A 114,647-nucleotide genomic window follows, 5' to 3' on the forward strand; every position below is an offset into this window, starting at 1 on the left:
AGGACTGGCTGAAGAAGCCGGGTTCGGTGGGGCTGCCGTGGCCGGGATCGACGATCAAGATCCTCGACGACGAGGGCGCGGAACTGCCCGCCGGCGAGACCGGCACGGTGTACATGAAGATGGGCGACTCGAAGTTCGAGTACCACAAGGACCGGGCCAAGACGGACAAGGCGCGGGTCGGTGACCTGTTCACCCTCGGCGACGTCGGACACCTCGACGAGGACGGCTACCTCTTCCTGCACGACCGCAAGGCGGACCTGATCATCTCGGGCGGGGTCAACGTCTACCCGGCCGAGATCGAGGGCGAGCTGGTGATGCACCCGAAGATCGCCGACGTCGCGGTGTTCGGCGTCCCGCACGAGGACTGGGGCGAGGCGATCAAGGCCGTCGTCCAGCCCGCGGACGGTGTCGAGCCCTCCGACGAGCTGACCGCGGAGATCCTCGAGTACGCCGCCGCACGCCTGGCGAAGTTCAAGCTCCCGCGTTCCGTCGACTACTTGCCCGAGCTGCCGCGCGACCCGAACGGGAAGCTCTACAAGCGCAAGCTCCGAGACCCGTACTGGGAAGGACACCGCGTCCCCTGACGCATTTCGTCCTCTGAATGCGGTACTTGCGTGTTCAAGGACCGCATTCAGAGGACGAAACGCGGGGGTCAGCGGCCCCGGAAGACGGGCTTGCGCTTCTCGGCGAAGGCGCGCGGGCCTTCCTTCGCGTCTTCGCTCGCGAAGACCTCGATGCCGTACTGGGCGTCGAGCTTGAAGGCTTCCTCCTCGTGCATGCCCTCGGTGTCGCGCATCGTCTTGAGGATCGCCCGGACGGCGAGCGGTCCGTTCGCGGCGATCTTGCCCGCCAGTTCCAGTGCTTTGTCCAGCGCCGTCCCATCCGGGACCACATGTCCGATCAGGCCGATCTCCAGCGCCTCACTCGCCTTGATGTGCCGTCCGGTCAGCAGCAGGTCGGCGGCGACGGTGTACGGGATCTGGCGGGGGAGCCGCACGGCCGAACCGCCCATCGGGAACAGGCTCCACCGCGCCTCGGACACCCCGAATTTCGCGCTCTCACCCGCGACGCGGATATCCGTGCCTTGCAGGATCTCCGTCCCGCCCGCGATCGCCGGGCCTTCGACGGCCGCGATCAACGGCTTCGTCAGCCGTCGTCCCTTCAGCAGGCCCTCGATCTTGCTGGGATCGAACGTGCCCTTCTCGAACGAGTCGGACGGCGAGTTCTTCGACATCGACTTCAGGTCCGCGCCCGCGCAGAACGCGCCGCCGGCCCCGGTGAGGACGCAGCACCGGATGTCGTCGTCCTCGTCGACCCGGTTCCACGCCTCGACCATGATCCCGAGCATCTCGCCGCTGAGCGCGTTGCGTGCCTCGGGCCGGTTCATCGTGACCACGAGGGTGTGTTCGATCTTTTCCACCAGCGCGTGCGGTTCGCCCACTGAAACCTCCCGAAGAGCGGCCATTGCCCAGAACGATAACATGTTCTACTTTGAGGACGTGGCACTCAACATCGCGGATCTACTCGAGCACGCCGTCGACGCCGTGCCGGAGCGCATCGCGGTCGTCTGCGGCGATCGGCGGGTCACCTTCGCCGAACTGGAAGAGCGCGCCAACCGGCTGGCGCACCACCTCGCCGCACACGGCGTGGGACCCGGATCCCACATCGGTGTCTATTCCCGGAACTCGATCGAGGCCCTGGAATCGATGATCGCCGCGTACAAGCTGCGCGCGATCGCGGTCAACGTCAACTACCGGTACGTCCACGGCGAACTGCGGTACCTGTTCGACAACGCCGACCTCGTGGCGCTGGTCCACGAGCGCGCGTATTCGGACAAGGTGGCCGCCGTTCTCCCGGAGGCGCCGAAACTGAAACACGTTGTCGTTGTCGACGACGGAAGCGACGGCGACTACTCGTCTTACCACGGCGTGGATTACGAAGCCGCGCTCGCCGAAGGTTCGCCCGAGCGCGACTTCGCCGAACGCAGCGCCGACGACATCTACATCCTCTACACCGGCGGGACCACCGGCTACCCGAAAGGCGTCTTGTGGCGCCACGAGGACATCTGGCGCGCGCTCGGCGGCGGCATCAACTTCGTCACCGGCGAGTACGTCCCGGACGAATGGACGCTCGCCGAACAGGGCAAGTCGGGCAGTCTCGTCCGGCTCCCGGCCGCGCCGCTGATCCACGGCGCCGCGCAGTGGGCCGCGTTCGGCGCGCTGTTCACCGGCAGCCCGGTCGTGTTCGTCCCGCGGTTCGACGCGCACGACGTCTGGAAAGCCGTGCAGGACAACAAGGTCCAGGTGCTCACCATCGTCGGCGACGCGATGGCGCGGCCGCTGATCGACGCCTATCGCGAGGGCGACTACGACGCGTCGTCGATCGTCGCGGTGTCGAGTCACGCCGCCCTGTTCTCCCAGTCGGTGAAGCAGGAATTCCTGGCGCTGCTGCCGCACGTGGTGATCACCGACGCGATCGGCTCGTCCGAGAGCGGGTTCACCGGGATCGGCATGGTCAGCAAGGACAGCGATCATTCGGCCGGACCGCGGGTCAACTTCGGCAAGGACGCGATCTTGGTGGACGACGACGGCGCGCTCGTCGAGCCGAAGCCGGGGGCGATCGGGCTGATCGCACGACGCGGGCACGTCCCGCTCGGGTACTACAAGGATCCCGCGAAGAGCGAGAAGATCTTCGTCGAGATCGACGGAAAGCGGTACGTCGTCCCGGGTGACTACGCGCGCTACGAAGAAGACCTCACGGTGACGCTGCTCGGGCGGGGATCGCAGTGCGTGAACACCGGCGGCGAGAAGGTGTACCCGGAAGAAGTCGAAGGCGCGCTGAAGTCGCACCCCGACGTCTTCGACGCGCTCGTCATCGGCATCCCCGACGACCGGCTCGGCCAGCGGGTGGCCGCGGTGATCCAGCCGAGGAACGGCAAGGAACTGGACTTCACCGCGCTCGAAGCGCATGTCCGGAGCGAGATCGCCGGATACAAGGTGCCGCGCAGCCTCTGGCTCGCCGACGAGATCGGGCGGTCGCCCAGCGGGAAACCGGACTATCCCTGGGCGGAGCGCTACGCCTCCGAGCACGAGCCCGTCACCATCCAACCGGCGTAAGGAGTTTCATGCGGACGTCTCTGTGTGACCGGCTCGGGATCGACCTGCCGATCGTCGGGTTCACCCCGTCCGAACACGTCGCCGCGGCGATCAGCCGGGCGGGCGGTCTGGGCGTGCTCGGCTGCGTGCGGTTCAACGACGCCGCCGAACTCGACTCCGTCCTGTCCTGGATGGACGAGAACACCGGCGGCAAACCGTACGGCGTCGACATCGTGATGCCCGCGAAGATCCCGGCCGAAGGGACGTCGATCGATCTCGCGAAGCACATCCCGCAGGAGCATCGTGACTTCGTGGAGCGGACGCTGCGCGACCTCGCGGTGCCGCCGCTGCCGGACGACACCGACGAACGCGCGGGAGTGCTGGGCTGGCTGCATTCGGTCGCCCGGTCGCACGTCGAGGTCGCGCTGAAGCACCCGATCCGGTTGATCGCCAACGCCCTGGGTTCACCGCCGGTCGACGTCATCGAGCAGTGTCACGCGAAGGGTGTGCCGGTCGCGGCGCTGGCGGGCAAGGCCGAGCACGCCGTCCGGCACGTCGACAACGGCGTCGACATCGTTGTGGCGCAAGGATACGAGGCGGGCGGGCACACCGGCGAGATCGCGTCGATGGTCTTGCTGCCCGAAGTGGCCGACGCCGTCGGTGACCGCGTTCCGGTGCTCGCCGCCGGCGGGATCGGCTCCGGCAGGCAGGTCGCGGCGGCGCTCGCGCTGGGCGCGTCCGGGGTGTGGATGGGCTCCTTCTGGCTCGCCACCGAGGAATACCTCCAGACCATGGGGGAGTCCGAGGCGATGCAGCGCGCGCTGGTCGCGGCGGGTTCGTCCGACACCGTCCGGACGCGGATCTACACCGGCAAACCGGCGCGGCTGCTCAAGACGCGGTGGACCGAGGCGTGGGCCGCGCCCGACGCGCCCGAGCCACTGCCGATGCCGTTGCAGAACCTGCTGGTTTCCCACGCGCACAACAGGATCCACCACGCGGCGGATCCGAGTGTCGTGTCGATGCCGGTGGGCCAGATCGTCGGGCGGATGGACCGGGTGCGCCCGGTCGCCGACGTGATCGCGGAGCTCGTGTCGGGCTACGAAGAGGCACTGTCGCGTTTGGACAAGACCCGCTGAACGAACGCCGGGTGGGTGCCACCTGGTGATGTGAAAGCCACTTTCGCAACCTTGAATGTTGCGAAAGTGGCTTTCACAACGCGTCGGCGCGCCGGGCTTCCCGGAAACGAAGAAGGTCCCCTCCACCACGTCGTTGTGGTGAAGGGGACCTTCAACGCATGCCGTGCGACCGAAGCGACGAAACCTACAACCCGGCGGCCGCGTTCTTGATCGCGGTCGCGAAGGTGCTCACCTCGGCGTAGACGCCGGGAGCGTGCGCCCGCGCGCAGCCTTCGCCCCAGCTGACGATGCCGACCTGGATCCAGGCGTTGTTGGCGTCGCGACGGAACATCGGGCCGCCCGAGTCACCCTGGCAGGTGTCGACGCCACCGGAGTTGACGTTGCCCGCGCAGATCTCGGCGCTGTCGATCAGGTCGGCGTAGCTGCCGCCCTGCGCCTTGCAGGTCGCGTCGGAGACGAACGGGACGTTCGCCTTGAGCAGGTAACGCTGCTGCGCGCCGCCCTCGGACGCGGCACCCCAGCCGGCGACGGTGAACGTGCCGCTGTTGTAGGCCGTCGTGGTGGCGATCGGCAGTGTCGCGATCCCGGTGACCGGGCTCGCGAGCTTGATCAGGGCCCAGTCACCACCGGTGGAGGTGGGGTAGGTCGGCGACCGGTGCACGTAGGTCGACTTGACCTTCTTGGCCGAGCCGCTCTGCAGGTCCACGACGCCGAGAGTGGCGGTGATGCTGGTGTTGGCTCCGGTCCGCGACACGCAGTGCGCGGCCGTCAGCACGATCTGCGAGGTGTAGAGCGCACCACCGCAGCCCATGGAAAGCCTGACCATCCAAGGGAATTCACCCTGAGCGGCCCGGGTTCCGCCGACCACGTCGGTGGACGGCGGCTGAGCGGCCGCGGCAGGGGGAGCCGTGGCGAGACCCGCCAGGGTTCCGGCCGCCGCGACGGCGATCAGGGTCTTTTTGAGCAGGCTGAACCGACGCTTGATGTCCAAGGGTTCATTCCTTCCGGCTGTCCACAGTGGAGGCAGGGAGACTGACTGCGGCCATCTGACTACAGCAGGTGCGGATACGCCCGGACAACCAACTTTCTTCGGATCTTTCGGCCGATGGTGGTGATTAACGGACGTTCGCAGCGAACTGCCGACGAATGGCGTAGCCCAGAGCGCCCAACGCCAGTACTCCGCAACCGGTGAGCACCGAAACCGCCGGAAGACTGAATGCGAGCACGGCGCACCCGAGCAGGCCGAAAGCAGGGATCACCCGACCTTTGGGCAGGGTCAGCGCGCTGACGTTCGCCACGGCGTAATAGGCGAGCACAGCGAAGGACGAAAAGCCGATCGCGCCGCGAAGGTCGAGAGTGCTCGCGAGGAGGGCGACGACGACACCGACGGCCGTCTCGGCCCGGTGCGGGACCCCGAAGCGAGGGTGTACCGCGGCCAGGAAGCGAGGAAGGTGGCCGTCTCGTGCCATGGCCAGCGTGGTCCGTGAGACACCCAGCACGAGCGCGAGCAACGAGCCCAGCGCGGCGAGGACGGCGCCCACTCGCACCACGGGGGTGAGCCAGGACCAGGACGACCTTTCGACCCCCTCCGCGATCGGGTCCGGGCTGCGGCCCAGCAGCTCCGGACCGAGCTGGTACAGCAGGACGAAGGCGAGGACGGCGTAGACGACGAGCGCCAGCCCGAGGGCGATCGGCACGGCGCGGGGGATGGTGCGCGCCGGATCGCGGACCTCCTCGCCCAGCGTCGCGATCCGCGCGTAGCCCGCGAACGCGAAGAACAGCAGGCCCGCGGCTTCGAGAACGCCGCCGGCGCCAGGGGCGATCAGCGGGCCGGGCGACCCGGACCGCATCGTGCCGCCGAAGAGCATCGCCTCGACGGCCAGCGCCAGGATCGTCAGCGTGATCGACACGATCACCCTGGTCGCGAACGCCGAGCGCTGGACGCCGCGATAGTTCAGCCCGGTCAGCGCCGCCACGACGGCCACCGCGAACACGCTCCGCCACGGCTGCCCGAGCCCGGGCGCGGCGTAGGTGACCACGGTCAGGGTCATGGCCGCGCAGCTGGCCGTCTTGCCGACCACGAAACCCCAGCCGGCCAGATAACCCCAGAACTCGCCCAGCCGTTCCCGGCCGTAGACGTAGGTCCCGCCGGACGCGGGGTACAGCGCGGCCAGCCGGGCCGACGACGTCGCGTTGCAATAGGCGATGACGGCCGCGATGGCGAGCCCGGCGGGCAGCCACGCCCCGGCGGCGCGGGCGGCGGGCGCGAACGCGACGAAGACCCCCGCCCCGATCATCGAGCCGAGCCCGATGAAGACCGCGTCGCGGGTGCCGATCCGCCGAATGAGTGTGCCCTTTTCGTCCACGAGTGTGAGCGTGGCATGAACACTTCGTTCGGGTCAGTACAGGCACGGGGAATTCGCTCTAGGATCTGGATCGTGAAAGCGCGTTCGCCCAGAGTTCATCCGCCCGCCGAGGGCCCGGTCCGGGACGGAATTCCCGAGCACGGCCGCATTCCCCGCTATTACGCGGTCAAAGTCGATCTGCTCGACGTGATCGCCGAATTGGGCCAGGGAGCGGTACTTCCCACAGAAAGGGAACTGTCCGAACGATTCGAGGTTTCCCGCGCGACGGTCCGCCAGGCCGTCGGTGAACTCGTGCTCGAAGGCCGTCTCAGCAGGCGACAGGGGAGCGGCACGTACGTCGCGGGCCCCAAGCTCGTCCAGCCGCTCGCCTTGGTGAGTTACACGGAAGGACTCAGGAGGCAGGGCATTCAACCCGGCCGGAATCTGATCTCACTGGAACGCCGGGAGGCGGGCCCGTCGCTGGGTTCGGAACTGGAAATCGATCCCGACGACGACGTCATCCACATCGAGCGGGTGCTGCTCGCCGACGACGAGCGGGTCGGGCTGGAATCGACCTATCTCACCGCCGCGCGATTCCCGACGCTGATGGATGTGTTCGATCCCACACAGTCGCTCTACGCCTGTTTGCGGGAAAGGCTCGGCGTGGTCTTCGACGGCGCCGAGGAGCGGGTCGAGACCGTGCTCGCCACGCCGCGTGAGGCGCTGCTGATCGGGACGAACCCGGCACTGCCGATGCTGCTGATGCACCGGACCTCCTGGGGCGCCGACGGCGTCCCGTTCGAGCGCGTCCGGTCGCTGTTCCGGGGCGACCGGCTTTCCTTCGAGACCCGCCTGGGCCGCGTGGAGTGACCTCCTCGCGCGTTTAGTCCTCTGGATGCGGTGGTTGCAGGTTCAACGACCGCGAGCAGAGGACGGAACGCGGGGGTAATGTAACGCAAAGATAACAGGTCTGGTCCACATTTCGGGGGTACTTCACCTGGAGTTAGGGCCGGGGTCACGGAGCGTTGGTGCGCGCAGGCGAGCGTCTGCGGTGTGCGAATCCTCATCATCGGCGGCGGAGTGCTCGGCACTCAGCACGCCTGGCAGGCCGTCGAACGCGGCCACGACGTCGTCCAGATCGAACGCGAACCCGAGGCCCGGGGCGCGTCCGTGCGGAACTTCGGGCTGGTCTGGGTCGGTGGCCGCGCCGGCGGCCTCGAACTGGAGACGGCCGCGCGGGCGCGGGTGCTGTGGCAGCGCATCGGCGAACGCGTCGAAGGGATCGGCTTCCGGCCGAACGGCTCCCTCACCGTCGTCCGCACGGAGGCCGAACTCGCCGTCGCCGAGGCCGCGGCCGCGACCACCGAGGACCGCGGTTTCAAGCTGCTCGACGCCGCCGCGACCCGTGAGCTGAACCCGGCCCTGCGCGGCGACTTCCTCGGCGCGCTCTGGTGCGATCGCGACGCCGCCGTCGAACCGCGCGTCGCCCAGCCCGCGCTGCGCGCCGAACTGGCGAAATCCGGCCGCTACACCTGGGTGCCCGGCCGCGAGATCCGCGACCTGACCGATCGTGGCGTCGTCGACGACACCGGCGAGACCCACGAAGGCGACGTCGTCGTGCTGTGCACCGGCGCCTGGACCGGCGGCCTGGTCAAGGAACTCGCCGGGCCGGCCCCGGTCCGCCGGGTGCGGCTGCAGATGGCCCAGACCGAGCCGCTCGGCGAAACCCTCACCACCACGGTCGCCGACGCGGACAGCTTCCGCTACTACCCGGCGTACCGCGGCGAGGCGCTCGACGGGCTCAACGCGGGCCAGCCGCAGGGCGAGATCGCCGCGGTCAACAAGATGCAGCTGCTCATGGTCCAGCGCCTCGACGGCTCGCTGACCATCGGCGACACCCACGAGTACGACGAGCCGTTCTCCTTCGACACCACCGAAGACCCGTACGACCACCTCGCCGAGGTCGCCGGTGCGCTGCTCGGACGGCCGCTCCCGCGGATCGCCCGCCGCTGGGCCGGGGTCTACGCCCAGACCACCGACACCTCCCGGATCGTCCACCGCGCCCGCGTCGCGGACAACGCCTGGCTCGTCACCGGGCCGGGCGGCCGGGGCATGACCTGTTCCCCCGCCATCGCCGAAGACACCGCCGAGGAGCTTTCATGGTGAACACCGAACTCGTCGTCCTGGACATGGCCGGGACCACCGTCGCCGACGACGGCCTGGTGATCCGCGCCTTCACCGAGGCGATCGCCGCCGCCGGAGTGCCCGAAGAGGACAGCCGGTTCGCCGGAATGCTCGACTACGTCGTCGAAACCATGGGCCAGTCCAAGATCGTCGTCTTCCGTGCCCTGCTCGACGGCGACGAAAAGCTGGCCCAGCACGCGAATTCCGCTTTCCAGGACGCCTACGGCAAACTCGTCGCCGACGGCCACTGCGAGCCGATCCCCGGCGCCGAGGACACCATCCAGGAGCTGCGCGCCCAAGGCGTGAAGGTCGCGCTCACCACCGGCTTCGCCGCGAGCACCCAGAACGCCATCCTGGACGCGCTGGGCTGGCACGGCCTCGCCGACGCCGTGTTCGCGCCGGGTGAGGGCGTTCGCGGCCGCCCGTTCCCCGACCTCGTCCTCGCCGCCGCGCTGCGGCTCGAGATCAGCGACGTCCGTCGCATCGCCGTCGCCGGTGACACCCCGTCGGACGTCCAGACCGGGCTTTCCGCCGGTGCGTCGATCGTCGCCGGAGTGCTCACGGGATCGGCGAAGAAACCCGAACTCGACGCCGCCGGCGCCACCCACGTCCTCGAATCCGTCCGCGATCTCCCCGCCCTGCTGTCCTAAAAGGAGCTTTGACGACATGAAGAAACTCGCGGCCGCCGCCCTCGCCGGGCTGCTCACGATCACCCTGGCCGCCTGTGGTGGCACCGCCGGCGGCGCGTCCGGCGACCAGACCGTCACGATGTACACAGTGGACGGTCTCGAAGACTGGTACGCCCAGCGCGTCGAGGAGTTCAAGGCCAAGACCGGCATCACCGTCCAGGCGGTCACCGCCGGATCCGGCGAGGTCGCCTCGCGGGTGGAGAAGGAGAAGGCCAACACCCAGGCCGACATCCTCGTCACGCTCCCGCCGTTCATCCAGCGCGCCGCGTCCCAGGGCCTGCTCGCCGCCACGGCGCCGTCCGGCATCGAGCAGGTCCCCGCCGGGCAGAAGGACGCCCAGGGCCGCTACTTCGCCGTCATGAACAACTACCTCAGCTTCATCCGCAACCCGCAGGCCTCGCCCAAGACCTGGGACGACCTCCTGGCGCCCGCGCTCAAAGGCAAGCTCCAGTACTCCACCCCCGGCGAGGCGGGCGACGGCACCGCGGTCCTGCTCCAGCTCCAGCACGTCCTCGGCGACCAGGGCGCGCTCGACTACCTCGCGAGGCTCGAAGCCAACAACGTCGGCCCGTCGTCCTCCACCGGCAAGCTCCAGCCGAAGGTCGCCAAGGCCGAGATCCTGGTGGCCAACGGCGACGTCCAGATGAACCTCGCCGAAATCGAGAAGAGCGGCGGCTTCGACCTCTTCTTCCCGGCCGACGCGCAGGGCAAGCGGTCCACGTTCGCGCTCCCGTACTACGCCGGTCTCGTGAACAACGCCCCGCACGCCGAGAACGCCAAGAAGTTCCTGGACTTCCTGCTCTCGCCCGAGGTGCAGGGCAAGGCCGTCGACGCCTTCGGCGCCCCGTCGCGGACCGACGTCACGCCGTCCGGGCCGCGGGCGGACAAGGTGAAGGCCGCCCTCGACGGCGTCGAGATCTGGCAGCCGGACTGGGACGCCATCCTCGCGAAGCTCGACGCCGACCTCGCCGCGTACAAGAAGGCCGTGGGCCGATGACCCCGGCGGTCGAGTTCCGCGGGGTGTCCGTCCGCTTCGGACAGACGACCGCCCTCTCGCCACTGGACCTCACGGTGGCTAGAGGGGAGACCCTTGCCATGCTCGGACCGTCCGGCTCCGGCAAGTCGACGGCCCTGAAGGCACTCGCGGGCTTCGTCGTGCCGAGCACCGGCCGGGTCCTGCTCGACGGCGAAGACGTCACCGAACTGCCGCCGCACCGGCGCGGCCTCGGCGTGGTCGTCCAGAGCTACGCGCTGTTCCCGCACATGCGGGTCGAGGCCAACGTCGCCTTCGGCCTCAAGGCAAGGAAAACACCGCGTGCCGAGACGGCGAGCCGGGTCACCGAGGCGCTGGAACTGGTCGGGATGGGCGACTACGCCCGCCGCTACCCGCGTGAACTTTCGGGCGGGCAGCAGCAGCGCGTCGCGCTCGCGCGGGCGCTGGCGATCCGGCCGCGGGTACTGCTGCTGGACGAACCACTGTCCGCTTTGGACGCCGCCCTGCGCGAGGACATGGTCGCGGAACTGCTGCGGCTGCGGGCGGAACTGCCCGACACCACGCTGCTCTACGTCACCCACGATCAGGGCGAGGCGCTGGCGCTGGCCGACCGGATCGCCGTCATGCGCGACTCGAAGCTGGTCGAACTCGGGCCGAGCCGCGAGCTCTACCAGCGGCCCTCGACGGAGTTCACCGCGAGTTTCCTCGGCGCGTCCAACCTCATCCCGGTGGAGCTGATCCAGCCCGATGGCACCCGGGTCCGGCTCGGCGACCGCGAACTGGCGGCCGACCCGTCCGGGACGTTCCGGGCCGGGCAGTCCGTCGCGCTCGGCGTGCGGCCGCACCGGGTCGGGATCACCGCGGTGGACACCCCGGGCGCGCTGCCCGCCGTGCTGCGCGGTGTGCAATGGCGCGGCACGGGCTTCCGGCTCGACCTCGAACTCGCGCACGACGGCGGCGAGGTCCGGGCCGAGGTACCGGACGTCGAGGGGCTGCCCGGGGTGGGGGAGAAGGTCGGAGTGTCCATTCCGGACGGTTGTCCGCTGGTGGGCATCGGATGACCGGCCTCGCCCTGGCCGCCGCGGCGGCACCGGCGCGGCGGCGGGAGAAACAGCCCGGCCGCGGCTGGCTCCTGCTGCCACCGGTGCTCGTCCTGCTCGGCTTCTTCGGCTACCCGCTGGTGCTGGTCGTGCTCCAGTCCCTGGAATCGAAGTCCGGCGAATTCGGTCTTTCGGTGTGGCTCGACGTCCTGGGCTCGGCGGAATTCCGGGACGCCGCCTGGAAGACCGTCGCGCTCGCCCTCGGCGCCACCGCGGGCTGCGTGGTGCTCGGGACGTTCCTCGCGCTGGTGATCGCCTTCGTGCCGTTCCCCGGCGCGCGGACGCTTTCGCGGCTGGTGGACACCGTGCTCGCGTTCCCCTCGTTCCTCATCGCGCTCGCGTTCACCTTCATCTACGGCAGCGCGGGCATCCTCGGCGCGGGCGGGTTCCTGTACTCGCCGTTCGGGATCCTGCTGGCGGAGATCACCTTCTACACACCGTTCGTGATGCGCCCGGCGCTCGCCGCGTTCGGCCAGGTGTCGTCGGCGCAGATGGAGGTCGCGGCCAGCCTCGGCGCGAAACCCGGCCGCGTGCTGCGCCAGGTGATCCTGCCGGAGGCCTTGCCGTCACTGGCTTCCGGCGCCTGCCTGACCATGCTGCTGGCGATGAACGAGTTCGGCATCGTGCTGTTCCTCGGCGCCAAGGACGTCACGACGTTGCCGATGCTGGTCTACGGCAAGGGAATCGTCACCTTCGACTTCCCGCAGGCGTGCGTCATCGCGGTGGTCAACGTCGTGTTCTCCCTCGCGCTGTACGGAACCTACCGGCGACTGACGAAGGGAGGCCGTCATGCTGCTGTGGACCAGGCGTAGCCGTTTCCTGCTGTGGGCGGTGTTCGCGGTGCTGTTCACCGCGATCGTGCTGGCGCCGCTGCTGATGATCGTGCTGGCTTCGGTCGCCGGGAACTGGACGGGATTGCTGCCGGGAGCGCTCACCGGGTCGCATTTCGCGCAGGCGTTGTCCGGGGAGACGTTCGCGAGCCTCTCGGTGAGCATCCAGACCGGGGTCATCGCGTCGGCGTTCTCGGTACTGCTGGGGACGTGGGCCGCGCTCGCGTCGCAGTCCGCGCCGTCCAAGCTGCGGAAGGTGGTCGACACCCTGTTCCACCTGCCGATCGCGGTGCCGTCGGTGGTGCTGGGACTGGCGCTGCTGGTCGCGTTCAGCCGTCCTCCGCTGGCCTTCAACGGCACGCGCTGGATCGTGCTGCTCGGGCACGTGATGATCCTGCTGCCGTTCTCCTACAGCACCGTCTCCGCCGCTATCGCGCGGATGGACCCGTTGCTGGCGCAGGCCGCGGCGAGCCTCGGCGCGGGGCCGGTCCGTGTGCTGCTGCGGGTGCGGTTGCCGGTGCTGCTGCCGTCGATCTCGGCGTCGGCGAGTCTCGCGCTGGCGATGTCGATGGGCGAACTGGGCGCGACGATGATGCTGTACCCGCCGGACTGGCGCACACTGCCCGCGAGCATCTTCGCGCTCACGGACCGGGGGCAGGTGTTCCTGGCGTCGGCGAGCACGGTGCTGCTGCTGGCCGTCACCCTCGCCGGGGTGGTGATCCTCGGACTGGCCCGCGGGCGGGCCGCCCAGCGTTGAAGGACACAGCGTTGATGCAACCCGATGGGGTCGTGGCTCCGTCTAGCCGCCATGAAGAACGCAGCGAAGACGCTGGGCGCGGGGCTCGTGCTCGTCGCCGCGGCCGCCTGCGGCGCGGGCGGCCCGGGAGCACCGGCGAACACGAGCACCCCACCGGTCACCAGTCCCTCGGATCTGCCCACCTCGCTCCCGGCGAGCCCGCCGGTGGCGAAACCACCGATGTCGCGGCCGACCGTCGGCCCGCCGCCGATGGACAAGATGCTGCCGCCGTCCCAGGTCAACGCGAAGGTGCCCGCGCAGGTCAGCGCGGAGAACGGCGGCCTGAACGTGCACATCGAACTGAGCGGCTGCGACGAGGCGACGGCGAACCTCGCCGAAGAGAACGCGCAGCGGGTCGTGGTCAAGGTGAAGATCGACCACGGCAAGCCGGGCCAGATGTGCCCGCAGGTCATCCGCTACGCCGTCCTGCCGGTGAAACTCGCCGAGCCGGTCGGCTCGCGGGCCGTCGTCCTGGAAGCGGGTTGAGATCATGTGCAACCCCACGGAGGCTTCGTTCCGTCCCAGTCGCATGAGGTACTTAACGAATGTCATCGGCCTTGGCCTGATCGTCGTTGCGGTATCCGCCTGCGGGGCGCAGAACCAGGCGGCGGAACCCGCGGCCGGACCCGGGAGCGGCACCCTGAGTACCGTCCCGCCGTCGCCGACCGTGCCGCCGTCCTCGGCGCCGACATCGGCGCCTTCCGTGCCGGGCAGCCTGCCCGGGCAGCCGGGCGCGCCGCGGCAGGAGGTCCCGGAAGGCAGCACGAAGCTGCCGGACAAGCAGCTCGACGCGTCGGCGCTGCCCGCGGACTACCCGCGTGAGGTGTACACCAGCAACGGCGGGACGATCCTGAACATCCGCGGCCAGGAAGGCGGCTGCGGGCACGCGACGGCGGAGGCCGCGCAGCAGGACGGGAACCGTGTCACCGTCAACCTGACCGAACTGAAGGGCCAGACGGGCCAGATGTGCACCATGGACATCCGGCATCCGGTGATCTCGGTGGCGCTGTCGTCGCCGCTGGGTGAGCGGACCGTGGTGCTGAAGCAGATGCGGTGACGGCTCGCCGGAAGTCCGTGAAGGCCTCCTTGAGGGACCCAGAGTCCCTCAAGGAGGCCTTCACGGACCCGGGTGTCAGCGGAAGCTGATCTGCAGTACCGGTTCCGAAGTGGCCTCGAAGAAGTCGTTGCCCTTGTCGTCGATGACGATGAACGCGGGGAAGTCCTCGACCTCGATCTTCCAGACCGCTTCCATCCCCAGCTCGGCGTACTCGAGGACGTCGACCTTCTTGATGCAGTCCTGCGCGAGCCGCGCGGCCGGGCCACCGATCGAGCCGAGGTAGAACCCGCCGTGCTCGTTGCACGCGGCGGTCACCTTCTTGGACCGGTTGCCCTTCGCCAGCATCACCAGCGAGCCGCCGGCGGCCTGGAACTGCTCGACGTAGGAGTCCATCCGGCCCGCGGTGGTCGGCCCGAAGGAACCCGACGCGTAGCCCTCGGGCGTCTTCGCCGGGCCCGCGTAGTACACGGGGTGGTCGCGAAGGTACTGCGGCATCTCTTCACCCGCGTCGAGCCGCTCGGCGATCTTCGCGTGCGCGATGTCGCGGGCGACGACGAGCGGGCCGGTCAGCGACAGGCGCGTCTTCACCGGCAGCTGCGAGAGCTGCGCGCGGATCTCGGCCATCGGCCGGTTCAGGTCGACGGTCACGACCTCGTCGGACAGGTCGTCCTCGGTGACGTCCGGCAGGAACTGTGCCGGGTCGCGTTCCAGTTGCTCCAGGAACACGCCGTCGGCGGTGATCTTCGCCTTGGCCTGACGGTCGGCCGAGCACGAGACGGCCACGCCGACCGGGCAGGACGCGCCGTGGCGCGGCAGGCGGATCACGCGGACGTCGTGGCAGAAGTACTTGCCGCCGAACTGCGCGCCGATACCGAACTGGCGCGTCATCTCCAGTACCTGCTGTTCGAGGTCGACGTCGCGGAAACCGTGGCCCAGCTCGGAACCCTCGGTGGGGAGGTCGTCGAGATAGCGGGCCGAAGCCAGCTTCGCGACCTTCAGATTGAACTCCGCCGACGTGCCGCCGACGACGATCGCGAGGTGGTACGGCGGGCAGGCGGCGGTGCCGAGGCTGCGCAGTTTCTCGTCGAGGAACTTCGCGAGCCGCTTCGGGTTCAGGACCGCTTTCGTTTCCTGATAGAGGAACGTCTTGTTCGCGCTGCCGCCGCCCTTGGCCATGAACAGGAATTCGTAGCTCGGGTCGCCTTGACCGTCTTTGTGATAAAGCTCGATCTGCGCGGGCAGGTTCGTGCCGGTATTCCGCTCATCCCAGAAATTCACCGGCGCCATCTGCGAATAGCGCAGATTCAGCTCCTGATAGGCGTCGAAAATGCCCCGGGACAGCGCGCGCTCGTCGTCGGCGCCGGTGAGCACGCCTTCGCCGCGCTTGCCGATCACGATCGCGGTGCCGGTGTCCTGGCACATCGGGAGGACGCCGCCTGCGGAGATCGCCGCGTTGCGCAGCAGGTCCATCGCGACGAACCGGTCGTTGCCGCTGGCCTCGGGGTCGTCGACGATCGCGCGCAGCTGGGCCAGGTGTGACGAGCGCAACAGGTGCTGGATGTCGGTGATCGCGGTCTTGGCGAGCTTGGTCAGCGCCTCGGGCTCGACCTTGAGGAACTTCCGGCCCGCGGCCTCGACGACCTCGACACCTTCGGTGCCGAGAAGCCGGTATTCGGTGCGGGTGTCCTTGGCGAGCGGAAGGACTTCGGTGTGCTGGAACGTGGTGGGCGCCACTGCGCGGGCTCCTTTGCCGGCATCGGGAACCCGCTCACGGTACCCAAGCCCGGGCGCCAGGGCGGACGGGCCACGGCTGAAGTAACCGGGGCCACTGCCAGTGGGTGCCGACGCGAGTGGGTCGTGAGTGGTAAGTGACGTTCTAACGTCACTTACCACTCACGACCACCTGGACCGACTGCAATTCCCGCAGTGCACATTGTCGCCGCTGCAATTTGTCGCGGCGCCGTACAAATTAGTTCGGGAGGCCGGGCCCACCCCGACGGACCCGACCTCCCGGGGAAAGCGATCCGGGCGCGAACACCCGACCGCGAAGACTTAATGACCTGCTCGACGGTCTCGTGACGCAGGTCATAAGTCAACGCTGCCGAACGGGTGTCACTTTTCCGCGCCCAAAGGGCTCAGCGAAAGGCTACGAAGCGTAGGCGCGCAGGCGGTCCGCCCGCTCACCCTGACGAAGCTTCGACATGACCTCTCGCTCGATCTGCCGAACGCGCTCACGGGACAGCCCGAAGTGCTTGCCGATCTGGTCGAGCGTGCGCGGCTGGCCGTCGTCGAGGCCGTAGCGCAGGCGGATCACCTGGGACTCCCGGTCGTCCAGCGTCGCGAGCACGCGGCGCAGGTCGTCCTGGAGCAGACCGGAGATCACGGCGCTCTCGGCGTCGGTCGCCTCGGAGTCCTCGATGAAGTCACCGAGCGGGGCGTCCTCCTCGGTGCCGACCGGCATGTCGAGGCTCACCGGGTCACGCGAGTGGTCGAGCAGGTCGGAGATCTTGTGCGCCGGGATGCCCGATTCGGCGGCCAGCTCCTCGTGGGTCGCGTCCCGCCCGAGCTGCTGGTGCAGATCGCGCTTGATGCGGGCCAGCTTGTTCACCTGTTCCACCAGGTGGACCGGCAGCCGGATGGTGCGTCCCTGGTCGGCCATTCCCCTGGTGATGGCCTGGCGGATCCACCAGGTGGCATAGGTCGAGAACTTGAACCCCTTGGAGTAGTCGAACTTCTCCACCGCGCGGATCAGACCCAGGTTCCCCTCCTGGATCAGGTCGAGCAGCGGCATCCCCCGGCCGGTGTAGCGCTTCGCGAGCGAGACCACGAGGCGGAGGTTGGCCTCCAGCAGGTGGTTCTTCGCGACGTGGCCGTCACGCACGAGCGCGGACATCTCCGAGCGCCGCTTCGGTGTGAGACCTTCGGTCGTGTCCAGCATGTGCTGGGCGAACACACCGGCTTCGATGCGCTTGGCCAGCTCGACCTCGTCGGCGGCGGACAGCAGGGCCGTCTTGCCGATTCCGTTGAGGTACACGCGAACGAGGTCCGCGGCCGGGCTCTGGGCGTCGAGGTCGGCGTCGGTGAGCGCCCCCGTGCTCACCGGCTCCTGGGTGGATTGCGCCGGGATACGGCGCTCGCGAATCCCGCGCGCTTCGCGTTCGAGAGTCTGGACTGACATTCTGCCTCCCCGGTCACGGGCTGAACGTGCTGCGGTTGTCCGCCGGATCCGCCTCGGCGTAGCAAGCCCTGTGGAAAACCCGCTACTCCTCGTCGGCCCAGCTTGGCTGGACACTTGGCTCAACGCCGGGAGGTCCGAAAACGTTCCCGACCGCTACAGGAGAGACGGGTGGCTGACCTGGGACGTTGCTCGACCAACCCTGAGCTTTTCCTGAGAATGCCCGCGCGGGGGAGAAACCTATGTGGTCTAGACCTCTATGAGGAGAGTGAAGGGACCGTCGTTCACGCTCCGCACCGCCATCATCGCTCCGAAACGGCCGGTCTCGACCCGCGCGCCACGTTCGCGCAAGGCGTCCACGACGGCGGACACGAGAGGTTCGGCGATCTCGGGGCGGGCGGCCGCCGTCCACGACGGACGGCGGCCTTTGCGAGTGTCCCCGTAAAGGGTGAACTGGCTTACGACGAGCAGGGGAGCGCCCGCGGTGGCACACGACTCCTCGTCACGAAGAATGCGAGCTTCGTGCAGTTTGCGGGCCATCGTGGGCACCTTCGACAGCTCGTCGTCGGCGTGGATTCCCAGCAGTACCAGCAATCCTGGTTCGTCGATGGCGCCCGTCACCTCGTCGCCGACGGTCACGCTCGCTTCCGTGACCCTCGCCACCACCGCCCGCATCAGGCGGCGGGGAGGAGCATGCCGTGCCGGACCAGTTCCCGGACGACCGGCAGCGCGGCTTCGGCCAGCTCCTCCGGTTCGAGGCCCTGGGCGGCCGCCAGGAGCACGATCAGGTCCTCCAGCGGCAGTGCGCCCTGGCACCCCGCGAGGAGCCGGGTGGCGAGCTCGTCGACCTCGTGCGACCACCCGGGCCCGTCGGTGCGGTGCAACCGCCGCACGGTCGTGGCCCAGCCCTCCTCGCCCGGCTCGGCGACGCTCTCCAGAAGAACGCTTTCCGGGACCCGGAAACGGACATCGAGGAGGGAATCGCCGTTGGCGCGCAGCCATTCCACCCGATCCAGCCAGTTCGCCGCTTCGGCGCCCAGCGGGTCGTCGTAGGCCTGGCGCAGGTCCTCGCACACGATCGTCGGGGTCGCGCCGCCCGCCCGGCGAAGGGTGACGAAGCCGAAACCGATGCCCTAGACGTCGTTTTCGGCGAACCAGTCGAGCCATGCGCCGGATTTCGCGCGGCCTTCGGGGGAGCGGGGGTCGATGCCGGCGTCGCGCAGCCACGTGCCGACATAGAGGCCCGGATCCGCGATGTCCCGCTGGACGAACCACGCGTCGGTCTCGGCGGGCAGCCAGCGGGTCACCCGATCGCCCCAGTCCTCGCCCTCGACGTGCAGCCAGGACGCCAGGAGCTGGCCGGTGCCGCCGTCGTTGAGGAACCCAGGCAGCTGCCGCACCACGAGCGCGCTGGCGTCGTCGCCGGCGAGACCGGAGTCGCGGTAGGTGTAGTCCACCCGCGGCGGGCCGACCACGAACGGCGGATTGCAGACGATCTGGTCGAACCGGCGCCGCGCGACCGGCGCGAACCATTCGCCCTTGACGAGTTCGACGTCCAGTTCGTTGAGCCGGAAGGTGGCCGCGGCCAATGCCAGCGCGCGGGCCGAGACGTCGGTCGCGGTGACCTTCTTCGCGTGCCGGGTGGCGTGCAGCGCCTGGACGCCGTTGCCCGTGCCGACGTCGAGCAGGCTGCCGACCTCGCGGCGGCTGGTGGCCCGGACCAGGCTCATCGAGGCGTGGCCGACGCCGAGCACGTGGTCTTCGGGCACGGTCTTGCCCAGGATGTCGGCGTCGAGGTCGGAGACGACCCACCACGAGCCTTCGTCGTCGCCGTGCGGACGCACGTCGAGACCGGCCCGGTAGCCGTCGGCGGCGGGCACGAGCAGCGTGGCGGCGACCGCGTCATCGAGGGACAGCGGCGCGAAAGCGGCCTCGACGTCCTTCTCCGCTTCGGTCGACCCCAGCAGGAACAACCGGATCAGGGTGCCGAGGTCGCCGGAGTCGCGGGTCGCGCGATAAGCGGGTTCGGGTTCGCCGCGCCCGAGTGCGGCGTGCGCCGGTCCGAGGGCGTCGACCACACCGTCGGTGTCGTAACCGGTCCGGCGGAAGGCGTCCCGCAGCCTCGCGCAGACGTCGTCGGACAGGTCGGGGAGGGCCGCTCGTGTGCTCACGTTCGGTAATACTGCCAGGATGTGGTCGTGAGCCTCGAACGTGTCCTGGCACCGCTGCAAGCGGCGCTGCCCGGATTGGAAGACCTGTACACCGACCTCCACCGGCACCCGGAACTGTCGTTCGCCGAAACCCGCACCGCCGCCGAACTGGCCCGGCGCCTGAAGGCCGACGGTTACGAGGTGCACACCGGAATCGGGCGCACCGGCGTCCTGGGCGTGCTGCGCAACGGTCCCGGCCCGAAGGTGATGCTGCGCGCCGACATCGACGCGCTCCCGGTCGAGGAAAAGACCGGACTGCCGTACGCGAGCACCGCGCGCGGGGTCGACGCCGACGGCCGCGACGTCCCGGTCATGCACGCCTGCGGTCACGACATGCACGCCACCTGGCTCTCCGGCGCCGCCTCGCTGCTCGCGTCCGGCCGCGAGCACTGGTCGGGCACGCTGATGGTCGTTTTCCAGCCGGGTGAGGAAGCCGGGGACGGTGCCGTCGGGATGGTCGCCGACGGGGTCTTCGGCCCCGCCGGCGAACCCGACGTCGTCCTCGGCCAGCACGTCGTCCCCGGTCCGGCCGGGTGGGTGCTCACCAGGCCGGGCGTGATCATGGCGGCCACCGACGCGCTCCGCATCACGCTGCACGGCCGGGGCGGGCACGGCTCGCGCCCCGAGACCACGGTGGACCCCGCCGTGCTCGCCGCCTCGGTGGTGCTCAAGCTCCAGACCATCGTGTCGCGGGAGATCTCGGCGACCGAATCCGCGGTGGTGACCATCGGCTCGCTGCACGTCGGCACCGCGCACAACATCATCGCCGACCACGCCGTGCTCGAGGTCAACATCCGGTCGTTCGACCAGGCGGTGCGGGAGCGGGTCGTCGCGGCCGTCGAGCGGATCGTCCACGGTGAGGCCGCCACCGCGGGCGCGCCGAAACCGCCGGAGATCGAGCGGATCGGCACGTTCCCGGTCACCGAGAACGACGAGAAGGCGACCGAAGGTCTCGCGGCCGCCTTCCACGACCACTTCGGCGACGGCCGCGTGATGCCCGCGCCACTGGTCACCGGCAGCGAGGACTTCAGCGAGTTCGGCCGCGCCGCCGGGGTGCCGTCGGTGTTCTGGCTGGTCGGCGGGCTGGACGCGGAGCAGGTCATCGCCGCGATGACCGCCGGACGGTTCGAGCAGGACATCCCGTCCAACCACTCGCCGCTCTTCGCGCCGATCCCGCATCCGACGCTCGCGACCGGTGTCGAGACGCTCGTCGTCGCGGCCCTGCACCGGTTCACCCACCCAGGTGTCGGATGAGCCCGGGGAGTGGGAGCATGGAAGCCGGAGGTGGTGCTGTGAACGCGCCCGCCCACGGTCCCGAACCGAGGGAACCCGCTCCGGTGCTGATCACCGAAGCCGCCCCGTCCTACGAAGACCAGCTCGCCAAGCGGAAGCGGAAGTACATCATCATGATGTCGTTCCGCATCCCGTGCCTCATCCTCGCCGGGATCTTCTACCAGACCTGGTGGCTCGCGCTGGCGCTGATCGCGATCTCGATCCCGCTGCCCTGGATCGCCGTCCTGGTCGCCAACGACCGGCCGCCGCGCAAGAGCGAGTCGGTCAACCGCTACCAGGCCGAACCGACCCGCATCGAAGGCGGCGGCCACCAGGTCATCGACGGCGGTTGATCAGGGCTGCGGCCCGACCTTCGCCACGGCGCGGGCGCCCAGCCGGGTGCCCGCGCGCAGGACCTCCACGGTGGACTCGCCGCGTAGCCACGCCGCCAGCACACCGGCGTCGAAGGCGTCCCCGGCACCGGTCGAGTCGACGCACTCCGCGGGCTGCGAAGGCACCGAAGTGATGGTGCCGCTCGCGTCCACCCAGCTCGCGCCGTCGAGACCGGCGGTGACCACGACTTCGCCGACGTAGTCCAGCAGTTCCTTCGCCGCTTCGGGATCGCTCGACCCGGTCAGCGCGACCAGTTCGCTCGTGTTCGGCATCAGCAGGTCGACGCCGCGCACGTCGTCGAGGAAGGCCGCCGGATCGGTGATCAGCGTCGCCGCCTGTGGGTCGACCGACGTCGTCAGCCCGGCCTTCTTCGCCGCCGCCAGCGAGGCGAGCGCCGCGGGCCGCGACGACGGATACAGCAGGACGTAGCCCGAGAGATGCAGGTGACTCGCCCCGGCCAGCGCCGCCTCGGTGATGTCCTCGGGGCTGAACTTCGCGTTCGCGGCGCGGTCGGCGAGCATGCTCCGCTCACCGGCGCCGTCGACGAGCACGACGACGCAGAAGGTCGGTTCCTCGGGGTCCACGGCGAACTCGCAGCGGACGCCCGCCGCTTCCAGTTCGCTCTTCACCATCCGGCCGCCGGAGTCGTCGCCGATCCGGGCGACCAGCGTGGTCTCGACCTCTTCGGCCCGCAGCCAGAGCGCGGTGTTCGCGCCCGCGCCGCCGCTGGTGAAGTGGACCTTCGCGCGGATGTCGCCGCCGTGCGGGATCGGTCCCTCGTGCCGCGCGACCACGTCGAGGCCGACGTCGCCGACGACGACGATGCCGCCGCTCATGCCGCGTTCCCGGCGAGCGCGACGGCCACCGCGGTGGCCAGTTCCGCGTTGGACAGGACCAGTGCCTCGTTCGCGTCGAGGCTCACCCCGTCGCTCGCGGTGTGGAAGTGCTCCAGCAGTACCGGCGTGACGTCCTTGCCGTGCACCCCTTGGGACTTCAGCAGTTCCAGCCCCTCGGCGAGCAGCCGGTCGTGCAGCTCTTTGTCCATTTCGGACGCTTCGGGGATCGGATTCGCCAGCAGCACACCGGAATCCGCGTGCGCCCGGTGCGCCGCGATGACGGCGGCGGCCTGCGTGACGTCGTCGACCCGCCACGGCACCTCGAAGCCGGACGAGCGGAGGTAGAACGCGGGGAACTCGCCGGTCCGGTAACCCAGCACGGGTACCGAGTTGGTCTCCAGCAGTTCGAGCGTCGCGGCGATGTCGAGCACCGACTTCACCCCGGAGCAGACGACCGTGGTCGGCACCTTCGCGAGGACGCCCAGATCCGCCGAGACGTCCCAGCTCTGAGCCGCGCCTTGGTGCACTCCGCCGAGCCCGCCGGTGGCGAACATGCCGATCCCGGCCGCGGCGGCCAGCGCCGCGGTGCTCGCGACCGTCGTCGCCCCGGAGCGGCCGAGGCCGACGGCGGGGCCGATGTCGCGCAGGGAGAGCTTGTCCAGGTCCGCGCCGGGCGCGCAGACGCGTTCCAGCTGCTCGCCGGTGAGGCCGATCAGCGGGACGCCGTCGAGCACGGCGATGGCCGCGGGGACGGCGCCACCGTCCCGCACGACCTTCTCCAGCCGCCGGGCGACGTCGAGGTTGCGGCCGGGCGGGAGACCGTGGGAGAGGATGGTGCTCTCCAGCGCGACGACGGGATCACCGTCGGCGAGGGCGGAGGCGACCTCTTCGTGAAGGGACAGTTGCGGAGTCACGAACGAACATCATCGGTGATCCGGCTCCGCGCCACGCCAGCGGGTCAGTTCGTTCGCCAGGTTCTCGCGCGCCTTGCTCTCCCAGCGTGCCCGCGCGATGTCGCTGCGGTACAGCCTCGGCTGGGCCAGCAGGTTCTCGAGCACGCTCGCGCGGCCCGCTCGCCAGTCCTCGTCGGAGTAGATCGAGTACTCCTCCCGGACGCCCTTCGCGTACTCCGTGTAGCTCTCCGGCGAAGAACCGAGGATCGCGAGGTCGGCGTCGAGCAAGGCGGTGGCGAGGAGGTCGTCGTCCGGGGCGGCGTGGTGGATCGTGCTGAGCACCAGGTCCTCCGCGCGGGTGATCTCGGCCGCCGGCACCCGGGCGTTGGTGAGTTCGTCGCGGGTCCAGGCCGCGCTCGCCTGCTCGTCCTCGCCGGGGCGGGCGTCGTAGACGACGTCGTGCGTCCAGGCGGCGATGGCGACGAGGGCCCGCTCGCGCGAGCTCAGGCCGAACGCGACGGCGAGGGCCCCGCTGTCGCGGGCGACGGCCGTGACGTGCCGCAGATCGTGATAGCGGCGGTGCGGCTGGGCGTAGCGGGTCTGGAGGTCGTCCCACGCGACGGCGGCGATCTGGTGATCGCCACCGAGCCTGGTGATCGCGGTCGGCCAGTCCATCTCAGTCGAAGATTCCGCGCGCTTTGGCCACCTCGTGCAGCCAGCCTTCGAGCTGCGGCTCCCACTTGACCCGGTCCAGCGCGGCGTGGTCGACCTTGAACAGGCCGAGGAACTCCTGCCCGCGCCCGCCGAACCCGCCGCTCTTGGACACCCGGACCCGTTTGGTCACCTCCAGCACGACCTGTGTCTCCGACGGAGAGGACAGGAACGTCACCGCCACGGAGGTGAACGCGGGCGCGAACCGCGGCGAGGGGGTGAAGCGGATCTCCTGGAAGAACGGGAGCTGCTGCGTCGCGCCGTTGATCCGGCCGCGTTCCAGCACGGCCTCGCGGAAGACGAAGCCGATCCGGCTGAAGGCATCCAGAATCCGCTTCTGCGCGGGCAGCGGCTCGATCGCTGCGCCGTCGACGTCGACCGGGTCGGTGACGGAGTTCGCGATGTCGAGGCTGGTCTGAAGGCCTACGGCCATGCCGTTCAGCGGCTTGCCGAACACGCTCGAGATCGGCGTCTCCCAGGGCAGGGCGACCTCGAACGGGATCCGGACCTGCTGGCCCGGCCCGATCCGCTCGCTGCCCGCCAGCTGCTGGGTGCCGAACTCGAGGTCCTCGACGCCGGGTCGGCGCTCGTCCGGGAGGGTGACCCTGGCGAGCAGCTTCACCGAAAGGCCGTTGATCTCTTGATCGACTTCACCGCCGAGCAGCAGGACCTCACCGCGCAGGGGTCTGCCGGGGGAGACCGTGCGGTCGAGCAGCCGGGCGTCGATCTTCGCCCCGCCCGATCCGAATGTCGCGAGCACCTTCTGGAACATGGGCGAGATCCTGCCAGGTCGCCGGTGTGCGCAGGAGGATTTGGGGCATTATGGAGGGGTGAGTACACAGACCCTTCCGAAGCCGGATACCCGTCCCGAGGGCACCGACGGCACCGATGACGACGCGCCGAAGATGTTCCACTACGTGCGCAAGAACAAGATCGCCGAGAGCGCGGTCATGGGCACGCACGTGGTGGCGCTGTGCGGCGAGGTCTTCCCGGTGACGAAGTCGGCGAAGCCCGGTTCGCCGGTCTGCCCGGACTGCAAGAAGATCTACGACGGTCTCAAGCCGGGCGACTGAGCCATGGCCGTCCGGTGTCCGAAACCGGACAAAATCTGAAAATCCTTCACATGGTGGCTGCCCGTCCCGGTATTCGCTGGTAATCAGTACCCGCCAGCGAAACCCCGCCGGGACGGAGCCTTCATGCGTAGAACCGGGATCGTGCTCGCCATCGCCGCGTTGGTCGCGGTGTTCTCACCCGCCGCCGCCCAAGCCGTCACCGGCTGGACCACGGTCGGTTCGGACAACGCCCGCCCGCTCGACGAGGGCCAGGGCCTGGCCACCATCGAGCGGCCGTCCGGGACCGTCTACCGCTATACCGGGATCACCACCGTTCCCGTGGACCTCTCCTCGCAGGGCTGGGGCCACGTCGGCGACCCGGGCTCCGCCCAGGGCTGGTACGTCGAGCCGTACCAGCGTGACGACAGGGGAGAGAAGCTCTTCCGCGTCGAGTCGCCCGACGGGAAATGGGCGAACTACAAGCACGCGCTGGAGTCGTGGGAAGCGAACAACAACTCGTTCGCCGCAGTGACGCCCGACGCGCGCTGGATGGTGGCGGGCGAGTGGGGCACCATGGACCGGCTCCTCGTGCACCCGATGCCCGGCGTCGCGCACACGAACCCGTCGGCGAACCTGCCCTACTCGTCCGCGATCCGGCTCGACAAGCCGGTGCGGGACATCCAGGGCTGCGACTTCGTCACCGCGACGCGCCTGCTGTGCTCGTCCGACGACCCCGAGGGCTCGCTCTTCGGGACGACCAAGCCGCTGCTGCAGGTGGATCTCTCCAGTGCGCTGTCCGGTTCGGACGTCACCGGGCGGGTGACCTCGCTGGGGCAACTCCCACTGAAGAGCACGTGCAGCGGGAACTTCGAGACCGAGGGCATCGACGTCGCCGCCGACGGGACCCTGCGGGTGGTCGTGCTGTCGCCTTCGTGGTGCGTGGCTTTCGACAGCAAGACCTGGCGGTTCCGGAAAGCGTAAGACCCGTGCTCGGAGCCGTGACTCGCGTGTTTGAAGCCGTAACTCGCCCAAGCACGCGAGTCACGGCCCCAATCACGTGACCTGCGCCGGCGGACACGCGTCCGCCCTCGGATCCCCGGCGCGCGCCGGGGCGGGGTGGTCCGTGAGTGGAGATTCGGGTTGGGGCCAACCGTGTCTCAGGTACCTACGGCCGGACCGTTTCGCGTGACGGGAGGGACGACACTCGTGATCAGACGGACGACACTCGTGATCGGCGGGACGGGACCCGGCTGTGCACAGGCGTCGTCCATCCAGCCACACGTGTCGTCCGTCTGATCACACGTGCCGTCCGACCAGTCACGCGAAACCACCGGGTCGGTCCAGTGGTCGTGAGTGAAAAGTGTCGTTAGAACGACCCAAAACACTCACGACACCCGCGCGCTTAGTCGACTGATTGCGGAGCGGCGAAAGGCGCGTCGGGCCCCCACCAGGCCCGGCGCGCCTTCCTCCCACCCCCCCAGGACTCACGAGACCCCTACGCGGTCGGCTCCGGAGTCAGCGTCTCGGAGGACGGCGCTTCCGAAGGGGACCGGCGAGCGTCCTTCTTCGCGCGACGCTTCTCTTTCCGTGTCTCGACCGTCGTGTACAGCGTCGGCACCAGGATCAGCGTCAGCAGGGTCGAGCTGACCAGCCCGCCGATGACCACGATCGCCAGCGGCTGCCCGATGAACCCGCCCTGGCCGGTCAGCCCGAGCGCCATCGGGACCAGCGCGAAGATGGTCGCCGCCGCGGTCATCAGGATCGGCCGCAGCCGCCGCCTGCCGCCCTCGACGACGGCGTCCGCGACGCTCATCCCCGCGGCCCGGTACTGGTTGATCAGGTCGATCAGCACGATCGCGTTGGTCACCACGATGCCGACGAGCATCAGCATCCCGATCAGCGCGGGCAGGCCGAGCGCGGTCCCGGTGGCCAGCAGCAGCCCGATCGCGCCGGTCGCCGCGAACGGGATCGACACCAGCAGGATCAGCGGCTGGAGCAGGCTGCGGAACGTCGCCACCATGATCAGGTACACGATCGCGACCGCGGCCAGCAGCGCGAGGAACAGGTTCCCGAAGGCCTCCTGCTGGTCCTCGCTGACCCCGCCGAGCTTGTACGCCGCGCCGCCGGTGAAGGTCAGCCCGTCCAATTTGGACTGGATGGCCTTCGTGGTGGCGGCCAGGTCCGCGCCGGTGTTCTTGGCGGTGACCGTGGTGCTCAGCTCACCCGAGGTGCGGTGCACTGCGGCCGGGCCGTCCACAGTGGACACGTCCGCGACGGAGTCCAGCCGGACGACGCCGGTCGCGCCCGGGATCGGCAGCGCCTTGACCGCGTCGACCGACACCGGGGCCGAACCCGCCCGCAGCACGATGTCCGTGCGCTGACCGTCCACCGGCAGCTGGGTCACCGTGCGGCCGGCGATGGCCTGGTTCGCGATCTGGCCGATCGTGGTCGCCGAAAGCCCGCTCGCGGCGGCCTTGGCGGCGTCGACCTCGACCTGCACGCGCGGCGCGCCCTGCGCGAGGTCACTGGTCACCTCGGTCAGGTCCGACACCCCGGAGAGGGCCTGGCGGACCTGCTCGGCGGCCGGCTTCAGTGCTGCCTCGTTCGGTGCGGTGACGGTGATCGACACCTGGTCCGAGTTGAACCCGCCCGCTTCGGCGCCGATCTTGACCTCGCCGAGTTCTGGCTTGTCCAGCTTGCCCCGCAAGCGATCCGAGAGCGCGTCGAGGTCGGTGTCCTTGGCGACGGTGACCTGGATGTTGGTCGCCGTCCCGCCACCGCCGAAGAAGTTCCCGCCGCCGATGCTGACCTGGTAGGTCTCGACGGCCGGTTCGGCGGTGAGCGCCTGCTCCACCGCGCCGGCGGCCTTCTCCTTGGCCTCGGGGCTGGTGCCGGGCGGCAGCTTCTGCGAAAGGCTCAGCGTGGTCGAGCCGGACTGGTCGAGGAAGTTGGTGTTCAGCTGCGACGCCAGCCCGACCGTGCCGCCGAAGATGATCAGCGCCAGCAGGACCACGGCCACCCGGCGCCGGGTGGCGAACCGGATCACCGGCACGTACCCGCGCTGCAGCAGCCCGCGCCGCTCCTTGTCCTCGGCCGCCTGCCGGGTGAGCTCGGCCTCGTGCTCGTTCGCGGGGGTCTTCGGCGGCTTGAGGAACCAGTACGCCAGCACCGGCACGATCGTCAGCGAGACCAGCAGCGACGCCAGCAACGCCACGGTGACCGTGATCGCGAACGGGGAGAACAGCTCGCCGACGAACCCGCCCACGAAGGCGATCGGCAGGAACACCGCGACGGTGGTGAGGGTGGACGAGGTCACGGCTCCCGCCACCTCGCGCACGCCGTCGAGGACCGCGCGCTGCTTCTCCTCGCCGTACGCCAGATGTCGTTTGATGTTCTCCAGCACCACGATCGAGTCGTCGACCACCCGCCCGATGGCGATCGTGAGCGCGCCGAGGGTGAGCAGGTTCAGCGACAGATCGCCGGTCCACAACGCCAGCAGCGCCACGACCACCGAGAGCGGGATCGACACCGCCGTCACGAGCGTGGAGCGCAGCGACATCAGGAACAGCAGGATCACCACGACCGCGAACGCCAGCCCCAGCAGTCCTTCGGTGGTCAGGCCGCTGATCGCGTCCTTGACCGGGGTGCCCTGGTCGAACACGACGCTCATCTCGGCGCCGATCTTCTTCGACAGCTCGGGCAGCTTGTCCCGCACCGCTTCCGAGATCGCGACCGCGTTCCCGTTCTCCACCATGGTGATCGACAGGCCGAGGCTCGGTTTGCCGTTGGTGCGCGTGATCGACGTCGCCGGCGCGAACCCGGCCTGGACGTCCGCGACGTCACCGAGCTTCACGGGCTTGGGGGCCTGGGCCCCACGCGCCCCCGAGGTGGCCGACGGCGTCAGATAAAGGTTCTTGATCGTGTCCACTGTGGTCGGTCCGCCGCCGACCTGGACGGTGAGCGTCTTGTCGCCCTCGGTCAGCGTCCCGGCCGGGACCGCGGCACCGGCGGTCTGCAAGGTGGTGGCGATCGACGACGGGTCGACGCCCGCGGCGGCCAGCTTCGCGTAGTCCAGCGCGATGGTGACCCGCGGCTGGCGCGCGCCGGTCACGTCGACGTCGCGGACGCCGTCGATCTTGCGCAGCTCCGGCGCGACCTCCCCGGTCAGCGCGGGCGCGAGCGCCTGCGGGTCGCCGGTGGTCCCGGCGGCGAGCAGCACGACCGGGAGGTCGTCGGTGGACCCCGCCGACACCGTCGGCTCGCTGTTCTGCGGCAGCCGCGCCTTGAGCCCGTCGACGACGCGCTGGATCTGCCCGACGGCCGCGTCGATGTCCGTGCCGAACTCGAACTGGGCGGTGATCCGCGACAGCCCCTCGGCCGACGTCGAGTTCAGCTCTTCGAGACCCTTCAGGCCCTGAAGGCCGCCTTCGAGCGGCTCGGTGACCTGGCTGTCGACCGCGTCCGGTGACGCGCCCGCGTACGGCGTGATGATCTGCGCCTGCGGGAATTGCAGGGACGGGAACAGCTGCTGCTTCAGCTGCGGCAGGGCGAAGGCGCCGAAGCCGATCACCACCAGGGCGAGCAGCCCGATGAGACTTCGGTTGCGCAGGCTCAGTCTGGCCAGCGTGGACATGACGGGATCCCCCAGAAAGACAACTCGGGAACGTGCGGATTACCGCGAGCTTTTCATGGCGGGGGGTGGGCTGGATTCACACCACGGGTGGAATCGGAGTACGACTTCGGGATGAGTTCCTCGACCGAACGGCGTCAACTTCGCCGTTCGGTCACCTGATCGGTCTCGCTCTGCGTTTCTTCGTTCACCGATTGTTCCGACGCGTGTTCCCCGTCACCATCGGGGGAATCGTCGTTCTGCCGGGGACGGCGAAGCGGGACCGTGGTCCGTTCCCACAGTTTGCGTCCCTCTTCGGCACGGATTCGTTCCCCGGCGCGTTCCATTTCCAGCCGTCGCCATTTCCGGCGCTGGCGTTTCGTCGCCTTGGCGGGCCACAGTTCCTGGATCGCGCTGTTGAAGTAGGCACCGCCGACCACCGCGAGCCCGATGAAGAACATCAACAACAGGAACGCGATCGGCGCGGCGAGCGCGCCGTAGGTGTAGCCGGTCTTGGTGATCCAGTTCAGGTAGATCCGCAGCCCGATGCTGGAGAGCAGGAACACGACCATGGCGAGCATCGCGCCCGGCAGCCCGCGGTGCCACGGCAGCCTGCGCGGCAGCGAGAGTTTGTAGAGCGTGGTGAGCGCCAGCACGATCATCACGGCCAGCACGGGGTAGTACAGCGTGCCGACCCAGAGCGACACCGTGTCGCGCCAGTCGGTCGGGAAGAACTGGGGGAGCAGGTCCGGCCCGATCGCGAGCAGCGGCAGCCCGACCACCAGGATGACCAGCCCGGCCAGGTACAGCAGCAGCGCGAAGATCCGCTGCCAGACGTCGTTGCGGACGCCGTACTGGTCGTGCGCCACGGTGATCGCGTCGACGAACGACGACATCGCCGACGAGCCCGCCCAGAGGGAGATCAGGAAGCCGACGGAGACGATCTCGCCCTTGCCGACGAACAGGATGCTGTTGACCGTCGGCTCGATGATGTCGTGGACGGCGTTGTCGCTGAAGATCGTCTTGCTGAAGGTGATGATCCGGTCGTGGACCGCGGTCACGACCTCCTGGCCGAACCAGTCGCCGACGAAACCGAGGCAGCCGAGGAGACCCAGCAGCAGCGGCGGCAAGGACAGCGTCTGCCAGAACGCGGCTTCGGCGGCCTCAGAGAAGATGTTGCCTTCCCAGGCCTTGTTGAGCGTGCGGCTGAGCAGGCGCAACGGACCTCTGCGGGCCTTCGCGACCTCGGCGGCCGCTTCGGGACGGCCGTTCTCCTCGCTCATGCAGCTCCTCCGCCGGCGCCGAGCGCCCTTGACGGTGTCCAGCATGGTCCATGCTGCGGCATTCGGCTCGTCACCCCTGGATTTTCGGGTGAGTAACCCGACAACGGGGGTGGCGCTTCAGGCGTTCCACGGGCCCGGCAGGTAGGCTCCCCGGAGTGCCCTCACCTCAGGCGCCGGCGTCGCGGCCGGATACCCAAGTGGGGGTTTTCGCTTGTAGCAAGGCGATTGACCAGGGGTTTTCGGTGAAGGAGGTGGGGAACCGGCATGTCGGAAACGGTTGAACGCGGTCGAGGCGAGCTTGGCGCGCCTCCTGCGGCGAAGGACAGCACCGCCCGGCCGCTGCGTGCCTGGCAGCGGCGAGCGCTGACGAAGTACCTGACGAAGAAACCGCAGGACTTCCTGGCCGTCGCGACGCCGGGCGCGGGCAAGACGGTGTTCGGTCTCCGGATCGCCGCCGAGCTGCTGAGCGACCGGACCATCGAGAAGATCACCATCGTCGCGCCGACGGAGCACCTGAAGCACCAGTGGGCCGCCTCGGCGGCGGCCGCGGGCATCGCGATCGACTCGAACTTCCGCAACGGCGCCGGTGCCACCTCGCGCGACTACCAAGGTGTCGCGGTGACCTACGCGCAGGTCGCGGCGCATCCGACGCTGCACCGCGTACGCACCGAGAACCGCAAGACGCTGGTCATCCTCGACGAGATCCACCACGGCGGTGACGCGAAGTCCTGGGGCGACGCGGTCCGCGAGGCGTTCACGCCCGCCGTCCGCCGTCTCGCGCTGACCGGGACGCCGTTCCGCAGCGACGACTCGCAGATCCCGTTCGTCACCTACGAGCCCGACGGTTCGGGCTTCCAGCGCAGCAAGGCCGACCATTCGTACGGCTACGCCGACGCGCTCGCCGACGGCGTGGTCCGGCCCGTCGTCTTCCTCGCCTACTCCGGTGAGGCCTCCTGGCGCACGAGCGCGGGGGAGGAGTTCACCGCGCGGCTCGGCGAGCCGCTGACCGCCGAGCAGAACGCGCGGGCCTGGCGCACCGCGCTCGACCCGGCGGGCGAGTGGATCCCTTCGGTGCTTCAGGCGGCGGACACGCGTCTCGCGCAGCTTCGCGCCAACGGCATCCCGGACGCCGGCGGCCTGGTGATCGCCACCGACCAGGAGTCCGCGCGCGCCTACGCCAAGATCCTGGAGCGCCTCTCCGGCCAGAACCCGACGGTCGTCCTCTCCGACGACCCCAAGGCGTCCGGGCGGATCAAGGAGTTCTCGGATTCGACCGACCGCTGGCTGGTCGCGGTCCGGATGGTGTCCGAGGGCGTCGACGTCCCGCGCCTGGCCGTCGGCGTCTACGCCACGAGCGCCTCGACCCCGCTGTTCTTCGCGCAGGCCATCGGCCGGTACGTGCGTTCGCGCAAACCCGGCGAGACGGCCTCGGTCTTCCTGCCGAGCGTGCCGGTGCTGCTGGAACTGGCCAGTGAGCTGGAGGCGCAGCGCGACCACGTCCTCGGCAAGCCGCATCGCGAGAAGGACGGCTGGGACGACGAACTCCTCGCCCAGGCCAACCGCACCGAGGACGAGCCGGGCGAGGAGGAGAAGGCGTTCACCTCGCTGGGTGCCTCCGCCGAGCTCGACCAGGTCATCTACGACGGCAACTCCTTCGGCACCGCGGTGTTCTCCGGTTCCGACGAGGAGCAGGAGTACCTCGGCCTGCCGGGGTTGCTCGAACCGGACCAGGTCCGCGCCCTGCTGCGGAAGCGGCAGGAGGAGCAGCTCTCCGACGAGAAGCGGCGCAAGCCCAAGGCCGAGGAGGCGGCGCCGGTCGCGCGCCCGCAGTCGGTCAGCGAGCGGCTCGGCGCCCTGCGCAAGGAGCTCAACGCGCTGGTGGGCGTGATCCATCACCGCACCAGGAAGCCGCACGGCGCGATCCACAACGAACTGCGCCGGGTCTGTGGCGGCCCGCCGACCGCGATGGCGTCGGTGGAACAGCTCGAAGAGCGGATCGTCACCCTGCGTTCCTGGTAGCCGCCCCGGCTCCCCCGTGACCCAAGTACATGAAGGCCCCCTTCGTTGCGTCTAGCGCAAGGAAGGGGGCCTTCATGTACTTGCAGGTGACAGGTCCGAGAGCCCAAAGCGGTCACGCTGAGTGAGTGGTGGCGGTCACACCGTCAGCGGACCTAGACTTCGTACGTCTTGCTACGGCCACGTTGCCAAACCGTGTCCATTTGATGAGGCTTAATCGATTCAGCCGTCTTCCGCGAAACCCGTTCGGCGGCATATGTTGTCGCCCACAACATATGCGCGATGGTGCGACCGGTCCGCCTGGATCGCCGCCCGCGAGCAAGATCCGGAAGGAACGAGGATGCGCAGCAGAACCCTTACCCTCCTCGCCGCGACGGTGGGCGCCGGCCTGGTGCTCTCCGCCTGCGGCGCCAACACCGCCGACTCGGGCAACAGCGGCAACTCCTCGCAGTCCGCGCCCGCCCCGGGTGGTGCCGCCGCCGGTGGCAAGGTCGGTGTCATCCTGCCGGAGACCGCCACCTCCGCGCGCTGGGAGTCCTTCGACAAGCCGTTCCTGACCAAGGCGCTCAAGGACGCGGGCTTCGACGCCGACGTCCAGAACGCCCAGGGCGACGTCCAGAAGTTCACCACGCTGGCCGACGGCATGATCGCGCAGAACGTCAAGGTCCTGATCATCGCCGCCATCAACGGCGAGGTCGGCGCGGCGGTCGCCCGCAAGGCGCAGGCCGCGGGCATCCCGACGATCGACTACGACCGCCTGAACCTCGGCGGCAGCTCCGACTACTACGTCTCGTTCGACAACGAGAAGGTCGGCCAGCTCCAGGGCCAGGGCCTCGCGGACGCGCTGAAGGACAAGAAGGGCGCCGAGGTCGTCATGATCGAGGGTGCCCCGACCGACAACAACGCGACGCTGTTCGCGAACGGCCAGAAGTCCGTCCTGCAGCCGAAGTTCGCCAGCAACGACCTGAAGCTCGTGCGCGAGCAGGCGATCGACAACTGGGACAACCAGAAGGGCGGTCAGACCTTCGAGCAGATCCTGACCGACAACAAGGGCAAGGTCGACGGCGTCGTCGCCGCGAACGACGGTCTCGCCGGCGCGGTCATCACCGTGCTGAAGAAGAACGGTCTCAACGGCAAGGTCCCGGTCACCGGCCAGGACGCCACCGCGGACGGCCTCATGGCGATCCTGCGCGGCGACCAGTACATGACGGTCTTCAAGCCGATCAAGGAAGAGGCCGAGGCCGCGGCGAAGCTGGCCGTCCTGCTGGCCAAGGGCGACAAGGCGGGCGCCGACGCGCTGGCCACCGGCAAGGCGAAGGACCCGAAGGGCAACCGCGAGGTCAAGTCCGTGCTCCTCGAGCCGAAGCTGACCACCAAGGACGGCGTCAAGGAGGTCGTGACGCAGGGCTACGTCAAGGCGGCCGAGATCTGCGGCGGCGACCTGGCCGCGGCGTGCACGCAGCTCGGTATCTCCTGACCCGTCAACCCCAGACCACCGGGCCGGGGCGCACTCGGACACAGCGCGCCCCGGCCCGGTATCCAGCCGGGAGAACCCCATGAGTGAACCCATCCTCGAACTGAAGCAGCTGAACAAGAGCTTCGGGCCGGTCCACGTCCTCCACGACGTGGACTTCAACGTGCGGGCCGGTGAGGTCACCGCGCTGGTCGGCGACAACGGTGCCGGCAAGTCCACTTTGGTCAAGTCGATCGCCGGCATCCACGGCTACGACTCGGGAACCGTGACGTTCCAGGGCAAGCAGGTGAACATCCACGGTCCGCGCGACGCCGCGGACCTGGGGATCGAGGTCGTCTACCAGGACCTCGCCCTCGCCGAGAACCTCGACATCGTGCAGAACATGTTCCTCGGCCGGGAACGTGGCAGCAAATGGCTGCTCGACGAGGCCAGCATGGAGAAGGCGGCCCGCGAGACGCTCGCGTCGCTTTCGGTCCGCACCGTGAAGTCCGTCCGTACGCCCGTTTCGGCGCTCTCGGGTGGGCAGCGGCAGACCGTCGCGATCGCCAAATCCGTGCTGTGGGACTCGAAGGTGGTCCTGCTCGACGAACCGACCGCCGCGCTCGGCGTCGCGCAGACCCGTCAGGTGCTCGACCTCGTCCGCCGCCTCGCGGAACAGGGCCTCGGTGTGGTGCTGATCAGCCACAACATGGCCGACGTCTTCGAGGTCGCCGACCGGATCGCGGTGCTCTACCTCGGCCGTCTCGTCGCCGAGGTGCACACCAAGGACGTCACCCACGGCCAGGTCGTGGAACTGATCACCGCCGGCCGCTCCGGCGACCTCGGCCTTGCCCGCCCCGAAGCCGCCGTCCTCTAGTACGAGGCGAGAAAGAACCGGAAATGACTGAGACACCTGCAAAGCCCGCCTCGCCGGAGGGGGGCAAGTCGGCGGCCGCCGCGCTCAACCCGTCGGCGGCCATCACGGACTTCGGCATCGACACGACATCGATGTCAACGCGCGAGGCCGTCGGTGACTACTTCTCCCGGCTCAAGGCGGGACAGCTGGGTTCGCTCCCGGCCCTGCTCGGCCTGCTCGTGCTGGTGATCGTGTTCGCCTCGCTGTCGGACACCTTCCTGACGATGAACAACATCGCGAACCTGATGGCGCAGGGCGCCGGCAAGGCGATCATCGCGATGGGCATCGTGTTCGTGCTGCTGCTCGGCGAGATCGACCTGTCCGCGGGCACCGCGTCCGGGGTCACCGCGGCCGTGCTCGCCATGCATTACGTGCGCAACGGAAACCTGTTGGGCGGTATGGGGAACGGCGTGTTCATCACGTTCCTCGTGGTGCTCGCGATCGCCGGTCTGCTCGGGGTGATCCTGCGGATCTGGGCGGGCGTCGGCTTCGCCGTGCTCGCCATCGCGCTCGTGCTCTCGGGAACCGCGGCCAACCCGTGGATCGAGATCCTGCTCGCGATCAGCGTCGGTGGCGCGATCGGTGTCCTCACCGGCTTCCTCGTCTCCAAGATCGGCATGCCGTCGTTCGTCGTGACGCTGGCGCTCTTCCTCGCCTGGCAAGGCGTCATCCTCCAGTTCATCGGTGAGGGCGGCACGCTCGGCATCAGCACCTCGGACGTGCTGTTCAAGGTCGCCAACGGCAATCTGTCCACCTTGGGCAGCTGGATCCTCTTCCTGGTCTTCGCGGGCGGTTTCGCCGCGGTGTCACTGGGCCAGCACTTCTCGCGGCTCAAGCGCGGGCTGGTCACCCAGCCGACGCCGATGGTGCTGTTCAAGGTCGGCGCGATCGGCGTGGTCGCCGCGATCGCGACGTACCTGCTGACGCTGAACCGGGCGCCCAACCCGAACATCGTGATCTCGGGCGTCCCGTACGTCGTGCCGATCGTGCTCACGCTGCTGGTGCTCGGCACCTACGTGCTCAACCGCACGCAGTACGGCCGCCACATCTACGCTGTCGGCGGCAACCGCGAGGCGGCCCGCCGCGCCGGTATCAACGTCGAGAAGATCCGCGCTTCGGTGTTCGTCATCTGCTCGGCGGTGGCGGCGGTCGGCGCGATCGTCTACTCGTCGAAGGTCGGTTCGGTCGACCCGCAGGCCGGTGGCCTCAACACGCTGCTGTTCGCGGTCGGTGCCGCCGTCATCGGTGGTACGTCGCTGTTCGGCGGCAAGGGCCGGGTCGTCGACGCGGTCATCGGTGGTCTCGTGCTCGCGGTCGTCGAGAACGCGCTGGGCCTGCTCAAGCAGTCGGCGGCGGTGGTCAACATCGTCACCGGGCTCGTGCTGCTGCTGGCGGCCACGGTGGACGCGCTGTCCCGGCGCCGCGCGGCTGCGTCGCCGCGCTGAGTCCGCATGGAATGATGAAGTCCGTGACCAGCACACCCGTTGCACGACCAGACGAGGTGCGCAGGCACAACCGCACGACCCTGCTCCGGTTGCTGCACGTCAGCGGCCCGAGCACCAGGGCGACCCTGGCCACCGAGCTCGGGCTCAACCGCAGCACCATCAAGACCCTCGTCGACGGCCTCGCGGAAGCGGGTGTCGTCGAGGAGCGGGTCCCCAGGCCGGGGCGAGGGGCGGGCCGCCCCTCGCTCCTGGTCCTGCCGCAGCCGCACGCGGCGGTGGTGCTCGCGGTCGATCTCCAGGTCGAACACGTGGCGATCGCGCTGGTCGGGTTCGGTGGCCAGATCCTCGGGCGCAACAGCTGGAACCTCCGCGGCCGGATGCGGGAGGCCGACGAGGTGATCACGCACGTGATCGAGTCGACCACCGTGCTGGCGGGCGACCTCGGCGTGCAGCCGATCGCCGCGGGGGTGTCCGTGCCCGGCGTCGTCCGCCGGACGGACGGGCACGTCCACGAGGCGCCCAACCTGCGCTGGACCGACGTGGCGCTCGGGGAACGGCTCGGCGGTGTGCTGCGCATACCCATCCTGGTCGGCAATGACGCCGAACTCGGGGCCATCGCCGAACACCTGCGCGGTGCCGCGCGGGGCTCGTCCGACGCCGTGTACGTCTCCGCGGACGTCGGTGTCGGGGGAGGGATCATCGCGGACGGTTCGTCGCTGCGCGGTGGCGCCGGCTACGTCGGCGAGATCGGGCACATGGCGATCCGGCCGGGTGGCCGCCCCTGCTACTGCGGATCCAGCGGCTGCTGGGAGACCGAGGTCGGCGAAGCGGCCCTGTGCCGCGCGCTCGACCTGCCCGAGGACACCCCGCGCGGGGCGATCCTGTTCGAACTGCGCGAACTGGGCCGTGACCCGCACGCGGCCGAGGAACGGCTCTCGGAGTTCGCGGAATGGCTGACGCTGGGCCTGGTGAACGTGGTCAACCTGCTCGGCCCGCAGCTGGTCGTGCTGGGTGACCTGCTCACCGTGCTGCCCGATTCGGTCGTGAAGTCGGTGGCGGCCGAGGTCCGGCGGCGGAGCCTGGTCAGCCGTGCCGTGGGCGGGACTCAGATCGTGAGTTCGGCGCTCGGCGCGGACGTGAAACTACTGGGCGCGGCCGAGGCGGCTTTCGAGATGATCCTGGACACCGTCTAGGTCTTCACGAGACCCGAGAGCAAGGCCACCAGGGCGGCGAGGGACTTCTCCTTCGCCGCTTCGGGGTCTTCGGCGTGCGCGATCATCAGCGCCGCCTCCGCGCAGGCACTCAGCACCAGTTGCGCCAGCTCCGGGATCGGCGCGTCGATCAGCCGCCCTTCCGTGGCGACGCCTTCCAGGAACTCCGTGATCAGGCCCAGCCCATAGCGGTTCTCCAGCTCGCGCCATGCGGGCCAGCCGAGGACGGAGATGGCGTCGGTGAGCGAGATCCGCACCACCTCGGGCCGCAGGCACACGTCCAGGAAATGGCTCAGCGCGCCGATGGCCGCCGCCCACGGATCGTCCACCGACTGCCCGAACGCCTTGAGTTCCTCGGTGATCTCCGTTTCGATCTGCTCGATCACGGCGCGGAACAGGCCCTGTTTGTCCCCGAAGTGGTGGTACAGCGCACCGCGGGTGACACCCGCCGCCCGGACGATCTCGTCGGCGGGCACGGCGGCGTAACCCGGGTCGGCGAACAGCTTCCGAGCCGCCGTGATCAACGCGGTCTGCGTCGACTGCGATCGTTCGGTCTGGCTACGTCGTGGCGTGGGCACGCATGAATTCCACCACCAGGTCGCTCAGCCGCTCCGGCTGGTCCTCCGGCACGAAGGTGTACGAGTCCTCGATCGTCTTCAGTTCGGCGTTGGGCAGCACGCCCGCGAGTTTGCGGCCCAGCCACAGCGGGAAGTGCCGGTCCTCGGGCGCCCAGACCAGCAGCACCGGCTTCTCGAACGCGGGGAGCCGCTCGACCGCGGTCAGCGTGTAGCGCTTGTCGACGCTCGCCATGAACCGGCGAAGGTCGTCGCGGATCTCCCGGCTCCGCCTGCTGGGCAGCAGGTAGGCGTCCAGGACGTGGTCCGGGACCGGCCGTTTGGTCAGCCAGAGGAAGTCCGTCGTCTTCAGCAGCCATCGCCAGCGCAACGCCTGGACCACCGTCCGGGTGCCGCCGGGGAGCCGCGCCAGCGGGCCCAGCGCCGAGAACGCCGGCGGCAGGAAGTACTCGCAGCAGTCCGACGGCGTCAGCACGACCCGGCCCACCCGGTCCGGGGACGTGGTCATGAGCAGCTGGGTGAGCGCGCCGCCGGTGTCGTTCGCGACCACGGTGACGTCGGTCAGGTCCAGTGCTTCGAGGAACCGCGCGATCAGCGCGGCGACCCCCGGCGGCGTCAGGTCGGCATGGGGGACCGGGATCTCGTGCGAGCCCAGGGGCCAGTCCGGGGTCAGACAGCGGAATCCGGCGTCGGCGATCGCGGGGGCCACCTTGCGCCAGAGCAGACCGTTGGTCAGCAGTCCGTGCACGAAGACCACGGGAGGGCCTTCGCCGCGGTCGCGATAGCGGATGCGGGCGCCGCCGAGATCCACCTCGTGCGTCTCGCCCAGGAGGTCGCTGGTCGTCATGCAACTAACATACATTCTGTCTGTATGTATTTCTAGGCAAAAAACAGGGCGGCCGGCTCTCTCCCTGGGGAGTAGCCGGCCGCCGGGTGGTCGTGGACTGGTGGACTACCGCTGAATGTCCGCGGACATTTCTTTGAGCTTCGTTTCGTGTGCGCGGGCGTGGTGACCACAGAAGAGCAACTCGCCACCGGTGCTGAGAATGGCTCGAACCTGGGCCGCAGCTCCACACCGGTCGCATCGGTCGGCAGCGGTCAGTTCGGGGCGGGTGAGCGTCGGTGAAGTCATTGGAGTCTCCCTCCGTCCCGGCACCGGTCGCCCGGTGCCATCGATCCAGCTACGACCACTTCGGCACTGATACCGGAAACGTTCGTTCCCGGCCCCGCCGTGTTCGTGCTTCCACTCTTCCAGACGTTTGGCGGCCCGCAAGTGTTCCCGTGCGGGTGTCTCATTTGTCACTGGTAATTACCTCGGATGTCGTAGCGTAATCACGCAACGTAGGAGAAGACTCCCCGCCGGATCGGCTTTTCCCACGTCAGGCACCATGCGGGAGTGGTCATCGCAGTCCTCCGGAAGCGCCTCCCGAGCGTGCCGGCACCGATCTTGTTCGTTCTCAGCGGAATTTCCATGTACGCCGGTGCGGCCGTCGCCGTAGGTCTCTTTTCGGTCGCCTCCCCCGCGGGGGTGGCCTGGCTTCGCTGCCTCGGCGCGGCCGCGGTCCTCCTCGCGTGGCGCAGGCCACCCCGTTCGGCATGGACCGGACGCACGTTCCTGCTCGCGGGCGCCTTCGGCGTCGTCACCGCCGGGATGAACGTGCTCTTCTACGAGGCGATCGCCCGGCTGCCCCTCGGCACCGCGGTCGCCCTGGAGTTCGCCGGGCCCGTGGTGGTGGCGGCCTTCGGGTCGCGGACCCGCCGCGACGTCTTCGCGCTGCTGCTGGTGGCGGCCGGCGTGGTCGCCATCGCGGACGTCCGGCTCGAAGGCAGCCTGCTCGGCGTGCTCTTCGCGCTGGGCGCGGCGGCCGCCTGGGCCGGGTACATCCTGCTCGGGAAGCGGGTCGCGGTCGGCGGGAACGGGATCGACGGGCTGGCCGTCGGGTTCGCCGTCGGCACCGTGGTCCTGTCGCCGCTGGCGCTCGGCACGGGCGCGGTGTGGTCTTCGCCACGTCTGCTGCTCGGCATCGGCGTGGGCGTGCTCTCGACCGTCGTGCCGTACGCGCTGGACCAGGTGGTCCTGCGCAAGGCCGGGCAGGCGCGGTTCGCGCTGTTGCTCGCGTTGCTGCCGGTCACGGCGGGGCTGATCGGCTTCCTCTGGCTCCGGCAGGTCCCCGCCCTGCCCGAGGCGCTCGGCACGCTGGCCGTCGTCGCCGGGGTGGCGCTGCGCTCTCCGGGGAAACGTGATGACTCGGCGCCCCTCTGAGCGGGATACTGGCCAGTCTGTGGCGCTTTCAGCACCGGGAGGACACGTGGCCGAGATCCGGCGGGCCAGGACCGTCGAAGAGGTCGTCGCCGCCCAGCACCTGTTCGACGGGCCCGCGCAACGGACGGCGTCCGAGAAGTTCCTCGCGGGGGAGGAGAACCACCTCCTGATCGCGTACGAGGACGGCGAACCCGCGGGCATGATCACCGGCACCGAGGTGACGCATCCGGACAAGGGCACCGAGATGTTCCTCAACGAGCTCGACGTCAGCCCGGACTACCAGCGGCGCGGGATCGGCCGCGATCTGGTCGACGCGCTGGCCGGGCTCGCGCGGGAGCGCGGTTGCCGCGGCATGTGGGTCGGCGTCGAGACGGACAACGAGGCCGCGCTGGCGACCTACACCGCGGCCGGGGCCGCCAACGAAGGACCGTTCATCATGCAGTCGTGGACGTTCGAAGACTGATGTCCTCCGGAATCGACGGCGACCGGACGGGTCTGTCCGGTCGCCGCTGGCTGCCCGGCGGCGAGCACCTCGTCGCCGTCGCCCGGGCCGAACTCCCGCAGAAGGACGGTCTCGCCGGGCCGTTCACGGCGCTGGCCGCCCTGCGCGCCGCGGGGTTCGACGTCGCGGGCCAGGACGACGTCGCGGCGCTGGCGGGCACCGCGCCGGACGGCCTGGCGCGGGCGATCGGCATGCTCTCGGGTGGACGGCTCGTGGCGGTGCCCGCCACCGGGAACCGGTCACCGCAGTCGTTGTTCATGCTCCTGGCCGAGCTGTGGAGGCTGCCGCGGGTCGCCGTGATCGCGGAGGTAGACCCGGCCGAGTTCGGCGCGCACGACACGCCCGCGCGGGCGCTGCTCGACTACCTCGACACCGGAATCCCGCCGCTGTGGTCGTCCCGATGGCGTCCGCCCGAGGGACATTTCGTGCTGGCGGCCGGCCTGCGGATCGGCGCCGAGGGAACTTTGGTGTCCATTATGGACGGCTATCCGTCCTTGGGGGACAACGGATTGCACGACCAGCCGGTGGAATGGGTGGCCGCGGCGCTGAAGCGGATGCTGGTCGTGGTCGACGACGGCGACACCGAAGCCGCCGTCGCCGCGATCACGACGGCAGGTCTGTGGAGCGGTTGAGGTCGTTCTGTGCGAAACGAGAATGGGCGAAACGGGAATGCTTGCGCCCGTAGAAGACGTAGATCAGCAGACCGAGCAGTAGCCACGCGGCGAACCGCAGCCAGGTCATCACGTCCAGGTTGAGCATCAGGTAGAAGCACGCCAGCGCCGCCACGATGGGCAGGTACGGCGAGAACGGCACGGTGAACGGGCGCTCCAGGTCCGGACGGCGCTTGCGCAGCACCGGGACGGCCAGCGCGACGATGATCATCGCCGACAGCGCGCCGATGCTGACCATGTCGGCGAGTTCGGAGATCGGGACGAAGGCGGCGAGCACCGCGATCAGCACCGCACCGGCGATGGTCATCCGGTGCGGCGTGCCCCACCGCGGATGCGCGGTGCCGAACTTCTTCGGCAGCAGGCCGTCCCGGCCCATCGCGAATCCGATCCGGCCGATCGTCACCAGTTCCACCATCATCACCGACGTCAGCCCGGTGACCGCGCCGAGCGAGATCAGCGCGCCCACCCAGTGCTGCCCGACCCGGTCGAAGGCGTCGGCGAGCGGGGCGCCCGTGTCGATCTCGGTGAACGGCACCATCCCGGTCAGCACCAGCGAGACCCCGATGTAGAGCAGCGCGCAGACCCCGAGCGCGCCGAGGATGCCGACCCGCAGATCGCGTTTGGGGTTCACGGTCTCCTCGCCGAGGTTGGCGAGCGCTTCGAAACCGGTGTAGGCGAAGAAGACCACGGCGGCGGCCGTCACCATCCCGGCGATGCCGTAGACGGACTGTTCGAGCCCGAGCGCGGCCTGCACGATCGGCTGGTGCAGGGTCCCCGCGGTCTCGGTCGGTGGCTGGGCGGCCGGGATGAACGGGGTGAGGTTCTCGCCGCGGATGTAGAACACGCCGACCGCGAGGATCAGCACGCACACCGCGACCTTCACCAGCACGAGCAGATTCGTCACCCGCGCGGATTCCTTGATCCCGATCACGGCGATCACGGTCAGCACGGCGATGATCGCGACCGCGCCTATGTTCACCTTCGCGTCTTCACCGAACCACTCGGGGGAGAGCCCCATCAGATTCGCGAGATAACCGGACCAGCCGCGCGACACGACGGCCGCGCCGAGCGCGAACTCCAGCAGCAGGTCCCAGCCGATGATCCAGGCGAAGGTCTCGCCGAGCGTGGCGAAAGCGTAGGTGTACGCACTTCCCGCCGTCGGCACGCTGGACGCGAGTTCGGCGTAACAGAGGGCGGCCATCCCGGCCACGACGGCGCCGAGCACGAACGACAGCGTGACCGACGGGCCCGCGTGCGACTTCGCCTCGACACCGGCGAGGGTGAAGATCCCGGTGCCGATGATGATGCCGACCCCGAAGCCGATCAGGTCGCGTCCTTTGAGGCGGCGTTTCAGCTCGCCCGAGTCCTGTCGCTTCAGGACCTCGTCCACGTCCAGAGTTCGCCGCATGAAGGCTCACGCTAGAAGATCGCCGCCCACCTCGCAGATCGGTGGGAGCCGAAGGGGACTTTCCCCGCATACGACGCGGTGAAAGCTCCCTTCGCCTCGTCGCATGCGGCGAAAGGGACTTTCAGCCCTCCAGGACGACGCCGTTCTCCTGAGCCAGGATCGCCGCCTGCACCCGCGACCGCAGCTCCAGTTTCGTCAGCACCCGCGAGACGTGGGTCTTCACCGTGGTCTCGCCGATGTGCAGCCGCGTGCCGATCTGCGCGTTGGACAGGCCGCCGCCCAGGCACGCCAGCACTTCGCGCTCGCGGTCGGTCAGCTCATCGAGCCCGTCGGGGACGAGCGAGGGTTCGCGGGTCCCGGCGGCGAACGCGGCGATGAGCTTCCGCGTGACCTGCGGAGCGAGCACCCCTTCGCCCGCCGCGACCAGTTTCACCGCCTCGATCAGCCGTGACGCTTCCACCGACTTCAGCAGGAACCCGGCCGCGCCGGCCCGCAGCGCGGCGTGGACGTACTCGTCGAGGTCGAAGGTGGTCAGCACGAGGACTTCGCACAGGCCTTCCGCGGTCAGTTCCCGCGTGGCCGCGATGCCGTCGACGCCGGGCATCCGGACGTCCATCAGCACGACGTCCGGCTTCAGCGCCTTCGCCTGGCGGACGGCGGTGGCACCGTCCGCGGCCTCGCCGATCACCTCGATGCCCTCGGCGTTGCCGAGGATCATCATCAACCCGGCACGGATCGCGCCGTGGTCGTCGGCGACCAGCACTTTGATGTTCCCGTCGCTCAAGACCCCTCCAGAGGCAGTTCGGCGCGGACCAGCCAGCCACCGCCGGACGGCCCGGCGGCGAGAGTGCCGCCCACCGCGGCGGCGCGTTCCCGCATGTTCAGCAGGCCGAGTCCGGTCCCGCCGTCGTCACCCGAGCCGGAGCCGGGACGAAGATCGTTGCGCACTTCGACGGTGAGTATGCCTCCGTCGGCGCGGATGTCGAGGACGGCCCGGCCTCCTGCGGCGTGTTTGGCCGCGTTGGTGAGGGCCTCCTGCGCGATCCGGTACGCGGTCAGGTCGACCGCGGCGGGCAGGTGCGGGGACAGGTCCGGCACGGTGCCGACCTCGACCTCCAGCCCGCTCGCCCGCGCCGATTCGACCAGTTTGGACAGTTCCGCGAGCCGGGCGGGCGCGGTCGTCTCGAAGTCGGTGTCCCCTGTGGAGGGATCCGCGCGCAGCAGCCCGATCATCGCGCGCATCTCGTCCAGCGCGCTCACACTGTTCTCCCGCACCGATTCCAGGACCTGCCTGGACAGTTTCGGGTCGGCGGTGGCCATCGACAGCGCGGCCTCGGACTGGATCGCGATCGCCGAAAGATGTCCGGCGATGACGTCGTGCAGATCCCGCGCCATCTTCGAGCGTTCCCCCGCGACGGCGGCCTTCCGGTCCAGTTCGCCGATCGTGGCGAGCTGGACGGCGTTCGCCCGCTCGCTGTCGGCGATGTCCCGCTGCTGGCGCACGTTGGCCGCCCACCACACCGGGGTGACCAGGAACGGCAGGAGCGCGAACGCGGCGAGCACCGCGGTGCGCCACTGCGAGAAGATCAGCGCCAGGCAGACCACCGCGATGGTCCCGATCGCGGCGACCCCGATCATCAGCCTGCTGGTGCGTCGCGAACCGTAGAGCGTCGTCGCGTACAGGAAGTCGGTGAAGACGATGAGGATCGGCAGCGACGGGCCGAACGTGATGTCCACGGCGAGCACGGCCAGCGCGCAGATCAGCGCCAGCGGGATCTTACGGCGCAGCATTTCCAGCCCGCAGATCGCGGTCAGTTCGCTCAGGCGGATCCACAGTGGCGTGTCGTCCGGGCCGTTCAGCAGCACCTGCATCCCGCTCACGTAGACCAGCACGCCGAGGACCCAGGTGCCGAAGGCGATGACGAGGTCCTGTTTCCATTCGGCGAGGTGGTTCAGGCGCGGGACGAACGTGGGCACCGCCCCATCCCAGCACACCGGGGCGCGCGGCGGGGTCCTACTAACTGATGACGGAGATCTCGGTCCGTACGCCGACGCGGAGGATCACCCTTCTCGGAGAGGCTTACCCCGTGAACAAGATCTGGGACTTCATCGCGGAAAACCCCATGGCGGCGGTGGTCGCCGGTGGGGAGATCGGATTCTGGGTCGCCATCGTCGCCGGCCTCGTGGCCCGCTATCTGCTCAAGCTGAAGCGGACGAGCGTGTTCCTGCTGCTCCTGACCCCGGTGATCGACCTGGTCGTGCTGGTCGCGACGGTCATCGACCTGCGCAACGGCGCCACGGCGAACTTCGTGCACGGCCTCGCCGCGGTGTACCTGGGCTTCAGCGTGGTGTTCGGCCACTCGATGATCAAGTGGGCCGACGTGCGCTTCGCCCACCGGTTCGCGGGCGGGCCGCCTCCGCCGCCCAAGCCGACGGGCCGGGCGAAGCTGCGCGCCGAATGGCGTGACTGGTTCAAATGCGTGCTGGCCTGCGGGCTCGCCTCGGGCGTGCTGCTCCTGCTGATCTTCATGGTCGGCGACACCGAGCAGGTCGCGCCGCTGTGGGACTGGCTGCCGAGGATGGGGGTCGTGACGGCCATCTGGTTCGCCACCGGACCGCTGTGGCAGGAGCTCTCCAAGAACGACGACCGGGTCAAGGAAGGGGCGCGGCGATGATCGAACTACTGGGAATCCTCCTGCTGGTACAGGGCGGGGGCGGGCTGATCAACCGGCTGCTCGGGAGTACGAACCCGAGCTGGTTCGTCCAGCTCCACCTGCTCCCGTCGGGGATGCACGTGGTGGCGAGCGCGCTGATGGTGGCCGCGGGCGTCGGGCTGCTGTTCGCCGAACGCTCCCGCAAGCAGCGCCGCCGGTCAGAGTGAGACGAGCACCTGGAGGACCCCGAGGACGATGGTGACGACCGTCAGCACGACGGTCACCACGGTGAGCCGCGTGACCCGCGCGCTCACCGTGTTCTCGTAGGAGTACCTGGTCTCCTCGTCCATCGCCTCGGCCTGCCGGTCGAGCTGGGCGATGATCCGCTCCACGCCCATGCTGGTGACCAGACGGCGCTCCAGCGAGTCGACCTCGGGTGGGAGCACCGAATGCAGCATTTCGAGGATGTCGTCGAGCGATCCCCGGAGCAGCCGGGTGCGGCTCGGCGACTTCTTCTTGTCCGCCAGCGCCTGTATTTCCCGCTGAGCGGTGCGCAGCCACTGGTCGGCCAGCGCCATCCGGATCAGGACCCGCTCGAGGATGAAGAGCATCCCGTGGTCGAGCCCGCCGATGTCGCTGTCGATGCCGAAGTACGGTTCGGCCGCGCCGAACGGGCCTCGCATCAGCTCGTTCTGGTGCTCGACGTAGTCGGAATCCTTGCTGTTGAGGCAGACGATCCCGCCCGCCATCGTGTAGGCGGCGACGAACGACCGCGTGCCCCACGACGGGCCGAGCGCCTCCCTGGCGACCTCGCGGGGCACGAACCGCCAGCCCTCGTCGCTGGTCGCCATCCCGTAGAACGGCCGGGGATCGGCGGCGACCCGCTGGGCGGGCGGATGCCCGTCGTGTGACCGCAGCTCGACGCACCAGCCCTTGCGGCCGAGCCCTTCGGTCAGCCCGCAGCCCTTGGTCAGGTCCTCGAAGATGTGGGTGACGGCCTTGAGCAGCGAGGGGAAGGACTTCTCGCCGTAGCCGCCGTGCAGCCCGTCCGCCCCGTTCGCCGTCTCGCGGCCTTGAAGGCTCTGCAGGACGGCGATGGCGAGATCGAACTCGGCGGCAGGCGCGTCCGTCGCCCGCCCGGTGATCGTGGTGGCGAGGACCAGCGTCATCGCGTGATAGGCCGGATGCCAGGTGACGACGAGTTCGCACGGGAGGCTGACCGCGCCGATCCGGATCGACAGCCGTGAGCCGCCGGTGCGTTTGCGCAGCACCCGGCGTCGCGGCGGGGTCGTGTAGCTGGCGAGGAAGTTCTCCGCGGCCGTCCACTCCTCGCCGAGTTTCCCGTCGAGGTGGGCCAGCAGGCCCCGGTCCCGGCCGCCGTCCAGCACCTTCTCCGCCTCCCGCTCGGACAGCGGGACGGCCCAGGCGAAGGTGAGGAGCACCTCGGTCATGCGGGGGCGCGGCGCAGCAGGGTGATCAGGTCCCGGCCGAGGTGGCGGCGCAGCGGGCCGGAGGCGTTGACCAGTTCGTCGCGGTCGCTGTGCTCGTCGACGGGGCCGAGATCGTCGAGGACGTGGTAGGTCCACTCCCAGTCGGTGCGCCAGCCCGCGTCGGCCGCTTCGGCGGCGACCTCCGCCGGGTCGAGGTAGCGCACCGGAAGCGCCGGGCCGCCGCCGTCGCGCAGCGCCTTGTCGAATTCGTCGCGGGACACGCGGCGGGAGCGGACCTCGCCGCCGGCTTCGACGCTGTCGAGACTGAACGCGCCCCGCCCGATCGGCGACCGGCTGTAGGCCAGCACCAGGGCGCCGCCGGGCGCGGTGACCTCGGCCAGCCGCCGCAGGATCGGCGCGACGTCCGGCGTCGGCACGTGCTGGACGACGTGACTGCACACCACGAGGTCGTACGGTCCGCCGTCGAGTTCGGTGATCGGCGAGACGGCGAAGGAGAACCCGGTGTCCTCGACGACGGTCTCGCGGGCCTTCGCCAGCCTGTCCGGGTCGGGGTCCGCGGCGGTGACGTCCGCGGAGAACTGGGCGACCCAGGGGAGGAGCCGTCCTTCCCCGCAACCGGCGTCGAGCGCCTTGATCTTCTCGCGCGGCCCGAGGGTCGCGGTGAGCTGCTCGGCGACCTTGCCGAGAGCGCGATCCTCGCTGGCCGTCCAGTAGCCGTCGTACGGCTCGTGCCGTCGGATGAACATCCCGGTGACGTGGTCGCCGGTGTCCGGGTAGCGGTAGCTCTCGGTCAGCACAGTCGCGAATATAGCCCGGATTCGCGGGTTCTCCGGTGCTCCGCCCGGGGATTACCATGGGTCATGGCCATCGGGCCCGTCGCGCTGTACACCGTTGTCGCCGTGGCGCCGTCGGTGCTTTTCTGGTGCGCACTGAAAGTGCCCGCCGTTCTGCGCTGGTGGCGCCGTCGCCGCGAGCCGGAGGTCCCGGTCGGGCCGCCCATCGAGAAGCTCGCCGCCGACCTCCGTCGCGTGCACCGGCTGCTCGCGGACCTTCCTTCCGGCGCTTCCGCCGTCCGTCGAAACGGGACCAAGCAGGCGTACGACGCGCTGCTCGTGCAGGCCTGCCGTGAGGTCGAGGTCGACCACCGGCTGGACGAGCTGCCGGAGGGTTTCGACCGCGGGATCGAACGGCTGCGCGTCGAGGAATCCTTGGCCGAGCGCGGACTTTCCGTGTCCTGACGCGGTTTGTATCGAACGTATGCGCGCGGCGGGAAGGCTCGCGGGCATGAAGAGGCTGGGACTTCTCGCTTCACTCCTGCTGGTGTTCGCGCTCATCCCCGGGGCCGCCTCCGCCGCGGCCGCCTTCCCCCGGATGGACGCGGCCACGGTCGACGGCTTCCGCTGGACCTCCGGGACGACCTTCGACACCTACGGCTCGCGGATCGCCGCCCTGGAGAAGAAACTCCCGGCGCGTGGCCTGCTGGAGATCCTGTCGTCGGCGAACCGGAAGGCGCGGCCGCTGTGCCACGGCACGTATCTCGCGGCGGCGCTGAAACCGGCGGGATTCTGCTGGGAGGACGCCAATGACGACAAGACCAACGACTGGATCCCGCAAGGACTGACCGGTTCCGGCGACGCCGACGCGGCGACCGGGAAGGTCGGCGGCAAACGGGTCGTGGCGACGTCCTGGCACACCCCCGGCGACACCATGGTCCGTCTGTCCTTTGTGGATGCGACCGGTCTGGGCTACCGGCACGTGCTGCTCGTCGAACCGACGTCGGACGACAACTTCGCCGTCGTGCAGGGACACGGGCACGGGATGACCTGGATCGGGAACCGGCTGTTCGTCGCGACCACCGGTGGCGTGGTGCGGGTCTTCGACACGACGCACTTCTGGAAGGTCGACGACAGCTCCGGCGTCGTCGGGAAGGGCCCGGACGGCAAGTACCACGCGGCGTTCTACGACTACGCGATGCCTCAGATCGGCGCGTACTGGTATCCCGGCGGCGGCGCCTGCACCAACGCGCCCGGGCCGCGGCCGTGTCTCTCGACGATGTCCTTCGACCACAGCGACGGCTCGATCGTCACTTCCGAACACATCTCCAACGCCGCCGGCAGCCGGGTGCTGCGCTGGCCCTTCGACCGCGCGACCGGCCTGCCCAAGGTGTCGGCCGACGGGACCGTGCACGCGAAGGAAGGGTTCGTCTCGCCGGTGTGGGGCATGCAGGGAGCGGTGGCACGCAACGGATATTTCGTGATGATCGGCGTGTGCCCGGAGTACGCCGGGGTGGCGGGCGACCATCCGTCGTGCCTGCACGGCGGGGTCGGCGGCACCTCGACGTCGCGGCTGAGCGGCAAGGCGCCGGTGAACTCGCAGAACCTGTCGTACTGGCCGGCCACGGGGGAGCTGTGGCTGATGAACGAGCAGCTGCGGGAACGGGTGACCGTGCACGTCCCGTGGACCACCCTGACCGGCCGCGCGTGAGGGCGTCGTTCCGTGAAGGACTCCTTGAGGGACCCAGGGTCCCTCAAGGAGTCCTTCACGGAACGGCCGAGGTCACGGGGTGAAGTCCCAGCGGGTGGCGCCGTGCGGTTCGGCGCCCGCGACGCCGATGGCGCGGTGCAGGGTGAGGCGGTACAGATGCCAGGGCGGCGCTCCCGCGCTGGGCGCGCTGAAAGGGGCCGTGAGCGCGTCGCCCTCCACCGTCGCGGGCCAGCCGCCGGTCCGGTAGACCGCCGCCACCCGCTCCAGCGTCGCGGTGTCGGTGATCCGGTGCGCCTCGCCTTCCAGCGTGAGGTCGATACCCCGCAGGCGGACCGCGACGGAGCACGCCGGGTTCACCGCCAGGTTGCGGGAACGGCGGGTGCCGGGCCCGCCCTTGAAGTACAGGGCGTCGTCCACCCAGACCGCCCCGACACCCGCCGAGTGCGGACGACCGTCGGGTCGCACGGTCGTCACGAAGAAGGTCAGGTCGGCGGTCGGCGTGTCCTCGGCGAGGATGTCGCGCGGGCGGCTCCAGGGCAGTTCCGCGGAGCCGTGACGGTCGAGGTTCTTGGTCGCGTGAGGTTTCGTCATACCCACGCGTCGAACGGGCTGGCCGCGAATCGACACCGGACGCGAAAAACCCCGCCACCGAAATCGGTGACGGGGTCTTCCGTGAACTTGAAACTCAGTCCAGGTAGTCGCGCAGCACCTGCGAACGCGACGGGTGACGCAGCTTCGACATCGTCTTCGACTCGATCTGCCGGATGCGCTCACGGGTCACCCCGTAAACCTGGCCGATCTCGTCGAGCGTGCGCGGCTGGCCGTCGGTGAGGCCGAACCGCAGCCGCACCACACCCGCCTCACGTTCGGACAGCGTCTGCAGCACCGACTGGAGCTGGTCCTGCAGCAGCGTGAACGACACCGCGTCGACCGCGACGACGGCCTCGGAGTCCTCGATGAAGTCACCGAGCTGCGAGTCGCCCTCGTCGCCGATGGTCTGGTCGAGCGAGATCGGCTCGCGGGCGTACTGCTGGATCTCGAGGACCTTCTCCGGGGAGATGTCCATTTCCTTCGCGAGCTCTTCGGGAGTGGGCTCGCGACCGAGGTCCTGCAACAGTTCACGCTGTATACGGCCGAGCTTGTTGATGACCTCGACCATGTGCACCGGGATACGGATGGTGCGGGCCTGGTCGGCCATCGCGCGGGTGATCGCCTGCCGGATCCACCAGGTGGCGTACGTGGAGAACTTGTAGCCCTTGGTGTAGTCGAACTTCTCGACCGCGCGGATCAGACCGAGGTTGCCTTCCTGGATCAGGTCCAGGAACGCCATGCCACGGCCGGTATAGCGCTTGGCCAGGGAGACCACGAGCCGGAGGTTCGCCTCCAGGAGGTGGTTCTTCGCCCGCTCACCGTCGCGCACGATCCACTTGAGGTCGCGCCGCATCTGGGTGACGAGCTTCTCGCCCTCCTCCTCGGCGTTGCGGACGCGCTCGGCGGCGTAGAGCCCGGCCTCGATGCGCTTGGCGAGCTCCACCTCCTCCTCGGCGTTCAGCAGGGCGACCTTGCCGATCTGCTTGAGGTACGCGCGGACCGAGTCGGCCGAAGCGGTGAGCTCGGCGTCCTTGCGGGCCTGGCGCAGCGCCTCGGACTCTTCCTCGTCCCAGACGAAGTCCGGGTTGTCGGAGGTCTTCCCGGCGTTCTTGTCGGTCGACGTCCGGCGCCCGCGGGCGGGCGTCTCTTCGACGTCCTCCTCGGACTCCGCGTCCTCTTCCGTCTCCTCGGTGACGGAAGCGTCGACGACGTCCACCTCGACCTCTTCCAGATCGGACAGATCCGGGGTTTCGAGGTCGGCCTCGTCGAGCTCGCCGGGACCGTCTTCCGGATCGCCGTCTTCGGTCTTGGCGCCCTTGGTGGTGGGTTTCTTGGCCGGAGCCTTCTTCGCCGGGGCCTTCTTCGCGCCGGCCGCCTTGGCGGCGGTCTTGCGCGCCGCGGGCTTCGCCGCGTCGGTGGCTGCCTCGTCGGCCGGCTCGCCGGCTGCGGTCGCTGTCTTCGTCCCGCTTCGGGTTGCGGTTCTTGCGGCTGCCACTTACGCCCTTTCGCAGCGGTCGATCATGACGAGCCGAGGCGTGATGGTCTCGGCTGCCTCAAACTTCGGGGAACACCCCTCGGCCTGCGGTTTCCCTCGATCTCGTGGGTGCCGCCGCCGTGGGCCGTGTTCCATTGTAACGACGATACGTGACAGCGTCGCGGCGCAACCCACCAACCGGCGGGCGCGACACGCCGTGCGACCCGCCGAAGTGACATCCGCGGCACGGATGTCAGCACGGTCGCGTCAGTGCTCGATGCCCTCCGCGGCGGCGGCCGCCGCGCCGACGATGCCCGCGTTGTTCTGCAAGGACGCGACGATGACCGGCGTGCGGATCTCCAACAGTGGGACCCACTTGTGCGATTTCTTGCTGACCCCGCCGCCGACGATGAACAGATCCGGCCAGATCAGGTTTTCCAGCACGGAGAGATACCTGTTCACCCGTTCCGCCCATTCGGGATACGAGAGGTCTTCGTTGTCCTTCACCGACGCCGCGGCTTTCTTTTCCGCATCGTGACCATCGACCTCGATGTGGCCGAACTCGGTGTTGGGCACGAGCTTGCCGTCCTGGAAGACCGCGCTGCCGATGCCGGTGCCGAAGGTCAGCAGCGCCGTCACGCCGCGCCGCGCGACCGGGTCGCCCCAGCGGATCTCGGCCATCCCGGCGGCGTCCGCGTCGTTGAGCATCGCGACCTGGTCCACGCCGCGGCCGAGCCGCTTGGCGAACAGGGCGTCGGCGTCGGTGCCGATCCACTTGCGGTCGATGTTGGCCGCGGTGTGCGCGACCCCCTTCTTGACCACCGCGGGCAGGGTGACGCCCACCGGGCCGTCCCAGCCCGCCTGGCCGGTGATCTCCGCGACGACGTCCGCCACCGCCTCGGGCGTGGACGGCTTCGGCGTGTCGATTCGGATCCGGTCGCCGATCAGCTGTCCTTGCGCCAAGTCCACCAGCGCGCCCTTGATCCCGCTGCCGCCGATGTCGATACCGAAACCTCGGGTCGCCTCCACCACGGACGTGGTCCCTTCTCGCACGATTCAGAAGCCTGCCTCGGAGACTTTAACCGGATGTGGTGACATGGCGGGCGTGGGAGTTGACGAGACGTTGCTGAAGAGTGTCGCCGAGCGTGTCGCGGGCGAGGCCGCCGAACTGGTCCACGAGGCCTGGACCGGGATGAACGCGGGCCGCGAGGTGCGGGTGGACACCAAATCCGCCGACACCGACGTGGTGACCGCGGTGGACCACGAGTCGGAACGGCTGGTGCGCGCCCGGCTCGCCGAACTGCGCCCGGACGACGCCGTGCTCGGCGAGGAGGGCGGCGGGACCGCCGGCGACGGGGTGACCTGGGTGGTCGACCCGATCGACGGGACGGTGAACTTCCTCTACGGGTTGCCGTGGTTCGCCGTGTCGGTGGCCGCGCAGGTCGGCGGGGTGTCGGTGGCGGGCGCCGTCGTCGAACCGGTCAGCGGGCGCCGCTGGACCGCCGCGCGCGGGCAGGGCGCGTTCCTCGACGGGCGGCCGCTGTCGGTCAACACCCCCGAGCGGCTCGACCTGACACTCGTCGGCACCGGGTTCGCCTACAAGGTCGAACGGCGGACGAAGCAGGCCCGGTTCGTCGCGGAACTGGCGACGCGGGTGCGGGACGTCCGGCGCAACGGGGCCGCCTCGTTGGACCTGTGCGCGGTCGCGGCGGGCTGGCTGGACGCCTACGTCGAACACGGTCTCGGACGGTGGGACTGGGCCGCTGGGGCGCTCATAGCGGCCGAAGCGGGCGCCCTGGTGTCGCTGCCGGGGGAGGAGACCGAATTGGGACCGGACGCGACGTTCGCGGTGGCGCCGTCGATCGCCGCGCCGCTGCGTCAGGCGCTGATCGACTCGGGCGTGGGCACGATCTGACGGAAGGTCAGCAGGGCGCTTCGCGGGCGGCCTTCAGCAGCGCCTGGTCGATGACCGGGGCACCGCCGCCCGCGGACTGTTCGCCGCCGCCGCTGCCCTGCTGCGCCTTCGACCACTGCGTGAGCTGGTCGAGGACCTTGCGGGCCTCCGTCTTCGGGCGGATGTCGCCGAGCAGGGTGCCGGTGGTGAGCGTGACCGAAGCGTCCTTGCGGTTGTCCTTGACCAGTTCGGCGCACGGGATCACCAGGCTCAGCGTGCGGGCCGCGGCCGCGCCGTTCTCGCCGAACCGGATCTGGCCGCGGCACTTGGCCTCGGCGTTCTTGTAGGCCGGGTCACTGGCGGGCTCGAGGATCTGGGTGAAGCCCAGTTCGCGGAGCGTGTTGGTGGCGATGCCGCCCTGGCCGCGGACCTGGGAGCCGTTGAGCACCTGGACGGCGACCTTGTCCGGCGGCACCGGCGCGCGGTCGTCGAGCCCGTCGTGCGCCAGCGGCGTGTAGGTGACGCCCTCCTGGGGGATGGGCGGAGGAGTGCACTGGATCTTGGCGTCGATGTCGGCGTTGCTCGCCACGACGTTCACCCAGACGATCACCGCGCCGAGCGCCAGCACCCCGATGACGATGAGTGCGGGCAGCGGCTTGTGCTTGCGATACGGCCTCGCCCCGCGGTCCCCGATGCCGTTCCCCGACGCCACCTGCCAGTCCCTTCCCCAAAGCCCGGATCCCCGGACGGTGCTTCATCTCACCATCGTGTCCGATCAGCCTATGCGTTGCGGCGGAGGTGATCGGCGCGGGCCTCCGGATAGCACCACGCGACGGCCACTCCGGGCAAGCGGCCGAGCCCATGGGGTGAGGTACCCGACGCCGGGGCAACCCATTCGGACGACAGGCGTCTTTGACAATGGTTTCCTCCGCCTCCCCTCCTGTTCCCCCTGTTGGGTGACGTAATCGCGGCAATGTCTGACTCGTTGCAGAGCCGGTATCGAGGTGAGCTACCCTTCGCGGGCTCAGGCGGCAGTAAGAGGCGCAAAAGAGAGACCTCGCTCACTGCCCAGCCGGGCACAAACAGGGGCGCTGGGACGTTAACCAGCGGCACGAAGGACTCACGAGCCGCGCGCTCGCGGGTCCGGGCCATCTGACATCGAAAGCATCGCAGGGGTGAGGGACTAATGGCGACCGACTACGACGCTCCGCGCCGCAGCGAAGCCGACGAGCTGGCCGAAGACTCGTTGGAAGAGCTGAAGGCAAGGCGTAACGAAAACCAGTCCGGCGTCGTGGACGTCGACGAGGACGCGACCGCCGAGAACTTCGAGCTGCCGGGCGCGGACCTCTCCGGACTTTCCGGGGAGGACCTGACCGTGAAGGTCGTGCCCAAGCAGGCCGACGAGTTCACCTGCTCCGTCTGCTTCCTGGTGCATCACCGCAGCAGGCTGGCAGAGGAGAGTGGCGGACGGCTCATCTGCCGCGACTGCGCCTGAGCCTACGGGCACAGGGGACGGCGCGACAGGGGTTTCGGGGACTGAACAGGAATAAGGGGGCCGGCCATGTGGCCGGCCCCCTTTCCTGTGCCCTGGTGCCCTACGTCGAGGACTTCGAAGCGGTCCGGCGCAGCAGCGCCGCCACCTTCTCCGGATGGCGCGTGCTGAACAGCCAGTACGGCGTCGGGTCTTCGGGATCGGTGAGCCAGACCCGCACGACCGGACCGACCCAGCCCCGGTGCAGCACGAAGGCGGCAGGATCGGCGTCACGGCCGAGCGCCTTGCGCTTCGCCTCCTTGTCGATGACCTCGACGTCGCCGACGAACTTCAGCGGCAGGTGCGCGTCGCGCAGCCACAGCTCCGGTCCGTCGCCGCCGGTCACCTTCACCTTCGACCGGCCGAGCGAGATCATCAGCGCGATCACCGCGGGGATCAGCACCACGTACGGCAGCCAGCCGCGGAGCCCGGGATAGCCCATGTCGATCTCCGCCGCCAGCAGCCCGCCGCCCAGCAGCGGCAACGGCCAGCCCCACCACGGGACGTAGAGCCGCTCTGAATGCTTGACGGCGCCGCCTTCGGCCGTGTTCACGCTTTCACCCACGCCTTCAGGGTAGTCTCGCCGCCCGTGTCCACCGTTCAGGTACTGCTTTCCCGGATCGATCCTTCGGTCCCCCTACCCGCCTACGCGCGCCCCGGTGACGCGGGCGCCGACCTCGTCACCACCTCGGATCTCGTGCTCGCGCCCGGCGAACGCGGCGTGGTCGGGACGGGCGTCGCGATCGCCCTGCCGCCCGGCTACGCGGGCTTCGTCCATCCTCGTTCGGGTCTCGCGGCCCGGGTCGGCCTCTCGGTCGTCAACACCCCGGGCACGATCGACTCCGGGTACCGCGGTGAGATCCGCGTCTGCCTGATCAACCATGATCTCTCCGAGAAGGTCGTGCTCACCCGCGGCGACCGGATCGCGCAGCTGATCGTGCAACGGGTCGAACAGGCTGAATTCGTCGAGGTCGCCGAGCTCGGGACCTCCGAGCGCGGCGAGGGTGGGTATGGCTCCACGGGCGGACACGCCACACTGGGAGCCGGAGCCAGGGAAGGAACGGAGAACTAGTGGGGATTTTCGGACGCAAGCGCGCGAAGCCGAGCGGACGGCACGCCGCGCCCGAGGTCGTGGAGCGTCCTGACGGCGACAGCGAAGACACCGACGAGGACATCGAGTCGCAGCTGTCGGAAACCTCCGACGGCCCCTTCGACCTCGCCGACGCGCCCGAGGACGGCATCCCGAGGATCGACCTCGGTTCGGTGAAGGTGCCGGTGCCCGACGGTTCCCAGGTCCAGGTCGAGATGGACCCGGAGAGCGGCGGCGTCCGCGCGGTGCACGTCGTCACCGAGCAAGGTCAGATCACCGTCAGCGGTTACGCGGCGCCCCGGTCCGGCGGCCTGTGGAAGGACGTCAGCACCGAGCTCACCGAGCAGCTGCGGGCCGACGGCGCCAAGGTCTCGGTCGGCATGGGGGAGTGGGGGCTGGAGCTGTCCGCGATCGTCGGCGACGTCGCGCTGCGGTTCGTCGGGGTCGACGGCCCGCGCTGGATGCTCCGCGGCGTCATCGCCGGTCCGCAGTCGCAGGCGTCGCAGGCGCCCGCGGTGCTGCGGGAGATCGTGCGGCACACCATCGTCGACCGCGGTGACGCGCCGATGCCGGTCCGCACCCCGCTGACCATCACGCTGCCCGACGCCGTCGCGCAGCACATCGCCGAACAGCAGGCTTAGTTCCGGGCTTTCAGAACCGTGCCGAAGGGGTCTTTCCCCGCATCGCATGCGGGAAAAGACCCCTTCGTGTCGCGGTTGCCGGTTGCGGGCGTGACCGGGTCCGGCGACGAGTGTTCCTGTGGCCGGTGTGACTGATGGGGCGGGTGAGGCGTCGGCCGGGCTGGTCGTGAGTGAAAAATGTCGTTAGAACGACCCGAAACACTCACGACCCCCGCGCCCGGGCCCGTAGCCAGGCCAGCACGGTCGCCCGGCCCAGGGATTCCCGGTCCGCGCCGAGGGCGGTGAGCGTCGACTCGCCGACCTCGGCGCGCGGCAGGGCGTCCGCCCAGGCTCGGGCGACCTCCGTCGGATGGATCGGATCGTCCACGCACGTGCCGATTCCCACGGGCACGTCGAGCCCCTTGAGGTCTTCGAGCGACGGGGCGGGACGCGACGCGGCCGTCCGCAGGCTCGCCGCCAGTCCGTCGCCGTGCCGCCGCCACGCGCGGCCGAGCTCCGCGGAGAGCCAGTCCGGGACGCCGTCGGACGATTTCGCCAGCGCGCCGTCGACCCCGTTTTCGGCCACCAGATCCGCTGACAGCCGCGCGGCGAGCGACGCGGGTGCGCGCCCGGCCGGGCCGTTCCAGGCCGGGAGCGAGGCCAGCAGGCCGGTGCAGCGGCCCGGATTGCGGACCGCCCACTCCGCCGAGAGGTGCGCGCCGAACGAGATGCCGCCGACGAGCAGCGGACCGTGCTCGGCGGACAGCCTGTCCAGCACCGCGAGATAGCCGTCCGCGAGGCGGTCTCCCGCGGGTGGTGGCGGGGCGAGCAACCGGACGCCGAGCGCCCGCAGCGGCCCGGAGAACACGCCGCGCACGAACACTTCGTCGGACCCGGTGCCGGGGAGTACTACCGCCGTCGTAGGCGGAATAGCGGAGGTCACGTTGCGATCTTCTCCCAAACCCGTTGTCCTGGTCCGAGCACAGTTACGCTGGATTACGCACGGGCCGTTCAAGTCGGGGGCCCCGGAGCACAGGAGCACCGTTATGCCCGCCAAAGACGGCGGCTACTTCAGCCGGCTGGTCCGCAAGCTGACCAGCGACGTCGAGGATCTCGACGCCGACGATCTGTCCGAAAAATCCGAGGCCGGCGGAGCGCAGCGCGCCTGCGACTGCCGGTCGGGACAAGAGGTGACGGTGCTCGGCAGACTCCGCAGCGTGGAGCTCTGCCCGACCAACGAGGCGGCGACCCTGCAGGCCGAGCTGTTCGACGGCACACAGGGTGTGACGCTAATCTGGCTCGGACGCCGCCGGATCCCCGGGATCGAACCCGGGCGAACCATCAAGGTGCGCGGCCGGATGGCCGAACGTGATGGTCAGAAGGTGCTTTACAACCCTTATTACGAACTTCAGAGCCCTGTGAGTTGATCCCGCATCGTGACTGAACCCGCCGGCGGCGAGCAGAAGAAGACCGGGGAACCGGCCGACGACGACAACAAGCCGCAGCCCACCCTCCTGGAACAGATGGGCGGGCTGTCGGGACTCTTCTATTCCTCGCTGCCGGTCATCGTGTTCGTCATCGCGAACGCCATCTTCGGCCTGACGGTCGGCATCTGGGCCGCGGTGGGCAGCGCGGTGGCGATCACCGTGCTGCGGGTCGTGCGCAAGGAGCCGCTGCAGCCCGCGATCTCCGGGTTCTTCGGCGTCGCGATCGCGGCGTTCATCGCCTACCGGACCGGATCGGCCAAGGGCTTCTTCCTGTTCGGCATCTGGACGAGCCTGGTCTATTGCGGCGTCTTCGTGCTGTCGATCGTCGTGCGCTGGCCGCTCGCCGGGGTGGTGTGGAACGCGCTCAACGGCAGCGGCCACGCCTGGCGCAAGGACAAGAAGTCGCTGATCGCCTATTCGATCGCGACCGGTGCCATGGCGCTGATCTTCGGTGCCCGGTTCGTCGTGCAGCGCTGGCTGTACGACGAGGACTACACCGGCTGGCTGGCCTTCGCGAAGATCGCGATGGGCTACCCGCTGTACGCGCTCGGCCTGCTCGCCGTCGTCTGGGCGGTGCGGCGGTCGGACAAGCACCTCAAGGCGCTGGCCGAGGAAGCCCCCGCCGAGGAGACCGACGAAGAGGTCGAGGCTCGCCTGCGCGCGAAGTACGCGCAGGCGCCCGCCACGGAGAATTAATAGCCCCGCTTCTAATATCCCAGCGCGGTCCGGATCTCCGGCTCCACGTCCGACGTCGCCACGAACAGCAGCTCGTCACCCGGCTCCAGCGGGTCCTCGGGCTGCGGAACGATCACCCGGTCGCCGCGCAGGATCGTCACCAGCGCGGCGTCCCTCGGCAGGTTGATCTCGCTGACGGCCTTGCCCGCCAGCGGGGTCTCCTCCGGGAGGGTGAGTTCGACGAGGTTCGCCTGGCTCTGCCGGAACGTCATCAGCCGCACCAGATCGCCGACGCTCACCGCCTCCTCGACCATCGCCGCGAGCATCCGCGGGGTCGACACGGCGACGTCGACGCCCCAGGCGTCGTTGAACAGCCACTCGTTGGCCGGGTTGTTCACCCGCGCCACCACCCGGCGCACCGCGAACTCGGTCTTCGCCAGCAGCGAGACCACGAGATTCGCCTTGTCGTCACCGGTCGCGGCGATCACGACGTCGCACTGCTCGATCCCGGACTCCTCCAGGATCGACACCTCGCACGCGTCGCCCAGCACCCAGTCGGCCTGGTCCACGGTGTGCGGCTCGAACTGGTCGGCCTCGCGTTCGATGAGCATCACCTGGTGACGCCCGTCGATCAGCTCCGCGGCGATCGACCGGCCGACCGCGCCGGCCCCGGCAATCGCGACCCGCATCAGTTCTCCTCTTCCGGTTCGCGAGCGGCGACGCTGGTCACGTCGCTGACGGTGCCTGATTTCGCGGCGACGTACACGACGTCGTCCGCCTGGATCACGGCCTTGGTGTCGGGCAGGACGGCGGTGCCGAACCGCATGATGAACGCGACCCGCGCGCCCGTGGTGTCCTGCAGGTCGCGCACGCTGTGCCCGATCCAGCCCTCGTGCAGGGGGAGCCGCAGGAGCGCCACGCTGCCCGAGGGGTCCCGCCACTCCGAGGCGACGCCGTCGGGCAGCAGGGTGCGCAGGAACCGGTCGGTCGTCCACGGCACGGTCGCCACGGTCGGGATGCCGAGCCGTTCGTAGACCGCGGCGCGCTTGTGGTCGTAGATCCTGGCGACGACCTTGTCGATGCCGAAGTTCTCCCTGGCCACGCGAGCCGAGATGATGTTGGAGTTGTCGCCGCTGGACACCGCCGCGAAGGCCCCCGCGCGTTCGATCCCGGCCTCGATCAGCACCTGCCGGTCGAATCCGACGCCGACCACCTGCTGACCGTGGAAATCACTGCCGAGCCGCCGGAACGCCTGCTGGGTCTTGTCGATGATGGCGACTTCGTGCCCCAGTCGCTCCAGCGCCGCGGCAAGGGATGCGCCTACCCGGCCGCATCCCATGATCACCACGTGCACGCCCTGCCTCCTTCGTCGTCGGACGTTCACCCGTCCGCAGGTACCCAGACATACCAGCGCCGAACCTACCGTGGGGGTCGCCCGTTAGTCTTCTGCGGTGTCGAAGTTCCCGACCGTATTGAAGCGGCTCGTCCTCGGACGTCCATTCCGGAGTGACCGCCTCTCGCATACGCTGCTGCCGAAGCGCATCGCGCTGCCGATTTTCGCGTCCGACGCGTTGTCGAGCGTCGCCTACGCGCCTGAGGAAATCTTTCTGACCCTCAGCGTCGCGGGCTTGTCCGCGTACGCGTTCGCGCCGTGGATCGGCGTCGCCGTCGCGCTCGTCATGCTGGTCGTGGTCGCGTCCTACCGGCAGAACGTGCACGCCTATCCCAGCGGCGGCGGTGACTACGAAGTCGCCAACACCAACCTCGGCGGCAAATTCGGGCTCACCGTGGCCAGCGCGCTGCTGGTCGATTACGTGCTCACCGTGGCGGTTTCGACGTCGTCCGGCGTGGCGAACATCGGTTCCGCCATTCCGTGGGTGGCGCAGCACAAGGTGATCACCGCGGTCGTCATCGTGGTCGTGCTGACCGCGCTGAATCTGCGCGGAGTGCGCGAATCGGGCAAAGCGTTCGCGATCCCGACCTACGGCTTCATCATCGGCATTCTCGGCATGGTGATCTGGGGGCTGATCGAGGCGGCGTCGGGCGCCGACATGCGCGCCGAGAGCGCCGATTTCGGCCTGCACGAAGAAGCGTCCTTGACCGGTTTCGCGTTCTTCTTCCTGCTGCTGAGGACGTTCTCCTCCGGTGCCGCCGCGCTGACCGGGGTCGAGGCCATCAGCAACGGTGTCCCGGCGTTCCGGAAGCCGAAGTCGAAGAACGCGGCGACCACGCTGCTGATGATGGGCGTGCTCGCGGTCACGATGCTGGTCGGCATCATCACGCTGGCGATCATCACCGAGGTCAAGTTCGCCGAACATCCGGAGACCCAGCTTTCCGGCACGCCGGCGGGGTACGAGCAGAAGACGATCGTCGCGCAGATCGCGCACGCGGTGTTCGCCGACTTCACCCCGGGCTTCTACTACATCTCGTTCGTCACCGGGATCATCCTGCTGCTGGCCGCGAACACCGCGTTCAACGGTTTCCCCGTGCTCGGCTCGATCCTCGCGCAGGACCGGTATCTGCCCCGCCAGCTGCACACCCGCGGCGACCGGCTGGCGTTCTCCAACGGCATCCTGTTCCTCGCGGCGTTCGCGCTCGTGCTGATCATCGCGTTCGACGCCGAGGTCACGAAGCTCATCCAGCTGTACATCGTGGGCGTGTTCGTTTCCTTCACGGTGAGCCAGGCGGGCATGATCCGGCACTGGAACCGGCTCCTGTCCAGGGAAACCGATCCGACGGTGCGGCGGCGGATGCGGCGTTCGCAGACGGTCAACGCGATCGGCCTCACCATGACCGGCACCGTGCTGGTCATCGTGCTGGTCACGAAGTTCCTGCTCGGCGCCTGGATCGCGATCGCGGCGATGGTGGCCATCTACGCGCTGATGACCGCGATCCGCAAGCACTACGACCGGGTCGCCGAGGAATTGCGCGAGATGGACCGGAAACCGGCCGTATTGCCTTCGCGCAACCACGCGATCGTGCTGATTTCGAAACTGCACCTGCCGACGATGCGCGCGCTTTCCTACGCCAAGGCCGTGCGGCCGGACGTCCTGGAAGCCGTCACGGTCAACGTCGACGACATCGAGACGCGCAAACTCGTCCAGGAATGGGACGACCACAATTTCAAGGTGCCGCTGAAGGTGATCGAATCGCCGTACCGCGAGATCACGAAGCCGGTGCTGGACTACGTGAAGCGCGTCCGCGGCGACAATCCGCGCAACGTGGTGACCGTGTTCATCCCCGAGTACGTGGTCGGGCACTGGTGGGAGCAGGTCCTGCACAACCAGAGCGCGCTGCGGCTCAAGGGGCGGCTCCTGTTCCAGCCCGGCGTCATGGTGACCAGCGTGCCGTGGCAGCTCGAATCGTCGGAGAAGGCGATCAAACGTGACCGGAAGGCACGTCCGGCTGCGGGCGACGTCCGGCGCGGATTCTCCCCGGTCGTCAAGCAGCCCGAGAAGACCAAGCCCGAAAAAGCTAAGGACAAAGCAGAATGAGTGTGGACGCGTCGACCGGCACGTGGCTCGGACGGACGATCGAGCTGGAGGTCGGCGCGGTCGCGCACGGCGGGCACTGCGTCGCACGGGCGGAGGGCCGGGTCGTCTTCGTCCGGCACGCGCTGCCCGGTGAGCGGGTCCTGGCCTCGGTCACCGAAGACAAGGGCGGCTCGTTCTGCCGTGCCGACGCGATCGAGGTCCTGGAGGCGTCGCCGGACCGCGTGGAGCCGCCGTGCCCGCTCGCGGCGCCGGGGGAGTGCGGCGGCTGCGACTGGCAGCACGCCGCTCCGGGATACCAGCGTGAACTCAAGGCCGCGGTGGTCATGGAGCAGCTGAAAAGGCTGGCCGGGATCGACCGCGAGGTCGTCGTCGAGGCGCTCGACGGTGGCCCGCTGGACTGGCGCAGCCGCGTCCGGCTCGTCGCGGGCAAGGACGGCCGCGCGGGGTTCCGGGCGCACCACAGCCACCGCGTGATCCCGATCGACGACTGCCCGATCACCGTCCCCGGTGCGCTCGACGACGTCGTGTCGCGGAACTGGCGGCCCGGCAGCGAAATCGAGGTCACCAAGGACGGCGAAGGCCAGGTGCACCTCCGGGACCTTTCGACGGTCCACGGCAAGACCAAGTCGCGGCAGCTCGCGGGTGGCCTCGCCGTGCAGCACGCCGCCGATCGCGAGTGGCGCCTGGACGCCCACGGCTTCTGGCAGGTCCACCCGGCCGCCGCGGACACGCTCGCCGCCGTCGTCGCGGAATGGGCCGAGGCGCCGAAGGACGGCGTCGCGTGGGACCTCTACGCCGGCGTCGGCCTCTTCGCGTCGGTGCTCGCTTCGCAGGTCGGCCCGCGTGGACGTGTCCTGGCCGTCGAATCCGGACGGCGTGCCGTCGCCGACGGTGAGGAGAACCTGGCCGACCTCCCGCAGGTCCGCTGGCGCTCCGGCCGCGTCGAGCACCTGCTGGCCGACGCGCCCAAACCCGTCGACGTCGTCGTCCTCGACCCGCCCCGCAAGGGCGCCGGAAAGGCCGTCGTCGAGTCCATTGTGGAGGGTTCGCCGGACCGGATCGTCTACGTGGCGTGCGACCCGGCGGCGCTGGCCAGGGACATCGCACTGTTCGCCGACCACGGTTACGGCTTGGTGGATTTGCGTGCTTTCGACGCTTTCCCGATGACGCACCACGTCGAATGTGTTGCATTGTTGCAATAACGGTATATTTGTAGACCGTCGGAATGGATTGGCTTCGTTCGTCTTGTCCGGATGCCGGAGTGCTCGCTAACTTGAGTTTCGATAAAGCGGAATCTCATGACGGCGGGGAATTCTGATCCAGTGCTCCCTTCAATGCTCCCACCTGGTGTTACCGCGCAGGAGATCACCTATCGGAACGACCGGAAGCAGATCATCTACACGGCGCCCTACGCGTCCGAGGGGCCCCTGCTCACCCGGGATCTGCTGGGCAGGCAGGCGTGGATGTTCATGTACGCCCACTTCGTCTTCATCTGGGTCGAGGGCGCCGTCCAGGTGCAGGTCAGCCACGGAACCCTGGCGGGGCCGAAGATGCAGTTGTGGAAGGGCGTCAGTATTCCTGACTACTGGTCAGGGCCCGCGCTGGCCGAGTTCGGACAGGCCTGGGCGCTGAACCAGCTCTCCGGGAACCGGGGCACTCCGGCCGTCGTGTCCATTTGAGGCTCTTCAGGGCCTGTCGCCGGTGTGGCGACGGGCTCCTCGGGCTCTACGGGTCAGGCGACGGCGCGGTGGAGGATGTTGCGCCGCGGATGTCGTAACGGGTCCAAGTACTGAGGTGGCACGAATTCCGGTATCCCGTCGGGCGCCATCCGGACTTGCCAGTCGTCGTGATGGACGAGCCGATGATGGAACCCGCAGAGCAGGACCAGGTTCCGCAGATCGGTGGGGCCGCCGTCGGCCCAGTGCCGAATATGGTGGGCGTGACAGTGCTTGGGTGCCCGATGACAGCCGGGGAAGGCGCAGCCTCCGTCACGGATGTTCAGCGCCCGGCGTTGGCCAGGGGTGACGAAACGTTTCATCCGCCCGACGTCCAGCGGCTCACCGGCGGCGCTGAGCACGACGGGGATCATGAGGCAGTCGCAGGCGGCCAGGCGCGCTTCGCGGGCGGTGATCGTGCCGACGAAGTCGAGGCAGGCCTTCCCGGCTCCGGTTTTCAGCTCGTCGAGGCCGATGGTGACGTGCACGAGGGTCCGGTAGCCGGAGGTTCCCGGTTGGTCGGGACAGGCGATCGCGAGGTCGAGCAACTCGGCCCAGGCGTCGCCTCGTCGTTGGGGCATGGTCCGGTGGTCGGCCTGGCCGAAGTCGTCGACCGGCCGCCGCGCGCCGTACGCGTCGAGGGCGGCTGCGGTCCGGGCCCCGGTCTCGGGATCCAGGAGCCCGGACAGCTTCCAGAAGCCGTCCTTGCGGCGCTCGACGAACACCTCCCGGCGTGGCGGGGCGGGTTCCGGATCTTTCGGTTCGTTCCCGTCCGGGTCGAGGTGCGCGAGGAGGTCGTTACCGGCCTTGGTGATCTCTTTCGGTCCGGCCGCGCGGGCGAGGTCGGCGAGGATCTTCTCCGCGCCGTCGCGCTCTTCGGTGGGCACGTCGTCCGGGATCTTCCGGAGGACGTCCAGGATCGCGTCGATGTGCTGGTCCCCGAGCGCGCCGTCCTCGGCCGCGGCGGCCGTGGCGGGCGCGAATGTCGCCACCTCGCCACTCGGCTCGCGCGCGGGGTTCAACGCCAACGCCCGGTTCACCACGTCCTGCGCGTCACCCCGGGTAATCCGGGCCACATCGGCGAACCACCGTGACGCGCTCCCGTAGCCGAACAAGTCTTCCGCGCCCCGCGACTCGACCTCCGCCAGGTACTTCCCCAGTCCGGCCGAGGCCACCCGGATCACTTCCAGCAGGTGCGTCACGCCATGGGCAAGCTCCAGCTTGCCGGCGCGCCACAACTCCTGCGGCAGTTCGGGAATGGTCGTCTCGGGCACGTCTCCATATTACTGAAATTCATCGAACAAGTGTTCGTAATTTTAAGCGACAAGGCAAGTCGCGCAATTCACCGCCAGCGGGTGAATTGCGCGACAGGCGCGGTGACGCAGCGCAAGGGTCGTGAGTGGTGATTCAGGTTCTCCTGAGAGGTAAGGCAAGGTGTCGCGTCCGGGCGGGATAAGCGATCTCGCGTGATCAGAGACGGAACTCGCGTGTTTGGAGACGTAACTCGCGTGATCGGCGCCGCACACTCGAGATCGCCGTCTGATCACGTGAGTTCCGCCTCCAAACACGCGAGTGCGCCGTCTGACCCGGCGGGCGCGCGGGACGGCCGAGACGGTCACCCCGCCAAGGGGGGTCGTGAGTGGAAAGTGTCGTTAGAACGACCCAAAACACTCACGACCCACTTGACCGACGGCGTCCTCAGCGTTTGAGCGTGAAAGTTCCTCAGCGTTTGAGCGTGAAAGTGAAGTCCCCGGACACCTTCCCCCGCAACCGCACCGCCGAAACCACCTTCCCTTCCTCGATCAATCGCTCGACTTCGGCCCGCGAAAGACCACAACCTTCCGCGATCAGCCGCACGGGCCGGACCGGGATCCGCGCCGCGAAGTGCACCGAGACGTCGCGAAAGTCCTGGTGGCACGGCGGGTCGACACAGAGCCGCCAGGCGCCCTCCCAATCGAGGGAGACGTGGTTGCGGCGAAGGACGGACGGATCGGCGAGCAGTTCGGCCGCCAGGCCGGGGTCGTTCTCGTGCAGCCGGTTCAGCAGCTCAGGCCGGACGGAGCGGACGTTCACCCGCTCCAGGACCGTGAGCTTCGCGGTGTCCCCGCATACGGTGCAGCGCACGAGGAGCCAGACGTCGAGGAGTTTGTGATTGGCGTTGACCCGGAATTTGCCGTTCGCCCGGAATCGCCCGGACGCGCAAGCGTGGCAACGGCGCAGGACGGTTGGCAGGCAGGTGGGTACGACCACCCAGTTTTCGAGCACAGGAAATACACCCGTTCCAGTGAGAAGTCCGCAGCAAGAAGAGGCACGGCGCGAAGACGCGACGCGCGACGAAATCAGCGCTCGGGAGGTCTCACAGGGTGTACAACGGCAGGCCCTCGGCTCGACGACGTGGTCCGGCAGCACGGTAATGGCCCCAGCGCGGTCGCTCCACCGGTTTTCCGAACACGACAAAGGCCCCCTGACCGAAGTCAGGGGGCCTTCACCGCGCGAAACCTAGGCGCGCGCGTCCTCCTTCAGCATGTCCGCGCACTTCTCGCCGATCGCCATCGTCGTGATGCACGGGTTCACCGCCACCAGGAACGGCATCGCCGAACCGTCGGCGACCCGCAGGCCTTCGACGCCGCGCACCCGCAGCCGGGCGTCCAGCACGGCCAGCGGATCCTCGTCGCCGCCCATTTTCGCGGTGCACGAGGGGTGATAGACCGTGTTGTGCGTCTTGCGCAGGTAGTCCGCGATCTCGTCGTCGGTCTTGACGTCCCTGCCGGGCGCCAGTTCCGTACCCGCCCATTCGTCCAGTGCGGGCTGCTCGGCGATCTTGCGGGCCAGTTTGATGCCGTAGGTCATCACGCGCATGTCGTGCTCGTCGGTGAAGTACCGCGGGTCGACCTTCGGCTTGTCCCGGTAGTCACGGCTGCGCAGCCGCACGGTGCCGGTCGACCGCGACCGGGTGACGTTCGGGGTCAGGCAGAAGCCGTTCTCCGTCGTCGGATAGCCGTGCCGCAGGGTGTTCATGTCGAACGGTACGGAGCCGTAGTGGAACATCAGGTCGGGCCGGTCGAGGCCGTCTTCCGTGGACGTGAAGATGCCGATTTCCCACCATTGCGTGGATTCGGTGGTCATCGGCTGCAGCGCGTCCCACTGGATGACGCCTTCGGGGTGGTCCTGCAGGTTCTCGCCGACGCCGGGGGAGTCCACCAGGACGTCCACGCCGACCTCGCGCAGATGCTCGGCGGGCCCGATTCCGGACAGCATCAGGAGTTTCGGCGTGTCGATCGCGCCTGAGGACAGGATGACCTCGCGCCGCGCGCGCAGCTTGACGCCGTGGATCAGGTCGTCGGCGAGGTACTCCGCGCCGGTGCAGCGTTTGCCGTCGAACAGCAGCCGTCGGACCCGGGCGCCGGTGATGATCTCCAGGTTCGGCCGCTTGCCGATGATCGGGTGCAGATAGGACACCGACGCCGACGAGCGCGTCCCGTCCTCGCGCGCGTTGATCTGGAACCAGTTCGCGCCGTGCGTCACGGTCTTGCCGGAGTTGAACTCCGTCCGCGGGATGCCCGCCTGCTCGCAGGCTTGCAGGAGCGCGACGCCGGTCGGATCGTTCGGCGGCACCGACCGGATGGTCACCGGGCCCGAGCGGCCGTGGTGGTCGCCCGGGCCGTCGTTGGTCTCGAGTCGCTTGTACAGCGGGAAGATGTCCTGAGCCGACCAGCCGGGCAGGCCGAGCGACGACCATTCGTCGAGGTCCTCGGCCGGCGCCCAGAACGCGATGCACGAGTTGTGCGACGAGCAGCCGCCGAGCACCCGCGCGCGGGCGTGGCGCAGGAAGGAGTTTCCGGAACCCTGCGGCTCGACCAGGTAGTCCCAGTCGTAGCCGGATTCCAGCAGGCCCATCCACTTCGTCAGTTCCAGCACCGCCGGATCGTCCACATCGGACGGTCCGGCCTCCAGGAGCGCCACGGTGACGTCCGGGTCTTCCGAGAGTCTCGCCGCGACCACCGAACCCGCCGTCCCGCCGCCGACGACGATGTAGTCGAACTCTCCGGTCACTGTGCTGCCTCCTCGGGATGTGCTTCCGCGGCGTGATCGGCGAGGACGCCGCTCTTGTGCCGCAGGACGAACCAGTAATACGCGAAACCGACGACCGCCACCGCGCCGACGAACAGCACGGCCCCCCATTCGAGGTACCAGTGATAGGGCTCTGTCGCGTTGTAGACCTCGCGCCGCGGCCATGCCAGGTTGACCACGATCGCACCGCCCCACAGCACGCCGAGGATGTTGACCGGCAGCCCCAGTTTGCCGAGGGAGAAGTACTTGGTGCCCTCGACCTTCGGCGGCGGCCACTGCCCGCGGAAACGCTTCACCAGCATCGGGACGGTGACCAGCAGGTACGCCAGGTAGATCATGATGATGCCGATGCTGGTGATCACCGTGAAGATCTGCGGCTGGCCGACGTTGACCACCAGGATCAGCACCGCGATGACGCCGGACACGATCGCGGGGACGACCGGCGTCTTCGTCTTCGGTGAGACCCGCGCCAGGTGCTTTCCGGCGGGCAGGTTGTTGTCGCGGCCCATCGCGAACATCATCCGGATCGCCGCCGACTGCACGGCCAGGTTGCACACGGTGATCGCGATGACCACCGCCAGCAGGAAGATCGTGCCGACGGTGCTGCCGAGCACGTCGAGGACGATGAACTGCAGGCCACCGGTCGCGATCTGCGGGTTGTCGATGTCGCCCACGGCCATCAGCGCCAGCAACAGGATGAGCCCGCCGATGACGAACGACGCGATGAGCGCGCGCAGGATGGCCTTGGGCGCGTTCTTGCGCGGGTCGTGCGATTCCTCGCCGAGCGAACTGGCGGTGTCGAAGCCGTACATGACGTAGGTCGACGCGAGCGAGGCGACCAGGAACGCCCCGAAGTAGCCCCACGGCTGGTCGGCGCCGGTGTCGTTGGTCTGCATGACGACCTCGGGGCCCCGCGTGATGTTCACCGCGAGCGCGACGATCAGCAGGACCGCCGCGATCAGTTCGATGAACACGCCGGCACTGTTGATCCGCGCCATCAGCTTCACGCCCCAGGCGTTCACCAGCGTGGTGAACAGGATCAGGATCGTGCCGAGGATGACCGCGTTCACCGCGCTGTCGCCGGAGAACGAGAAGAACGACGAGATCTGGGGGAGCGTGATCTGGTAGGCCAGCGCCACGGCCGCGATGCTGACGATGGACGCCGTGAGCATCATCCAGCCCGCCAGCCACGCCACGTGCGGGCTGCCGAGCCGTTTCGACCAGTTGTAGATCGAACCAGCCACCGGGTAGTGCGCCGCCAGTTCGGCGAACGACAGCGCGACCATCAGCTGCCCGACGAACACCATCGGCCACGACCACCAGTAGGCGGGCCCGCCGAAGCTGAAGCCGAAGTAGAACAGCTGGAAGGTGCCGGTCAGGATCGAGATGTAGCTGATTCCCGCGGCGAAGGTGTGGAAGTTGCCGAGCGTTCTTTCGAGTTCCTGTTTGTAGCCGAAACCGGCCAAGCCGTCATCGGAAGGAGTGCTCATCGGCAGTTTCCCGTCTTTAGTTGGATGCGGCAGGCTCCCCGGAGAACCAGCGCTGTGGTGCGGGCCGGAGGTTCTGGTAGATGTGCTTGGCCTCCGTGTATTCGGCGAGTCCGGTCGGGCCGAGTTCCCGCCCGAAGCCGGACTGCTTGTAGCCACCCCATTCCGCCTGCGGCAGGTACGGGTGGAAGTCGTTGATCCAGATCGTGCCGTGCCGCAGCCGGTTCGCGACCCGCTGCGCGCGGGACGCGTCGGAGGTGAACACCGCGCCCGCGAGGCCGTAATGCGTGTCGTTGGCGATGCGGACGGCGTCGTCCTCGTCGGTGAAGGTCTCGACGGTGAGCACCGGGCCGAACGATTCGTCGACGACGGCGCTGCTGCCCTGCTTCACGTTGTCGAGGATGGTCGGCAGGTAGTAGTGCCCCTTCGCGAGTTCGCGATCGTCGGGGCGTTTGCCGCCGGTGCGCAGGACGGCGCCCTCTTCCAGCGCCCTCGCGACGTAACGTTCGATCTTTTCCAGATGGGCGGCCGAGATCAACGGACCGGTTTCAGCCTTCGGGTCGAAAGGTCCACCCAGTCGGATCAATTCGGCCCGCCGGACGAGTTCGTCGACGAACTTCTCGTGCCACTCCTCCTGGACGATCAGGCGGGCACCCGCCGAGCAGACCTGCCCGGAGTGCAGGAAGACCGCGGTCAGCGCGTAGTCGACGGCGGTGTCGAAGTCCGAGTCGGCGAAGACGACGTTCGGGTTCTTGCCGCCCAGTTCCAGCGCGACCTTCTTGATGGTGGACGCGGCCGAGGCGGCGATGATCTTCCCGGTCGCCAGGCCACCGGTGAACGAGACGAGGTCGACGTCCGGGTGCTCGGACAACGGCGCCCCCGCCTGCGCGCCGGCGCCGAGCACCAGGTTCGCGACGCCGCCGGGCAGCCCGGCCTCGGTCAGCAGCTTCATCAGCATGATCGAGGTGTGCGGGGTCAGCTCGCTGGGCTTGAGGACGAAGGTGTTGCCCGCCGCGAGCGCGGGGGCGACCTTCCAGATGGTCTGCAGGAGCGGGTAGTTCCACGGCGTGATCAGCCCGCAGACCCCGACCGGCTCGTGCACGATCCGGCTGAACGCGTCCGGGTTTCCGGTGTCGACCACGCGGCCGGCGTCGTTCGCGGCGAGCTTGCCGAAGTAGCGCAGGCAGGCGGCGATGTCGGCCATGTCGTATTCGCTCTCGACCAGCCGTTTCCCGGTGTCGAGCGACTCGGCGCGGGCGAAGGCCGCGGCGTCGCGGTCGAGCAGGCCGGCGGCCTTCAGCAGCAGGTCACCGCGTTCTGGAGCGGGAGTGGCGGGCCACGGGCCGGTGTCGAAGGCCCTCCTCGCGGCGGCGATGGCCGCTTCGGTGTCCTCGCGGGTGCCTTCGGCGACCTCCGCGACCAGAGAGCCGTCAGCGGGGCAGCGGATCTCCCGGCGGCCACCGCCGACCGCGTCGACCCATTCGCCACCGATGAAGAAATCCGCCATCAAGCCACTCCAACCAGGCTTCTGCTCAACCGTCGATCAGCGATTATCGCGGGCACCCCACGTGACCGCTACTTGGCAAACGAGACCATGTTCACACCGTCGGGTGCGGTGTGGTGATTTTCTGACATGTGACCCGTGACGCGGGGGACGGAAGACTCTCAGCCGCCCTCCGTAGACTGGCCGGAACGGCGGAAGAGGAACCAGGCGAGGTGGGAGAGTGACGTTGCTCGAGTCCGTGCACGGACCGGCCGACTTGAAGCGGATGAACCCGGAGCAGCTCGGCGAGCTGGCCGCGGAGATCCGGGACTTCCTCGTCGACAAGGTGCGGCTCGCCGGTGGTCACCTCGGCCCGAACCTGGGTGTGGTCGAGCTGACGATGGCGCTGCACCGGGTCTTCGACTCGCCGAGCGACGCCATCGTGTGGGACGTCGGTCACCAGGCGTACGTGCACAAGATCGTCACCGGTCGGCACGACGGCTTCGACAAGCTGCGCCAGCTCGGCGGCCTCACCGGCTACCCGGCGCGCGGCGAGAGCGAGCACGACCTCGTCGAGAACAGTCACGCGTCGACAGCTCTGTCCTATGTGGACGGTCTGGCTAAGGCGTTCGAACTCGGCGGTGGCGGCAGGCACGCGATCGCGGTCGTCGGTGACGGCGCGCTGACCGGCGGCATGTGCTGGGAGGCGCTCAACAACATCGCCGCGAACCCGCGCCGCCCGGTCGTCATCGTCATCAACGACAACGGCCGTTCGTACTCGCCGACCATCGGCGGCGTCGCGGACCACCTCGCGTCGCTGCGGCTCAAGCCGGGCTACGAGCGCGTCCTCGACCGCGGCAAGGAGTTGCTGCGGCACACGCCCATCGTCGGCAAGCCGATCTACGCGGCGCTGCACGCGGCGAAGGCCGGGCTCAAGGACGCGCTGAGCCCGCAGATGATGTTCTCCGACCTCGGCCTCAAGTACCTCGGCCCGGTCGACGGGCACGACCTCGCCGCGCTGGAGAAGGCGTTCCAGAGCGCCCGCGACTTCGGCGGCGCGGTCATCGTGCACGTGGTCACCGAGAAGGGCCACGGCTACGAGCCCGCGGTCACCAACCAGGCCGACCAGATGCACCAGACCGACCCGATCGACCCGGAGACCGGCCTGCCGCCGGTCAAGGGCCCGAGCTGGACCGGCGTCTTCGCCGACGAACTGGTCAAGATCGGCGCCGACCGCGAGGACGTCGTCGCGATCACCGCGGCCATGCTGCGCTCGACGGGGCTGCACAAGTTCGCCGAGGCGTACCCGGACCGCTGGTACGACGTCGGCATCGCCGAGCAGCACGCGGTGACCTCGGCCGCCGGTCTCGCGATGGGCGGCAAGCATCCCGTCGTCGCCGTCTACTCGACGTTCCTGAACCGCGCTTTCGACCAGGTGCTGATGGACGTCGCGCTGCACCGCCAGCCGGTGACGCTGGTGCTGGACCGGGCGGGCATCACCGGACCGGACGGGCCGAGCCACCACGGCATGTGGGACCTGTCGCTGCTGGGCATGGTGCCGGGCATGAAGGTCGCCGCGCCGCGCGACGCCGGCACACTGCGCGAGGAACTGCGCGAGGCCGTCGCCGTCGAGGACGGGCCGACGGCGCTGCGGTTCTCCAAGGGCGGCGTGATCGACTCCGTGCCCGCCGTGGAACGCGTCGGCGTGGTGGACGTGCTGCGCAAGCCGACCGGTGACGCCGACGTCCTGCTCGTCGCGGTGGGCGCGTTCGCGATGCTCGGGCTCGCCGCGGCGGACCGGCTGGCCGACCAAGGCATCGGCGTGACTGTGGTGGACCCGCGCTGGGTCGTCCCGGCGCCCGCCGAACTGGTCGCGCTGGCCGAGCAGCACAAGCTCGTCGTGACCGTCGAGGACAGCGGCCGCCACGGTGGCTTCGGGTCCGCGCTGGCCGCGTTGTTCCGCGACGCCGAATGCGACGTCCCGCTGCGTGACCTCGCGGTGCCGCAGGTGTTCCACGACCACGGTTCGCGCGAGGAGGTGCTGGCCAGGGTCGGGCTGACCGCGCAGGACGTGGCGCGGCGGGTGACCGAGTGGTCGGCGAACCTCGCCAGCCGGACGCCGGCGCCGGAGGACACGCACCGCTGAAGGGGACTTTCCCCGCATCACACGCGGTGAAGGGAGCTTTCCTCGCATGGCATGCGGGGAAAGCTCCCATCAGCCCCCGGTCAGGCCCGCCAGACGGTGCCCCGCCGCTCGTACTCCAGCACCACTTCGGTCCGCCGAGCCGCTTTCGCGCCCAAGAAGCGCTCCACGAGCCAGAGCGACACTTCGAGACCCGCGGTGATCCCGCCGCCGGTGATCAGATCGCCGTCGTCGACGACACGCGCGTCGATCACCTTCGCGCCCTGAGCGGCCAGATCCGCCTTCGCGCCGTTGTGCGTCGTCGCGTTGCGGCCCTTCGTCAGACCTGCCGCGGACAGCACCATCGTCCCGGTGCAGATCCCGACCGGAAGCGCCCGTGACGCCGTCAGGCGCCGCAGGAAACCCTGATCCGCGTTGAGCCGGTGCACACCGGGGCCGTTCCGGTCGGTGTAGCCGCCGCCGGGCACCACCAGGATGTCGCAGGGCGACCAGGTTCGCGGGACCTCGACCACAGTGTCGTAGGTGCACTTCACGGGACCGGGTCGCCCTGCCGAAACCAGTGAGGTGACCACGGCGCCGCCGGTGAGTTTCCCGGCCAGCCCCAGCACTTCGACGGGAGCGACGAAATCCTGTTCCTCCACGCCGTCGAACATCAGGATCTGCACCCGCAACGGGGTGGCGGCGGACGCGGCGGGGGCGGTGACGCCCACGAGACCGGCGGACACGGCTGAAGCACGCAGAAAAGTTCGGCGCTGCAAGACGACCTCCCAGGTGGTGTACCCAGTGGTCGCGCGAAAAGTCTCTCAGGTTCCCGTGAGCCGGGCGACCGAGCGGACGACGAGGTCCCGGGTCGCGGCGGGGGAGGAGAATCCCAGGATCGACAGGTGCACGACGAGGCTCAGCAGTTCCTCGGCGTCGAAGTGGTCCGGCACGGAACCCGAACGCTGCGCGGCCTGGATCGCGGCGACCTTGTCCGCGTGCGCCCGCACCTCGGCCTCCGGGGCGGCGTCGAAGCCGTTCTCCAGCCGCAGCCAGCCCATGAGCCGCAGGACCTCGGGGTGCTCGAGATACCGGTCGAACAACCGTCCCGCGTAGCCGGGCAGGTCGTCGGGGGTGATCGGGACCGCCTTGATCGCGGCGTCCACCTGTTCCTGCACGACCGTCTCGAACAGGTACTCCTTGCTGCAGAAATAGGCGTAGATCAGCGCCTTGTTGGCGCCGGCGTTCTTCGCGATGCGGTCCACCCGTGCGCCCGCGATGCCGTACGTCGCGAACTCGGTGGTCGCCGCGTCCAGCAGCTTCCGCTTGGTCGCTTCCTTGTCCCTGACCATGTGACCCAGTCTAACTAACTGGTTGGTTGACAGCCAGTCGAGGGGCGTGGCAATCTGAGTTGGCAACCAACCGGTTAGTTAGGAGCAGGGACATGAAGGTCGCACTGGTCACGGGCGCTTCCGCGGGAATCGGCGAAGCCACGGCCCTCGCGTTGCGGGAGGCGGGCTACACGGTCTACGGCGCCGCGAGGCGCGTCGAGCGGATGACCGGACTCGCCGAACGCGGGGTCAAGGTCCTCGAGATGGACGTCACCGACGACGCGTCGATGGTCGCGGGCGTCGAGCGGATCATCGAGGAGTCCGGCCGCATCGACGTCCTGGTCAACAACGCGGGCTATGGCTCGTACGGGGCCTTCGAGGACGTGCCGCTCTCGGAAGGGAAGTACCAGTTCGAGGTCAACCTGTTCGGCCTCGCGCGGCTCGTCCAGCTGACCACGCCGCATATGCGCGCCCAGGGCTCCGGCAAGATCGTGAACATCTCGTCGATCGGCGGCAAGATCTACGAACCGCTCGGCGGCTGGTACCACTCGACCAAGTTCGCGGTCGAAGGTCTCAGCGACTCACTGCGGCTGGAACTCAAGCCGTTCGGCATCGACGTCGTGGTGATCGAGCCGGGCGCCATCAAGACCGAATGGGGTGGCATCGCGGTCGAGAACCTGCTCAAGACCTCGGGCGACACCGCCTACGCGCCGCAGGCCAAGGCACTCGCGAAGTTCTTCGACCAGGCCGCGCGCGGCTCGGACCCGAAGGTGATCGCCGACGTCATCATGAAGGCGGTCCGGGCCCGGCGCCCGAAGACCCGCTACGCCGCCGGGTTCGGGGCGAAGCCGATCCTGTTCGTGCGCCGGGTGCTCCCGGACCGTGCCTTCGACGCGATGTTCCTCGGCGCGTTGCGCCGTTTCGCCTAGACCGCGACGGCCGGTTCCGTGACGGGCTCCGCGTACGAGTAGACCTCGCGCGGCTCGGGGAAGAGCCTCACCAGCACCGGATACGCGATCGCCGCCGTGCACAGCGTCACCACCATGCTGATGTCCACGCCGCCCGCGATGTCCTTGAGCGGCCCGGCGATCATCGGGGTGTTGGCCGTCAGCAGGCCCAGCGTCGTCGCCGGGATCCACGCGGCCATCGCCCGCCAGTTCACGCCGCGGGTGAACCAGTAGCGCCCGCCCTTGCGGCCCTGGTTGAACACCTGGAGATCGTCCGGATCGTAGAACCCGCGCCGCAGCACGAAACCGATCATCATGATCACCATCCACGGCGACGTGCACAGCACGATCAGCGTGGCGAAGGCGTTGATGCTGGACACCATGTCCAGCACGAAGTTGCCGACGAAGATGAACACGACGCTGAGCGAGCCGATCAGCAGCGTCGCCTGTACCCGGCTCAGCTTCACGAAGATCGAACTGAAGTCCAGCCCGGTCCCGTAGAGCGACGTCGTGCCGGTGGACAGCCCGCCGATCAGCGCGACGACGATCAGCGGGATCGCGTACCAGAGCGGGGAGATCGCGGTCAGGCCGGTGATGTAGTCGGCCGGATCCGCGACCAGGGTCGCGGTGGCGATGCCGAACCCGAACGGCAGCAACGTCGCCACCTGCGCCAGGAACGGCGCCGCCAGCAGGGAACGGCGGCTGTGGCGCGCGGGGATGTAGCGCGTCCAGTCGCCGAGGAAGGCGCCGAACGAGATCGGGTTCGCCATCGTGGTGAGCGCGGCGAGGATCCAGGTCGGCCAGAAATCCCCGAGCGCGTAGGTCCCGGTGCCGGCGAACCCGGGGTCGAACGTGCCGCCGTAGGCGATGATCCCGAGCAGCATGATCGCCGTGCCCAGCACCACGGCGACCCGGTTCACCAGCAGCATGAACCGGTAGCCGTAGATGCACACCACCAGCGTCGCGATCGCGATGACGCCGTACGCGACGCCGCGGAGCACTTCACCGCCGTCGAAACCGAAAAGCCGTTGTGCCGCACCGGCGACGGCGTCGCCGCTCACCCAGACCGAGATGGCGAAGAACGTGATCGCCGTCAGCAGGGAGAGGAAGGAGCCGACACAGCGGCCGACGACGCCGAAGTGCGCGCCGGAGGAGACCGCGTTGTTGGTCCGGGTGAGCGGGCCGAACAGCGACATCGGCGAGAGCACCAGCGCGCCCACGACCACGCCCGCGACGGTGGCCGCCACCGCCGCCCAGAAGCTCAGGCCGAACGCGATCGGGAGGGTCCCGAGGATGATGGTGGCGAAGGTGTTCGCGCCGCCGAACGCCATGCGGAACAGGTCGCGCGGACGCGAAGTCTGTTCCTCGGGCGGGATCGGCGCGATGCCGTGCTGCTCGACTTCGGTGACCTTGTCACCCATGGGGACCTCCGGCTAAAAGCTTCAGGCGAAGCGGGTCATGACGTGCTTGACGCGGGTGTACTCGGCGAAGGAGTAGGACGAGAGGTCCTTCCCGTGGCCCGAGTGCCCGAAGCCGCCATGGGGCATTTCCGAGACCAGCGGCCCGTGGGTGTTGACCCAGACGCAGCCGAAGTCGAGTTCGCCCGAGACGCGGGTCGCGCGTGACAGGTCGTTGGTCCAGATCGACGACGCCAGCCCGTACGGGACGCCGTTGGCCAGGCGCACCGCCTCGTCCTCGTCCACAAAGGACTGGACGGTGATCACCGGGCCGAAGATCTCCTCCTGCACGATCTCGTCGTCCTGCTTCAGGCCCGAGATCACGGTGGGGGAGAAGAAGAACCCGCGGTCACCGGCCGGGGTACCGCCGGTCTCCACGCGGGCGTGCGACGGCAGGTTTTCGACGAGCCCGCGGACCCGGCCGAACTGCGCCTCACTGTTGAGCGGGCCGAAGTCCGCGCCGGGCTTCTGCGCGGCGGCGGCCTTGGTCAGCTCCGTGACGAACTCGTCGTGGATCGCCGCGTCCACCAGCACCCGGCTGCCCGCTGTGCAGTCCTGCCCGGCGTTGTAGAACGCCGCGCCGACGATGCCCTCGGCCGCCTCGGCGAGGTTGACGTCGCCGAAGACCAGCAGCGGCGCGTTCCCGCCGAGTTCCAGGTGCGTGCGCTTGAGGTCGGCCGCCGCGACGGTGGCGACGTCGATGCCGGCGCGGGTCGACCCGGTGATCGACACCAGTTCGGTGATCGGGTGCTTCACCAGCGCGCGGCCGGTGTCGCGGTCGCCGCACAGCACGTTGAACGCGCCCCTCGGCAGGAATTCCGCCGCGACCTTCGCCAGCAGCACGGCCGTCGACGGCGTGGTCTCGGCGGGCTTCAGCACGACGGTGTTGCCCGCCGCCAGCGCCGGGGCGATCTTCCAGACGCCCATCATCAGCGGGTAGTTCCACGGCGCGATCTGCGCGCAGACGCCGACCGGTTCACGGCGGATCGCCGAGCTGTGCCCTGGCAGATACTCGCCTGACGCGGTGCCTTCGAGCTGCCGGGCCGCGCCGGCGAAGAACCGCAGCGCGCTGACACACTCCGGGATCTCCTCCTCCAGCACGACGGCGCGGATCTTGCCGGTCTCGCGGATTTCGAGCTCGGCGAACTCCTCCGCGCGGGCCTCGACCGCGTCGGCGATCTTCAGCAGCGCGAGCTGACGTTGCGCGGGAGTGCTCTTGCGCCACACGCCGAACGCGCGTTCGGCGGCCTCCAGAGCGGCGTCCACATCGGACTGCTCGGACAGGACGCTGGTGCCGAAGACCTCGCCGGTGGCGGGGTCCACCAGGTCGAGCGTCCGCGAGCCCGCCGCCGGTACCTCGGCGCCGTCGATGAAATTCAGGACCTGAGTCATTTCTTCTCCAGGTGGGTCGGCTCGAACATCTTCAGCAGGGCGGGAAGGACGACCACCGAGGGGCCGGGTGTGCCCAGCGCGTCGGCCAGGTCCTTCCCGACGGTGTCCAAAGAGGACACGGTGGCGCTGACGCCGAAGGACTTCGCCAGCGCGGCGAAATCGGGCCGCGCGAGTTCGGTGGCGGTGGACCGGCCGAAGGCGCCGGTCAGGTATTCGCGCAGGATGCCGTAGCCGCCGTCGTCGATGACGAGCCACGTGACGTCCAGCCCGTGCTGGACCGCCGTGGCCAATTCCGCGACGCCGTACATCGCGCCGCCGTCACCGGACACCGCGAGCGCCGGGCCACCGGTCGCCGCGGCGCCGCCGAGCGCGCCGGGCAGGCCGTAGCCGAGGCCGCCCGCGCCCTGCGCGGTGTGGATCGGCGCACCCTCGGGGTTCCACGCCGACCAGGCCCAGTAGGCCGCGATCGTCATGTCCCAGAACGTCTGCGTGCCTTCGGGGACCGCCGCGCGGATGTCGTCGATCAGCTTGCGCTCGGTGGCCAGGTCCTGTGCGTCGAGGCGTTCACGGACCTTGGCCAGCAGTTCTGCCACGGCCTTTTCGGCCTCGCCGTCGGACTGGCGGAACGGCACCTGCTCCAGCAGCGCTTGCAGGACAAGGCGGACGTCGGCGTGGATGCCCAGCGCCGGGTAGTTCGACTCCAGCTTCCCGAGATCGGCCTCGACCTGGATCATCCGGCCGCGCGGGGCGAACTCGCGGTAGTTGCTGGACAGCTCGCCGAGCCCGGAACCCAGCACCAGCAGCACATCCGCGTCCGACAGGAACTCGGTGCTGTGCCAGTCCTCCAGCCAGGACTGCCCGGACAGTTCGTGGTCCCAGCCGAAGACGCCCTTGCCGCCGAACGTCGACAGCACCGGCGCGCGCAACGCCTCCGCGAGTGCCTTCAGTTCCGCCCGCGCGCCCGAGCGCAGTGTGCCACCACCGGCGAGGATCACCGGATTCTTCGCCGCGCCAAGGAGATTCGCGGCTTCGGTGACGAGTTCCGGCAACGGGGCGAGCGGAGCGGGCAGTGCGGTCACCGACGTGATCCGCGGCAGATCTGTCCGCGCCAGCAGGATGTCCTGCGGGATTTCGACCCACACCGGGCCGTACGGCGCGGTCGCCGCCGATTCCCACGCCTCGCGCAGCGCCGTCGGGATCTGGCTGACGGTGCGCACCACGTGCACCGACTTCACCACGTCACGGAAACTGGCCTGCTGATCGGGCAGTTCGTGCAGGTACCCGTGCCGTCCGCCGCCGAGCCCGGCGACCGGGATCTGGCTGGAGATCCCGAGCACCGGGACCGACGCCGCCCGGGATTCCTGCAACGAAGCCAAAGTCAGCAGCGCGCCGGGACCGGTCGACACGATCATCGGCGTCACCGGGACCGGGCCCTCGGGGTCGGCCGCGAGCCGGGCACGGGCGTGCCCGTCGGCCGCGAACGCCAGGTTGTTCTCCACCCGCGAGCTGATGACGCGCAGGTCGTCCGTGCGCCGCAGCGCTTCGAACAGGCCGAGCGCGTGCTGGCCGGGCAGGCCGAACACGGTGTCCGCGCCGAGCGCGTGGAGGGTTTCGACGACTACGTCGCCGCCTATCCGTTCAGTGCTGGTCATGCGCCCTTCCCCAAACTGAGCAGGCTCACCAGGTCGTAGGCGACGTGGGAAGCCGCGATGGCGGTGATCTCGGCATGATCGTAAGCCGGGGCCAGCTCCACCACATCGGCTCCGATCAGGTTGCAGTCCCGCAGGCCGCGCAGGATCTCCAGCAGTTCGCGGCTGGTCATCCCGCCCGCTTCGGGGGTGCCGGTGCCCGGTGCGTGGGCCGGGTCGAGCACGTCGATGTCGACCGAGATGTAGAGCGGGCGGCCGCCGATGCGCTGGCGCAGCGCGTCGACGGTCTCGGCGACCCCGCGGCGCATGACGTCGCCGGAGGTGACGATGCCGAATCCGAGGCGGCGGTCCTCTTCCAGATCCCGCTTGCCGTACAGCGGGCCGCGCGTGCCGACGTGGGACAGCGCTTCGGTGTCGAGGAGGCCCTCCTCGGACGCCCGCCGGAACGGGGTGCCGTGCGTGTACGGCTCGCCGAAGTAGGTGTCCCAGGTGTCGAGGTGCGCGTCGAAATGCAGCAACGCCACCGGTCCGTGCTTCTTCGCCGCCGCCCGCAGCAACGGCAGCGCGATCGTGTGGTCACCGCCGACGGTCACCAGCCGCGTCCCGCCCGCGGTCAGAGCCTCGGCCTCGTCCTGAAGGGTCTCGATCGCCTCGCCGATGTTGAACGGGTTGAGCGCGATGTCGCCGGCGTCGACCACCTGCGTTTCGGCGAACGGCGAAACGTCGAGTTCCGGGTGATACGGGCGAAGGAGCCGGCTGGCCTCACGGAGCGCGGCGGGACCGAATCGCGCGCCGGGGCGGTAGGACACCCCGGCGTCGAACGGCACCCCGACGACGGCGACGTCGGCGCGCTCGACCTGATCGAGCCGCGGCAGCCTCGCGAAGGTCGCGAAACCGGCGAACCGGGGCACCCTCGAAGAGTCGACGGGTCCGATCGGGGTCTGCTCAGGCACGGTGTCTCCTTCTTGGGGTGAAAGGGTTTCAGGATTTCGAAGCGGCGATTTTCGCCTCTTCTTCTTCGGCGACCGCGCTGCCGTTCAGGCGGCGGGTCCACACGGTGAGGATCTCGTCCGAGGTACGCGGGGTGAGGAAGCTGACCACCAGGTACACCGCCAGGCTCGAGCCGAGGCCCCAGTAGATCGGGCTGTTGGCCTCGACGCCGTCGACGAACATGAACGTGATGACCACGACGGTACCGACGACCATCGACGCGAGCGCGCCCTGACGGGTGCCGCGTTTCCAGGCCAGGCCGCCGATGATCGCGACCAGCAGGCCGCCGACGAGGATGTCGTAGGCGATGGTCAGCGCGTTGACGACGTCGTCCACGATCATCGCGATGCCGATCGCGACCAGACCGAGGACCAGCGTGGTGACGCGGTTCCTGGTGACCTCGTTGACGGCCTTCTTGAGGCCCAGCTTGGAAAGCAGGTCCGAGGTGCTGACCGTGGAGCAGGCGATGAGCGCGCCGCTCGCGGTCGACATCATCGCCGACAGCGCCGCCGCGAGCACCAGGCCGCGGATCCCGGCGGGCAGCTGCTCCTCGACGATGGTCGCGAACGCGTCCTGCGCGCTGGCGAGGTTCGGGTACAGCGCCTTGGCCGCGGTGCCGATCAGCGCGCCGGCGAGGCCGTAGACCAGGCAGTAGACGCCGGAGATCACGCCGCCGCCGGTGGCGATGCCCGGCGTCCGCGCGGTGAACACGCGCTGCCAGATGTCCTGGCCGATCAGCAGCCCGAAGCTGTAGATGAGGAAGTAGGTGAAGATCGTGTCGCCGCCGATGGCGGTCAGTTCGAAGTAGCTCTCGTCCAGCCGCGCGGCCATCCCGTCGAACCCGCCCGCCGAGGCGATCGAGACCGGCAGCAGGATCAGCAGGATGCCGATGGTCTTGATGACGAACTGGACGATGTCGGTCAGCGTGATCGACCACATGCCGCCGAGCACCGAGTAGAGCACCACGATCGACCCGCCGATGGCGATGCCGGCCCAGCTCGGGACGTTGAAGAGGACCTTGAAGATGGTGGCGAACGCCAGCGTCGAGGTGACGGTCAGCATCAGCGTGTAGCCCCACATGACGACGCCGGAGATGGCGCTGGTGGAGCCGCCGTAGCGCAGATCGAGCATCTCCCCGACGGTGTAGACGCGCAGCTTCACCAGCCGCCGCGCGAACAGCGTGTGGAGGACCAGGATGCCGACGCCGATCGCGATCACGAGCCAGGCACCGGAGATGCCGTAGGTGTAGCCGAGCTTCACCCCGCCGACCGTCGAAGCGCCGCCGAGGACGACCGCGGACATCATGCCCGAGTACATGAACCAGCCGAGGCGACGGCCCGCGACCAGGTAGTCGGATTTGGTCTTGGCGAGCCGCAGCCCGAACCAGCCGACGCCGATCATGCCCGCTATGTAGAGCGCGATCACCGCGTAGTCACCGGCCACGGTGTCCTCCTTGCCTCGGGGCTGTTCGCTTCGTTCGGGTCACCGTAGGTTCGTTCGCAGCTTGAACGACATGGGATGATCCATCCGAAGTCCAGTGGAAACGAGGATGGAATGACCCGAACCCGCGATCCGCTCGACTCGGATGTGAATGTCCCGTTACGGGCCGTGGTCGGCAACCCGGAACTGGCACTCGACCCGGTCGTGGAGACCCTGCGGCCGGGCGCGCTCGACGCCCCGGTGCGCTGGGCGCACGTCAGCGAGCTGCGGGACCCGGCGCCGTATCTCCTCGGGGCGGAACTGCTGCTCACCGCCGGGGTGAACCTGCCGGAGGAGCCGCCCGAGATCGACCGTTATGTCCGGCGGCTGGCCGACAGCGGGATCTCCGCGCTCGGGTTCGGGCTCACCCCCGGCGCCTACGAGACGCTGCCGCCGTCGCTGCGGACGGCGTGCGTCCGGCACGGCCTCCCGCTGCTGATCGTCCAGCCGCGGACGCCGTTCCTGGCGATCAGCCGGGCGGTGTCGGTCGCGCTCGCCGAGGCCGGACAGCGCGAACAGCGGCGGATCGCGGTCGCGCGCGAGGCGCTGACCAGGGCCGCCGGTGACGGCCTCGGCGAACTGGCGAGCGCGCTGGCCGGGCGGCTGCGGGCGTGGGTGGCGCTGGTCGGGGTCGGCGACGTCCTCGCCGCCGACCACGGCGCGCCGTCACCGCTGCCCGCCGAGGTCCGGGAACTGGTCGCCACGCTGCGGGCGGGCCGGGGGATCCGCAGCGCGACGACGGAACTGGCCGACGGCACGCACGTCGTCGCGCAACCGGTGTACCCGCAGGCGACGGCGTCGCATCTGGTCGTGGTCGGCCGGGTCGAGCGGTTCGACGGCGCGGACCGCTCGATCCTGTCGGTCGGGGCGGCGCTGCTCGGGCTGGCCGGCCGCGCGGGATCGGACGCGGCCGGGCTGGGCGCCACCGCCACGGCGTTGCTGCTGGGGGAGACCGACGCGGTCGGCGGGGACGAACGCCGCCTGGTCGCCGGGATCGCCTACCGGCGCGGCCCGAGCGAGGCCGCCGCGCGCTACGACTGGCTGCGTGCCCGGCTCGACACCCCGCTGGTGCGGCTGCTGCCCGGACCGCGGTTCACCGCGATCGTCCGCGAGGCGCCGGAGATCGGCGACCTCGACCGGCTCCGCGCCGACGGCTGGCTCGCGGTCGTCGGCTCGCCCGTCCCGCCCGACCGGCTTCCCGAGGCGGCGGGCGAGGTCGAGTTGCTGCTGGCGCGGGCAGGCGCGCTGGGACGGCCGGTGGTGGCGGAAGACTCTTCAGGGCTCGACGCGCTGATCGCGCCGGACGCGGCCGCCGGGTTCGCCGCCCAGGAGCTGGCGCCGCTGCGCGAACTCGACCGGAAGGGTGACCGGGAACTGGTCGAGACGCTGCGGACCTGGCTCGCGCACCACGGCGGCTGGGACCGGACGGCCGCCGAACTGGGCGTGCACCGCAACAGCGTCCGGCACCGGATCGGGCAGATCGAACGGGCGCTGGGGGTCGATCTGGCGGATCCGGAGCTCCGGATGCGGTTGTGGTTCGCCCTGCGCTGGTCGTGAGTGGCTTGATCAGTCCGGCGCGGGTTGTGAAAGCCACTTTCGCAACCTTCAACGTTGCGAAAGTGGCGTTCACAACACGAGCACCCCGACCCTGCGGTCCCGACCAGCTGTACCGACGCGATACTCCGATCAGGTCACTCTCAGGAAGGTGTGGCAACGTAGTGTCGTGCGAATTCTGGTAGTCGAAGACGAAGAACCCCTCGCCGACGCGATCGCACGCGGCCTGCGGCGCGAGGGCATGGCGGTGGACATCGCGCTCACCGGTGACGACGGGCACGAGAAGGCCGCCGTCACCCGGTACGACGTCGTGCTGCTCGACCGCGACCTGCCCGGGATGTCCGGTGACGACCTGTGCCGCGAGATCGTCGCGTCCGGTGAGCTGACCCGGGTGCTGATGCTCACCGCGAGCAGTTCCGTTTCGGACCGCGTGGACGGGCTTTCGCTCGGCGCCGACGACTATCTCGCCAAGCCGTTCGCCTTCCCCGAACTCGTCGCGCGGGTGCGCGCGCTGGGCCGTCGCGCGACCCCGGCCGCGCCGCCGCTGCTGACTTCCGGCGACGTCGAACTGGACCCGGCGAGGCGGACCGTCCGCCGCGCGAGCGGTCCGGTCGAGCTGACCCGCAAGGAGTTCGGCGTGCTGGAGGTGCTGCTGTCGGCCGCCGGTTCGGTGGTCAGCAGCGAGGAGCTGCTCGAGCGCGTGTGGGACGAGAACGCCGACCCGTTCACCACCACCGTCCGGGTCACCGTGATGACACTGCGGAAGAAACTCGGCGAGCCGGGCATCATCGAAACCGTCGTCGGCTCCGGCTACCGGGTGCCGGAGCAGGGGAACGCGCGGGGGTGAACCTGTCCGGTGCCCGCAGCCTGCGCGCGCGGGTCACGTTGCTCGCGACCGGGCTGGTGGCACTGGTCAGCGTCCTGTTGCTCTGGCTGACCTGGAACCTGGTCGGGGACGCCGTTTCCGCCGTTCCGCAGCTGCCGCCGGGCACCACCGTGCGGGTCGACGGCGTCGACGTCGACGCCTCCGCCGTCACCGAGCATCTGCGGATCTACGCCCGGAACCGGGTACTGCTGTTCGGCGCGGTCGCGTTCTGTTTCGTCGTGCTGGCGGCGGGGATCCTCGCGTGGACGTTCACCGCGCGGGTCCTCCAGCCGCTGCGCGAGATCACCGGGACTGCGCGCCGCCTGTCGATCGAGTCGATGGGGGAGCGGATCGGCGAGGTCCGCACCAAGGACGAACTCGCCGAACTGGCCGAGACGTTCGACGACATGCTCGACAGGCTGCAAGCCGCGTTCGACGCGCAACGGCACTTCGTCGCGAACGCCAGCCACGAACTGCGGACGCCGCTCGCGGTCATCCGCACCGAACTCGACGTCACCCTGGCCGACGAGCACGCCGACGAAGCCGAGCTGCGGCGGATGGCGGCCGTGGTCCGCGACGCGACCGAGCGGGCCGAGCGGCTGGTCGGTTCGCTGCTGCTGCTCGCCCGAACGGACGGCGCGGGTCTGGTCGCCAGGGAGCCGGTCGACCTCGCGGTGATCGTCGCGAGCGCGTGGCGCGCGGCCCGTCCGGACGCGGAGAAACGCGGCCTCCGCGTCGAATTCGCGACCCCGGGGGCGCCGACGTTCGGCGATCCCGCGCTGTTGGAACGAATCGCGGGCAATTTGCTGGAGAACGCCGTGCGGCACAACGTCGACGGCGGCTGGCTGGACGTCGTCACGCAGGCCGGTCCACAGTGGTCGGTGCTGCGGGTGCGGTCGTCCGGCGGGCTGCTCGACCCGGCGGCCGTCCCCGAGCTGTTCGAACCGTTCCGCCGCGCCGGCGTCGCCAGGACCGCCCGCACCGGCGCCGGGCTGGGACTCTCGATCGTGCGGGCCGCCGTCCAGGCCCACGGTGGCACGGTGTCGGCGGAACCCGTTGTGGGTGGCGGTCTCTCGGTGACCGTCCACCTTCCCGCGCTGCCCTGAGTTACGGTGCAAGCATGGTGACCGATATTCGGCTGAACAACGGAACGTCCCTGCCCCAGCTCGGGTTCGGGGTGTACAAGATCGGCGACGACGAGGTCGTCGGCGCGATCCGCACCGCCGTCGAGGCGGGCTACCGCGCCATCGACACGGCGACCCTCTACGCCAACGAACGCGGCGTCGGCGAGGCCGTCCGCACCAGCGGGCTGCCGCGCGAGGAACTGTTCGTCACCACGAAACTGTGGAACACCGAGCACGGCTACGACTCGGCGTTGCGCGCCTTCGACACCAGCATGGACGAACTCGGCATCGAGTACGTCGACCTGTACCTGATCCACTGGCCGCTGCCGTCGCAGGACAAATACGTGGAAACGTGGCGGGCACTGGAAAAGATCGCCTCCGACGGCCGGGCGAAGGCGATCGGCGTCTCGAACTTCCAGATCCCGCATCTGGAGCGGCTGATCGAGGAGACCGGGACCGTCCCGGCGGTGAACCAGATCGAGTGCCACCCGTGGCTGCAGCAGCCGCTGCTGCGGGAATTCCACGAGAAGCACGGGATCGCCACCGAGGCGTGGGGCCCGCTGGCGCGCGGCGGGGACCTGCTCGCCGACGAGAAGATCACCACGATCGCGAAGAAGCACGGCAAGACGCCGGCACAGGTCGTGCTCCGCTGGCACATCGAGATGAACCACCTGGTGATCCCGAAGTCCGTGACACCGGAACGGATCAAGGCGAACATCGACGTCTTCGACTTCGAGCTCGACGCGCACGACACCGCCGCGATCGCGACCCTGGAGCAGGGAAAACGGCTGGGCCCGGACCCCGACAAGCTCTCGTGAGACACCCCCTTCACCGCATTTAGTCCTCTAAATGCGGTGAAGGGAGTGGCACCTACCGGACGTCCACGAAGATCGGGTTCCCGTACAGCCACAGGTCTTCGAACGGGTTCGACTGCCCGACCACGTCCACGCTCGGCTCGATCCCGCCGGGCACGTGCTTCCTGCCGTCAGTCCCGCGCGTCCGCACGAAGAACGGCTCGCGCACGTTGCGGAAGGTGTGCCGGAAGGCGACCCGCCGCCCCGGCGCCCAGCGCGGTTCGAAGGAGCGGACCACCCGCGTGCCCGGGGCGGTCTGCGCGTCACGGTCGGCGGCCGGGCCGGTCACCGGTCCGGACACGAGGTCGAGCCGCGCGAGCCGGGGGATCGTGCCGCCGCCGTTGGGCCGGGCCGCCAGTTTCGCCGAGACGACGACCGTGACGTCATCCCCGCGCCGGACCCGGAGCCTGCCGCCCATCGTGGCCGAGCTCCAGCCGCTGCACGCGCCGAACTCCAGTTCCTGCGCGAGCCCGCCGTGCACCACCCAGACGCGTCCCGCGCGCAGGCCTTCCAGCACGGCTTCGTGGCTGCGGCGGGTCGCACCGACGACAGTCCGGCTGAACTCGGCGGGCGCGAAGTCCGCATACGGGGGCAGGGTCTGCGGGACGCCGGTGTCGATCGGGTCCGGGTAGCTGCCGTGCTCGTCGTAGTAGCCGTCAGGGACACCGGGCCGGACGAAGGTGGAGCCGCGGTTGTAGTGCGAGTCGGAGTTGCTGGTGATCCACCACGGTTTGCCTTCGGCCAGCAGCGAATCCCAGAGCCCGCCGACGGTCGCGGTGCTCCAGTCGAACCCGCCGTAGGTGCGGTAGGCCGACTCCGGGAAGCCCGGCCACGAGTTCGAACCGGGGGAGTTGCCGTACCCGCCGCGCGCGCCACCGCCGCTCCCGAGCGGTTTCGGGAAACCGTCGGCCTGCGCGCCCGGCGCGCCCTCCATGCCGATGACGATCCCGGGCGCGGCGTCGCGCAGCGCGCGGATCTCGTGCGGGGCGACCCGGCCGTTGCGCAGCGGATGGTTGATCACCACGACCGGCGCGTGGATCCGGCGGGCCCGCTCTTCGGCGGCCAGCCAGCGGATCGCCTTGACGGCCAGCGCCTCGTTGTCCGGCGTGCCCGGTTCCGTGCCGGTCAGCCGCCAGTCGAAGGCACGCTCGAACTCACGCAGCTTCGCGGCCTGGTCCGCGCCCGCCTGGAAGAACAGGGTCGCGTGCTCGGCGCCCGGCACGTTCCACTCCATGCCTTGCCACAGCAGGAGATCGCGATGCTCGCGCTGCGCCGCCCGGATCGCGGCGTTCGTCCGCTCCACCGACGACTTCTCGTGCGACGCGTGCCCGTGATCGGTGATCACCGCCCAGTCCGCCCCGTGCCGCTCGGCGCCGTCGGCGATTCCGTCCACTGTGTACATCGCGTCGTAGGAGTACTGCGTGTGGATGTGGTGATCGCCCACCAGCCACTGGTAGCGGTTCCGGCCGAAGAGCCAGGAGAGATCGATGCCGAGATCGAGGTCGAGGTTCAGATCGAGGGCTTCCGCCGGTGCGGCGGCGGCGAGCGGCGCACCCGCGGCCGCGGCGGAGACGAGGCCCGCCCGCTTGAGGAACCCGCGGCGGCCCACGCCCGGTTTTTCACTGTTCACCGGCGGCACGCTAAAGAGCTTCGCTGAACGGTCGGTGTCCGGACGGCCAACGATCAGCGCTGTGTGATGATCGTCCCTGTGGAGGAAGACGCGAGCAAACCGAAGGCGTCCGGCTGGTTGCTCTGGGTACTCGGCGCCGTCGCCGTGCTGGTCGTCGCGGCCGCCGTGACCACGGCCGTCGTCGTCCTGAACCGGGTCACCGAGCCGCCCACCCCGGCGGCGTTGCCGCGGGACACGGTGCCCGTCCCGCTGGGGAAGCGGGAACTGTGCGGACTCCGGTTGGTCGTCTACATCGAGACCGACGAGGGCATGACCCGCGCCGCTCAAGCGCTCCGGGACGACCAGAAGGCCCGTCGGGTACTGACCGAGACCAAGGCGGAGTCCTACGAGCGCTTCAAGAAGATCTTCGCGGACAAGCCGGAACTGGTGAAGCTGACGACGCCGGACGTGCTCCCCGCGGTGGTGCATCTCGTGCCCGTCGCCGGAACCGATCCCGAAGCGTGGGCGAACGAGCTGCGGCAGCGATTGCCCGAGGCGACGAAGGTCGACGTCCTCGACCCCGTGGCGGCCGCGGCCAAGATGAAGACCACGACGCCGCCCTGCCCGCCCGAGGGCGAGCGCTGAAAGACCCGGCTCCCCGGAGGATGGAAGGGGAGCCGGGCTGCCCGGCTAGAAGTCCCGGTTGGCGATCTTCTTCATCGGGTTTCCTCCCAGTTCTCTTCAGTTTTCCCCAGTGCCTGGAGAACCAGGCGTAGGCAGAGTGTTCCGGAAATCGCAGCACGGCGCCACAAAACTCACGAAAAACGCAAAAGGCCACCGACGGCGATCGAAGGATCGCCGACGGTGGCCTTCGCTCAGGGCTCAGGAGAGCGGCACGCTCGCCACACCCGGCGCCAGGAACGGCTTGCCGTTGACCTTTGCGGACACGCCTGCCCGGTCCAGGTACGGCGTGATGCCGCCCAGCCAGAACGGCCAGCCCGCGCCGAGGATCAGGCACAGGTCGATGTCCTGCGCCTCGGCGACCACGCCCTCGTCGAGCATGATCCGGATCTCTTCGGCGATCGCGGCCAGCGCGCGGTCACGCACCTGCTCGGACGTCGACGGCGAGTCGCCGCGCTGCCAGAGCTCGTCCACCTCGGGGTCGACGGTGGCGTTGCCCTTGTCATCCCACTGCCAGACGCCCTTCTTGCCCGCCTTGACGAAGCGGTCGAGGTTCTCGCTGACGGTGAACCGGTCCGGGAACGCCTCGTGCAGGGTTTCCCCGACGTGCAAGGCGATCGCCGGTCCGACCAGCTGCATCAGCGTCAGCGGGGTCATCGGCAGGCCCAGCGGTTCCAGCGCCTTGTCCGCGACCTCGAACGGCGTGCCCTCGTCGACGGTCACCAGCACCTCGCCGAGGAAGCGCAGCAGCAGCCGGTTGACCACGAACGCGGACGCGTCCTTGACCAGCACGCTCGACTTCTTGAGCTGCTTGCCGAGCGCGAAAGCGGTGGCCAGCGCCGCGTCGTCGGTCTTCTCCGCGCGGACGATCTCCAGCAGCGGCATCACCGCGACCGGGTTGAAGAAGTGGAACCCGACCACGCGCTCCGGGTGCTTGAGTTCCGACGCCATCGCGGTGATCGACAGCGACGAGGTGTTCGTCGCCAGGATCGCCTCGGGGGAGACGTACTGCTCCAGGTCGGCGAAGACCTTCTGCTTGACGCCCAGCTCCTCGAACACCGCCTCGATCACGAAGTCGGCGTCGGCGAACGCGGCCTTGTCGAGCGACCCGGTGACGAGCGCCTTCAGCCGGTTCGCGCCGTCCGGCGAAACCCGCTTCTTCGCCAGCAGCTTGTCGATCTCACCGTGCACATAGGACACACCCTTGTCGACGCGCTCCTGGTCGACGTCGGTGAGCACCACGGGCACCTTGAGACGGCGGACGAACAGCAGCGCCATCTGGCTGGCCATCAGGCCCGCGCCGACGATGCCGACCTTGTTCACCTTGCGCGCCAACGACTTGTCCGGCGCGCCCGCCGGGCGCTTGGCACGCTTGTTGACCAGGTTGAACGAGTACAGCCCGGCGCGCAGCGTGTCGTCCATGAGCAGTTCGGCGAGGCCGTCGGTCTCGGCCGCGTAGCCGCGGTCGAGGTCGTTCTCGCGGGCCAGCTCCAGCAGCTCGACGGCCTTGGTCGCGCCGGGCGACGCGCCCTTCGTCCGACCGTCCACAATGGCCTTGGCGCGGCCGATCGCGGCGTCCCAGCCCGCGCCGCGGTCGATCTCGCGGCGGGCGGGGGTGATCTCACCGTTGACGACCTTCGCCAGCCACAGCAGCGACTGTTCGAGGTAGTCGGCCGAGCCGAAGACCTCGTCGACGATGCCGAGCTCCGCCGCCTGCGCGACCTTCAGCATCTTGTTCTGCGCCAGCGCGTTCTCGATGATCACGGTGACCGCGGCGTCCGGCCCGATCAGGTTCGGCAGCAGCTGCGTGCCGCCCCAGCCCGGGAACAGGCCGAGGAAGACCTCGGGAAACGCGATCGCGGCGGTGTTCTCCGAAAGCGTGCGGTAGTGGCAGGAGAGCGCGAGTTCGAGCCCGCCGCCCATCACCGCGCCGTTGATGAACCCGAACGTCGGGATCTCGGTCTCGGTGAGGCGCCGGAACACGTCGTGCCCGGTCTGCGCGATTTCCCGCGCCAGCGCCGGATCCGCGACCGCTTCGACCCCGGAAAGGTCGGCGCCGACGGCGAAGATGAACGGCTTGCCGGTGACCGCGATCGCGGCGGGCTCGGCGGCGAAGGCGGTGTCGATCGCGGCGTTGAGGCTCACCAGGCCCTGCGGGCCGAAGGTGTTCGGCCGGGTGTGGTCGTGGCCGTTGTCCAGGGTGATCAGCGCGACGGGCTTGTCGAGGCCGGGCACCTTCACCAGCCGCGTGACCGCGTTCGTGACGACCTCGTCGGGGAAGGCGGCTTTCGCCTGCTCAGCGGTGAAAGTCATGGCTACTTGGCCCCCTCGAACGCCGGGTTCTCCCAAATGACGGTGCCGCCCATGCCGATGCCGATGCACATGGTGGTCAGGCCGTAGCGCACGTCGGGGCGCTCGGCGAACTGACGCGAAAGCTGCGTCATCAGCCGGACACCGGAGGACGCGAGCGGGTGACCGCAGGCGATCGCGCCACCCCACTGGTTGACGCGGGGGTCGTCGTCGGCGATGCCGAAGTGGTCGAGGAACGCGAGCACCTGGACGGCGAACGCCTCGTTGATCTCGAACAGGCCGATGTCGTCGATCGACAGACCGGTGCGCGCGAACAGCTTCTCGGTGGCGGGCACGGGGCCGATGCCCATGACCTCCGGCTCGACCCCAGCGAAGGAGTAGCCCACCAGGCGCATGCCGATCGGGAGGCCGAGTTCGCGGGCGGTGTCCTCGTCGGCGAGCAGCGCCGCGGTGGCGCCGTCGTTGAGACCGGCCGCGTTGCCGGCGGTGATCCGGCCGTGCGGGCGGAACGGCGTCTTCAGCCCGGCGAGCTGCTCGACGGTGGTGCCCGGACGCGGCGGCTCGTCCTCGGTCGCGAGGCCCCAGCCGAGTTCCTTGGACCGGGTGGCGACCGGGACCAGCTCGGGGCCGATCTTGCCGGTCTTCACGGCTTCGGCGTACTTCTCCTGGCTGCGCGCGGCGAAGGCGTCGGTGCGCTGCTTGGTGATCGCCGGGAACCGGTCGTGCAGGTTCTCCGCGGTCTGGCCCATGACGAGCGCCGTCGGGTCGACGAGCTTGTCGGCGATGATGCGCGGGTTCGGGTCGACGCCCTCGCCCATCGGGTGGCGGCCCATGTGCTCGACGCCGCCGGCGATGGCGATGTCGTAGGCGCCGAAACCGATCCCGCTCGCGGTCGTGGTGACCGCGGTCATCGCGCCCGCGCACATCCGGTCCAGCGCGAACCCGGGCACCGACTTCGGCAGGCCCGCGAGCAGCGCGGCGGTGCGGCCGATGGTCAGGCCCTGGTCCCCGATCTGGGTGGTGGCGGCGATCGCCACCTCATCGACGCGCTCCGGCGGCAGCTCGGGGTGCCGGCGCAGCAGTTCACGGATGGCGTTGACGACGAGGTCGTCGGCACGGGTGCCGGCGTACATGCCCTTTTCGCCTGCCTTGCCGAAGGGCGTTCGCACCCCTTCGACGAAGGCGACATTGCGTACCGACCGCGCGTTCGGCGCGAGCGGTGTTGCTCCTGCGGCCACGAATGCTCCTGAAGTAGAGGTAGTCCTGACCGCACCCTAGCCCCGGTTACCCGTCGGTAACCAGGCTGGTGGCCCGGTCGAGTGGGGGAAGGCACACTCCCGTGTCTTCCGGCGTCGGCCGCTTGGCCGATCCGGCGGGTGTGGAGAAGTTGCTATGTTCGAAGTGATCAGGGGGAGGGATCACGATGACTGTCACCCGTCGTGCGCTGCTGGGGATGGCGGTCCTCGTGCCGCTGGCCGCCTGCACTCGCGCGACCTCGCCACCGCCGTCGTCCATTCCGGCGCCACCGCCACCGCCGCCTTCGCCCACCCGGCAGTACCACGACCGGTTGCTGGAGCTGGAGAAGAAGTTCGACGCGAGGCTCGGCGTGTACGCGCTCGACACCGGAGGCGGCGGCACGGTCGAGCACCGCGCGGACGAGAGGTTCGCGTTCTGCTCGACGTTCAAAGGGGTCGCGGCGGCGGCCGTCCTGCAGCGCAATCCGTTGTCCCACCTGGAAACCCGGGTCAGCTATTCCCGGGACGACCTGATGAAACACGCTCCGGTCACCGGGCAGCACGTGGCCACCGGGATGACGATCCGCCAGCTGTGCGACGCCGCCATCCGATTCAGCGACGGTACGGCGGGCAACCTGCTGCTGCGGGATCTGGGCGGTCCCGGCGAGCTGACGGCGTTCACCCGCGGCCTCGGCGACACCGTCACGCGGATGGACCGGATCGAACCGCTGATCACCGAGGCCACCCCGGGCGATCCGCGGGACACCACGACGCCTCGGGCGTTCGGCACCGACTACCAGCGGATCCTGCTGGGCGACACGCTGGCGAGCAACAAACGCGACTTCCTCCGCGACCTGCTCCAGCGCAACGCCACCGGCGCCGACCGGATCCGTGCGGGCCTGCCGTCCGGCTGGACCATCGCCGACAAGACCGGGACGGGCGACTACGGGACGCTGAACGACATCGCCGTCGTGTGGCCGCCAGGCAAGCCGCCGATCGTCATGGCCGTCATGTCCAGCAAGGCGGCCAAAGACGCTCCGTACGACCAGGCGTTGCTCGCCGAAGCCGCGAAGTACGTGGTCGAAAAGCTGGGCTAGTTGCCGGTGGCGCTCGGGAGCAGGGCGGGGCAGCCGCCGGCGATCCAGGCCGGGTCGTACTCGAAGTGCCACTTCTCGTTGTCGTAGCGGCGGCACCAGCCGAGCGCGCCGCCGTTCTTGTCCACCCAGGTGGCCGAGTTCAGCGGCTGGATGTCGACGGCGATTCCCTTGACGTGCATGGACGTCTCCGGTTGCAGCGCCCACTTCTTGGCCTGCTCCACCGAACCGAACCGCTGGACGGCCTTGTCGAATTCCTGTTGCTGCTGGGCCCGGCTGCGCTTGCCGTCGTTCACGCACAGCGTGACGTTCTGGGCTTTGGCCTTGGCGAGCAGGGCTTTCCAGGCCTCGACGACGTCCGGGCGCATGCCGGAGGTCGCCTCGTCGACGTAGCGCTTGTCGACCGCGCACGTCGGGCCGGTGTCGGGGCCGGGGACCTCTTCGAGGATCGCGAGCGGCTGCCCGTTCACCTGCTTGACGGCGAAGCCCGTCGCGCCCAGCGCTACCATCGCGATCCCGACGAGGCCCAGCGCCACGAGCACGCTGATCGCGGTCCTGCGGCTGGAGGTGGATGTGGTGGACACCACTCCGAAGCTACCTCGCGCCCGGCGGGCCGCCAGGGTTTGTGACCTTCTTCCCAGAATGCCGCCGGAAGCCAACCAAACCGGAAACGCGCTGGTCCGAGTAGGCAGGGGCAGGTCCGTGAAGGCCTCCTTTCCTACCCTGAAGGTAGGGAAGGAGGCCTTCACGGACAGCAGGCGGGCGAGTGCCGGTACCGAGTCGGCCCAGGTGGTCGTGAGTGGCGTTTCGGGTTCTCTTTGAGTTGCCAGGCAAAGGAGGCGTGGTGCTCCCGGTCTATGTTCCCAATGTCGCATTGGAGACGCTCAGCGACTCAAATGCGACATTGGGAACTCGCCAAATTCGCCTCGCCACTCACGAGACGCGACTCAACGGCTCAGGTACCCGAGCCACCCTCCGTACGACGTGATGTCCTCGGCGCCGTCCACCGCAGCCGGTTCACAGACGAAGCCGGACACCTCGCTCCCGTCCGCCAGCCGTACCTTCCCGATCGCCAGCGGCGCGGGAACGCCCGCCACGAACTCGCCGAACCCGGCCAGAGGCAAGTCCCACACCTCGGCCTCGATCGCAGAGCCGCCAGAGCCGCCCGAACCACTGGAAGGGACCCGGACGAGGCCGGGCTTGGGCGGCACGGTGTCCAGCGCGTAGAGCCGGTACTCGGCCGCCGTCGGCCCCGCCGCGACGAACCGGCCGCCCCGCGACGTCAGTTCGTGGTTCAGCGGCTGCCCGCGCAGATGCGCGCCGACGACGGCGATCCGGGTCCGCCGCGGCACCAGGCGGGCGACGTCGGCGAGGATCCGGTCGGCGTTCGCGGCACCGACCAGCATCACTCCGAACGGCAGCCCGCCGACGGTCCCGGCGGGCACGGCCAGCGACGACAGGCCCAGCAGGTTCGTCGAGTTCGTGAACCGGCCCAGCCGGGCGTTCACGCCCAGCGGGTCGGCTTCGACCTCGGCGATCGTCGGATGTTCCGTCGTCGTGGGCAGCAGCAGGCAGTCCACAGTGGACAAGACCGCCGACGCTTCCCGCTCCAAACCGCTCAAGGTCGCGAGGTCGCTGAACACCCGGTGCGCCGGGATGTCCCTCGCCGCGCCGATGATCTGCCGCACCGCCGGATCGACGGCGTCCGGATGGGCGTCGATGAACTCGCCGACCGCCGAATACCGCTCGGCCACGAACGCGCCGTCGTACAGCAGACGCGCCGCGGCCAGGAACGCCGATATGTCGACAGTGACCAGCTCCGCGCCCGCCTCGCCGAAAGCCTCGGTCGCGGCGGCGAACGCTTCGGCCCAGCCGTCCTGGAGCGGACCCAGCTCGGAAGGCACACCGAGCCGGAAAGGACGGTGCACGACCGGAAGGTCCCGGGGCTCGCTCAGGCAGGCGAACGCCGCCGTCGCCTCGTCGACCGTCCGCGCGAACACGGTCACGCAGTCGATGCTCGCGCACGCGGGCACGACACCGGTCGTCGGCAGCAATCCCCGTGTCGGCTTCAGCCCGACGATCCCGTTGAACGCCGCCGGGACCCGGCCCGACCCCGCGGTGTCGGTGCCCAGCGCGAGATCCGCGATCCCGAGCGCCACCGCGACCGCCGACCCCGAACTCGACCCGCCCGACACGTACGCCGGGTCGATCGCGTTCCGGACCGCCCCGTGCGGACTGCGCATGCCGACCAGCCCGGTCGCGAACTGGTCCAGATTCGTCGTGCCCAGGATCAGCGCCCCCGCCGCCCGCAGCCGCGCCACCACCGGCGCGTCCTCGGCAGGCTGGTACGCGTACTCGGGACAGGCCGCCGTCGTCGGCAGCCCGGCGACGTCGATGTTGCCCTTGACCGCGGCGAGTTTCCCGTACAGCGGCAGGGATTCCCCGGCCGCGCGACGAGCGTCCAGTTTCTCCGCGTCGGCGAGGACGTCTTCCTCGGGACGCAGGTCGATCCAGATCTCGGGCCGGTCGACCCGCGCGATCCGGTGGTACGCGGCCCGCACCCGCTCCGTCACGCTCATCCCGCGCTCCTTCCCAGAACCACCAGCGGCGTGCCGGGGGCGACCTGGTCGCCGGGCGAGACGAGCACCTCGACGACCTCCCCGGCGGCGGGCGCGGGGATCCGCGCCTCGGTCTTCATCGCTTCGAGGATCACCAGCGTCTCCTCCGGGCCGACCTGCTTGCCCGGCTCGACGTCCACCCGCCACACGGTCGCGGCGAACGGCGCTTCGACGACGCGCCCGCCGGGCGGGGCCACGACCTTCGTGGTCGGGACCTTCGCGCCGGCCGGTTCGGGACGGGGGTCGAATTCGCCCGCCGCCGCCCACGCCTGACGCTCCGCCTCGAACGCCGAACTCTGCTTCTCCCGGAACGCGGCGATGTCGGCGGCGTTGTCGGCCAGGAACCGCTCGTGGTCGGCCAGCGCGAACTCGCCGTCGGTGATGTCGAGTTCCAGTTCCCCCGCCGAGCTCTGCGCGCGCAGGTCCAGCAGTTCCTCGGCGGTCACCGGGTACCAGGAGATCCGGTCGAAGAACCGCAGCAGCCACGGCGAACCCGGCTCGAACGAGCCCCGTTGCCGCCAGCCGCTCCACACCTGCACGGTCCGCCCGACGAACTGGTATCCGCCGGGGCCCTCCATCCCGTAGATGCACAGGTACGAGCCGCCGATGCCGACCGAGTTCTCCGCCGTCCACGTCCGCGCCGGGTTGTACTTCGTGGTGACCAGCCGGTGCCGCGGGTCCAGCGGGGTGGCCACCGGCGCGCCGAGGTAGACGTCGCCGAGCCCCAGCACCAGGTACTCCGCGTCGAACACCGTGCGGTAGACGTCGTCCACACTGGACAGACCGTTGACCCGCCGGATGAACTCGATGTTCCACGGGCACCACGGCGCGTCGTCACGGACGCCCGCCATGTACCGCTCGATCGCCTCGCGCGTCGCCGGGTCGTCCCACGACAACGGCATCCGCACGGTGCGGCTCGGCACCACGAGATCACCGGTGCGCGGCAGATCGTGCTCCACCTCCTGCACGAGCCCCAGCAGTTTCGGGACCGGCAGGACGTCCGGGTCGACGTGGACCTGGAGCGAGCGGATGCCCGGGGTCAGGTCGACGACGCCGTCGAGGCCCTCCGCGCCCAGCCTGTCGGCCAACGCGTGGACCCGCATCCGCAGGGCCAGGTCGAGTTTCATCGGCCCGTACTCGATCAGCAGGTTGTCGTCGCCGCTGCGCCGGTAGGTGACCTCGGGGTTCTCTTCCGATGTGGACAGACGGCCGAGGATGCCGCCGTCGTCGATCGGCTCGCGGGTCGCCTTGACCGCAGAACCCGGCGAGACCCGCAAGGACCCCGCGTGCTCGGTGGTGATCGGCACGAACCGCACGGTGTCACCCGGCCGCAACTGCCCGAGCTTCCAGCGCTGCCCGGTCACCACGGTCGCCGGGCAGACGAAACCGCCGAGGCTCGGCCCGTCCGGGCCCAGCAGGATCGGCAGATCGCCGGTGTAGTCCACGGCGCCGATCGCGTACGGCGTGTCGTGGATGTTCGACGGGTGCAGCCCCGCCTCGCCGCCGTCCTCCCGCGCCCATCGCGGCCGGGGCCCGACGAGCCGGACGCCGGTCCGCGCGGAGTTGAAGTGCACTTCCCAGTCGGTCGCGTAGAAGGTCTCGACGTCGTCCGGGGTGAAGAACTCCGGCGCGGCGTGCGGTCCCTCGGACGCGCCGATCTCCCAGTGCGTCGTGAACACCGGGCGGTCGGCCTCGGGAACCGGGCCCGCGACCGCGTTACCCGGAACCGGCCCGGGGAAGAGGACGTCGCCGGTCGCCAGCGCGCGACCGCCGTGCCCGCCGAAGCCGCCGAGCGTGAACGTCGCCGCGCTGCCCAGGAAGTCCGGCACGTCGAACCCGCCGCGGACGAGGACGTACGAGCGGAGCCCGGCGGTGCCGGTGCCGACGTCGAGTACGCCGCCGGCGGGGATCTCGACCGGAGTCCACTGTGGAACTTCCCGGCCGTCGACGGTGACCGGAGACGGCGAGCCCGTGACGCAAACGATTGCGTCGTCGGTGAACCTCAGTGAGACGCCGTCCACAGTGCACTCAAGGCCGGGAGCGCCTTCGGGATTGCCCAGCGCGCGGTTGCCCAGGCGCAGCGACAGATCGTCCATCGGGCCGTTCGGCGGGACACCCACGTGCCAGAATCCGAGCCGCCCCGGCCAGTCCTGGACGGTGGTCATGGTGCCGCCCCGCAGGACCTCGATCCGCGGTTCGGGATCGGTGATCGTGTCGAGCGTCGCGGTGTCGTGCGTGACGTCGTGCAGCCGCGTGTCCGCGGCGACCGCGCGCAGCTGCCCCAGGTTCGTGCGCACCCCGTCCACCCGGCTTTCGCCGAGCGCGGCACCCAGCGCGGCCAGTGCTTCGGCGCGGTCCGCGCCGACGGTGATCACCTTGGCGAGCAACGGGTCGTAATGCGTCGTCACCTTCGCGCCGGCTTCGACCCAGGTGTCGACCCGGACGTCATCGGGGAAGTCGGCGCGGGTCAGCAGCCCCGCGCTCGGCCGGTGCCCGGCGGCCGGATCCTCGGCGTAGACCCGTGCCTCGACGGCGTGCCCGCGCGGTTCCGGCGGGCTGGTGAACATCCCGGTGTCGCCGTCGGCGAGCCGGAGCATCCACGCGACGAGGTCGATGCCGTAGACCGCCTCGGTGACCGGATGCTCGACCTGGAGCCGGGTGTTGACTTCGAGGAACGCGGCCTCCTCGCGACCCGGGTCGTAGATGAACTCGACCGTCCCGGCCGACCGGTAGCGCACCGAAGCGCAGAGGTCGACGGCGGCGGCGACCAGTTTCTCGCGCACCGCGTCGGGAAGCCCCGGAGCGGGGCATTCTTCGAGCACCTTCTGGTTGCGCCGTTGCAGCGTGCAGTCCCGGGTGCCCAGCGCCAGCACCTCACCCGCGCCGTCGCCGAACACCTGGACCTCGACGTGCCGCGCGTGGGTCACGAGCCGTTCGAGGAACACACCCGAGGTCGAGAAGCTCTTGGCGGCGATGCTCTGCACCGCGTCCCAGGCGTCGCGCAACTCGTCGACATCGGCGCAGGCGCGCATGCCGATCCCGCCGCCACCGCCGGTGGCCTTGAGCATCACCGGGTAGCCGATCGAGGCGGCCGCCGTCTCGGCGTCGGCGAGGGTGTCCAGCAGACCGGTGCCCGGCAGCAGCGGAACCCCGGCCTCGACGGCCTTCTCCCGTGCGGTGTGCTTGCTGCCGAAGACTTCGAGATGGTCCGCGGCGGGACCCGCGAACCGGATCCCCGCCGCTTCCGCCGCCCTGGCGAACGCGGCGTCCTCGGACAGGAACCCGTAGCCGGGATGGATCGTGTCCGCCCCGGTCTTCAGCGCGGCTTCGATGATGGCGTCGGCGAGGAGGTAACTCTCCCTGGCCGGCGCCGGGCCGAGCCGGACGGCTTCGTCGGCAAGCCGTACGTGCGCGGCGGTGCGGTCGGCGTCGGAGTAGACGGCGACCGTCGGAATGCCCATCTCCTGTGCGGTCCGGATGATCCGGACCGCGATTTCCCCCCGGTTGGCGACGAGCAGTTTCACGCGTCACCGCCGGTCACGACCATGCGGACGGCGGTCGGGTCGAAGCCGTTGCACGGGTTGTTGATCTGCGGGCAGTTCGACACCAGCACCAGGACGTCGGTCTCGGCGCGCAGTTCGACCTTCATGCCGGGCGCGGAGATGCCGTCGACGATGCCGAGCGTGCCGTCCTGTTCGACCGGCACGTTCATGTACCAGTTGACGTTGCTGACCAGGTCCCGTTTCGAAAGGCCCCATTTCGCGCCCTCGGTCAGGAAGTTCTCCACGCAGGCGTGCTGGTAGCGCGTGTGCTGCCCGTAGCGGAGGCTGTTGGACTCCTTGCTGCAGGCGCCGCCGATCGTGTCGTGCCGTCCGCAGGTGTCCGCGACGACGGTGAGCAGCGGAGCGCCCTCGCCGGTGCGCAGCACGCTGCCGGTGGTGAGGAAGACGTTGCGCTGGGCGGAGATCGTGGCCGCCGCGCTGTATCTCTTCGCCGTGTCCGCGGCGTCGTAGCAGAGGAAGTCGACGGCCTGGTTGCCGCCGAGGTCGATGATCGCGAGGGTCTCGCCCTTGCGGAGCACCGTGGAATACGGTGCGCGCGCGGCGACTTCGGTGTCGGAAATGACCGTCATGCGATCCCCCTGGCGGTGAGGTAGTCGGCGGTGTTCTCGAAGGCGCGCTGGGCTTCGGGTGACGCTGTCCACTCAGGACTGTCTGGTGTGGACGGTGCGCTTCGCTGGGCGAGGACGCGCAGCGGGGTGACCGTGTAGTCCGGGCGCGGGTCGAGCGGATGCGCCACGTTGGCGATCAGGACGACGACCGGCAGTTCGGTGCGCAGGACCACGGACTTGCCTGCCCCGGCCGAACCGGTGAACGTCAGCCCGCCGTCGGTCTCGACGTGGACGCCCTGGAAGAAGGACAGGCTCGGCGGGAGATCGCGCGGGGTGAGGCCGTGTTTGGCCGCGGCGAGGGTGAACAGCGCGTTGCCCGACGGTGAAGCGCCCTGCGGGCTCCCGTCGCCGTAGCGCTCGGCGTTGCCGTCCACAGTGGACGTTCCGCAGAGCGCGTCGTGTTTGCCGCTCTCGTCGGTGACGACGGTCGCGAGCACCCGTGCCTGATCCGAAAGCAGTGTGATCGCCTCACCGAGATAGGCGTTCCACTGGACCTTCACCGTGTCGGCGACGTTCAGCCGCTCCCACGGCTGGTCGGCGTTGAACAGCAGCAGATGCGCGCAGGCGTCGCCCTCGACGTCGGTCAGCCGCAGTTCGGTGCCGCGGGCGAGGACCTTGTGGGTGTAGCCACCCCCGGCGACGGTCTCGGCCCAGACCAGCTTGGCCGGGTCGACGCCGGACGGCGGGTCCGGCCAGGTGGACGCGGGGATGGCGGGCATCGCTTCGGTCACCGTGCCCGCCTGGGCGCGGGCGTGGTCGCGAGCGCCGTACGTGGTCGATGTCGTGCTCATGGAACCTTCCTTCAGGTCGCGGGGACGGGAACCGTGGTGAGCGCGGAGCGGCGGCGCCAGCAGAGATAGCCGGTGAGGAGCGCGGCGCCGACGAACTCGATCGGGAACAACAGGACCCAGACGGAGCCGGTACCCGCCAGGTCGTAGATGTCGGCTCGTGGCCAGGCGATGTTGACGATCATCATCGCGCCGTACCCTACTGCGGCCACGTTGACCGGAATAGCCCATCGCCCCAGGGAGAAATGGCCGGGTTCCGCGGTGAAACGGCCTTGTCGCCGCCGGATCAGCAGCGGTCCGGTCACCAGGAGATAGGCCAGATAGACCACGACCACCGAGGTGCCGGTGATGGTGCTGAAGATGGTCGGATTGCCGAGATTGAGCAACAGCAGCCCGATCGCGAGCAGTCCGGACAGCACGGCGGGCGCGATCGGCGTGCCGGTGCGGGCGTTGACCGCGGAAAGGCGTTTGGCGCCGGGAAGCGCGCCGTCGCGGGCCATCGCGTAGATCAACCGGACGGTGCCGGTCTGGATGGTCAGGGTGCAGACGACGACGGCGATCGCGACGTCGGCGAGGAACACCCGGCCGAGCGTGTCGCCGAAGACGGCCGTGATGACGTACGGCAGGCCCTTCCCGGCGAGCTGCCCGTCGGTCAGGCTCGGGGCCGCCATCAGGGCGGTGATGACGACGGCGAGTCCGCCCACCCCGGAGATCAACAGCGCGCGGAGGACGGCGCGCGGCGCGGTGCGACGCGCGTTCTTGGTCTCTTCGGCGACGGAGGCGGCCGTGTCGAAACCGTACAGGACGTACGCGGCCATCAGTGCCGAAGCGAGAACGCCGCCGACACCCGGGCTTTCGCCCGCGGGCTGGAGCACGACCTGCGGACCGCGGACCGCGAACAGCGCGAGACCGACGATCAGCACGAGGACGCCGACGAGTTCGGCCGCGACCCCGACGTCGTTGATCCGCGCCATGAGCCGCACGCCGCCCGCGTTGATCGCGGTGGTGACGACGATCAGCAGGGTGCCGAGCAGGACGGCGTTGCTGGCGCCGGTCGGCGAGGTGATCGCCGGATCCCCGCCGACGAGCTGGAATCCGCTCCAGACCGACGGGAGGACGACCTGCAGCGCGATCGCCGCGCCTGCCAGCGCGACGACGCAGCCCACCAGCATCATCCAGCCGGCGAGCCACCCCGCGAATCCCGGGGAGAGGTGTTTCGCCCACTGGTAAACCGATCCTGCCAGCGGGAATCGGGCGGCGAGTTCGGCGAAGTTGAGCGCGACGAGCAATTGCCCGGCGATCACCAGCGGCCATGTCCAGAAGAAGAGGGTGTCGCCGAAGGAATAGCCGAAGGCGAACAGCTGGAAGACCGTGGTCAGGATGGAAACGAAGGAGAAACCCGCGGCGAAGGCGGAGAAACCGCCCAGCGTCCGGCGAAGTTCTTGACGGTACCCGAAGGCGGAAAGGTCTTCGGAGGGCATTTTAGGAGGGCTCCTGTCTGGAGGGCCGAATTTCGATCGGTCGACCGAAATTAAGCGCGTGCGGGATCCTTCCGATCTCCGCCCGGTAAGCGCGGTGTTAACAGATACCGGATTCGGTAACCTGGGCCGACCGCCGGACGTAACAAAGATCTTCGCGGAGAAATGGCAGGATCGGATAGATGACGAAAACGACCGGGGTGGGCAGGCCGAGAGCCAGCGGTGCCGCGGCGAGCAAGCGGGAAGCGCGGCTCGCCGTACTGGACGCCGCAGGGGAGCTGTTCACCGGCGCCGGATACGCGGCGACGACCACCCGAGCCATCGCCGAACGCGCCGGGCTGCGCCAGGCGTCGCTCTACTACCACTTTCCGTCCAAAGAGGACATTCTCGCGGCGCTGCTGGAGGACACCGTCCGGCCGTCGCTGGACGTCGCGGGCGGCCTGTCGGCCCAGCTCGCGCCGGTCGGCACCCGGCTGTGGGCGCTGGCCTACGCGGACATCCACCTGCTCGGCAGCGCACGGCACAACCTCGGCGCGCTGTACCTGCTGCCGGAGATCTCTTCGCCGAGGCTGGCGCGGTTCCGGGCCGAACGGGCGGAACTCAAACGCGGCTACGGCTCACTCGTCGAGGCGGCCGGTGTCCCGGGCGAACTGCTCGGAATCCGGACCGACCTCGTGTTCGGGCTCGTCGAGAGCATCGCGATCGTCCGGCGCGACCGACCGGAGCTGGACGTCGAAGCGCACGCCGTCGAAGGTGCCGACGGCGTGCTGAGGCTCGCCGGTCTCGGGGAACCGGACGCCGAACTGCGCGACTCCGCGCGGGCGTTGCTGGAGGACTGAAGGGGACTTTCCCCGCATGCGATGAGACGAAAGCGTCCTTCACCGCGTGACATGTGGGGAAAGCGTCCTTCAGCCCCGGGTCAGGCGGCCGCGGTGGCGTGGAGAGCCTTGCTCAGCGCGGCCACGGTCAGCTCGACCTGCCACGGCCGGGCCCCGGCGTCGCGGAGAACCTGGGCGACGGCGTCCTCGCTCAGATCCGCGGGCGGACGCCAGCAGGTGCGGCGCACCAGTTCCGGCAGCAGCAGGTTCTCCACCGGCAGCCGCCGGTCCTCCGCGATGGCGGCCAGCGCCGCTCGGGCGGCCGAAAGCCGGGCGGCGGCGTCGGGGTCCTTGTCCGACCACCGGTTCACCGGCGGCGGGCCGTCGGTCTGCTGCGCGGGGGTCGGGAGCTGGTCGGCGGGAAGCGCGCGGGCGGCCTGGAGATGCCGCAGCCAGCTCGCGGTGTACTTGCGCTGGACCCGGCCGCTGAACACCGGCAGCGCCTGCAGCTGCTCGACGGTCTTCGGGTCCGCGGTGACGGCGTTGATGATCGCGCTGTCGGGCAGGATCCGGCTCGGCGCGCGGTCGCGTTTGCGGGCGAGCTCGTCCCGCGCCTGCCACAGTTCGCGGACGGCGGCGAGGCCGCGGGCGCTGCGGATCTTGTGCACCCCCGACGTCCGGCGCCACGGCTCGACCCGAGGGGCGGGCGGCGGCGCGGTGCGGACGGCCTCGAATTCCTGCTGGGCCCATTCGAGCTTGCCCTGGGCGGCGAGGTCGGCTTCGAGCTTCTCGCGCAGTTCGATGAGCAGCTCGACGTCGAGGGCCGCGTAGTTCAGCCAGTCGACGGGAAGCGGGCGCTTCGACCAGTCGGCGGCACTGTGCCCCTTCTCCAGCTGGTAGCCGAGGAGGAGTTCGACGAGGGTGCCGAGGGCGACCCGTTCGTACCCGGCGAGCCGTCCGGCGAGTTCGGTGTCGAACAGGCTCTTCGGGTGCAGGTCGAGTTCGGCGAGGCACGGCAGGTCCTGAGAGGCCGCGTGCAACACCCATTCGGCGTCGTTGAGTACTTCCGCGAGGGGCGCGAGCTGCCCTTCGAGCGGAATGGGGTCGATGAGGAAGGAGCCGGCACCTTCGCGGCGCAGCTGGACCAGATAGGCCTTCGGCCAGTACCGGTAGCCGGACGCGCGTTCGGTGTCCACGGCGATGGCTCCGCTGCCACCCGCGATCTTCGCGCAGGCTTCAGCGAGGGCTGCCGCGTCGGCGATCACCGGCGGAGTGCCCTCGGCGGGCTCGCGCAGCAGAACCGGTCCACCGGTGTCATCGGTGCCGGTCTTCGGGTCTGGCTGCGGATCTCCGGGTCGGTCGCCTTCCATAGGTGAAGACCCTACGGGACGAGCGGGCCGCGCCTGGTCCGCCCGCCCCGCAGGGCAGTTCGCCTTTGTCAGCGGATCACGCCGGCACGCATCGCCAGCGCCACCATCTGAGCCCGGTCACCCGTGCCGAGCTTGCGCCCGATGCGGGAGAGGTGAGACTTCACCGTGAGAGCGGAGAGGCTGAGTTCCTCGCCGATCTCCTTGTTGCTCTGGCCGTCGGCCACGAGCTGCAGCACCTCGACCTCGCGCGCGGAAAGCTCGCGCGGGGTGTTGTCGGTGCCGGCGACTCGGGTGCCGGTGGCCAGGACCGGTGCGACGCTCGGGTCCGCGTAGACGCCGCCCTCGAGCACCCTGCGGACCCCGTCGGTCACTACGACCGGCGATGCCGACTTGAGCAGGTATGCCTGGGCGCCGGCCTGGAACGCCGACCTGACCGCGTACGGGTCGTCTGATGAAGCGAGCACCACTACTCGAGGCCAGCCGTGGCTACGGAGTTCCGTAACCAGCTCGATGCCGCTGCCATCCGGCAGTCCGAGATCGAGGATCGCCAGATCACAAGGCCCGGTGGCCTGTGCTCGCGCCCTCGCCTCGGCCACCGTGGCGGCCTCGTGGACGGTGCCCGCACCCATCTGTGCGAGTCTTGCTGAGATTGCCTCCCTCAACAGCGGGTGGTCATCGACCACCAACACGGAAAAAAGCTCTTCCCGCGGGTGCGGAACCATGCTCGCCGGCAATGAACCGGCTGGCGTGGATCGGACGGCCTGAGAAATGCCGACGGTAGCCACGTCACTACCTCCCTGGAGTCGGTCGTGCCCCCCGACCGGCACCGGGACTTTCGGCCGTTTAGCCGCGCCAGCTTTAGACCGAAAGTGGTGTCGTCGATGGCACTGTAGCCGTCCTGAGGCCTTCACGGGGGGATCGAATGGGTATCTATCTCAAACGAGTAGTTACTCAGGGAGTTCGTAGTAACACGATCGGGCTAGTACACAGCCGGTGGCTAACGCATCGCGGAATGAACGCGATGCACTGGGGTTACCGGGGTCCATCCGACTGTGCAGATGGGTCGTGCACCTGCCGGTGCCTCTGCGCGGGAGTCTCGGAAGACAGTGTGCGGGAGGGTGGAAACCGCCTCCGGCATGGGGCTTGATCAACTTCGCGGAGAGTCATGATCGCTTCGCTGGGTGACCGCCATCGTAACGCTCCGGAAGCGTCCGGCGGTGTCCTCGGAGGTGTTTCCGGCGGATTTGATCTTGTTGCGGACGGTGACCGTGCGCCCGCCACGAACGGGGTGGTCCAGACCTCTGAGAGGGCGGCTCCGCGCAGGTGGGGGCTGGTCTAGTCCAGATGGCCCTGAAGCGCCCTTCGGCGGCGTACGGGCGCTCTCAGGGGCCCGCGAATGGGGTAAGCGAAGGTGCTCTCGGCCGCTTCGTGGAGCCTCGCGAGTACATGAAGGCCCCCTTGCTTGCGCTAGGCGCAATTAAGGGGGCCTTCTTGTACTCCGGCCGCCGAACCGGCGGGGGAGCAAGGGACCTTTAGTATCGGCAGCTTTCCTAGCGGCACTAGCTGGCCGGAAATCGCAAGATAACCCGAATGCTATGTCTCGATTGATGGGATTCCGGCGTGTCGAGACGGACGACCAGGTCCGTGAAGGCCTCCTTGAGGGACCCAGGGTCCCTCAAGGAGGCCTTCACGGACCATCGAGACTGACGGAGGAAGCCGAAGGGGTCAGGAGGACTGGCGCTGCTCGAACAGCGTCACGCCGACCGGCGGCAGCCCGACGACGCTCGCCATCACCTGACAGAACGCCTGACCGTGCGGCCGCAGCGCGGCGTCCGTCGGCGTCCAGGACGCCCGCAGTTCCAGATCGTCGGTGCGCGCGGGCCCGGAGATGTCGCCGAAGCGGGCCGACGACGTCTCGGTGACCGTGCCGCCCAGCGCCGTCCACTCCGCGCCGGAGCTCTCCAGCGCGTCGGTCAGCCACGACCAGCCGACGGCGGGCAGGAAGGGATCGGTCGCCAGTTCCCGGTCGAGTTCCGCGCGGACGTACATGACCAGCCGCAGGACCCCGTCCCAGCCTTCCTGGCCCTCCGGATCGTGCAGCAGCACCAGCCGCCCCGACGCCAGTACGTCCGCCGGACCTTCCACCTCGCAGCTCACCGCGTAGGACCACGGCGCCAGCCGCTGCGGCGGACGCATCGTCTCCAGCTGGACTTCGGGGCGGGGCCGGACCGATTGCAACGCCGCGACGGCTTCACGGAAGAGATCGGGTACTGATGTCATCGCGGTCACCAACCGACTGTAAGACGCGATCGTCCGGTTCGGGGCGCAGGCGCGCCGAGAGTAAGGCCTCCGAGCGCCCATGGCACCATGAACCGTGATGTCTCCTTCACCTGCTTCTCCCGCGCAGACCGTTCCCGCGGCCCGTCGTGCCCTGCCCGGCTCGCCGTTCCTGGCCGCCGCGCGCGGCGAGCGCCCCGGCCGCACCCCCGTGTGGTTCATGCGCCAGGCCGGCCGGTCGCTGCCCGAGTACCGGGCTCTGCGCGAGGGCACCTCGATGTTCGAAGCGTGCTTCGACCCCGAGATGCTCGCCGAGATCACCCTCCAGCCGATCCGCCGTCACGGCGTCGACGCGGCCATCCTCTTCAGTGACATCGTCGTCCCGCTCAAGGCGGCGGGCCTCGACATCGACATCGTCGCGGGCACCGGGCCGGTGGTCGCCGAGCCGATCCGCGACGCCGCGGGCGTGCGCGCGCTGCCGGTGCTGGACCCGGACCAGGTGGAGCGGGTCGCCGACGGCGTCCGGCTGCTGGTCGGGTCGCTGGGCGAGACGCCGCTGATCGGTTTCGCGGGCGCGCCGTTCACCCTGGCCTCCTACCTCATCGAGGGCGGGCCGAGCCGCAATCACGAGCACACCAAGGCGCTCATGCACTCCGAGCCGGCGCTCTGGCACGAGCTGGCCGGACGCCTGGCGGACATGGCGATCACGTTCCTCGGCGCACAGCTGGACGCCGGGGCCGACGCGATCCAGCTGTTCGACTCGTGGGCGGGCGCGCTCTCCGAGCGGGACTACCGCGAGTTCGTCCTGCCGCATTCGGCGAAGGTGCTGGACGCGGTCGCGGGGCACGGCGTGCCGCGGATCCACTTCGGCGTCGGCACCGGCGAGCTGCTGGTGGCGATGCGCGACGCGGGTGCCGACGTGGTCGGCGTCGACTGGCGCATCCCGCTCGACGAGGCGGTCCGCCGTCTCGGCGGCGGTGTCGTGCAGGGCAACCTCGACCCGGCGCTGCTGCACGCGTCCTGGCCGGTGCTCGAAGCGGAGGTCCGGCGGATCCTCGCCGAGGGCCGCGCGGCCGACGGCCACATCTTCAACCTCGGCCACGGAGTGCTGCCCGGCGTCGACCCGGACGTCCTGACGCGCGTGGTCGGGCTGGTGCACGAGATCCAGCAGTGAGGACGGTCGCCGTCGTCGGTGGCGGTATCTCCGGACTGACCGCGGCGTACCGGCTGCGGACGCTGCTCGGCGACGACGCCCGGATCGTCGTCTTCGAGGCGACGACGTCCCTCGGCGGGAAACTCCGCACGATCGAACTCGCCGGCGAGCGCTACGACGTCGGCGCCGAAGCCTTCCTCGCCCGCCGCCCCGAGGCGCTCGCCTTGGTCAAGGAGGTCGGGCTGGGCGAAAGCCTCGTCCACCCCACCAAGGCGCGCGCGAAGATCCACGCCGGCGGTTCGGTGCTCGGCCTGCCGCCAGGCACGGTCATGGGCGTTCCCGCCTCCGCCGACGCGGTCGCCGGGGTGCTCTCCGAGAAGGGCCGAGCCTTGGTCGAGGCCGAGGCTCGACTGCCGCCGGTGGATCTGCCCGCTGGTGACGTGCCGCTCGGCCCGCTGCTGCGCGAGCGATTCGGCGACGAACTCGTGGACCGGCTCGTCGACCCGCTGCTGGGCGGGGTCTACGCCGGGGGAGCGGACGGACTCGGGCTGCGCGCGACGATGCCCGGACTCGCCTCCGCGGTGGATCGCGGCGCCCGTTCGCTCACCGAAGGCGCTGCTTCGCTCATGCCTGCATCACCCAGTACGGCGCCCGTCTTCGGGACCCTGCTGGGCGGCCTCGGGACGCTGATCGCGCGGCTCGCGGAACTGTCGCGCGCCGAGATCCGGACCGGGACCACCGTGACGGCGCTGGAGCGCACCGCCACCGGCTGGAAGGTCGACGACCTCGAAGCCGACTCCATCCTGCTCGCCGTCCCGGCACCTTCGGCACGAAGGCTGCTCGACGGTGTCGCGGATGTCGCGTCGTCGGCGTTCGCGGAGGTCGAACTCGCGTCGATGGCGGTGGTCGCGCTCGCGCTCCCGCCGGGTACCGAACTGCCCGACTCGTCCGGCGTGCTGATCGGCGCGGGTGAACAGGACGCGGCCGGGAAGCCGTTCGCCGCCAAGGCGTTCACCTTCTCCGCTCGCAAATGGGCGCAGTACGGCGAAGGCCCGGTGCTGGTCCGCGGCTCGGTCGGCCGCTTCGGTGAACCGGGCGCGCTGCACGCGGACGATGACGAACTCGTGCGCGTGGTCCGCGACGATCTCGCCCGGCTGACCGGCGTCACCGCCGAGCCGATCGAGACGCTGGTGACCCGATGGGGCGGCGGGCTCCCGCAGTACGGCACCGGTCATCTCGAACTCGTCGAGCGGATCGAACGCGCCGTCGCGGACGTGCCGGGGCTCGCCGTGGCGGGCGCGACGCTGCACGGCGTCGGGCTCCCGGCCTGCATCGCCACCGCCGACGCGGCCGCCCGCCGCATCGCCGGGATCACACCCACCCACGAGGGCTCCTGAGCGCGGGCAGTGCCAAGATGGCGGTATGGCGCGGCTGAACTACAACGAGCTCAACGACACCATCCGCTACACCGCCTGGTCGGTCTTCCGGGCCGAGCAGGGAAAGCTCGGCGAGGACCGCACGAAGGCGACCGCGGAGACCACCGACTACCTCGACGCGCTGGAAGCCAAGGGCGTCGTCGTCCGCGGTCTCTACGACCTCTCGGGGCTTCGGGCCGACGCCGACTACATGGTGTGGTGGCACGCCGAGGAGATCGAGCAGGTCCAGGCGGCCTACAGCGGTTTCCGGCACACCCCGCTCGGCCGCGCCTCGGTGCCGGTCTGGAGCCAGGTCGCACTGCACCGCCCTGCCGAGTTCAACAAGAGCCACATCCCGGCGTTCCTCGCCGGTGAAGAGGCCCGCAAGTTCATCTGCGTCTATCCGTTCGTGCGCTCCTACGAGTGGTACCTGCTGCCGGACGACGAGCGCCGCAAGATGCTCGCCGACCACGGCAAGGAGGCCCGCGACTACCCGGACGTCCGCGCCAACACGGTCGCGTCGTTCGCGCTGGGCGACTACGAGTGGATCCTGGCCTTCGAGGCCGACGAGCTGCACCGCATCGTCGACCTGATGCGGCATCTGCGCGGCACCGAGGCCCGCCTCCACGTGCGCGAGGAGATCCCGTTCTACACCGGGACCAAGGTGGAACCCGCCGAGCTGATCGCCCTGCTGCCCTAGTGAACTCCTCAGTGGACGCACGCGTCTGGACCACGCTCACCGGCGACGCGCTCGCCGAAGACGCCGTCGAGGTCACCGGTCCCGGGTCCGTGCTGCCCGGGACCTTCCGGGTCGAGGAAGCGGCGACCACGAGTATCGCCGTCGCGACGCTGGCCGCGGGGGAACTGTTGCGGTTGCGGGGAATCGAGCCCGGCAAGGTCTCGGTCGACACCCGGCACGCCGCGGCGTCGTTCCACAGCGAGCAGTACGTCCGCGTCGACGGCGAGCCGGTGCCGTTCAGCGCGCCGCTGTCCGGCGACTACCGGGCGAAAGACGGCTGGGTGCGGCTGCACTGCAACTACCCGCGCCACGTCTCCGCCGTGTGCTGGGGTCTCGGCGTGCCCGCGACCCGCGCGGCGTTCGAGAAGGTCGTCGCGGCCAAGTCGAAGTACGAGGTCGAGTCGGCCGTGGTCGGCGCCGGTGGTGCCGCCGCCGTGCTGCGCAGCCGCGAGGAGTGGCTGGCGCACAAGCAAGGACAGGCGTCGAGCGGGCTGCCGATCGCCGACATCCGGCCGCTCGGGACGTCGGAGCCGGTGCGGCTGTTCGACTCCGACCGGCCGCTGGGCGGGGTGCGGATCCTTGACCTGACCCACGTCATCGCCGGACCGGTCGCGGGCCGGGTGCTCGCCGCGCATGGAGCCACCGTCATGCACATCGGGTCGGCGCAGCTGCCGACCGTGCCGCCGCTGGCCGTGGACACCGGGATGGGCAAGCTCTCGGCGTACGTCGACCTGGAGACCGAGGCCGGGCGCTCGCGACTGCGCAAGCTGATCGCCCGCGCCGACGTCGTGCTGCAGGGTTTCCGGCCGGGATCGCTGGTGGCCAAGGGTTTCTCGCCGGAGGCGATGGCCGAGCTCCGCCCGGGGATCGTGATCGCGGACCTGTCGGCTTACGGCTGGGAAGGGCCCTGGGCGCGCAGGCGCGGGTTCGACAGTCTCGTGCAGATGGCGTCCGGGATCGCCGACGAAGGCGGCAAGACGGCCGGGATCGACGGCCCGGGACCGCTTCCGGTGCAGGCGCTCGACCACGCGACCGGCTGGCTCACCGCGGCCGCGATCATGACGGCCGTCCGCCGGGCGGCCACCGAGGGCGGCAGCCAGCACGTCCGCACGTCGCTCGCCGGGACGGGGGAGTGGCTGAACTCCTTGGGGCGCAAGGAAGCCGGGCCCACCGGCTTCGACGGCGCCGAGTTCCTGGAGGACGCCGACAGCCCGCTCGGACGGCTCACCCGGGTCAAGATGGCGGGCACGCTGCCCGGCTCGAATCCCTTCTGGGTGGAGGGGACTCGCGTCTCCGGAAGCGACCGCGCCGTCTGGTAGCCCGTTTCATCGGATTTTCATCTCCCCGGCTTAGCTTCGATGAGATGAAACGAAAGACTCTGAAGCTTACCGTGGTGGCAGCGTCCGCGCTGGTCCTGTGCGCGTGCGGGGTCGAGGGGAAGGTCGGTGACTACGGTGACACGACCGTCTACTCCGAGCCGAAACCCAACGCGAACGGCGGGGTGAGCCACGACCCGGTGGGCACGCTGACCACCTTGTCCAAGGTGACGGTTTCCTGCCATGAAAAGGTCAACGGGTTCGGGTTCTACAAGATCTCGTACTCGGGCGGTTCGGGCTACATCGACGACTCGACGTCGATCATGAGCGACGACGGCGAACTCCGCCCCGCCAAGGTGCCCAAGTGTTGAGCCCGCGCTTCGGCTTCGGGACCTCGCCGCGTTCGACGAGCCACGTGCCGAAAGCGTCCGCGTAGGCCCGCGCGCGGATCGTGTCGGTCTTCGGGTGCGCCGTCGCGTACTCGCGGAACAGCGCGGCGAACCGGTCGCCGAGGGCCTCGGCGAGATCCGGCCGCAGGTACGCGGCAAGCCTGCTCTGCTTGTTCCGCAACACGTTCGCTTCGATACGGAGCCTGTCCGCGTCGAAACCCGCAGGTGCTTCGCCGTCGGCGAGGAGCGCCTTGAGCAGCTCGGCCTGCTGCCCGGCGAGCCGCTCCCGGGGCGAAGTCACGGCGACACCGCGTCCCGGAGCGCGGTCAGCTCGGCCGCCAGTTCGGCGTCGGTCGGGTAGTCGTCGTCGCGTTCCAGCAGGACACCCGGCGGATCGACCCGCTTGCGAAGCTCCCTCAGCAGGTCCAGCACCTCCGGGACCACCGGATGGGCGTGCGTGTCGTGGTAGACGCCGTCGCGTTCGACGCCGCCGGCCATATGCGTGTACGCCAGCCGCTCCCACGGGATCTCGTCGAGGAACCGTCCGGGATCGGTGCCGAGGTTGCGGGCGTTGGCGTACAGGTTGGCGACGTCGATGATCAGCAGGCAGCCGGTCCGGTCGGTCAGCTCCCGCAGGAACTCCGACTCGGTGAACTCGGCGCCCGGCCATTCCAGCACCGCCGCGATGTTCTCCAGCGCGAACGGGACCCCGACGATGGACTGGGTCAGTTTGACGTTGTCCACCAGGACGTCGAGCGCTTCGCGGGTGCGGGGGAGCGGCATCAGATGCCCCGAGTCGAGACCGCCCGCGCGCACGAAACACACGTGGTCGCTGGCCATCGGCGCGCCGAGTTCACGGGTGACCTCCGCGAGATGCTCGACGCGTGCGGTGTCCAGCGGCTCCGCCCCGCCCAGCGACAGCGAGACCGCGTGCGGCAGGACCGGCATTCCCTTGTCGCGCAAGGCGACCAGGGTCTCGGGAAGGTGCCCGGCGTGCAGGTTCTCGGCGACGACCTCGACCCAGTCGACCCCGGGCAGCCGCGTGATCGACAGGTCCAGCTCGTGCCGCCAGCCGATCCCGATCCCGAGGCGGCCCGGTCCGTCAGCCACCGCAGCCCCCGCCACCGCAGGAACTGCCGCCGCCACAGGAGGACGAGCTTCCGCTGCTGCACGAGGACCCGGTGCTGCAGGTGCTGCCGCCGGACGATCCGCCGCCGCCGAAACCGCTGGAGATCGGCGGCGGGATCAGCGCCGCGCTCAGTTCCTCGTCCGGGTAGAAGGCGAGCCCGCCGAGCGCGACCGCCGCGGCCGCGCCGCCCAGCAGGAGACCGGGGCCCACGCCGCCCACGGCCGGTTCGTTGGGGATCCCGCGCTTGCGCTCCCGCGCCAGGGCGCTGTTGGCGCTCCCGAGGATCCGGTTGCCTTCGCTGGTCGGCCGCGGTCCGACCGCCTTCTTCTTGACCGACCGGGCGATCAGCATCGCGATCCCGGCCACGATCAGCAGCGGGATCAGGAAGCCGACCGCATGGCTCGTGGCGAGCCCGGCGAACAGGCGCACCACGCCGAGGACGAACACGGCGACGTACAGGGCGAAAACGACCTGGCGGATGCGCGGCGCCTGGTTGACGACCACGAGTCCCCGCGCCTCCAGGTTCTTGCCGAGTGCCTGCATCGGCCCCGACATGCGCAGCCTGTCGCGCATGCCGCGGGTCGTGGCGTTGTAACCCGGCTTGGCGCCCTTGGCGACGGCCCTTTCGATCGGGTCGGCGGGCTCGGCTCCGGCCAGCTGAAGCTGCTTCGAGCTGCTGACCCGCAAGATCCCGCGCTCGACCAGCGCCGCGATGGCCGTGTCGACCACCCGGTCCGGGCCGCCCGCGAGGTAGGCGAGCTCGTACACCGTCGGCTGCGGTCCGCTCACGGCGGCGCGCGGCGCCTTGCGTCCCAGCTTGACCGCGATCGTCCACAGGAGACCGACGGCCAGCGGAACCGCCAGCAGGACTGCGTAGATCGCCAGGAAAGTCGGTCCGGGGATGCCCCAGGTGTCGTTCATCGCACGGGCCTTTCACGAGCAGGTGCACTTACCGTAGTCGGACGCTGTTCC

The 114,647-nt window shown here is 69.5% G+C and carries 106 protein-coding genes and 1 pseudogene (1 of these 107 cut by a window edge); 51 read left to right on the forward strand and 56 right to left on the reverse strand.

The features are described 5' to 3' along the window. Positions 1 to 584, forward strand: partial view of an acyl-CoA synthetase gene (locus tag B0293_RS21340; RefSeq protein WP_005164413.1) — the 3' end only. Its footprint begins 976 nt before the window's first position; 584 of the gene's 1,560 nt are visible here — the last part of the coding sequence; the start codon falls outside the window, past its left edge; it ends in the stop codon at positions 582 to 584. Positions 585 to 652: 68 nt separating this feature from the next. On the opposite strand, the gene B0293_RS21345 is transcribed toward B0293_RS21340, so the two are convergent. Then, complete coding sequence (locus B0293_RS21345; protein WP_005164415.1) at positions 653 to 1,441, reverse strand: crotonase/enoyl-CoA hydratase family protein; 789 nt, start codon at positions 1,439 to 1,441, stop codon at positions 653 to 655. Positions 1,442 to 1,499: 58 nt separating this feature from the next. Here B0293_RS21345 and B0293_RS21350 point away from each other — a divergent pair, with 58 nt between their 5' ends. Together B0293_RS21350 and B0293_RS21355 are read left to right on the forward strand one after the other, a co-directional pair. Beyond that, a complete protein-coding gene (locus B0293_RS21350) occupies positions 1,500 to 3,116 on the forward strand; it encodes an acyl-CoA synthetase (protein ID WP_209437335.1) in 1,617 nt (538 codons plus the stop codon). 8 nt (positions 3,117 to 3,124) lie between these two features. Then, positions 3,125 to 4,231, forward strand: a complete 1,107-nt coding sequence (locus B0293_RS21355; RefSeq protein ID WP_005164421.1) for an NAD(P)H-dependent flavin oxidoreductase — start codon at positions 3,125 to 3,127, stop codon at positions 4,229 to 4,231. 184 nt (positions 4,232 to 4,415) lie between these two features. On the opposite strand, the gene B0293_RS21360 is transcribed toward B0293_RS21355, so the two are convergent. Then, complete coding sequence (locus tag B0293_RS21360) at positions 4,416 to 5,222, reverse strand: S1 family peptidase (protein ID WP_005164424.1); 807 nt, start codon at positions 5,220 to 5,222, stop codon at positions 4,416 to 4,418. A gap of 124 nt (positions 5,223 to 5,346) precedes the next feature. Next, the gene (locus B0293_RS21365) at positions 5,347 to 6,597 is read right to left on the reverse strand and encodes an APC family permease (protein WP_005164428.1); all 1,251 of its coding nucleotides are present in this window, start codon (positions 6,595 to 6,597) and stop codon (positions 5,347 to 5,349) included. A 72-nt stretch (positions 6,598 to 6,669) separates the two neighbouring features. Here B0293_RS21365 and B0293_RS21370 point away from each other — a divergent pair, with 72 nt between their 5' ends. From B0293_RS21370 to B0293_RS21410, 9 genes are all read left to right on the forward strand, one after another. Continuing rightward, positions 6,670 to 7,446, forward strand: coding sequence for a GntR family transcriptional regulator (locus tag B0293_RS21370; RefSeq protein ID WP_005164431.1), 777 nt, complete (start codon positions 6,670 to 6,672; stop codon positions 7,444 to 7,446). A 183-nt stretch (positions 7,447 to 7,629) separates the two neighbouring features. Next, positions 7,630 to 8,742, forward strand: a complete 1,113-nt coding sequence (locus B0293_RS21375) for a TIGR03364 family FAD-dependent oxidoreductase (RefSeq protein WP_005164433.1) — start codon at positions 7,630 to 7,632, stop codon at positions 8,740 to 8,742. Continuing rightward, positions 8,736 to 9,410, forward strand: a complete 675-nt coding sequence (locus B0293_RS21380) for a phosphonatase-like hydrolase (RefSeq protein ID WP_005164435.1) — start codon at positions 8,736 to 8,738, stop codon at positions 9,408 to 9,410. Before B0293_RS21375 ends, B0293_RS21380 begins: the two co-directional genes overlap by 7 nt. A gap of 16 nt (positions 9,411 to 9,426) precedes the next feature. Beyond that, positions 9,427 to 10,446 carry a 2-aminoethylphosphonate ABC transporter substrate-binding protein gene (locus B0293_RS21385; RefSeq protein ID WP_005164438.1) on the forward strand — a complete coding sequence of 340 codons (1,020 nt, stop codon included), beginning with the start codon at positions 9,427 to 9,429 and terminating at the stop codon, positions 10,444 to 10,446. After that, positions 10,443 to 11,504 carry an ABC transporter ATP-binding protein gene (locus B0293_RS21390; protein WP_039919260.1) on the forward strand — a complete coding sequence of 354 codons (1,062 nt, stop codon included), beginning with the start codon at positions 10,443 to 10,445 and terminating at the stop codon, positions 11,502 to 11,504. The genes B0293_RS21385 and B0293_RS21390 overlap by 4 nt, the downstream gene beginning before the upstream one ends. Then, the gene (locus tag B0293_RS21395) at positions 11,501 to 12,355 is read left to right on the forward strand and encodes a 2-aminoethylphosphonate ABC transporter permease subunit (protein ID WP_005164446.1); all 855 of its coding nucleotides are present in this window, start codon (positions 11,501 to 11,503) and stop codon (positions 12,353 to 12,355) included. The genes B0293_RS21390 and B0293_RS21395 overlap by 4 nt, the downstream gene beginning before the upstream one ends. Then, complete coding sequence (locus B0293_RS21400; RefSeq protein ID WP_005164449.1) at positions 12,333 to 13,130, forward strand: ABC transporter permease; 798 nt, start codon at positions 12,333 to 12,335, stop codon at positions 13,128 to 13,130. The genes B0293_RS21395 and B0293_RS21400 overlap by 23 nt, the downstream gene beginning before the upstream one ends. Positions 13,131 to 13,181: 51 nt before the next feature. Continuing rightward, a complete protein-coding gene (locus B0293_RS21405) occupies positions 13,182 to 13,655 on the forward strand; it encodes a hypothetical protein (RefSeq protein WP_005164452.1) in 474 nt (157 codons plus the stop codon). A 43-nt stretch (positions 13,656 to 13,698) separates the two neighbouring features. Then, the gene (locus B0293_RS21410) at positions 13,699 to 14,226 is read left to right on the forward strand and encodes a hypothetical protein (RefSeq protein ID WP_039919261.1); all 528 of its coding nucleotides are present in this window, start codon (positions 13,699 to 13,701) and stop codon (positions 14,224 to 14,226) included. Between the two features lie 75 nt (positions 14,227 to 14,301). Here B0293_RS21410 and B0293_RS21415 read toward each other — a convergent pair whose 3' ends face one another. From B0293_RS21415 to B0293_RS21430, 4 genes and pseudogenes are all read right to left on the reverse strand, one after another. Beyond that, positions 14,302 to 15,960: a fumarate hydratase gene (locus B0293_RS21415; protein ID WP_005164456.1), complete on the reverse strand. Its 1,659-nt coding sequence runs from the start codon at positions 15,958 to 15,960 to the stop codon at positions 14,302 to 14,304. Between the two features lie 412 nt (positions 15,961 to 16,372). Next, positions 16,373 to 17,404 carry a sigma-70 family RNA polymerase sigma factor gene (locus B0293_RS21420; protein ID WP_039919262.1) on the reverse strand — a complete coding sequence of 344 codons (1,032 nt, stop codon included), beginning with the start codon at positions 17,402 to 17,404 and terminating at the stop codon, positions 16,373 to 16,375. Positions 17,405 to 17,650: 246 nt separating this feature from the next. Further along, on the reverse strand, positions 17,651 to 18,076 hold the full coding sequence (gene dtd / locus B0293_RS21425; RefSeq protein WP_039919263.1) for a D-aminoacyl-tRNA deacylase: 426 nt from the start codon (positions 18,074 to 18,076) through the stop codon (positions 17,651 to 17,653). Next, a pseudogene (locus B0293_RS21430) lies at positions 18,076 to 19,572 on the reverse strand (DUF7782 domain-containing protein). Before B0293_RS21430 ends, dtd begins: the two are co-directional and overlap by 1 nt. 27 nt (positions 19,573 to 19,599) lie before the next feature. Between B0293_RS21430 and B0293_RS21435 the strand changes: the two are divergent. Further along, positions 19,600 to 20,865 carry an amidohydrolase gene (locus B0293_RS21435; RefSeq protein ID WP_005164463.1) on the forward strand — a complete coding sequence of 422 codons (1,266 nt, stop codon included), beginning with the start codon at positions 19,600 to 19,602 and terminating at the stop codon, positions 20,863 to 20,865. 17 nt (positions 20,866 to 20,882) lie between these two features. Next, positions 20,883 to 21,236, forward strand: coding sequence for a DUF3099 domain-containing protein (locus B0293_RS21440; RefSeq protein WP_005164464.1), 354 nt, complete (start codon positions 20,883 to 20,885; stop codon positions 21,234 to 21,236). Here B0293_RS21440 and B0293_RS21445 read toward each other — a convergent pair whose 3' ends face one another. From B0293_RS21445 to B0293_RS21460, 4 genes are read right to left on the reverse strand one after another with little or no spacing between them, the layout of a single operon-like run. Then, complete coding sequence (locus B0293_RS21445; RefSeq protein WP_005164465.1) at positions 21,237 to 22,112, reverse strand: carbohydrate kinase family protein; 876 nt, start codon at positions 22,110 to 22,112, stop codon at positions 21,237 to 21,239. Continuing rightward, positions 22,109 to 23,026, reverse strand: coding sequence for a pseudouridine-5'-phosphate glycosidase (locus B0293_RS21450; RefSeq protein WP_005164466.1), 918 nt, complete (start codon positions 23,024 to 23,026; stop codon positions 22,109 to 22,111). Before B0293_RS21450 ends, B0293_RS21445 begins: the two co-directional genes overlap by 4 nt. 9 nt (positions 23,027 to 23,035) lie before the next feature. Further along, positions 23,036 to 23,680 (reverse strand): HD domain-containing protein, encoded by a 645-nt coding sequence (locus tag B0293_RS21455; RefSeq protein WP_005164467.1) that lies wholly within the window; start codon positions 23,678 to 23,680, stop codon positions 23,036 to 23,038. A gap of 1 nt (position 23,681) precedes the next feature. Next, positions 23,682 to 24,488, reverse strand: a complete 807-nt coding sequence (locus tag B0293_RS21460; protein ID WP_005164468.1) for a sporulation protein — start codon at positions 24,486 to 24,488, stop codon at positions 23,682 to 23,684. Between the two features lie 58 nt (positions 24,489 to 24,546). On the opposite strand from B0293_RS21460, the gene B0293_RS21465 reads away from it, so the two are divergent. Both B0293_RS21465 and B0293_RS21470 read left to right on the forward strand, forming a co-directional pair. Then, a complete protein-coding gene (locus tag B0293_RS21465; RefSeq protein WP_005164469.1) occupies positions 24,547 to 24,789 on the forward strand; it encodes a DUF3039 domain-containing protein in 243 nt (80 codons plus the stop codon). A gap of 123 nt (positions 24,790 to 24,912) precedes the next feature. Then, entirely contained in the window at positions 24,913 to 25,749 is an 837-nt protein-coding gene (locus tag B0293_RS21470) for a hypothetical protein (RefSeq protein ID WP_005164471.1), read from the forward strand. A gap of 514 nt (positions 25,750 to 26,263) precedes the next feature. Here the strand turns inward: B0293_RS21470 and B0293_RS21475 are convergent. Both B0293_RS21475 and B0293_RS21480 read right to left on the reverse strand, forming a co-directional pair. Beyond that, positions 26,264 to 29,401 (reverse strand): efflux RND transporter permease subunit, encoded by a 3,138-nt coding sequence (locus B0293_RS21475; RefSeq protein WP_005164473.1) that lies wholly within the window; start codon positions 29,399 to 29,401, stop codon positions 26,264 to 26,266. A gap of 134 nt (positions 29,402 to 29,535) precedes the next feature. Further along, positions 29,536 to 30,660 carry a YihY/virulence factor BrkB family protein gene (locus B0293_RS21480; protein ID WP_005164475.1) on the reverse strand — a complete coding sequence of 375 codons (1,125 nt, stop codon included), beginning with the start codon at positions 30,658 to 30,660 and terminating at the stop codon, positions 29,536 to 29,538. 264 nt (positions 30,661 to 30,924) lie between these two features. On the opposite strand from B0293_RS21480, the gene B0293_RS21485 reads away from it, so the two are divergent. The 5 genes from B0293_RS21485 to B0293_RS21505 all read left to right on the forward strand — a co-directional run bounded on the left by B0293_RS21485 (position 30,925) and on the right by B0293_RS21505 (position 37,683). Continuing rightward, positions 30,925 to 32,679, forward strand: coding sequence for a DEAD/DEAH box helicase (locus B0293_RS21485; RefSeq protein WP_005164476.1), 1,755 nt, complete (start codon positions 30,925 to 30,927; stop codon positions 32,677 to 32,679). A 337-nt stretch (positions 32,680 to 33,016) separates the two neighbouring features. Further along, positions 33,017 to 34,153 carry a sugar ABC transporter substrate-binding protein gene (locus B0293_RS21490; protein ID WP_005164480.1) on the forward strand — a complete coding sequence of 379 codons (1,137 nt, stop codon included), beginning with the start codon at positions 33,017 to 33,019 and terminating at the stop codon, positions 34,151 to 34,153. 79 nt (positions 34,154 to 34,232) lie between these two features. Next, positions 34,233 to 35,006: an ATP-binding cassette domain-containing protein gene (locus tag B0293_RS21495; RefSeq protein ID WP_005164482.1), complete on the forward strand. Its 774-nt coding sequence runs from the start codon at positions 34,233 to 34,235 to the stop codon at positions 35,004 to 35,006. 23 nt (positions 35,007 to 35,029) lie between these two features. Continuing rightward, entirely contained in the window at positions 35,030 to 36,490 is a 1,461-nt protein-coding gene (locus B0293_RS21500; protein ID WP_005164485.1) for a sugar ABC transporter permease, read from the forward strand. A gap of 11 nt (positions 36,491 to 36,501) precedes the next feature. Beyond that, complete coding sequence (locus B0293_RS21505; RefSeq protein WP_005164487.1) at positions 36,502 to 37,683, forward strand: ROK family transcriptional regulator; 1,182 nt, start codon at positions 36,502 to 36,504, stop codon at positions 37,681 to 37,683. On the opposite strand, the gene B0293_RS21510 is transcribed toward B0293_RS21505, so the two are convergent. From B0293_RS21510 to B0293_RS44330, 3 genes are all read right to left on the reverse strand, one after another. Continuing rightward, positions 37,680 to 38,279: a TetR/AcrR family transcriptional regulator gene (locus B0293_RS21510; RefSeq protein WP_039919264.1), complete on the reverse strand. Its 600-nt coding sequence runs from the start codon at positions 38,277 to 38,279 to the stop codon at positions 37,680 to 37,682. The two genes, B0293_RS21505 and B0293_RS21510, sit on opposite strands and share 4 nt — an antisense overlap. After that, positions 38,260 to 39,123: an alpha/beta fold hydrolase gene (locus tag B0293_RS21515; protein WP_005164491.1), complete on the reverse strand. Its 864-nt coding sequence runs from the start codon at positions 39,121 to 39,123 to the stop codon at positions 38,260 to 38,262. Before B0293_RS21515 ends, B0293_RS21510 begins: the two co-directional genes overlap by 20 nt. A 105-nt stretch (positions 39,124 to 39,228) precedes the next feature. Next, positions 39,229 to 39,408, reverse strand: coding sequence for a DUF7455 domain-containing protein (locus B0293_RS44330; protein ID WP_016332937.1), 180 nt, complete (start codon positions 39,406 to 39,408; stop codon positions 39,229 to 39,231). Positions 39,409 to 39,747: 339 nt separating this feature from the next. Here B0293_RS44330 and B0293_RS21525 point away from each other — a divergent pair, with 339 nt between their 5' ends. The 3 genes from B0293_RS21525 to B0293_RS21535 are packed head-to-tail and all read left to right on the forward strand — an operon-like array spanning position 39,748 to position 41,673. Next, the gene (locus tag B0293_RS21525) at positions 39,748 to 40,539 is read left to right on the forward strand and encodes an EamA family transporter (protein ID WP_005164493.1); all 792 of its coding nucleotides are present in this window, start codon (positions 39,748 to 39,750) and stop codon (positions 40,537 to 40,539) included. A 46-nt stretch (positions 40,540 to 40,585) separates the two neighbouring features. Beyond that, entirely contained in the window at positions 40,586 to 41,002 is a 417-nt protein-coding gene (locus tag B0293_RS21530; protein WP_005164495.1) for a GNAT family N-acetyltransferase, read from the forward strand. Then, a complete protein-coding gene (locus tag B0293_RS21535; protein WP_005164497.1) occupies positions 41,002 to 41,673 on the forward strand; it encodes a DUF6885 family protein in 672 nt (223 codons plus the stop codon). Before B0293_RS21530 ends, B0293_RS21535 begins: the two co-directional genes overlap by 1 nt. Here B0293_RS21535 and B0293_RS21540 read toward each other — a convergent pair. The 3 genes from B0293_RS21540 to B0293_RS21550 all read right to left on the reverse strand — a co-directional run bounded on the left by B0293_RS21540 (position 41,645) and on the right by B0293_RS21550 (position 45,097). Continuing rightward, positions 41,645 to 43,102 carry an APC family permease gene (locus tag B0293_RS21540; protein ID WP_005164499.1) on the reverse strand — a complete coding sequence of 486 codons (1,458 nt, stop codon included), beginning with the start codon at positions 43,100 to 43,102 and terminating at the stop codon, positions 41,645 to 41,647. The two genes, B0293_RS21535 and B0293_RS21540, sit on opposite strands and share 29 nt — an antisense overlap. Before the next feature lie 139 nt (positions 43,103 to 43,241). Beyond that, complete coding sequence (locus B0293_RS21545) at positions 43,242 to 43,904, reverse strand: response regulator (RefSeq protein WP_005164501.1); 663 nt, start codon at positions 43,902 to 43,904, stop codon at positions 43,242 to 43,244. Beyond that, positions 43,901 to 45,097: a sensor histidine kinase gene (locus tag B0293_RS21550; RefSeq protein WP_005164504.1), complete on the reverse strand. Its 1,197-nt coding sequence runs from the start codon at positions 45,095 to 45,097 to the stop codon at positions 43,901 to 43,903. The genes B0293_RS21545 and B0293_RS21550 overlap by 4 nt, the downstream gene beginning before the upstream one ends. 110 nt (positions 45,098 to 45,207) lie before the next feature. Here B0293_RS21550 and B0293_RS21555 point away from each other — a divergent pair, with 110 nt between their 5' ends. Together B0293_RS21555 and B0293_RS21560 are read left to right on the forward strand one after the other, a co-directional pair. Then, on the forward strand, positions 45,208 to 45,795 hold the full coding sequence (locus B0293_RS21555) for a hypothetical protein (protein ID WP_005164507.1): 588 nt from the start codon (positions 45,208 to 45,210) through the stop codon (positions 45,793 to 45,795). Then, on the forward strand, positions 45,792 to 46,001 hold the full coding sequence (locus tag B0293_RS21560) for a hypothetical protein (protein ID WP_005164509.1): 210 nt from the start codon (positions 45,792 to 45,794) through the stop codon (positions 45,999 to 46,001). The genes B0293_RS21555 and B0293_RS21560 overlap by 4 nt, the downstream gene beginning before the upstream one ends. Here the strand turns inward: B0293_RS21560 and B0293_RS21565 are convergent. Together B0293_RS21565 and B0293_RS21570 are read right to left on the reverse strand one after the other, a co-directional pair. Then, entirely contained in the window at positions 45,993 to 47,225 is a 1,233-nt protein-coding gene (locus B0293_RS21565; protein ID WP_005164510.1) for a hypothetical protein, read from the reverse strand. The genes B0293_RS21560 and B0293_RS21565 overlap by 9 nt on opposite strands. After that, a complete protein-coding gene (locus B0293_RS21570; RefSeq protein ID WP_005164511.1) occupies positions 47,222 to 48,022 on the reverse strand; it encodes a class I SAM-dependent methyltransferase in 801 nt (266 codons plus the stop codon). The genes B0293_RS21565 and B0293_RS21570 overlap by 4 nt, the downstream gene beginning before the upstream one ends. Before the next feature lie 63 nt (positions 48,023 to 48,085). Here B0293_RS21570 and B0293_RS21575 point away from each other — a divergent pair, with 63 nt between their 5' ends. Together B0293_RS21575 and B0293_RS21580 are read left to right on the forward strand one after the other, a co-directional pair. Then, a complete protein-coding gene (locus B0293_RS21575; protein ID WP_005164512.1) occupies positions 48,086 to 48,463 on the forward strand; it encodes a hypothetical protein in 378 nt (125 codons plus the stop codon). A gap of 46 nt (positions 48,464 to 48,509) precedes the next feature. Next, positions 48,510 to 49,709, forward strand: coding sequence for a hypothetical protein (locus tag B0293_RS21580; RefSeq protein ID WP_245192059.1), 1,200 nt, complete (start codon positions 48,510 to 48,512; stop codon positions 49,707 to 49,709). Positions 49,710 to 49,781: 72 nt separating this feature from the next. Here the strand turns inward: B0293_RS21580 and B0293_RS21585 are convergent, their stop codons facing one another. From B0293_RS21585 to ppgK, 3 genes are all read right to left on the reverse strand, one after another. Further along, positions 49,782 to 50,300, reverse strand: coding sequence for a pyridoxamine 5'-phosphate oxidase family protein (locus tag B0293_RS21585; protein ID WP_005164517.1), 519 nt, complete (start codon positions 50,298 to 50,300; stop codon positions 49,782 to 49,784). 94 nt (positions 50,301 to 50,394) lie between these two features. Continuing rightward, a complete protein-coding gene (locus tag B0293_RS21590) occupies positions 50,395 to 51,795 on the reverse strand; it encodes an RNA polymerase sigma factor (RefSeq protein WP_005164520.1) in 1,401 nt (466 codons plus the stop codon). 246 nt (positions 51,796 to 52,041) lie between these two features. Continuing rightward, positions 52,042 to 52,803, reverse strand: a complete 762-nt coding sequence (gene ppgK, locus B0293_RS21595; protein ID WP_005164522.1) for a polyphosphate--glucose phosphotransferase — start codon at positions 52,801 to 52,803, stop codon at positions 52,042 to 52,044. Positions 52,804 to 52,870: 67 nt separating this feature from the next. On the opposite strand from ppgK, the gene B0293_RS21600 reads away from it, so the two are divergent. Continuing rightward, the gene (locus tag B0293_RS21600) at positions 52,871 to 53,689 is read left to right on the forward strand and encodes an inositol monophosphatase family protein (protein ID WP_039919266.1); all 819 of its coding nucleotides are present in this window, start codon (positions 52,871 to 52,873) and stop codon (positions 53,687 to 53,689) included. A gap of 7 nt (positions 53,690 to 53,696) precedes the next feature. Here B0293_RS21600 and cei read toward each other — a convergent pair whose 3' ends face one another. After that, positions 53,697 to 54,380: an envelope integrity protein Cei gene (gene cei / locus B0293_RS21605; protein ID WP_005164526.1), complete on the reverse strand. Its 684-nt coding sequence runs from the start codon at positions 54,378 to 54,380 to the stop codon at positions 53,697 to 53,699. Between the two features lie 474 nt (positions 54,381 to 54,854). On the opposite strand from cei, the gene B0293_RS21610 reads away from it, so the two are divergent. After that, positions 54,855 to 55,163, forward strand: coding sequence for a DUF4193 domain-containing protein (locus tag B0293_RS21610; protein WP_005164528.1), 309 nt, complete (start codon positions 54,855 to 54,857; stop codon positions 55,161 to 55,163). A gap of 100 nt (positions 55,164 to 55,263) precedes the next feature. Here the strand turns inward: B0293_RS21610 and B0293_RS21615 are convergent, their stop codons facing one another. Then, on the reverse strand, positions 55,264 to 55,764 hold the full coding sequence (locus B0293_RS21615; protein ID WP_039919267.1) for a DUF3093 domain-containing protein: 501 nt from the start codon (positions 55,762 to 55,764) through the stop codon (positions 55,264 to 55,266). Between the two features lie 24 nt (positions 55,765 to 55,788). Between B0293_RS21615 and dut the strand changes: the two genes are divergently transcribed. Both dut and B0293_RS21625 read left to right on the forward strand, forming a co-directional pair. Then, positions 55,789 to 56,271, forward strand: a complete 483-nt coding sequence (gene dut, locus B0293_RS21620; RefSeq protein ID WP_005164532.1) for a dUTP diphosphatase — start codon at positions 55,789 to 55,791, stop codon at positions 56,269 to 56,271. Beyond that, on the forward strand, positions 56,271 to 56,930 hold the full coding sequence (locus B0293_RS21625) for a DUF3710 domain-containing protein (protein WP_005164533.1): 660 nt from the start codon (positions 56,271 to 56,273) through the stop codon (positions 56,928 to 56,930). The genes dut and B0293_RS21625 overlap by 1 nt, the downstream gene beginning before the upstream one ends. Before the next feature lie 202 nt (positions 56,931 to 57,132). Here B0293_RS21625 and B0293_RS21630 read toward each other — a convergent pair whose 3' ends face one another. Continuing rightward, positions 57,133 to 57,852 (reverse strand): alpha/beta fold hydrolase, encoded by a 720-nt coding sequence (locus B0293_RS21630; protein ID WP_167334567.1) that lies wholly within the window; start codon positions 57,850 to 57,852, stop codon positions 57,133 to 57,135. A gap of 103 nt (positions 57,853 to 57,955) precedes the next feature. On the opposite strand from B0293_RS21630, the gene B0293_RS21635 reads away from it, so the two are divergent. Further along, complete coding sequence (locus B0293_RS21635) at positions 57,956 to 58,336, forward strand: OB-fold nucleic acid binding domain-containing protein (RefSeq protein ID WP_005164535.1); 381 nt, start codon at positions 57,956 to 57,958, stop codon at positions 58,334 to 58,336. A 9-nt stretch (positions 58,337 to 58,345) separates the two neighbouring features. Then, the gene (locus B0293_RS21640) at positions 58,346 to 59,092 is read left to right on the forward strand and encodes a DUF3159 domain-containing protein (protein WP_077241354.1); all 747 of its coding nucleotides are present in this window, start codon (positions 58,346 to 58,348) and stop codon (positions 59,090 to 59,092) included. Between the two features lie 11 nt (positions 59,093 to 59,103). On the opposite strand, the gene B0293_RS21645 is transcribed toward B0293_RS21640, so the two are convergent. Both B0293_RS21645 and B0293_RS21650 read right to left on the reverse strand, forming a co-directional pair. Continuing rightward, positions 59,104 to 59,760 (reverse strand): potassium channel family protein, encoded by a 657-nt coding sequence (locus tag B0293_RS21645; RefSeq protein WP_039917818.1) that lies wholly within the window; start codon positions 59,758 to 59,760, stop codon positions 59,104 to 59,106. After that, complete coding sequence (locus B0293_RS21650) at positions 59,760 to 60,425, reverse strand: potassium channel family protein (protein WP_005156892.1); 666 nt, start codon at positions 60,423 to 60,425, stop codon at positions 59,760 to 59,762. Before B0293_RS21650 ends, B0293_RS21645 begins: the two co-directional genes overlap by 1 nt. Before the next feature lie 97 nt (positions 60,426 to 60,522). Here B0293_RS21650 and B0293_RS21655 point away from each other — a divergent pair, with 97 nt between their 5' ends. From B0293_RS21655 to B0293_RS21665, 3 genes are all read left to right on the forward strand, one after another. Further along, the gene (locus B0293_RS21655; protein WP_005156894.1) at positions 60,523 to 62,565 is read left to right on the forward strand and encodes an APC family permease; all 2,043 of its coding nucleotides are present in this window, start codon (positions 60,523 to 60,525) and stop codon (positions 62,563 to 62,565) included. Continuing rightward, the gene (locus tag B0293_RS21660; RefSeq protein WP_005156897.1) at positions 62,562 to 63,767 is read left to right on the forward strand and encodes a class I SAM-dependent RNA methyltransferase; all 1,206 of its coding nucleotides are present in this window, start codon (positions 62,562 to 62,564) and stop codon (positions 63,765 to 63,767) included. The genes B0293_RS21655 and B0293_RS21660 overlap by 4 nt, the downstream gene beginning before the upstream one ends. A gap of 132 nt (positions 63,768 to 63,899) precedes the next feature. After that, positions 63,900 to 64,244 (forward strand): hypothetical protein, encoded by a 345-nt coding sequence (locus tag B0293_RS21665; RefSeq protein WP_005156900.1) that lies wholly within the window; start codon positions 63,900 to 63,902, stop codon positions 64,242 to 64,244. 53 nt (positions 64,245 to 64,297) lie between these two features. On the opposite strand, the gene B0293_RS21670 is transcribed toward B0293_RS21665, so the two are convergent. From B0293_RS21670 to B0293_RS21690, 5 genes are all read right to left on the reverse strand, one after another. Further along, positions 64,298 to 65,554 (reverse strand): HNH endonuclease signature motif containing protein, encoded by a 1,257-nt coding sequence (locus B0293_RS21670; protein WP_005156902.1) that lies wholly within the window; start codon positions 65,552 to 65,554, stop codon positions 64,298 to 64,300. Between the two features lie 448 nt (positions 65,555 to 66,002). After that, positions 66,003 to 66,545, reverse strand: a complete 543-nt coding sequence (locus B0293_RS21675) for a DUF1062 domain-containing protein (RefSeq protein ID WP_005156903.1) — start codon at positions 66,543 to 66,545, stop codon at positions 66,003 to 66,005. A 234-nt stretch (positions 66,546 to 66,779) separates the two neighbouring features. Beyond that, on the reverse strand, positions 66,780 to 68,333 hold the full coding sequence (locus tag B0293_RS21680) for a GMC family oxidoreductase (RefSeq protein ID WP_005156907.1): 1,554 nt from the start codon (positions 68,331 to 68,333) through the stop codon (positions 66,780 to 66,782). After that, entirely contained in the window at positions 68,330 to 69,841 is a 1,512-nt protein-coding gene (locus B0293_RS21685; protein WP_005156908.1) for an APC family permease, read from the reverse strand. The genes B0293_RS21680 and B0293_RS21685 overlap by 4 nt, the downstream gene beginning before the upstream one ends. 16 nt (positions 69,842 to 69,857) lie before the next feature. Then, positions 69,858 to 71,345 carry an aldehyde dehydrogenase family protein gene (locus tag B0293_RS21690; protein WP_005156911.1) on the reverse strand — a complete coding sequence of 496 codons (1,488 nt, stop codon included), beginning with the start codon at positions 71,343 to 71,345 and terminating at the stop codon, positions 69,858 to 69,860. Between the two features lie 217 nt (positions 71,346 to 71,562). Here B0293_RS21690 and dxs point away from each other — a divergent pair, with 217 nt between their 5' ends. Beyond that, positions 71,563 to 73,467, forward strand: coding sequence for a 1-deoxy-D-xylulose-5-phosphate synthase (dxs, locus tag B0293_RS21695; protein ID WP_005156918.1), 1,905 nt, complete (start codon positions 71,563 to 71,565; stop codon positions 73,465 to 73,467). Positions 73,468 to 73,547: 80 nt separating this feature from the next. Here the strand turns inward: dxs and B0293_RS21700 are convergent, their stop codons facing one another. Together B0293_RS21700 and B0293_RS21705 are read right to left on the reverse strand one after the other, a co-directional pair. Next, positions 73,548 to 74,189, reverse strand: a complete 642-nt coding sequence (locus tag B0293_RS21700; protein ID WP_005156921.1) for a DJ-1/PfpI family protein — start codon at positions 74,187 to 74,189, stop codon at positions 73,548 to 73,550. A gap of 78 nt (positions 74,190 to 74,267) precedes the next feature. Then, positions 74,268 to 74,795 (reverse strand): TetR family transcriptional regulator, encoded by a 528-nt coding sequence (locus tag B0293_RS21705; protein ID WP_005156923.1) that lies wholly within the window; start codon positions 74,793 to 74,795, stop codon positions 74,268 to 74,270. Between the two features lie 92 nt (positions 74,796 to 74,887). Between B0293_RS21705 and B0293_RS21710 the strand changes: the two genes are divergently transcribed. Continuing rightward, positions 74,888 to 75,703 (forward strand): oxidoreductase, encoded by an 816-nt coding sequence (locus B0293_RS21710; RefSeq protein WP_005156925.1) that lies wholly within the window; start codon positions 74,888 to 74,890, stop codon positions 75,701 to 75,703. Here the strand turns inward: B0293_RS21710 and B0293_RS21715 are convergent. The 5 genes from B0293_RS21715 to B0293_RS21735 are packed head-to-tail and all read right to left on the reverse strand — an operon-like array spanning position 75,700 to position 82,652. Then, positions 75,700 to 77,142: a purine-cytosine permease family protein gene (locus B0293_RS21715; RefSeq protein ID WP_005156928.1), complete on the reverse strand. Its 1,443-nt coding sequence runs from the start codon at positions 77,140 to 77,142 to the stop codon at positions 75,700 to 75,702. The two genes, B0293_RS21710 and B0293_RS21715, sit on opposite strands and share 4 nt — an antisense overlap. 21 nt (positions 77,143 to 77,163) lie before the next feature. Further along, positions 77,164 to 78,570, reverse strand: a complete 1,407-nt coding sequence (locus B0293_RS21720; protein WP_005156930.1) for an aminobutyraldehyde dehydrogenase — start codon at positions 78,568 to 78,570, stop codon at positions 77,164 to 77,166. After that, entirely contained in the window at positions 78,567 to 80,222 is a 1,656-nt protein-coding gene (locus tag B0293_RS21725) for a thiamine pyrophosphate-binding protein (RefSeq protein WP_005156933.1), read from the reverse strand. Before B0293_RS21725 ends, B0293_RS21720 begins: the two co-directional genes overlap by 4 nt. Next, a complete protein-coding gene (gene speB / locus B0293_RS21730) occupies positions 80,219 to 81,172 on the reverse strand; it encodes an agmatinase (RefSeq protein ID WP_005156935.1) in 954 nt (317 codons plus the stop codon). Before speB ends, B0293_RS21725 begins: the two co-directional genes overlap by 4 nt. Positions 81,173 to 81,200: 28 nt before the next feature. Next, positions 81,201 to 82,652: a sodium:solute symporter gene (locus B0293_RS21735; protein WP_005156937.1), complete on the reverse strand. Its 1,452-nt coding sequence runs from the start codon at positions 82,650 to 82,652 to the stop codon at positions 81,201 to 81,203. Positions 82,653 to 82,763: 111 nt separating this feature from the next. Here B0293_RS21735 and B0293_RS21740 point away from each other — a divergent pair, with 111 nt between their 5' ends. From B0293_RS21740 to B0293_RS21755, 4 genes are all read left to right on the forward strand, one after another. Next, positions 82,764 to 84,245 (forward strand): PucR family transcriptional regulator, encoded by a 1,482-nt coding sequence (locus tag B0293_RS21740; protein ID WP_005156938.1) that lies wholly within the window; start codon positions 82,764 to 82,766, stop codon positions 84,243 to 84,245. Positions 84,246 to 84,411: 166 nt separating this feature from the next. Beyond that, positions 84,412 to 85,089, forward strand: a complete 678-nt coding sequence (locus tag B0293_RS21745; protein ID WP_005156940.1) for a response regulator transcription factor — start codon at positions 84,412 to 84,414, stop codon at positions 85,087 to 85,089. After that, positions 85,086 to 86,213: a sensor histidine kinase gene (locus tag B0293_RS21750; RefSeq protein WP_005156943.1), complete on the forward strand. Its 1,128-nt coding sequence runs from the start codon at positions 85,086 to 85,088 to the stop codon at positions 86,211 to 86,213. The genes B0293_RS21745 and B0293_RS21750 overlap by 4 nt, the downstream gene beginning before the upstream one ends. Positions 86,214 to 86,227: 14 nt before the next feature. Continuing rightward, positions 86,228 to 87,049 carry an aldo/keto reductase gene (locus tag B0293_RS21755; RefSeq protein WP_005156946.1) on the forward strand — a complete coding sequence of 274 codons (822 nt, stop codon included), beginning with the start codon at positions 86,228 to 86,230 and terminating at the stop codon, positions 87,047 to 87,049. Between the two features lie 52 nt (positions 87,050 to 87,101). Here B0293_RS21755 and B0293_RS21760 read toward each other — a convergent pair whose 3' ends face one another. Further along, entirely contained in the window at positions 87,102 to 88,715 is a 1,614-nt protein-coding gene (locus B0293_RS21760; protein WP_167334548.1) for a CehA/McbA family metallohydrolase domain-containing protein, read from the reverse strand. A gap of 78 nt (positions 88,716 to 88,793) precedes the next feature. Here B0293_RS21760 and B0293_RS43950 point away from each other — a divergent pair, with 78 nt between their 5' ends. Next, the gene (locus tag B0293_RS43950; protein WP_158081884.1) at positions 88,794 to 89,339 is read left to right on the forward strand and encodes a permease-like cell division protein FtsX; all 546 of its coding nucleotides are present in this window, start codon (positions 88,794 to 88,796) and stop codon (positions 89,337 to 89,339) included. 237 nt (positions 89,340 to 89,576) lie between these two features. Here the strand turns inward: B0293_RS43950 and B0293_RS21770 are convergent, their stop codons facing one another. Further along, positions 89,577 to 91,688: a 3-hydroxyacyl-CoA dehydrogenase NAD-binding domain-containing protein gene (locus B0293_RS21770; protein WP_005156953.1), complete on the reverse strand. Its 2,112-nt coding sequence runs from the start codon at positions 91,686 to 91,688 to the stop codon at positions 89,577 to 89,579. A 2-nt stretch (positions 91,689 to 91,690) separates the two neighbouring features. After that, entirely contained in the window at positions 91,691 to 92,923 is a 1,233-nt protein-coding gene (locus tag B0293_RS21775) for a thiolase family protein (protein ID WP_005156956.1), read from the reverse strand. Positions 92,924 to 93,108: 185 nt separating this feature from the next. Here B0293_RS21775 and bla point away from each other — a divergent pair, with 185 nt between their 5' ends. Next, entirely contained in the window at positions 93,109 to 94,017 is a 909-nt protein-coding gene (gene bla, locus B0293_RS21780) for a class A beta-lactamase (RefSeq protein ID WP_005156959.1), read from the forward strand. Here bla and B0293_RS21785 read toward each other — a convergent pair. From B0293_RS21785 to B0293_RS21810, 6 genes are all read right to left on the reverse strand, one after another. After that, positions 94,014 to 94,601: a D-alanyl-D-alanine carboxypeptidase family protein gene (locus B0293_RS21785; protein ID WP_005156962.1), complete on the reverse strand. Its 588-nt coding sequence runs from the start codon at positions 94,599 to 94,601 to the stop codon at positions 94,014 to 94,016. The two genes, bla and B0293_RS21785, sit on opposite strands and share 4 nt — an antisense overlap. A gap of 360 nt (positions 94,602 to 94,961) precedes the next feature. Next, complete coding sequence (locus B0293_RS21790) at positions 94,962 to 96,593, reverse strand: allophanate hydrolase (protein ID WP_005156965.1); 1,632 nt, start codon at positions 96,591 to 96,593, stop codon at positions 94,962 to 94,964. Then, complete coding sequence (gene uca, locus B0293_RS21795) at positions 96,590 to 100,156, reverse strand: urea carboxylase (RefSeq protein WP_005156968.1); 3,567 nt, start codon at positions 100,154 to 100,156, stop codon at positions 96,590 to 96,592. Before uca ends, B0293_RS21790 begins: the two co-directional genes overlap by 4 nt. Then, on the reverse strand, positions 100,153 to 100,764 hold the full coding sequence (locus B0293_RS21800) for an urea amidolyase associated protein UAAP2 (RefSeq protein ID WP_005156971.1): 612 nt from the start codon (positions 100,762 to 100,764) through the stop codon (positions 100,153 to 100,155). The genes uca and B0293_RS21800 overlap by 4 nt, the downstream gene beginning before the upstream one ends. Continuing rightward, positions 100,761 to 101,594 (reverse strand): urea amidolyase associated protein UAAP1, encoded by an 834-nt coding sequence (locus B0293_RS21805; RefSeq protein ID WP_039917826.1) that lies wholly within the window; start codon positions 101,592 to 101,594, stop codon positions 100,761 to 100,763. Before B0293_RS21805 ends, B0293_RS21800 begins: the two co-directional genes overlap by 4 nt. An 11-nt stretch (positions 101,595 to 101,605) precedes the next feature. After that, on the reverse strand, positions 101,606 to 103,072 hold the full coding sequence (locus B0293_RS21810) for an amino acid permease (RefSeq protein WP_005156974.1): 1,467 nt from the start codon (positions 103,070 to 103,072) through the stop codon (positions 101,606 to 101,608). Positions 103,073 to 103,251: 179 nt separating this feature from the next. On the opposite strand from B0293_RS21810, the gene B0293_RS21815 reads away from it, so the two are divergent. Further along, on the forward strand, positions 103,252 to 103,908 hold the full coding sequence (locus B0293_RS21815) for a TetR/AcrR family transcriptional regulator (RefSeq protein WP_005156977.1): 657 nt from the start codon (positions 103,252 to 103,254) through the stop codon (positions 103,906 to 103,908). 80 nt (positions 103,909 to 103,988) lie between these two features. Here B0293_RS21815 and B0293_RS21820 read toward each other — a convergent pair whose 3' ends face one another. The 3 genes from B0293_RS21820 to B0293_RS21830 form a co-directional block, all read right to left on the reverse strand. Further along, the gene (locus B0293_RS21820; protein WP_005156980.1) at positions 103,989 to 105,257 is read right to left on the reverse strand and encodes a ribonuclease D; all 1,269 of its coding nucleotides are present in this window, start codon (positions 105,255 to 105,257) and stop codon (positions 103,989 to 103,991) included. 68 nt (positions 105,258 to 105,325) lie between these two features. After that, positions 105,326 to 106,042: a response regulator transcription factor gene (locus B0293_RS21825; protein ID WP_034318331.1), complete on the reverse strand. Its 717-nt coding sequence runs from the start codon at positions 106,040 to 106,042 to the stop codon at positions 105,326 to 105,328. A 940-nt stretch (positions 106,043 to 106,982) separates the two neighbouring features. After that, positions 106,983 to 107,546: a DUF3000 domain-containing protein gene (locus tag B0293_RS21830; protein ID WP_005156989.1), complete on the reverse strand. Its 564-nt coding sequence runs from the start codon at positions 107,544 to 107,546 to the stop codon at positions 106,983 to 106,985. A gap of 88 nt (positions 107,547 to 107,634) precedes the next feature. On the opposite strand from B0293_RS21830, the gene hemE reads away from it, so the two are divergent. The 5 genes from hemE to B0293_RS21855 are packed head-to-tail and all read left to right on the forward strand — an operon-like array spanning position 107,635 to position 112,528. Further along, positions 107,635 to 108,708 carry a uroporphyrinogen decarboxylase gene (gene hemE / locus B0293_RS21835; RefSeq protein ID WP_005156993.1) on the forward strand — a complete coding sequence of 358 codons (1,074 nt, stop codon included), beginning with the start codon at positions 107,635 to 107,637 and terminating at the stop codon, positions 108,706 to 108,708. Beyond that, positions 108,705 to 110,084, forward strand: a complete 1,380-nt coding sequence (gene hemG, locus B0293_RS21840; RefSeq protein ID WP_005156995.1) for a protoporphyrinogen oxidase — start codon at positions 108,705 to 108,707, stop codon at positions 110,082 to 110,084. The genes hemE and hemG overlap by 4 nt, the downstream gene beginning before the upstream one ends. A gap of 25 nt (positions 110,085 to 110,109) precedes the next feature. After that, complete coding sequence (gene hemQ, locus B0293_RS21845; RefSeq protein ID WP_005156996.1) at positions 110,110 to 110,802, forward strand: hydrogen peroxide-dependent heme synthase; 693 nt, start codon at positions 110,110 to 110,112, stop codon at positions 110,800 to 110,802. 11 nt (positions 110,803 to 110,813) lie between these two features. Then, on the forward strand, positions 110,814 to 112,160 hold the full coding sequence (locus B0293_RS21850; RefSeq protein WP_005156999.1) for a CoA transferase: 1,347 nt from the start codon (positions 110,814 to 110,816) through the stop codon (positions 112,158 to 112,160). Positions 112,161 to 112,204: 44 nt separating this feature from the next. After that, a complete protein-coding gene (locus B0293_RS21855) occupies positions 112,205 to 112,528 on the forward strand; it encodes a hypothetical protein (protein ID WP_245191937.1) in 324 nt (107 codons plus the stop codon). On the opposite strand, the gene B0293_RS21860 is transcribed toward B0293_RS21855, so the two are convergent. Genes B0293_RS21860 through B0293_RS21870 form a run of 3 tightly spaced genes read right to left on the reverse strand, consistent with a single transcriptional unit; the run spans position 112,479 to position 114,596 of the window. Further along, entirely contained in the window at positions 112,479 to 112,847 is a 369-nt protein-coding gene (locus tag B0293_RS21860; protein ID WP_005157004.1) for a hypothetical protein, read from the reverse strand. The two genes, B0293_RS21855 and B0293_RS21860, sit on opposite strands and share 50 nt — an antisense overlap. Further along, a complete protein-coding gene (locus B0293_RS21865) occupies positions 112,844 to 113,656 on the reverse strand; it encodes a DUF692 domain-containing protein (protein ID WP_005157007.1) in 813 nt (270 codons plus the stop codon). Before B0293_RS21865 ends, B0293_RS21860 begins: the two co-directional genes overlap by 4 nt. After that, positions 113,649 to 114,596: a TIGR04222 domain-containing membrane protein gene (locus B0293_RS21870; protein ID WP_005157009.1), complete on the reverse strand. Its 948-nt coding sequence runs from the start codon at positions 114,594 to 114,596 to the stop codon at positions 113,649 to 113,651. Before B0293_RS21870 ends, B0293_RS21865 begins: the two co-directional genes overlap by 8 nt. Between the last annotated feature and the right edge of the window lie 51 nt (positions 114,597 to 114,647).

The organism is Amycolatopsis azurea DSM 43854 (assembly GCF_001995215.1).
GTDB lineage: Bacteria > Actinomycetota > Actinomycetes > Mycobacteriales > Pseudonocardiaceae > Amycolatopsis > Amycolatopsis azurea.

Coding starts and splice junctions, on each gene's coding strand:
- B0293_RS21355 (WP_005164421.1), top strand. CDS start 3,125: ATGCGGACGTCTCTGTGTGACCGGCTCGGGATCGACCTGCCGATCGTC.
- B0293_RS21380 (WP_005164435.1), top strand. CDS start 8,736: ATGGTGAACACCGAACTCGTCGTCCTGGACATGGCCGGGACCACCGTC.
- B0293_RS21385 (WP_005164438.1), top strand. CDS start 9,427: ATGAAGAAACTCGCGGCCGCCGCCCTCGCCGGGCTGCTCACGATCACC.
- B0293_RS21390 (WP_039919260.1), top strand. CDS start 10,443: ATGACCCCGGCGGTCGAGTTCCGCGGGGTGTCCGTCCGCTTCGGACAG.
- B0293_RS21395 (WP_005164446.1), top strand. CDS start 11,501: ATGACCGGCCTCGCCCTGGCCGCCGCGGCGGCACCGGCGCGGCGGCGG.
- B0293_RS21400 (WP_005164449.1), top strand. CDS start 12,333: ATGCTGCTGTGGACCAGGCGTAGCCGTTTCCTGCTGTGGGCGGTGTTC.
- B0293_RS21405 (WP_005164452.1), top strand. CDS start 13,182: ATGAAGAACGCAGCGAAGACGCTGGGCGCGGGGCTCGTGCTCGTCGCC.
- B0293_RS21410 (WP_039919261.1), top strand. CDS start 13,699: ATGAGGTACTTAACGAATGTCATCGGCCTTGGCCTGATCGTCGTTGCG.
- B0293_RS21420 (WP_039919262.1), bottom strand. CDS start 17,404: ATGTCAGTCCAGACTCTCGAACGCGAAGCGCGCGGGATTCGCGAGCGC.
- dtd (WP_039919263.1), bottom strand. CDS start 18,076: ATGCGGGCGGTGGTGGCGAGGGTCACGGAAGCGAGCGTGACCGTCGGC.
- B0293_RS21440 (WP_005164464.1), top strand. CDS start 20,883: ATGGAAGCCGGAGGTGGTGCTGTGAACGCGCCCGCCCACGGTCCCGAA.
- B0293_RS21445 (WP_005164465.1), bottom strand. CDS start 22,112: ATGAGCGGCGGCATCGTCGTCGTCGGCGACGTCGGCCTCGACGTGGTC.
- B0293_RS21455 (WP_005164467.1), bottom strand. CDS start 23,680: ATGGACTGGCCGACCGCGATCACCAGGCTCGGTGGCGATCACCAGATC.
- B0293_RS21460 (WP_005164468.1), bottom strand. CDS start 24,488: ATGTTCCAGAAGGTGCTCGCGACATTCGGATCGGGCGGGGCGAAGATC.
- B0293_RS21470 (WP_005164471.1), top strand. CDS start 24,913: ATGCGTAGAACCGGGATCGTGCTCGCCATCGCCGCGTTGGTCGCGGTG.
- B0293_RS21475 (WP_005164473.1), bottom strand. CDS start 29,401: ATGTCCACGCTGGCCAGACTGAGCCTGCGCAACCGAAGTCTCATCGGG.
- B0293_RS21480 (WP_005164475.1), bottom strand. CDS start 30,660: ATGAGCGAGGAGAACGGCCGTCCCGAAGCGGCCGCCGAGGTCGCGAAG.
- B0293_RS21485 (WP_005164476.1), top strand. CDS start 30,925: ATGTCGGAAACGGTTGAACGCGGTCGAGGCGAGCTTGGCGCGCCTCCT.
- B0293_RS21490 (WP_005164480.1), top strand. CDS start 33,017: ATGCGCAGCAGAACCCTTACCCTCCTCGCCGCGACGGTGGGCGCCGGC.
- B0293_RS21495 (WP_005164482.1), top strand. CDS start 34,233: ATGAGTGAACCCATCCTCGAACTGAAGCAGCTGAACAAGAGCTTCGGG.
- B0293_RS21500 (WP_005164485.1), top strand. CDS start 35,030: ATGACTGAGACACCTGCAAAGCCCGCCTCGCCGGAGGGGGGCAAGTCG.
- B0293_RS21505 (WP_005164487.1), top strand. CDS start 36,502: ATGATGAAGTCCGTGACCAGCACACCCGTTGCACGACCAGACGAGGTG.
- B0293_RS21515 (WP_005164491.1), bottom strand. CDS start 39,123: ATGACGACCAGCGACCTCCTGGGCGAGACGCACGAGGTGGATCTCGGC.
- B0293_RS44330 (WP_016332937.1), bottom strand. CDS start 39,408: ATGACTTCACCGACGCTCACCCGCCCCGAACTGACCGCTGCCGACCGA.
- B0293_RS21525 (WP_005164493.1), top strand. CDS start 39,748: ATGTACGCCGGTGCGGCCGTCGCCGTAGGTCTCTTTTCGGTCGCCTCC.
- B0293_RS21535 (WP_005164497.1), top strand. CDS start 41,002: ATGTCCTCCGGAATCGACGGCGACCGGACGGGTCTGTCCGGTCGCCGC.
- B0293_RS21560 (WP_005164509.1), top strand. CDS start 45,792: ATGATCGAACTACTGGGAATCCTCCTGCTGGTACAGGGCGGGGGCGGG.
- B0293_RS21565 (WP_005164510.1), bottom strand. CDS start 47,225: ATGACCGAGGTGCTCCTCACCTTCGCCTGGGCCGTCCCGCTGTCCGAG.
- B0293_RS21575 (WP_005164512.1), top strand. CDS start 48,086: ATGGCCATCGGGCCCGTCGCGCTGTACACCGTTGTCGCCGTGGCGCCG.
- B0293_RS21580 (WP_245192059.1), top strand. CDS start 48,510: ATGAAGAGGCTGGGACTTCTCGCTTCACTCCTGCTGGTGTTCGCGCTC.
- B0293_RS21585 (WP_005164517.1), bottom strand. CDS start 50,300: ATGACGAAACCTCACGCGACCAAGAACCTCGACCGTCACGGCTCCGCG.
- B0293_RS21600 (WP_039919266.1), top strand. CDS start 52,871: ATGGCGGGCGTGGGAGTTGACGAGACGTTGCTGAAGAGTGTCGCCGAG.
- B0293_RS21610 (WP_005164528.1), top strand. CDS start 54,855: ATGGCGACCGACTACGACGCTCCGCGCCGCAGCGAAGCCGACGAGCTG.
- B0293_RS21635 (WP_005164535.1), top strand. CDS start 57,956: ATGCCCGCCAAAGACGGCGGCTACTTCAGCCGGCTGGTCCGCAAGCTG.
- B0293_RS21645 (WP_039917818.1), bottom strand. CDS start 59,760: ATGCGGGTCGCGATTGCCGGGGCCGGCGCGGTCGGCCGGTCGATCGCC.
- B0293_RS21660 (WP_005156897.1), top strand. CDS start 62,562: ATGAGTGTGGACGCGTCGACCGGCACGTGGCTCGGACGGACGATCGAG.
- B0293_RS21665 (WP_005156900.1), top strand. CDS start 63,900: ATGCTCCCACCTGGTGTTACCGCGCAGGAGATCACCTATCGGAACGAC.
- B0293_RS21685 (WP_005156908.1), bottom strand. CDS start 69,841: ATGAGCACTCCTTCCGATGACGGCTTGGCCGGTTTCGGCTACAAACAG.
- B0293_RS21690 (WP_005156911.1), bottom strand. CDS start 71,345: ATGGCGGATTTCTTCATCGGTGGCGAATGGGTCGACGCGGTCGGCGGT.
- B0293_RS21705 (WP_005156923.1), bottom strand. CDS start 74,795: ATGGTCAGGGACAAGGAAGCGACCAAGCGGAAGCTGCTGGACGCGGCG.
- B0293_RS21710 (WP_005156925.1), top strand. CDS start 74,888: ATGAAGGTCGCACTGGTCACGGGCGCTTCCGCGGGAATCGGCGAAGCC.
- B0293_RS21715 (WP_005156928.1), bottom strand. CDS start 77,142: ATGGGTGACAAGGTCACCGAAGTCGAGCAGCACGGCATCGCGCCGATC.
- B0293_RS21720 (WP_005156930.1), bottom strand. CDS start 78,570: ATGACTCAGGTCCTGAATTTCATCGACGGCGCCGAGGTACCGGCGGCG.
- B0293_RS21725 (WP_005156933.1), bottom strand. CDS start 80,222: ATGACCAGCACTGAACGGATAGGCGGCGACGTAGTCGTCGAAACCCTC.
- B0293_RS21740 (WP_005156938.1), top strand. CDS start 82,764: ATGACCCGAACCCGCGATCCGCTCGACTCGGATGTGAATGTCCCGTTA.
- B0293_RS21755 (WP_005156946.1), top strand. CDS start 86,228: ATGGTGACCGATATTCGGCTGAACAACGGAACGTCCCTGCCCCAGCTC.
- B0293_RS21770 (WP_005156953.1), bottom strand. CDS start 91,688: ATGACTTTCACCGCTGAGCAGGCGAAAGCCGCCTTCCCCGACGAGGTC.
- bla (WP_005156959.1), top strand. CDS start 93,109: ATGACTGTCACCCGTCGTGCGCTGCTGGGGATGGCGGTCCTCGTGCCG.
- B0293_RS21790 (WP_005156965.1), bottom strand. CDS start 96,593: ATGAGCGTGACGGAGCGGGTGCGGGCCGCGTACCACCGGATCGCGCGG.
- B0293_RS21800 (WP_005156971.1), bottom strand. CDS start 100,764: ATGACGGTCATTTCCGACACCGAAGTCGCCGCGCGCGCACCGTATTCC.
- B0293_RS21805 (WP_039917826.1), bottom strand. CDS start 101,594: ATGAGCACGACATCGACCACGTACGGCGCTCGCGACCACGCCCGCGCC.
- B0293_RS21810 (WP_005156974.1), bottom strand. CDS start 103,072: ATGCCCTCCGAAGACCTTTCCGCCTTCGGGTACCGTCAAGAACTTCGC.
- B0293_RS21815 (WP_005156977.1), top strand. CDS start 103,252: ATGACGAAAACGACCGGGGTGGGCAGGCCGAGAGCCAGCGGTGCCGCG.
- B0293_RS21820 (WP_005156980.1), bottom strand. CDS start 105,257: ATGGAAGGCGACCGACCCGGAGATCCGCAGCCAGACCCGAAGACCGGC.
- hemE (WP_005156993.1), top strand. CDS start 107,635: ATGTCTCCTTCACCTGCTTCTCCCGCGCAGACCGTTCCCGCGGCCCGT.
- hemQ (WP_005156996.1), top strand. CDS start 110,110: ATGGCGCGGCTGAACTACAACGAGCTCAACGACACCATCCGCTACACC.
- B0293_RS21855 (WP_245191937.1), top strand. CDS start 112,205: ATGAAACGAAAGACTCTGAAGCTTACCGTGGTGGCAGCGTCCGCGCTG.
- B0293_RS21870 (WP_005157009.1), bottom strand. CDS start 114,596: ATGAACGACACCTGGGGCATCCCCGGACCGACTTTCCTGGCGATCTAC.